The organism is Anaerolineaceae bacterium oral taxon 439 (genome assembly GCA_001717545.1).
Lineage (GTDB): Bacteria > Chloroflexota > Anaerolineae > Anaerolineales > Anaerolineaceae > Flexilinea.
Map to the genome: position 1 here is coordinate 171,057 of CP017039.1, position 115,343 is coordinate 286,399.

The window sequence follows — 115,343 nt, forward strand, 5'->3', positions numbered from 1 at the left end:
ACTCTCGAATATGTCGCCGAAAGAATTCAGGGCTAAATTTCAACAGGTCGCATAATTCAATTAAGCTCCGCAAAAAAAGAAATCGACTATAGCCATTATCATCTTTCTAAAAGAGAAAAACCAAAAACGAAGGGGTTGGGGTGAGATACCCCGAAAACGGTCGTCCGAAAAAATCCAGCGAGTCGCCACGGGGCTACAGGGATTTTCGACTGCATTGCATTTGTCATACTGATCTTATCGCCTCTTTCCGTACCGTTAGCTCACGTATCCTAAAAAGTCTTTAACATGATCCGATAACGGAATCTTCCGGCTCCAGGCAAGCGTTACGTCCCGGACAGGAAATTTTTCAATAACAGGGATCTTGTAGACCTTTCCTGATTCAAGATCATCCTGTATAAAATTCTCCGTTACCAGGCCAATCCCAAAATTCGCTTCAACCATTTGCGCTATCAGCTTCGTATCCTGAATCTCATGAATCGGCGCGGCAACTAAACCATACTCAGCCAAAAACAAATCCATCCGTTTTCGCGTTAAACTGCTTCGCGGGAGTGTCAACAACGGATAATAATTTATCAGTTCATAAATCGAATGCGATCCTGTTTCGACCAGATAGCGGCACTTTTCACCAGTAATGAAACATTCCGAAATGGAGAATAGCTTTTTTGAAACGATGAACTCATGTACAACTTGCTGGGTCATAATTCCAATATCCAACCGGTTCTCAATCAATTCGCTGGCGATCAGCTCTGACGACAGCATTTCAATCCGAAATCGGGCGAACGGCGCGTCTTGATAATACGTTTTCAACCGAGGAAGCAGATAAGATTCAAAAACGTCGCGGCCAACGCCAATCCGAAGTTCTGAAACTTTATCCTGCTTTATCTCGGCGATTTTGTTCTGCGTCTCGCTAAGAATAGAAAATATTTCTTTTATACCGATAAAGAGCAGCTTCCCCTCAATTGTCAGCGAAACGCCCTTATTCGTGCGCTCAAACAATTTACAGCCCATCCGGGTCTCCAACTGCGAAATTGCCTTACTCAGCGCAGGCTGCGAAATATATAACGCTTTTGCGGCCTTCGTTATATTCCCAATTAATGCCGTTTGGTAAAAGTAGTTATAGTATTGAAATAAAATCATCGTATGATCCGCCTGCCATAACTTGAAATTATGACAACAATTCCATATTGCTATTTTACAATACATATCGCCCGTCATATACTGATTTCAGAATAAATTGTCCCGGCGCAGTTCGCTGATCAAAAGCCCATCATATCAGTATTCCACATAATATTATCGGCAGTTATTATCATACCCATTTTTTCAACCTAACCACCCATCTATAAAGCACAATTCTGTGTTTTAGTAACAAAAGGAGAAAGAGAAATGAAGAAAATAATATCCGTCGTACTCATAATCGTTTTTTGCGCATGTATTTTCGGGAGCGCAACCGCAGATGATTCAATCGCTAAAGGCGGCGTTTGGGGAATTTTAGTTCCAAATATATCGAGGAATACTTATTACGCATCCTGTATCAGCGGGGTAACAAAGGCAATCGAAGAATTAGATCCAACCGCAACATATATTATTGCGGAATGCGACAACGATTCCACGAAACAACTCGACCAGATGGCCGACATGATTCAGCAAAATGTAAAAGCAATCATCGCGATCCCCTGGGGATCGAGCGGATTAATCTCCGGCGTTACGGAAGCGAAAGACGCCGGAATACCCGTTTTTCTGGTTGATACACCGCTAAATGACCTGAAAAATGTAACGTCGACAATCGTTTCTGATAACTTCAGCGCGGGCGTAATCGCTGGTGAAGGCCTGACCGAAGAACTTCCCGACGGCGGAAAAATTGTCACGCTCATGACAACCGGAAGCGAAGCAATCAATCAGCGCGCAGCTGGGATGCATTCAATCATCGACGACACCAAAATTGAAGTTGCGCAGGATCTCGTTCTAAATACCGGAACTGTCGAAGAAGCCATGACGCAAGTTGAAAATGCAATTCTTGCGATCCCTGACCTGAAAGGAATCTTCACGACCGGAGACGTTTTCGCTGACGCCGCCGTTTCAGCGCTGAAAGCGAACGGAGTCAAAAAGGGCGAAATCGTTATCGTATCCGTGGACGGGAATGCGAAGGGATGCGAGCTGATCGAAGATGGCTGGGTTTACAGCACGTCAGCCCAGCAAACCGTAAAAATGGGGTACGACTCCGTCGTCAACGCGTTAGCGTTCTTAGATGGGGAGAAGATTGAAGACTATATTGAATTGCCTTGTTTAAAGATTACAAAAGAAGTGCTTGAAGCGGGAGAGTACGAACCATTTTAGGTTTTTCCTATAAGCCTTGATAATTTGCCTGTGGATTATCTACTTCTTTGATCCGCAGGCAAATTCAGTTCGATTCCAATTATTGAGGGTGAGGCAGGGATACGAAATATGGAATTCAATTCTGAAGAAAAAATCCTGACGGTCAGGAATCTATCGAAAAGCTTTCCCGGCGTCCGTGCTTTAAATAAAGTCAGATTGGAAATTCGAAAAGGCGAAATTCACGCTTTAGTGGGCGAAAACGGAGCTGGAAAATCAACCTTAATTAAATGTCTGGCAGGAATTTATCAGCGAGATGAAGGCGAAGTTTTCTTTGAGGGAAAGAAAACGGAACTTTCCAGTTTTGAAGAAGCGAAAGCTCTGGGAATTGCGGTTATACATCAGGAACTTTCGATCGTCCCCCATATGACAGTTGCCGAAAATATTTTTCTGGGAAGATTCCCTCTAAAAAAAAATAGCTTTCTGATCGACGAAAACGAAATGATCAATAAGGCATCCGCCTTATTAAAACGGTTTGACCTGAATTATGTTCAGCCAGGTAAACGAGTTCGGACTCTAAGCGTCGGACAGCAGCAAATGGTTGAAATCTGCAGGGCGCTCGCATTAAACGCAAAGCTATTGATCATGGACGAACCCACAGCTTCTCTTGCAAGCAAAGAAACCGAGCTTCTTTTGAAAATCATGCGAAATCTAAAAGAAAAGGGCGTATCTATTCTTTTCGTTTCACATAAATTAGAAGAAATTTATCGAGTCTGCGATCGGATTACCGTTTTTCGTGACGGCGAATTCATCGGGACAAAGAGAACCGGCGATCTTCCATATAACGAATTAATTACCATGATGGTCGGACGTGAAATAACCGAAATCTACCCAAAAAGAAAAAATAAATCCGGCGACGTCATCTTCCAAGTGAAAAATATCAACGCTGCTGCGGTCCATGGCGTCAGTTTCGATCTCAGAAAAGGTGAAATCTTAGGGTTCTACGGACTCGTAGGTTCCGGAAGGTCCGAAACGATCCGGGCGCTTCTCGGAATCGACAGAAACAAGAAAGAAGCGGTTCGACTGAATAACGAAACAATTCAGTTGAATTCGCCCGTCGACGCTATTCGGCATGGGATCGTATTAGCGCCTGAAGACAGAAAAAAAGAAGGACTAATTCTTAAACAATCGGTTGAGTTCAATATCACAATCACCATCCTGAAGAAAATTATTAATGGAATTCGATTCAGGAAGACGACAAATGACCAAATCGTATCCGATATCTGCGCCCGGCTTCGAGTTAAAACGCCGTCGATTCAGGAAAAAACGCGGCTGCTCTCCGGCGGGAATCAGCAGAAAGTCGTTTTAGCAAAATGGATGGTTACAGATCCGAAAATCCTGATCCTGGACGAGCCGACGCGAGGAATCGATATCGGCGCCAAACACGAAATTTACAACCTGATGTTCGATATTGCGAATAACGGCGTCAGCATCATTTTTATATCGTCGGAGATGGGCGAAATCTTAAACTTGCCCGACCGTGTAAATATCATGCGGGGCGGAAGATTGGTCGGATCGCTCGAAAAAGAAAATATTACAGATAAAAATATCATGAAAATGGCAATCGGAGGAATTGGAAATGATTAAAAACGTTTTGAATCCACAAAAGAAAACCAGTTCCTTTAACGACAATAAAGCGATTCTGATCGGTTTGGTCGTCATCATGATCATCGTTACCATCATACAACCTAATTTTCTCTCAACGAAAAATATCCTTAATATTCTTCGCTCGATCGCGACAACAGGAATCATCGCTTTCGGAATGACGCTGGCGATCATCATTATGGGAATCGATCTTTCGCAAGGTTCCATTATCGGCCTGTCCGCTTGTTTTTGTGCTTGGCTTATCGGGCCCGACGCGTTAGGACTCCCAGCCGGGGTTGGGATTCTTGGAGGTATAACGATAGGCTGCATAACCGGTGCGTTTAACGGATTCTTCCTGTCGAGAACCTCCCTCCCGCCATTCGTCGTAACGCTCGCCTCGCAATTAATCGCGCGTGGTTTTTGTTACGTGGTCACAAAGGGAAACATGATTTACACGAAATCAGAATTCGGAGAATATGGGAACGGATATCTATTTGATCTGATCCCATTGCCAGTCGTATACCTCATCCTGATTTTCATCGTCATGTACATCCTGTTGGCGAAAACGCGATTCGGAAGAAACGTTTACGCTTATGGTGGAAATATGGAAGCCGCACGGTTTTCAGGAATCAATATCAAACAAACGATATGGTGGGTATATCTGATTTCCGGAATCCTTTCTGGAATTGTCGGTGTTATTATCTGCTCCAGGATTGGACAAGGCTCGCCCGCTACCGGTGTATCCATGGAATTCGACGGTGTCGCCGCCTGTTACCTTGGGGGAATCAGCTATTTAGGCGGTGAAGGCAGAATGGAAAGTACGCTATTGGGCGCTGTCTTATTAGGCGTTGTCGCCAATGCCATGACGATGCTCTTAGTTCCGTGGTACGTTCAAAATATTGTTAAAGGTGGAATTATTCTTGGCGCGGTCTACTTAGACTGCTACCGGAAACAAAAAGAAAATGAGGTTAAAATTTTGGCGTAAGCTTGTTATTGCGCCATTTTTAAAAAAATTATCCATAGGAGAAATGATGAAACTCACACCTTATAAAGACCTTCTTGCCTACGCGGTTCAGCATAAAATCACAATCGGAGCCTTCAATTCCTTTAATCTGGAATCCCTTCAAGCAGTCGTCAGCGCCGCAAATAAAATGGACTGTCCGCTGATCGTCCAAACGTATCATGAACATTTCAAATACGCAGGCGCTGATTACATGGCGGCGATCGCAAACGTCGCTGCGAAGAATTCAAAAGTGCGTCTTGCTTTAGGGCTCGATCACGGACAATCTTTCGAACAGGCAAAACACTGCATTGAAGCTGGTTATTCAGGCGTCATGATCGATCTTTCCAGCCAGGATATCGAGCGGAATATCTTCGAAACAAAAAAAGTCGTCGAATTCGCGCATCAGAATGGTGTTTCCGTTGAAGCCGAATTAGGGACGATTATGACGGGAGACTGCACGGCTGCGGAAATCGCGACCGGGAATACGGATCCGGAGATTGCCCGCCGTTTTGTTGAAGAAACGGGAGTTGATTGTCTGGCGGTATCGGTCGGAACCGCGCATGGGCTTTATAAATTCAAGCCGAAAATAAACTTCCCGCTTGTTGAAGAACTCGTTAAAAATACAGGCTGTCCAATTGTCGTTCACGGGGGTTCCGGGACGCCTGATGAAGACGTAAAACGCATGGTCAAGCTCGGAATCGCGAAGCTGAACGTTGGAACGGATTTCTTTATCGCCTATAACAAAGCAATGTATGACGTAATGACCGAGAAGGGGCCGAAATGTGATGTGATTGAAGTGATGCGCGCCGCACGGGCGGCCGTTGAAAAGGTAGCGATTGAGAAACTGAAACTCCTGACCGCGTACCGAATCTAATCGCCTGATTTCAGGAGAAAACATGAAATATATTGGACTTGACATAGGTACATCGAGCTGCAAAGCTTCGATCATTGACGAATGCGGAACCGTGAGCATGAGTGCGAGTCGGGAATACACGCTCACACATCCAGCGCCAGGCTTTGTAGAAATAGACCCTGAGCTTGTCTGGAAGTCGGTATGCGACATTCTCCGTGAAATCGCTCCGGCGTCAAAAGATACAGTCTCAATCGCAGTTTCCTCGATTGGCGAAACGATGGTTTTACTGGATAAGTTCGACCGTCCGATCGTTAACGGGATCGTTTACCTTGATAACCGATGCCAGTCCGAGATAGCAGATATCATGACAAAAATCGGAGAACGGGAGCTCTTCGAAATCACGTTAGTTCCCATGAACCAGATGTTCTCGCTTTCAAAGCTCCTCTGGTACAGGAAACATATGCCGAAAGTCCTTGAACATATCTCAAAAATCTGCCTGTTCGGCGATTTCATCTCGTATAAACTTTGCGGCGAAACGGCGACCGATCCGGCAACCGCGTCAAGAACCATGTTTTTTGACGCGGTTCGGTTAGACTGGTCCGACAGGATCGCTTCGCTTTTCCAGGTTCCTGTTGAAAAAATCCCCAAAATAGTTCCCTCCGGGACCTGCCTGGGGAAACTTTTACCGAGCGTCGCAAAGGAAACGGGGCTTTCCGAAGAGTTGCGTGTTCTCTGCGGCGCGCATGATCAGGCCGTTGCGACGCTCGGATCAGGGTCGATCCGGGAAGGAATGATGACGCTTGGCGAAGGAACGTCGGAAAGCCTGAACCTGATTCTTCACCGCGAAAAAATCAATTTGGCAACGTTCCAAAAGGGAATCGCTTTTGAGCCGTTTGTCGACAAAGATTTATATATCATGACCATCGGGCATAACGCGCACGGAATTTGTGTCCAATGGTTCAACGAACTATTCAAAACAGATTCGACCCATAACGAACCATCATACGACTGTCCTGACGATTTATTCTTTCTTCCATTCCTCGCGAAGACAAGCGTCTCAGAGCCCACCAATATTTCGCCTGCCTGTTTTATCGGATTAGGATTGACAACGAACCAATCCAAACTATACAGCGCGATCCTTGAAGGGCTCAGTTTTGAATCCCGGGTTTTATTGAATACGCTTCAGAATTTTGGCGGAATCATTCATGAAGTCCGTGCGACCGGAGGCGGATCCAGATCAGATACGCTGATGAAACTAAAGGCGGATATCCTGAATCAGGCGATAACAACGCAGCGATATAAAAACGCGGGTATCCTCGGCTTGTGCATGATCGAGGCAATTTCCAGCGGCGAATACAGCTCTTACGCTGAAGCCGCGACAAACATGATTCAGACCAGCAAAACGTTTCTTCCGGATCGTTCGTACGATCAAAAATTCGAACGCTATCGTGAAATTCGAACTGCGATCAGTAATTTATTCCGAGCGTGATATTTCGCGTGTATGGTTCGACGGGGGCATGTCTTTTTAGCCGATACTTCCGTCGGAAAAGGCTTATTGTCTGAATATTCGTAATACCTGAGTTTCTCATTTGAGTACCCTGAAGAAAGGGAACTCAAAACTGAAGCTACATATTCAGGTATCAGTAAACGCCAATGCGGCGGGATCGAGAATGATCCCGCCGCTTCTTACGTCAACAAATTCGATATGCGCTTTTTATTCTATCTGATTTATCCCGGGATTATCGCGTTGCATCAATGCCCGGATTTCGTCTGACGACGGCATTGCAACCGAAGTCCCGATTTTCTGGACAGATAACGCAGCCGCAGCGTTCGCAAATTTTACAGCTTCCATCAAAGAATCATCTTGAGAGAGCGAAGCCGCCAAAGCGCCGACGAAAGCGTCGCCAGCGCCCGTCGTGTCTGACGCGTTCACGCTGTAAGGGAAAAAGTGCGTCGCTGTCTCTGCCGTATAATAAATCGCGCCTTTTCCGCCCAGAGTAATAACAACATTACAGATATTCTTTTCAAATAAAATCCTGGCGGCTTCTACGGCCCCTGCGACAGAATTAACAGATACACCCGTCAACAATCCAGCTTCAATCTCATTCGGACAAATTAGAAACAATCCGTCAAGATAAGAATCTTCCAAAAATTGATAGGGAGCTGGATTGTAAATTATTTTTTTGCCCATACTTTTGCAAATATGGATAACCTGTTTCAATGCCGATACATTTATTTCGGATTGCAGGACCACAATATCGGCCATCTCTAAAGCAGGGACCATACCGGTAACCTCGTCAGCAGAGATCGTATCGCAAGCGCCCGGGAATACGGCGATCAGATTTTGACTGGTCCGATCGTCGACAATTATTAAGGCCGTCCCAGACGGTTCTGTTTCAGAAATGATCAAACGATCGGTAAAGATATGATTTTCCGCCAGATAATCAATCGCCAGGCGACCAAACGGATCATTGCCGATTTTCGAAATAAAATCTACCTCTGCGCCAGCCTTTTTCGCCGCAATACACTGATTAAAGCCTTTTCCGCCAGGCCCGACTTTGAAATATCGGCCTTTTACCGTTTCCCCAGGCTCAGGCAAATGCGGCGCGCGTCCCATTAAATCGGCCACATAACTCCCCACAACGAGGACTTTTTTACGCATAGCGGCCGCCTAATTAAATTTAGACAACTTCATCTTATTAACAAGGTATGCAACCAATTCCGCATGAACGTAATCAGGAAGATCAAAAGGATTCCCTGCCGCGCCATATTCATTACAGTACTTAGAAATCGTATCGTAATATAGCTGGAAAAACTCCGTTCCAACGTTGAATTTATTGATCCCATTTTTGAACGCCATATTTAATTGATCCTCCGGGATACCGCTTCCGCCGTGCAAAACCAAATACGTATCCGTCGCATGATTAATTTCAATCAAACGGTCGATATCCAGCTTCGGCGTCGACTTATAAACTCCATGCGCGCTGCCAATCGCAATCGCTAACGAGGTGATCCCTGTTTCATCGCTGAATTGCGCCGCAGTAGCAGCTTTCGTATACAGGTCGGAATTTCCCTCGTCAGAATGACTCGCAAATCCAACATACCCCAGCTCAGCCTCAACGTCAACGCCGAAAATTTCAGCTATCTCGACGACTTTTTTGGAATTTCTTATATTCTCCTCGATCGAAACGGTCGTTCCATCATACATGACCGACGTAAAGCCAGCTTTAATGGCTTCAAAAATATAATTAACGTCGCTGGAATGATCTAAATGCAGCGCCAGCGGAACGGTATACCGTTCCGCAATACCTTCGAACATCCCGACAAAAGCCCGTAAGTTCGAGACATGGTTCTTAATGCAATGTTCAGGATAAAGCATCACGATCGCAGGCGTATTCGCAATCTCCGCGGCGTGACATACGGCATAAACCGTATTGTAGTCAATACAATTAAAACCGATAACAGAAGTATTCGCTTCGTCCGCCATTTTTAACAACGTGCTTACTCTCTCTATTGCCATAATTCCTCCGGTTATATTTTTATTTATTTTTACTAAGATAAGACATCTTTTAACCCGCCAAAAATATAGGTTACCGATATAGCCCCCGGGTCCGGATATCCGATCGCGTCCAAACGAAAATTCTTCGCCCGTCCCCTTTTAGGTATCATTTCAACCGTAGCCTGCGCCCCCTGGAGAGAGGCCTTATACGCCCGTTCAAAGCATTCGCGCCGCGAACAGCCTTGAACCACTGCTTCCTGAAAAGCCCTGGAAGCGGGAATCAGCGCGTCAATCATCGTCTTGTCGCCTGATTGCGCTTTGCCCCTTTTCATGATCGAATCCGTTCCGCTCCGAAAAACCAGCGACATTTCGGATAACGTGATTTCTTTTTCATTTTGGAACTGAACTTTAGCGCCGCTGATAAAAAAACTTCCAAACAAGACCCCCGACGCTCCGCCCATTTTTTTCAGCAATTCCATCCCGGTCATGTAGAACAAATCCGGGACTGCTGTAAATGACTTTATATTGAGCAAGTCATAAACCGCTGAAAAGCCCCTTTTCATACCGGTTCCGTGATCGCCGTCGCCAATAATTGAATCAATTTCAGTTAAAACCGGCTCAGCTTCAACGATCAATTCACTTACCCGAATTAACGCTTTTTGGATTTCGCCTGCAGCTATCATTAACATCCTCTATCAAACCGTAAAATTATAGCCTTGAACCGGTTTAAGGAACCCTTTAATTCGATCATCAACGAATAAAAAAGAAATATTACAGCCCTTTCTATCAAACGTATCGAAAATATGACTGACCGTAATTCCGCCGCAATTAAGCTGGTTTCTTTCTAACGCGTTATAAACAGAACGAACTATCAGGTTTCCCTCCAACGAACTTAGCTGCCGAAAACGATTGACGCATACGTAACAGCCTGAACCGGCATTCCGATACTTAGCCGGGACATCCTCAAGAACCATACGGATCGCCGTATTTACAAATCCGTCGACAGTTGACATCTTTTCGGAGTAAGGAGCTTTCTCGCCGGAAAACCCCTCGCCATAAAACACATCTTCATGATCGTCAGATATCGTTACCGTAATTGAATGAAGACGATCGTTCACGTCCGAAAGCATCCTGTAAATATCGTTCAATGAAAAGCCGCTTTTCGCCATTTCCGCCGCAATTTTGATCAGGAAAACAATCCCGCACAGACCGCCCCGTTCCGATCGCGGCTCGCCTCTTGCGCTCAGAATATCATCAGAACAATAAATAGCTTTCGCGGCAATACCTTCATCGTTCAGCAACTCGGCAGCCATATCATTATTCAGAAAATCGCCAGTGAAATTATTGGCTAATAAAAGAATACCTTGTCCGCTCGATACAATTTTGCCTAATTCAAAGATGGAAAAAGCCGCAGGCGCGCAATTAAACTCGCCGTGCGCCATTCCGTCAGCTAAGCCGGGTCCGACGAATTCAGAGAATAACGGGCCTGCGCTGGCGCCCCCGCTCACGATTATTTTTACCCGATTCTCCAGTTCAACGTTTCGACAAAGCAAGTAGCTGCTATTCTCAGCCCAGGCTTTGAACGATCCCTTCTGGAGCAAACACAGGCTTTCCAAATTCTCTCGAAGTATCGAATCCCTGTTATTGCAGACTATTTTATCTGATTCCATATGCCCATCTTTCACTTCGCTCTGACGGCAGCCTTTCGGTCCCGCTGCATCTTATCAAACAAAACAGCGACAAGAATAATTACGCCCGTTATAACCTTCTGCCAATAAGAGGATATCTGGAGCAGATTCATCCCGTTATTAATGATAGCGATAATCGCCGCGCCTATGACCGCCCTGGCTACCGATCCTTTTCCGCCCGAAAGCGAAGTTCCGCCCAATACGGTCGCAGCAATCGCGTACATTTCATACCCCTCGGCTGAACCCGGCTGTCCGTTATTCAGCTTTGACGCAATACAGACGCCGCCCAAAGCGGCAAGTATTGAAGAAATCATGTAGGCCAAAACCTTAATCTTCTTCACGTTTACGCCGGATAAAAAAGCAACGGACTCGTTACTCCCCACGGCATATACATGCCGGCCGAAAACGGTGATCGTCAACAGCAAATGCATCAGGATCACAACCACAACCATAAAGATCGCGATATTCGGAAGAATCCCTAAAGGGAACTGCTCAGTTTCAATAATCCGCCCCGCGCCAATCCAGGAAAAATGATTGCTCAATCCATAAACCGGCTGACCATTCGTTACAACATACGCAAGACCGCGGGCAATATTCATCATAGCCAGAGTCGCAATCATGGGAACAACTTTTAAATAACCGACCATAATCCCATTAAACAGTCCGCAGATTGCGCCGATAAAAATTGCGCTCAGAACCTGGATCAGCAGCCCTTCGACAACGGAAATATCAGGAAAAAGCTTCGCGATAAATGTTGAAAAAATACCTGCGAACGCTGCGACGGATCCAACGCTGATATCAATTCCTCCTGTAATGATCACGAACGTAATTCCAGCCGCAATAATTACGTTAATTGACATTTGAGAAGTTATATTGATCAAATTATTGGGCTTGAGGAAAGTTTTATTCGAAAAACCGAAGAAAATAATCAGCAGGAATAAAACGATCAGCACGGCATTGTTGCTGATGAAATTTGAGATTTGATTCGTGTTCCGTTTCATCTTTTCCCTATATACGCTTTTCTATTTCATTTTCGACGATATAATCTTCTTTTAATCAAAACTCGCAAGCTCGATTATTTTCAGTTCGGTTGCGCTTGAGCCGTCCAATTCCCCTCTTATTCGTCCTTCCCGCATGACCAGAATCCGATCCGCAACGCCTAAAATCTCCGGCATTTCAGAAGAGACCATGAGAATACCGCCGCCGTTCGAAACAAAAGCATTCATAATTTTGTAAAACTCCGCTTTCGCATTAACGTCAATCCCGCGAGTAGGCTCGTCTAATAATAAGATCTCGGAATTCGCCGCCAGCCACCGGGATAAAATGACCTTTTGCTGATTTCCTCCAGATAGATTCCGTATGATCGAAGATACGCCGGGCGTTTTAATGCTTATTTTATTTATATACTCCTTCGTGACCTCCGTTTCCCACTTTGAATCAACAATTCCAGCTTTATTTTTATGATGACTCAGGCTCGGGAGAACCAAATTCGCCAGCACGGACTGATCCAGCATCAATCCCGTACGCCTCCGGTCCTCCGTAACTAAACCGATCTTATAGTCATTCGCTTCCCTCGGGTTATTCAGGGTAACTTCCTTGCCGCGAATAAAAATTTTCCCTTTATCAGGCTTCTTTACACCAAAGATACATTCAAGCACATCCGTCCGTTTTGAGCCAACCAAACCGGATATCCCCAGGATTTCGCCTTCGTATAATGTAAAAGATATGTTTTCAAAAACGCCGTAAATTGTTAAATCCTCGACGCGCAGCATTTCCTTTTTTCGAAGGTGTAAAGTCTTATCATAGTAGCTCGTAATTGTCCGCCCGATCATGTTAGCGACAACTTCTTTTTCGTTTGTATCGCGAATGTTTGAAGTTCGAATCAGGCAACCGTCCCGAAGAATTGTTACACGGTCGCATATTTCAAAAATTTCCTTCATCCGGTGAGATATGTAGATGATCGTGATGCCTTCTTGTTTCAGCTGCTGAATGATTTTAAATAAAACCTTGATCTCAGCTTCCGACAAAGATGAAGTCGGTTCATCCATGATGATGATTTTTGATTTACGGTTTATCACCTTCGCGATTTCAATGATCTGCTGCTCAGAGGCTGTCAACTCATCAGAGACTCTCCTGACGTCGATTCTTACGCCCATTTTTTCAAGAATGTTCTCAGATAACCGTTCCATAAGTTTACGATCCAGGAACGGCATGAAGCCTTTCATTCTTATTTCTTCGCCAAGATAAATATTCTCCGCGACCGTAAGATCTTTAGCAATGTTCAACTCCTGATGAATGATTGAGATCCCTTTTTCTAAAGCTTCCCGCGGCCGCTTAAACGCCGCCTCTTCGTTATCTAACGTTATGACGCCGGAGTCAGGAATATAAACGCCCGAGATAATTTTCATCAAAGTAGATTTCCCCGCCCCGTTTTCGCCTACGATCGCGTGAACCTCCCCTTTGTAAAAATCGATCGACACATGATTCAGCGCTTTTACGCCGGGAAAAGCCTTGGAAATATTTGACAGGGATAGAATAGGCTCATTCGTCATCGCGGATCCTTCTGAAAAATATGGGATGCCGTTCTGTTTTTCTGCAACGGCATCCCGCAAATCGATTTACTACTTCTTTAACGTTTCGGCCGTAATAATAAACGGATCGATCGGGATTAAGGCAGAATCAACTTTACCAGTTGTCAAATACTTCAGGATCTGTTCGCAAATTGTCTTTCCGATCAACGCAGGATTTTGCGAAATCTCCGAAACCCAATATTTACCATCGTTTTCAACATCCTCGATAGCCGTAATTGCTTCAGGATTCCCGTCGAAACCAACGATCAACGTTTTAGCGTTGGCAGCTTTAATCGCGCCAAGCGCGCCGGTGCAGGCTGGATCGCCCGCGCAGAATACAGCGCCTAAATCCGGATCCTGCGTCAGCCAATCCTGCATCAATGAAAAGGCAACGTTCGCGTCCCCCTGGTAATTTCCAAAGAATTCATACTCAATGTCATCCTGATCTTTAATAACTTCTTCAAATCCCTTTTGCCGATCCAGGACCGAAGAAGACGCCGGGTTGCCGATCATCGCGCAGGTCTGCCCCGGTTTCAATAAGCGAAGAACTTCCTTCGCCCCGAGTCTTCCACCTTCAACGTTATCGGTTCCAGCGTGGCAAATAATATCTTTGCTTGTCGAAGCCGGGGAGTCAAACGTAAATACTGGGATTCCCGCTTTCTGCGCAGCTTCAATCGCAGGAGCAACGCCCCCCGCGTCTACCGTTGCCAACGCGATCGCGTCTACCTCCAACGAAACTAAATTTTGTATGTGATTAGACTGAATATTCGCGTCTAATTCGCCGTCGTAAACTAACGGCTTGATACCCAGCTCTTCGCATGTTTCCATAATCGATTTTTCAATCAAATTATAAAAAACATGTTCCCGCGACCCCACGATAAATCCGACGGTTGGCTCTTCATCCGCGTAAGCGGAAAACACCCCTGAAAAAAGTAAACAAACAACTAATAAAACAACATAAATCCTTTTCATCCTATTCTCCTTTTCTTACTGATTAAACACCGACAACACAGCTGAAAAATTTTCCCTGACACCTCCTTTTTGAACCGATTCAGCCAGTTAGGCTTTCTTAATTTTGCTTATTTTTTTGTTTGCTTTCATATTCTAACATATGCCAAGATAAATGAAAGAATCCGAATGTCATAAAATCTACAGAACCGTAATAATACAAACATGATGTTTGTCGTGAAGCACGAGTATTAACGACGCTTTGATCATTTTTGACAACCCACGGTAAAGATGTGAGCTGGAAAAGGATCCGATCCAATTTCCCCACCACCGCCGCTGTCTACCTGTATCAGGCGGACAACGACGACGAGTGGGGAGAGATCCGATTTGATTTTGAAAAAGGAACGGCGGAGATCGTCCGGCTGGTTGAATGGGACACAGTAAAATCCAACGTCTTTGCAAGGACAGCAATCCGGGATATCCAGAGCTTGTCGGAGGTGCGGCCGCTGAAAGAAATTGTTGTGCTATTTGAGCAAGGACGATAGTTTTCACAAATATATAACGAGATTCAAGCAAGCACTTGATTTATTTCGCAGAATCTGATAGACTCATTCTATGAATCCTGGCGAATGCACAGAAACGGATGTCGTGTCTTGAACGAAGAAAAGAAAACCGAAAAGAGAAGGGAAATCATCGGCGTCTGCCTTGACTGCTTTGTTGAAAAGGGGTTGACCGTTACCACGACAAAAGACCTCTGTACGGCGGCAAAGCTGCAAAACGGCGGCATCTATTATTACTTCTCCACCAAAGAAGAAATCGTTCTTGCTTGTGTCGAGGAAGCGATCAGCCGAATTGAAAAAGGTGCGTTCAACATCGTGCTGGAAGATATCAGCGACATCAAAAGCATGATGAACCATCTTGGCGAACTGGCGGATAAAATGTCGCCGACCATGCGCTTTCTGGTCAGTGTCTGCGTGTCGCGGGAATACGGAGAAAAGGTAAAGCCTTCCCTCGTTCGGCTTGCGGCAAGATATCCCTATTACACAGGCAGAATTGCGGAGATTCTCGGCTGTTCTGACGAAGAGGTTGAGCCATTCGCTCATCTACTGATTCTTTCTATCAACAATTATATGATATTTGCCGAGCGGGCGCTGTTTGGCCCGCAGATCGAGGCGGTCAAAAAAGAGCTGTTGAGGCTTGGCGCAAGAAAGAAAAAAAAGGAGGGAGATCAATAAGCGTCGCACAGAAAAAGTAAAAACACAAAGTTTCAAGTAATAATCTGAATTATAAAAGGATAAACAGGAAGAACAAAATGAAAAAGATACTTGCAATACCTCTATCGGCGCTCACGCTGCTTTCCAGCGGACTTCTTTTCATCTGCTCTGCCGAAAAAATACAGCCGGATGCAGACGCCGTGTGGAAAATGGTCAGCGAGGCGTACATCTATGCGCTCCCACTGGTGCTCACGAACGCAACCAAAACATTATCGACCAATACGGACGGGACCATGGAAAGCCGTGCGCCTGTCAATCAGTTCAACCACGCAGAAAAGCTGGCGGACGCCTCTTTCCGCACCGTCGTGACGCCGAACGTCGATACGGTCTATTCACAGGCCTGGCTCGACATCAGCGCAGAACCCATGATCTACGTCCTGCCGGAAACGGATCGTTTCTGCAACGTGCAGCTTCTGGACGCATGGACGAACACCGCTGCCGTGCTGGACAAGGCTGGCGCATACGCCATCGCACTTCCAGGTTGGGAGGGTGAACTGCCCGACGGCGTAACGCGCGTAGACGTGCCGACCGCAACGGTATGGTCGATCGCCCGCGTTGTGCTGTCCGGGGACGAGGACCTCCCCAATGTTTATGCCATTCAGGAGCAAATGCAGCTTCTTCCTCTCTCGGCCTATGGTCAGGAGGGAACATACACTGCGCCAGTGGGAACGTATGCGAAAGAAAATGAGTTTGTTCCCGTAAAAAAGGTCCTTTCCATGACACCGGCGGAATTTTTCAATACGGCAAACGCGCTGATGCAGGTCAATCCGCCCGCCGAAGCTGATGCGGAACTGCTGAAAAAGCTCTCCACCATCAACGTGGGAGCTGGCATGAGCTTCGATGCTTCCATTCTCGGAGAGAACGCCGCAGAACACTGGACGCAGATGCTCCAGGAGCTTCGCGCCACGCTTACTGCCGACGGCGTAAAGTATGCACAGAAGCTCGGCCAGTGGATCTATTACGGCAAGCCTATCGGCGACTTTGGGGCGGAGTATACCTACCGCGCTTTGGTGGCGCTGGTGGGACTGGGAGCCAACACGGTGGATGTAGCGATCTATCCCAAGACCGAAGTGGATGAAAACGGCGCAGCGCTGAGCGGAGAAAAGACCTATACGCTCCACTTTGAATCCCTGCCTCCCACACTGGAAAGGGGCTTCTGGTCTGTGACCGCATATGGTGGGAATGACTTTCTCATCGACAATCCAATCAATCGCTACTGCATCAACGACCGCTCTGCGTTCAAGTTGAACGAGAACGGGACGCTGGATATTGTCCTGTCGAAGGAAGCGCCGGAGGATACCTCCAACTGGCTGCCTGTCTCTGACGGGGAATTTCATCTATTCATGCGAATTTATGTGCCGGATATGGCTGCGTTGGATACGTGGCAGCCACCCGCCATTCGCGAACAATAGGAAAACAGAGGAAGAAAAAATTATGAAACGCATCACATCTACACTTCTCATATCGGCGCTGCTACTGTCCTGCGCTGCCTTCACACAAATTGGAAATTTAGAGCAGAAGACAAAACAAACAGACCTCGGACTGACCACTGAAGTAAAACCCGCTACGGAGTTTACAGCAAAGGCAAATGCCGCAGTCTATGACGAACTCGACTTCGATGACAAGCAGGAATACGAGTTCGCCACCCGCGGCCTGATCGACGCTCCGGAAACGCTGGAGCTGAAGGACGAAGACGGGAAGATCCTATGGAGTCAGGAAGCCTATGCGTTTCTGGATGACTACGAAAAAGCGCCCGACAGCGTGAACCCCAGCCTTTGGGAGAACACGAAGAACAATCATGCCTATGGACTTTTTGAGGTGACTGAGGGTATCTATCAGGTTCGCGGCTACGACATGTCAAACCTCACGGTTGTCAAGGGAGATACGGGCTGGATCGTCTTCGACACGCTGATGAGCGTGGAGTGCAGCCAGGCCGCCATGCAGCTGATTGAAAAAAATCTGGGCAAGTTCCCAGTCAAAGCCGTCATTATTTCCCATTCCCACGTCGACCATTTCGGCGGCATTGCCGGCGTGATGGCAAAAGAGAACAAGGCGGACGAGACGCTTTCCATTGAGGAGCAGCTTGCCAGCGGTAAGATCCCCGTCATCACTCCTGTGGACTTTACCGAGCACTCTGTGAAGGAAAACGTCTATGCTGGCAGGGGTATGGGTCGCCGCAGTAATTACCAGTACGGCGTCCTGCTGACCCCCGGCGTGACCGGCAAGCTGGCGCAGGGCATCGGCATGGGGCAATCTACCGGTACAGTGTCGTTCATCACGCCCAGCTATGAGATTAAGAAATCCGGCGAAAAGCTGACGATCGACGGCGTGGAACTGGAATTTCAACTCACACCGGGCACAGAAGCCCCCGCCGAAATGAATACGTGGCTGCCGCAGTATCATGCGCTGTGGATGGCGGAAAACTGCACCGGAACGCTCCACAACCTCTATACGTTGCGCGGTGCTGAGGTTCGCGACGGCGCGGCATGGGCAAGCTATATCACCGAGGCAATTTCCCTCTACGGGAAGGATGTGGAAGTCACCTTCCAGTCTCACAACTGGCCGCACTGGGGCAACGAAGTGGTGAATGATTATATGGTCAACACTGCGGCAGTATATAAGTATATCAACGATCAGACTCTGACCTATATCAACCAAGGCTACACAAGCGATGAGATTTCCAACATGATCAAGCTGCCGGAGGCGCTGAACAAAATCTGGTACACCCGCCAGTACTACGGGACGGTTGCACATAACGCCAAGGCGGTCTATCAGAAGTTCATGGGCTGGTATGACAGCAATCCCGTCAATCTGAACCCCCTCATGCCCAGTGACAGCGCGAAGAAATGGGTGGAGTATCTGGGCGATACCGATAAGGTGCTGCAAATGGCAAAGGCAGACTTTGACAAGGGCGAGTACCAGTGGGTAGCCGAGGTCACGAACACTATCGTTTTTGCCGATCCGACGAACACCGACGCACGGATGCTGTGTGCTGACGCGCTGGAGCAGCTGGGGTATCAGGCGGAGTCCGGCCCGTGGCGCAACGAGTACCTGACTGGCGCGCAGGAGCTGCGCCATGGCAATGCCAATTTCACCGCTTCCACCAAGAGCACTGATGACATGGTCAAGGAGCTTTCCGCACCTATGCTGTTTGACTATATGGCCATCGTTATGGATAAGCAGGCGTTTGCAGACTACGACTTTACTATGAATGTGACGCTGCCCGACTTAGGCGAGCAGCATATGCTCCGCGTAAAGAACGGCGTGCTGCTGGTATACGCAGATACGCTGTCCGACGGGGCAGACGTGTCCATCACCTGCCCGAAGAACGCACTCTTTGCGATCCTGACCAACAATCAGGAAGCGGTCGCGCAGGCTGTCAAGGTCGAGGGCAACGCCGAGCTGCTGACGCTGATGATGGAGAATATGAACCAGTTCCCGGTCGGCGAAAACAATCCGTTCAACATTATCGAGCCGTAACGGCTTTATCGGTCGAACACACACAACATTAATAGAACGGGGCTGCTGCAGAAAGCCGTAAAAGCTTTCATACAGCAGCCCTTTGCGAATACATCCGGTTCAGTTAATTCTGAAGATATCTCCTGTATATTAAAATATCAATAATTTCGAACTCATTTTAAATGACGATATTTGCAGCGCAATATAGAAAATCCATCTGTTTCCGTAGGCAGACAGATTTTCCTTTGCCTTATGGTCATTCAGCACGCCATAATCCATCAGCCGACAATAATAAGATTGGATTACTTCCTTTTTGAACCGATTCAGCCAATCAGGTTTTCTTAATTTTGCTTATTTTTTTGTTTGCTTTCATATTCTAACATATGCCAAGGTAAATGAAAGAATCCGAATGTCATAAAATCTACAGAACCGTAATAATACAGACATGATGTTTGTCGTGAAGCACGAGTATTAACGACGCTTTGATCATTTTTGACAACCCACGGTAAAATTGAAAACACAATGTTTCCAACTTTTTTGTAATTATCGCGAAAAAAATCGGAAACGAGGATGCCAGATGCTTGCCGAAGAACGAAAAATAAAAATTATAGAATTACTGTCGCATCAAAATACGATTTCAGTGAATGAGATCGGGAAGGTTCTTAACGCAACAAGCGTAACAATCCGAAAAGATCTATCGGAATTAGAGTCCGAGGGAAAATTACAGCGGATTCACGGCGGAGCGATTGCGATTGAAAAAGTCGGGGAAATCTTTAAAGATAAAGACTTGGAAATCCGCGCGCCGAAAGAAAAAAAAGCGATAGCCAGATATGCCTATGGGTTCATTGAAAATAACGACACAATCCTGCTGGATTCGTCTACGACGGCCAGAGAATTAACAAAACTGATCCAGACGGGCGGCAAGAAAAACCTGACGATTTTCACGAACTCGATCTATAACGCGATGATCCTATCAGAGAACGAAAGCTGCAATTTAGTGATGATCGGAGGCACAATTAATCCCTCCTTACGCTTTGCGACCGGTCATTTCTCCGAAGATTTCATATCGCGGGTACGAGTCGACAAGTGCTTCCTGGGGACCAATGGTATCGACAGAGAGTTTGGATTTTCCGTGACAAATATAGAAGACGCAAGCTTAAAACGAAAAATGGTCGAGTCTTCCAGGCAGCTTTATATATTAGCGGATTCGTCAAAATTTAACAAAGTCTACCTGATGACCTTTGCAAAATTTAACGAATCGCTTACCGCATTGATAACCGATTCAAAAATTTCAAACCAGATTATCCAACAATACAATCCGATTTGCAACCTGCTGTTAGCTCCGATCGCAAATTAACCTCTTTATAAAAATCGTTCGCGTTTTCATTTATTAACTATTTGCGTCTGGTTCCATGGTCATTATCTGAACGTTTGTAATATATTTATCCCGATCCTTCTCGACAAACTGATCGATGACATTGAAGTTGATCAGCTCGTCGGCAAAGCGTCCCTCCGGAACCGCCCGCCGCATCCGCGACGCCGTCTCCCCGATCGTTTCGTACGATCCGCAATGATACCCGCAGAGATACTTCCCCGCCGGAATCGTGAGCACCTGCGTATCCGTTTTCATAACCCAATCCCGCTCATCGTAAGACTGCGTCGACGAATAAATCAGCGCCCCGAACGTCTTCCCGCCCGCAGCGTCGTAAAACGCGATCGTCGGGAAAAAATAGAACGAATCGTCCCGATACAGCGTATCTTCGACCCCCAGCCGGATATACTCCCGATCCGGGAACTCGATAACGCGTATCTCGCTCAGGTCCCCGATTTTTTCGATCTCACGCTCGATAAACTGAATCTTCCGCTGGATAATATGATCCGTCTTCAACAGCTCGTCAACCTGCCGCTGGATCTCGCTGGAACGCTTCTTCAGGATTTCCAAAGACGAATCCGACGTCAGGTTATCAAAATACCCCTGAATATCGGACAGAGAATGCCCGATCCGGCGCATGTAACGGATCGAGGCCAGCTTATATACCTGGTCAAACGTATAGAAACGCCGTCCGGTCCAGGCGTCCCGAAAAGCAGGTTTAAACAAGCCGATCGTATCGTAAAACCGGAGCGTCTGAACGTTCAGCCCGAAAAGCTTGCTGAACTCGCCGACCGTATACCGTTCTTTCATTTCATCACACAACCCTTTCTATCGGCTGCCGCGCTGATACGGAACGCCCAGCGCCGCCGGATCCGCGTTCTTTCCCGCCGAGAAAAACAGGACGAAAACCGCGGCAATATACGGAAGAATCGAAAACGCCTGCGACGGGATCGGGATATTCATCGTCTGAAGCTGGAACTGAATCGCATCGGCGAACCCGATAATCAGCGCGGAAAGGAAGATCCGGACCGGTTCGCGCCGTCCGAGGATCACTGCGACAATCGCCATGTAACCCTTCCCGCGCGTAATATCCTCCATGAAAAAACCCAGCTGCGCCAGGGTAAAATACGCCCCTGCCAGTCCGCCCAAAACCCCATTCGCCAGACACGCAGCATATCGAACGCGGTAAACGTTCAGCCCGGCGGTATCCGCGGCGCGGGGATGTTCCCCCACCGCGGTAATGATAACGCCCCATTCCGTTTTCCGATACAAAAACAGGAAAACGAAAATCAGGACCATCGTCAGATACACAAAAATATTATGTGAAAACAGGACCGTCCCCAGAAACGGAATCCGGGAGAGAAGCGGAAGCGGAAAACTCTGAACCGTGGAACACTGCGGCAGAACCGAGCTCCGGCCAAACGATAGAAGGAAAAGAAACCCGGTCAGCCCCAGCGCGAAAAAATTCAGCGCCAGCCCGACGATCGTCTGATTCGCGCGGAACCGGATACAAAGCAGCGCATGGATCATCGCGATAACCGCGCCGGCCAGAATTCCCGCTGAGATCCCCAACGCTAAGCTATCGGTAAAAAACGTCGTGATAAAAGAAGCGAACGCGCCGCAGAGCATAATCGCTTCCAGCCCCAGATTCAGGATCCCGGCGCGCTCCGAAAGCGCTTCGCCCAGTCCGGCGATCGTCAGCGGCGCCGCCATGCGAATACAGGCCGCAAGGATATTTTCGATGAATAAAATCGCCGCCGTCATGCTACCCCCTCTTCTTCCTTCTTCTCCAGCGCCGAAATAAAAGCGTCCTTAGCCATCAGCAGCAGCACGATCGCGCCCAAAATAATCGACGAAATCGCGGACGGAACGTTCCCAGCGCGCTGCATCGACAGCGAACCGACCTGAATCGCGGAAATCGCCAGCCCGGAAACGATAATACCTGACGGATGATTCTTCCCCAACAGCGCGACAATCACCGCCAGATACCCGTAGCCGGGCGAAATTCCTTCGATCAGGTGATGATGCAGCCCGGTTATTTCGACGAACCCCGCGATCCCTGCAAGGCCCCCGCTGACCATCGACGTAAACAGGATCGTCCCAGCGACCGATACCCCGGCGCACTGGCACGCGCGCGGGTTCATCCCAACCGCGCGAACCTTGAACCCGATCGCCGTGTAATAAATCAGGACGTACGAAACCAACGCGCAGGCAATCGCGATCAGGAAACCGCTATGCAGCCGAGTTCCCGGGATTAACACGCTCAGCTCCGCCGATTTCGGGAGATCCGGCGAAACGGGAAAATAATTCGCCGGATCTTTAAGAACCGTCTGAAGCGTGATCCCGACGATTCCGATCGCGATATAGTTGAACATGATCGTATTGATCACCTCGGAAATCCCGAACTTCGCCTTCAGCACCCCGGGGATCAGCGACCAGACGCCGCCGGAAAGAAAGCTGAGCAGGAAGCAGGCCGTCAGCAGGAGCGGACGGGGCAGCGCCGGAAACGACAGCGCGGCGGCCGTCGCGGCGATCGCGCCGATATACAGCTGACCTTCCGCGCCGATACTGATAAATCCGCTCTGAAACGCGAAGGAAACGCCGAGCCCGGCTAAAATCAGCGGCGTCGCCTTTACGAAAACCTCGGAGACCGCGTACGACGACCCGCTGATCCCGCGGAGAAACCCGCCGAACGCGACGTCGAACCGGCTTCCCGAAAGATAAACCAGAACGACCGTCAGCCCCGCGGCAATCGCGGCGATCAGCAGCAGCGCGATCAATTCGTTTTTTCTCCGACGTTTAGAAAACCTGCGATCCATCGTTCCGTTCCCTCTCGCTCATTTTTTCCCAGCCATCATCAGCCCAATCGCGGTCAGATCCGGATTTTCTGAATTCTCGAAAAGCCCCATGATCCTCCCGTCATACATCACGGCGATCGTATCGCTCAGCGCCAGAATCTCTTCCAGGTCCGCGGAAATCAGGAGGATCGCCGCGCCCTTCCCCCGCTCGATTATCAGCCGCTCACGAACGAACTCGGAAGCGCCGACGTCGAGACCGCGGGTCGGCTGCGCCGCGACAATCAGCCGCGGAGAATCGCCCAATTCCCGGGACAGGATAATCTTCTGCTGATTTCCGCCGGAAAGATAACGGACCGGGACCGTGAGATCGTCTGCTTTAATCTGATACTCGGCCTTTTTTTCCAACGCCAACCGTCGGACGCCAGAAAAATCGACGAATCCCGCGCGCCGGTACGGACCGCGATCGCAATATTTAAGCAGCATGTTATCCAGAATCCCGGCGTCCATCAGCAAGCCGTCATGATGACGGTCCTCGGAAATATAAGCGAGCCCCAGCTCGCGCCGCTCCCGAACCGTCTTTCGGCTCAGCTCCTCGCCGCCAAATCGAACTGTTCCGCTTTGAACCCGGCGCAGCCCGACCACAACCTCCGCCAACTCCCTTTGCCCGTTGCCCTCAACGCCGGCGACGCCGAGGATCGACCCGCACGGGACGGTCAGCGCAACGTCCCGAAGACGGGAGGACCCGCCCTTCGTCAGCGAAACGCGATCCAGTACCAGCCCGGCCCCGGCCGGCGCAGGAACCGGATCATTCCGCCTTCGCTCCGCCAGCTTCCTCCCGATCATCAATTCCGCAAGGCGCGTCTCGTTCAGCGTGGAAATCGGATACGTCCCGACGCTCTCCGCGCTGCGCATGACGGTCACCTGATCCGCGATTTTCATGACCTCCGGGATTTTATGCGTAATCAGGACGACGGAACAGCCCGCCGCTTTTAACTTCCGTAAAACGTCGAAAAGCTTCTCCGTTTCCTGCTGCGTCAGGACCGCCGTCGGTTCGTCCAGGATCAGCATCCGCGCGTCCCGGAACAGCAGCTTCATAATTTCGACGCGCTGCTGTTCCCCCACGGAAAGCGTCCCGACCTTCGCGCCAACGTCGATCGGAAGCCCGTAACGACCAGACAGCGCTTTCAGGCGGCGATCGATCCCGGCGCGATCCGTCAACGGGAACCCCTTTTCTTTCAATCCCAACGTAATATTTTCGGAAACGGTCAGCGACGGGACCAACATGAAATGCTGATGGACCATGCCGATTCGCATCGCGATCGCGTCCTTCGGCGACTCGAAACGCGCTTCTTTACCTTCGACGAATATCCTGCCTCCGTCCGGCCGGTACAGGCCGTAAAGAATATTCATCAGCGTCGTTTTTCCAGCGCCGTTCTCGCCCAGAAGCGCATGAATTTCGCCGGCTTCCACGTTCAAATTAACGTTCCGGTTCGCGTATTTTCCGAAGAACCTCTTTTGAATGTTTTCCATTCGCAGCATCATCGTCATTTTTCTCCCCATGGAAGCCGGCCCCAATTCCGTTTCAGCGCGCTATTTCGACGGCGTTTCGATCACGGGAACGACGAACTCGCCCTTTCGGATCGCTTCCTTTTTCTCCGCGATCCGGTTCTTCAAATCCTGCGGAATCTTATCTTCAAAGTTCCCATACCCGGTTATATCGACGACATCCTCCGCGAGGCCAAGATGATAAATACCGCCATGGAAAGCGTTCTTTTTAACCTGCTCTACGCCGGTCAGGATCACCTTCGGCATCCGGTAAACCGTCGACGCCATGACCGTATCCGGCGCAATACTGCTCTGGTCAAACGAATTCCCACAGGCCAGCAGATTATTTTCCTGCGCGGCGACAATAACGCCGTTTCCCGCCTGATTGGCGACATGGTACAGGACGTCGGCGTTCTGTCGGACCATGCTCAGCGCGGCTTCTTTCCCCAGCGAAGCGTCGGTAAACGAGTTGACGTAAATTTCAAGAACCCTGACCTCCGGATCGATTTCGGCCGCCCCAAGCTTGAACGCCTCCAGCTCCTTCGTGATCGACGGCTGCTCAAAGCCGCCGACGACCCCGATCACCTTCGTCGCGCTCATCCCAGCGCACAACATCCCCATCAGATACGCGCCCTGTTCGCAGCTCATTACGTAAGACGCCATGTTCTCCGATTCGGAATTCGACTCGGTCGACATGAAAAACGCCTTCGAAAAATCGCCGGAAACCTTCTTCGCCGGCTCGCCGAACTGATACCCATGCCCGATGATCAGGTTATATCCCTGCGCGGCGTAATCGCGGAACGCCGCTTCGGAGTCCGCGATACTGACGTTTTCCATCGTCGAAATCGAAACGTCGTATTCCTTCTCCGCCTCGTTCAGCCCCTCAAGCGCCGTCGCGTTCCAGCCCTGATCGTTCGCCGGCCCCGACAGGATCAGCGCGACCTTCAGCGTTTCCGGCGCAGCCGCCTCCCCGTCTTCCGTCGCCTTCGGCGCAGCGCCGCAGCCGGCAAGCAGCCCGACAGCAAGCGCCGCCGTCAAAAACAGCCCAACCCATTTCGTCTTCATCTTTTCCTCCAATTTAATAGTTTTTAAAAATACTGACGGAACGGGCCCCGGATGACCCGATCGCAGACCGCTTCGCCCGCCCGGGCAATCTCGGGCTCATCGATCCCCGTCAGCTTCCCATCCTGATAAACGACTTTCCCGCCGACCATCGTCAACCAGACGTTATCCGTCCTCCCAACGCGGGCCAGCAAATTCTTCGGATCATGCAGCGTACCGGAGAGCTCCGGAACGTCCGTATCGATCATGAATAAATCAGCGCATTTTCCAACCTCAAGCGACCCCAGATCGGATCGGCCCAGCGTCTTCGCGCCACCGACCGTCGCCAGCTTCAGAATCTCATACGGCGTAACGCAGCCCCCGCGCGCTTTGCAGTGCCAGGCTTGCATCAGGTATCCCATCCGCATCGTATCCAGCAGGCTCGACGAATCGTTCGTCGCCGACCCATCACAGCCAAGGCTCACGTTGACGCCCGTCGATACCAGTTCGCGAAGGTCCAGGATCGGGAATCCGCCGAGAATCGCCGGACCGGGGCAGTGCGAAACGCCGCTTCCGGCCCTCGCCAGCTTCCGGACCTCGTCCATCGTCCCTTCCCAGAAATGCGCGAACCAGACGTCCTCGCCGATAAACCCGATCTCTTCGCACCAGTCCAGCGTGCGCTTTCCCCAGCGCTGCGTCATGATCCCGTTTTCCCCTTCGCCGAGATGCGTATGCAGCCGGACGTTCCTCGCCCGCGCCAACCGGACGCTCTCGGTAAACGTGTCGAGGTACGAATTGATCGGCTGGCAGGGGGCGATCACCACTTGACGCATCGAGCCAGGATTCGGGTCATGATACGTATCGATCAGCCGCTCGCAGTCGGCAATAAACGTATCCGTCGTCTCCAGCATCTCGTCCGGGATCGTGCTGCCCTCGGATCGCGGGAGCGTATTCGTCCCCCGTCCGGCGTGATAGCGGATCCCGAGCAGCTCCGCAGCGGCCATCTGCCGGTCGACCGGCCCCGTCCCCGTCTTCTTCGTGAAACAGTATTGATGATCAAACGCACAGGTACAGCCATGTTTAATCAGGTCCGACAGCGCGGTCAGCGTGCTGAAATAAATGACGTCGTTATCGATAACCTGAAAGACGCGATAGATTTTATCGATCCAATCGACGACCGTCAGGTTCGGATAATCGATCGCCAGCGTATTGCGGACGAACGTCTGGAAAAAATGATGATGCGTATTGATCAGCCCGGGATAAATAAACTTCCGCGACGCGTCGATCGTTTCCGCGCCCTCCGCGGAAAGACCGGCCCCGATTTCGGCGATAAACCCGTTCCGAATCAAAATATCGCAGCCGCGGTAAACCCGATCCGCCGGATCACAGCTTACAATCGCTTCAGCGTTCTTCAACAGGACTGTCTTCTTCATAATAAGCGACTCCTTTTCAGCCCGGATAGATTATTTCAGATGGCTCTATTCTATAACTTATAGTTACGATAAGTTCAAGCCCGATCCGAACAAGCCCGCGTTCCTGAAAAAAAGAAGCGGAACAATATCATGCGTTGTCACAAAGAAAACATGATAAACGTCAACAGACCCCAACGCAGCCCCCGGACAGCAGAAAATCAGTCCCGCTTTTAATACGTTCCTAAACTTGAATTGATACAAATCATGCCGCGTTCATCCTGAAAAGGGAAAACAGTATGGTAAAAAATAATCAGCATTGGATGATTGAATGCGATTTGATGAATTTTATTGAGGTGAACCTATGGGATTTAACTTATCCGTATCGATCTGGGGCGCGTTTATCGGCGGGCTGTTTTCGTTCTTCAGCCCATGCATTATTCCGCTTCTCCCAGTCTACGTCAGTATTCTAACCGAAACCGGCGGCCCCCAGAAGGCGAATTCAGGAGCGAACCGTGTCCTGAACTCGCTCCTTTTCGTTCTCGGCGTCGGCGCGAGCTTCGCTGTTCTCGGCTTCGGGTTCGGAACCGTCAGCGCGTTCGTTTCCCAGCGCGCCGTCTCGGTCGCCGCCGGCTTGCTGATCGTCCTGATGGGCGTCAGCCAGATGGGCCTGATTCATCTTCCGGTTTTTGACCGCTTCAGCGATCAGAGCGGAAAAATTGAAGCGCGCGGCGGACCGTTCCGTTCGTTCCTGCTTGGGCTGCTCATGTCGATCGGCTGGATCCCCTGTATCGGCCCGATCCTGGCGTCGATCCTTTTCCTGAGCGGAACGAGCGGCTCCGCGCTCCAGGGCGGCGGTTACATGCTGATCTATATTACAGGCTTCGCCGTTCCATTTTTAATAATCACGATTTTTTCAGACTATTTCCTGACAAAAATCAGGAAAATTCATCCGTACCTGCCGCTGATTAAGAAGATCGGCGGCGCGCTCCTGATCTTAATAGGGTTGACCCAGGCTTTCAACGTACGGATCGGATAGTCAACCGTAAATTCAAATCGAAAGGCATTAAAGGTAAAATAAACGCATGAAAACACAACTCAGAACATACCGTCGATCCCTCCCGTTCCTGATCCTCGCGGGAGTTCTCCTGATCCTGGCGGGCCTGACGGCCGGCTGCTCAACGGACGGAGCGAAAAGCCCGGCCGCTGGCGGCGCTCCCGTTTCCAACGACACGTCCACGGAAGCAAAACCCAGCGACGACGCCGAAGTCAATTCGGATAACGGCGCGATCGACCTCCTCGATTTAGACGGAAACCGGTTCCGCTTATCGGAATACCGCGGTAAAAAAGTTTACATGAAATTCTGGGCGTCCTGGTGCACGGTCTGCCTCGCCCGGCTGGAAGAAGTCGAAAAATTAGCGAACGATGCCGGTCTCGATTTCGAAGTCGTGACCGTCGTTTCGCCGGGCTACGGGCAGGAGCTCGATCTGGAGAATTTCCGGAAATGGTTCGCGAAACAGGAACATAACAGGTTCCCCGTCCTGATCGACGAGGGCGGAAAGCTGGCAAAGTGGTACGGGGTCCGCGGCTATCCGACGTCGTTTTTTATCGACCCCGAAGGCGCGGTCAAAGTCTTCCAGGGCGATCTCAGCGGCGACATGATCCATCAGGTTTTCGCGTCGGAGATGATGAACCGAGAGCCCGAAACGGAGGATGACTGACATGACCCATCCAACCGCATCGCAGAGCGCAGCGACGAAAAAGATTTATTTAGCCGGCGGGTGCTTCTGGGGCGTCGAGGCTTATTTCCAGAGCGTCGACGGCGTCGTGGAAGCAGTTTCAGGCTACGCGAACGGTAAGACCGAAAATCCGCGCTATGAAGACCTGATTTACCATAACAGCGGACACGCGGAGACCGTCGAAGTGACCTACGACCCGAGCCGGATCAGCCTCGACGAGCTCCTTCGCCATTACTTCCGGATCATCAACCCGGTCAGCCGAAACCGGCAGGGGAACGACGTCGGCACGCAGTACCGCACCGGCGTTTACTACACCGATACCGCCGATCTTCCCACAATCGAGGCGCGGATCGCCGCGGAACAGGAAAAATACGACCAGAAGATCGCTGTCGAGGTCAAACCGCTCGAACAGTTCTTCCAGGCCGAGGAGTATCATCAGGATTACCTGATCAAGAATCCGAACGGCTACTGCCATATTGATTTAGGCCTCGCCGAAAAACCGCTCGAAGCCGAAACTCCGATCCCGACTCCGATCCAGAGCACGCCGGCGTATTCGAAGCCCGACGACGCAGAGCTCAAAGCGACGCTCAGCCCGGAGAGCTGGAAGGTTGTCCGGGAAAACGGGACGGAACGGCCGTTCTCGAGCCCGCTTTGGGACGAGGACGGGGACGGGATCTACGTCGACGTCACGACCGGCGAACCGCTTTTCAGTTCGCAGGATAAATTCGAATCCGATTGCGGCTGGCCGAGCTTTTCGAAGCCGATCGACGAACGGGTCGTCGATTATCATGAAGATCGCTCGTACGGAATGAACCGGACCGAAGTCCGAAGCGTGACCGGCGACGCGCATCTGGGGCACGTCTTCGAAGACGGACCGAGCGAATTCGGCGGGCTGCGTTACTGTATCAACGGCGCGTCGCTCCGTTTCATCCCGAAAGAAGACCTCGAAGCCGAAGGTTACGGCGCCTACCGATCGCTCTTTGACGAAAAATAAACCCGGGCCTCCGGGGAATCAGCGAAAAAAAAGGAAACGTTCGGTTTCCTTTTTTTTCGCGTCCGGATAAAAAATTCCGCTGCGATCGATAAACTTTCAGGCGCCCCGCGAACGGAAGAACCGTCTTCCCGCCCGCCGGCGCTTCGATCGGTCCGAATTAATTCTACAGGAGTTTTCGACAATTCGCCTCAGGCGCATTCACCTCAGGATAGATTCCAATCCGAAAACGCCTTTAAGCCATGCGCAGGGTCAGCCGGCGATAGCTTATAATCAATGCCGAAAGAGCGGGAACGCGGTAGAATCTTATTATAAACTGACGATGGAGATTCAATATGGAGGCGATCTCGTTTGAGTAACTATCAACCGCCTTTTCACCTGACGGATAAGATGACCTCTCTGATCGCGGAGATCAGCGAGCAGGTCGGTTTGATCACGATTTTACAGAAGGGAACGATCAGCCCACGCCTGCGCCGGGAGAACCGCATCCGCACCATCCACAGTTCGCTTGCGATTGAGCATAATTCGTTGTCGCTGGAACAGGTGACGGCAATCCTGAACGGCAGGCGCGTTCTCGGCAATCCCAACGAAATCAAAGAGATTCTGAACGCATATGAAGCCTATGAACTGATGCTGCGGTTGGACCCTGCTTCTGTAGAAGATCTCTTGCATGCGCATCGGCTGATGATGAACGGATTGATCCCGGAAAACGGCAGGTTCCGTTCCGCTGGCGTGGGTGTATTTAACGCCGAAGGACTGATTCACCTGGCGCCTCCCGCGAAATTTGTGTCAGAACATATTCATAACCTCTTTGACTGGTACCAGCGGTCTGAACTGCACCCGCTGATTAAAAGCGCCGTCTTCCATTATGAATTCGAATTCATCCACCCCTTCGCGGACGGCAACGGCCGCATGGGACGGATGTGGCATTGTCTTCTGCTGGGCAAGTGGAAAGAACTGTTCTTCTGGCTACCGATTGAGGAATTAATCCGATCCAGGCAACAGGAATACTACGCGGCGCTCGGCGCCGCGGACGCGCAGGCAGACAGCGCGGGCTTTGTAGAATTGATGCTCGAAATCATCCGGGACAGCCTGAGAGAGACAACGGTTGTTGGTCATGGGACCGACCAAGACAGCGACCCAGTAAGCGATCAAGATAAAACGCCCGTGGGCAGGCTGCTGTCGGCGCTCGGGAAAGACACGTTGTCTGCCGCGGAGCTGATGCAGCGGCTCCGACTATCGCACAGGCCGACTTTCCGGAAGAACTACCTGAATCCCGCGCTGGATCAGCATCTCATAGAACGCACGATCCCGGATAAGCCGAACAGCAAAAATCAGAAATACCGGAAGGCTGGATAAGCTGGGACTTAAAGCGGTAAAATCTTATTATCAATTGACGATGGAGGGATCCTTAATGAACCGAATTCATATTCAAACAGCTGCCGACCCGACCGCGGTCGGGAAAATCACCGCGGAAATCTTTCTTTCCCATGTCCGCGCTAAGCCGAACGCCGTTTTAGGACTGGCGACCGGATCGACGCCGCTGCCGCTGTACGCCGCGCTGGTCAACGCCTTTCGCGCCGGATCGGTCTCGTTTAAAGCGGTACGCACGGTAAACCTCGACGAATACGTCGGACTGGCCCCGACGCACGATCAGAGCTACCGCTATTTCATGAACGAGAACCTTTTCAAGCGGATCGATATCGACCTTGCCAACACCCATATCCCCGACGGAACGGCGGAGGATCCGGAAGCCGCCTGCAAGGCGTATGAAGAAAAAATCGCCGCGCTCGGCGGGATCGATATCCAGCTTCTCGGGATCGGCCTCAACGGGCATATCGGGTTCAACGAGCCCGACGACGTTTTTTCAAAGACCACGCACGTCGTCAGGCTGACCGCGATGACCCGCGAATCGAACCAGCGTTTCTTCGCCTCGCTCGCCGACGTCCCGACGCACGCGGTCACGATGGGGATCGGGACGATTTTCGCCGCGAAAAAGCTCGTTCTCGTCGTAACCGGCGCGAACAAGGCCGAAATCCTGAAAAAGACGCTTTACGGCGAGGTTGACCCGCGCGTCCCGGCTTCAATCCTGCAATTTCATCCCAACGTGGAAGTTTTCGCCGACGAAGCCGCGGCGCGCCTTCTCTGAAACGCGGATCGCATAAAAAAACGAGCCCTCGCCCGGACGCCGAATCGGACAGCCGCGGGGGTTCGTTTTATCCTGAAATCATCGGCCGATCTATTCCGCCCGGGGCGTCTGGCAGTCGGGACAGACGCCTGAAAACAGAACGCTCTTCGACCGGATCTGATAACCGCTGATCGCTTCCGGAACCGGAAGGCTGTCAAAATCGTACTCCAGATCGATCAGCCGGTGGCACTTTTCGCATTCGAAATGCGCGTGCGGCTCGGTGACGATATCGTAATGCAGCTCGTTTGCGCTCGTATACACCGGACGGACCAACCCGGCGTCGACCAGACTGTTGACCGTGTTATAAATCGTCGTCCGCGAGAGCGTCGGGATCGTCGATTTCAGATCGTTAAAAATCATGTCAACGCTGGGATGCGTATGATTTTCTGTCAGGTATTCAAGAATCTTCAATCGCTGGTACGACAGCTTGATATTGTGCCGCCCCAGTTCTGTTTTAAGTTTTTCAGTGGAATCTTTCATAGTTTGTATATCTTTCGATCTAAAAGTTTTCTCTGATTATAGCATATTTGAAATTGTCATACATGGGTTATGGCTCATGCCATGCGGAAGGCGTCCCCGGATCGGCCGACGGGTATGGAACTTTCCGTCCCGGACCAGGCCCTTCCGCATCATTCCGGCAGCATATGCAGATTTCTTTCTGATAAAATACAGGAACTCCACAGGACGGGGGATTATCCGTCCGAGAGAACGCGATGAACCGCGAGGATACCTGGATGAGAACCGAAACCGGCCCTGAAAACGAACCCGCCGCCCGCGCGATCGGCGTCTTTGACTCCGGCGTCGGCGGACTGACCGTCATGCGCGCGCTGATGAAAACGATGCCAATGGAGGATATCGTTTACTTCGGCGACACCGCGCGCGTTCCCTACGGGAGCAAGTCGAAAGAAACGATCGTCCGCTTCTCGCGCCAGATCGTCAGCTTCCTGCGCAGCCGGTCCGTCAAAGCCATCGTCGTCGCCTGCAACACGGCCAGCGCCTGGGCGCTCGAAGAGCTCCGCGGCGAATTCGAGCTTCCGATCGTCGGCGTCATCGCCCCAGGCGCGGCCGCGGCGGTTTCGGCGACGCGGAACGGGAAAATCGGCGTCATCGGCACATACGCGACCGTCGAGAGCCAGGCCTACGACCGCGCGATCCGCGCGCTCGATCCGGCGCTGACGCCGATTAAAACCGCCTGCCCGCTGTTCGTTCCGCTCGTTGAGGAAGGGCTGACCTCCGGCGAGATTACCGACCGCGTCGTCGCCTATTATTTAAGCGGGATGAAAGCCGGCGGCGTCGATACGCTCCTCCTCGGCTGTACGCATTATCCGCTGATGAAAGGCGCGATCGCCGCGTTCATGGGCGAGGGCGTCCGCTGTATCGATCCGGCGAAGAACACGGCCGAAGAGCTGCGCGGGATACTGGAAAGCGCGGGGCTCCTCCGCGGCGGCGCGGACGTCCCGGCGAAAGCGGAATACACCTTCGCCGTCAGCGACGCCGAAGAAAGGATGACCGCGTTCGCGAACCGGATCCTGCCGTTTTCGATCGCGGCCGCGGAAAAAATCGCGATCGAAAGCTATGAGCCCATCCCGCATGGATCATTCAACGAAGAAAGGGGAACCCTGCGATGAAGTATCGAATTGAAAAAGGAACCTGTTCCGAAATGGGATGCGAAGAATGGACGATGATCCAGTCCGACGGCGATCGCTCCGTCGCCGAAGTCACGATCCTTCCGGGACACGGCGCGAATATCCGCCGCTACGCGGTCGACGGAATCGAGTATCTTTACCCGGCCCCGGAACCGCTCGTGGACCGGCGGCATTTCGGCGTTCCGGTCCTGTATCCGTTTCCGGGAATCGTCCGCGGCTGCGGCTTTGAATTCGACGGGCGCCGGTTCGAGCTGAAGCCCAACCGCGGGACGTTCTACCGGCATGGCTACGTTATCGAAGAACCGTTCGCCAGCGCCGAACCGGTCGCGACCCCGAACGGCGTTTCAGCGTCGTTCACGTACACGCTCCAGCCGGGAAATCCGCTTTTCACGGAATTCCCAATCGAAAACCGGCTGACGCTGACAATAACGCTCAGCGATCGGCGGCTCCAAGTCGGAGTCGAAATAGCGAATCTGGACCCGGAAAACCGGCTGCCCTTCGGCTTCGGGCTTCATCCATACTTCAATCTTCACGGCCCCCGCGATACGATTCAAATCCGCGTCCCCATGAAGCTCAGGGTCGACCCGGATCGGGGAACGCTCGCCGATCCCGCGCTGGGAACGTACGACCTGCGGAGCGAACGCACGATTGAGGACATGGTCATCGACGACGTTTTTCAGGGAATGACGCCGGACCAGCCGATGACGCTGACGTATGGCGCGATCGGGAAGCGGCTGACGATTTCCGCCGGCGAACCGTTCACGCACAGCGTCGTCTATTCACCCGAAGGCGCGCCATATATCTGCCTCGAAAGCTGGACCTGTTCCCATGATGCGCATCGGCTTTACGCCGATGGGAAACAGGACGCCGCCCACCTGATCATCCTGCCGCCGGGCGAGACGATCCACGCGGCCGTCGAATACCGCGTCGATCCGGTCTGAGTCCGGCGCGTGAAAACGCCCGCGTTCATATGACGCGGGCGTTTGGGCTTCATAAAGCAAGCGAAGCTGACTTTATCGCCAGCTATGGATTAAATTAATCCAGACGATAGTTTCCGAGGAAACTGGCTAATGCTGCGAAAGCAATTAAAACGAAGACTGTCATTTTCCCTTTCCTTTCCCCACATTCAGCCTTGCTGAACCGTGATCAGCGCGGGAATTCCTGTTCCCCGCCGATCGCCCTTATTGTAGGGCAAAAGTTATTTTGCATATGACATTCGTCGCAAAAATGTGACAAATGTCATATGCGCAAAAACTAAACGTTTCCTGGAAAAGGAATAGAGCGAATCGCCCCGGCCGCCGCGGACTTCCGCGTACGATTTCCCCGCTTAAAGCCGCAGCCGGCAAATCGCCGTTCCCATCGGGATTCGGGCGATCGCCGACTGTTTTGAAACGTTTGCCGCATGGACCGTTTCGCAGCGCGCCTCAGGCGGCTTCAAGCCCTCAGCCGCTTACTCCTTCAACGCTCCGGAGCTCAGCGACGTTACCAGGATATTCTGCGTCACGACGAACGAGATCACGAACGGGATCGCGATCAGGAGCGCCCCAGCGCAGAAGACCGTAAACTCGTTCTTCCGATCTGTCACGAACGTCAGCAGCCCGATCGCCAGCGTCTGCTTCGCGTTCGAGCGCAGCACTAACTTCGCAAAAATATACTCCATCCAGGGCCCCGTGAAGCTCGAAATCGCCAGGAAGGTAATAATCGGCTTCGTCAGCGGCAGCACGATCTGGAAAAATGTCCGCGCGTTCGACGCGCCGTCGATCTTCGCCGCTTCGTCGAGCGTCCGCGGAATCGAGTCGACGTAGCTCTTAACCAGCCAGGTATTATACGGAACGTTCCCGGCCGTATAAATCAGGACCATCCCCCAGAGCGTATCGAGACCGCCCAATCGGAGCAGGATCACATAAATCGCAACCATGCCCAAAAACGACGGAAAAATCTGCAAAATCAGGAACGACAGCATCAGGCTCTTCTTAAACGGGAAGCGGAACCGCGAAAATACGTACGCCGCAATCGTGCAGACGAAGACCGTCGCCAGCGACACGCCTACGGCGATCATCAGCGTATTCTTGAACCAGAGCAGGTAATTCGACTTACGGAACAGCTTGGCAAAATGTTCAAACGTAAACCCGTTCCCGAATGGAACCGTGCTCAGATTGGAAATCGAGCTTCCGGGCGTAAACGCGGCGGATATCAGGTAGACAACCGGGTACAGCACGAGCAGCGCGGCCAGCGTCAGAAACACATAAACCAGAACCATATTCGCCGTGCGAACGAATTTATCCCGCCGCACCATCCTCTCAAATTGCGCGTTGGTCATCAGATTTCTCCTTCCTTGAATGATTTCGTGCGGCGGAAGTTATAGATCGCGAACGGCGCTAAAATCGCGAAGATGCAAATCGCGATCACCGACGCGTAGTTATACTTCAGCAGGTTAATCGTCAGCTTATAAATCCAGGTCACCAGGATATCGGTCCCGCCCGCGCCGGTCAGCGTCGAATCCGAAACGATCGGATCGCCCCCGGTCAGGAAGAAAATCGCGCCAAAGTTATTGATATTGAACGTAAACGACATAATAATCAGCGGCATCGTCTGGTACAGCACCTGCGGCAGCGTAATATAGCGGAACGTCTGGTAATTCGACGCGCCGTCGATCTGCGCCGCCTCAAACTGATCCCCGCTGATCGACGTCATCGTCCCCATCGTCAGCAGCATGAAGTACGGGAAGCCCGCCCAGAGATTAATCACGATACAGATAATTTTCGCCAGCGTCGGATCGCTCAGCCAGGGGATCATGCTGCTTTTATCGATCAGCCCCAGCTGAAGCAGCGTCCGGTTGACAATCCCAAACGACCCGTTGAGCAGGTTGCGCCAGATCATCATCGAAACGACGATCGGGATCGCGTACGGCAAAATGTAAATCGAGCGAAAAACCGAGATGAGCCTGATTTTAAGCTGCGTCAGGACCGTCGCCATGATAATCCCGCCGGCGTAGCAGGTCACCGTCGCCGCCGCGCCCCAAAGAATCGTCCAAAACGCGACGCGCCCGAACGCGCCCGCCCAAACGTTACTGCCGCCGAACAGGGTCCGGAAGTTTTCCAGCCCGACCCAGTTCACGACGTTATTCGGCGGAATATGATCCGGGGCGGAATAGTCGGTAAACGCGACCAGCGCCGAAAACAGGAGCGGAACAATAATAAAGAAAATAACGAGGATCAACGCCGGCATCAGGCCAAGAATCGGGAAGGATTTGTTCGCCAGTTCGGAGAAAATGTTCTGGCCGCTGTCGTTCTTTCCGGTCAACTTCCGTTCGTCGTAATCCGACAAAGCGCTTTTAACCGACAGCGCGTACAGGACGAAGAAAAGGAAAATCACGGCCAGAACGGTAATCCCATCGATCATCATGAACATCGAATGGTCCCGTTCGATCATCGGAAGATCCGGCTTGGGGTCGCCCAACGTAATCAGGCCGTGAACCTTCCCGAACAGGGTCGGAATAAAAATCAGGAACAGGATCTCAATCAGCGCAAACAACGCGCCTTTAACGTACTGCTTCAGCTGGAGAAGATGCCCCAGTCCCATGAAGATAATCGACGTCCGGAAAAGCCGCTTCCGTTCCGGGTCGTCATGAATAGCGGATACAGCTGCCATATTGCATCGCTCCTTTCTTGAATCGTTTCGGGTTACAGTGAATTTTATGAAAAATCTTTCGCTGATTTCTCCACGGCGTTTCCGTGGTGAAAACGAACGTTGAAGAAAAGGCCTCCAAATCTGGCTGGAGGCCTTCTCGTTCTGTCTGCGTTATTTGGCGGTAAAACCTACGATCGCGGTATCAAGCTTCTGGAGCTCGGCTTCGACGTCGGCCCCGTCCCAGATATTCGCGGACGCGGCGCCGGCGGAATCCCAGAACGCGGTCATCGCCGGAACGGACGGCATCGGGAACGCGTATTTCAGCTGTTCAATGAAGCCGTTGACAATTTCCGATTCAACTTCCAGCGGAATCGCCGGAATCGCGCCGGTAATCTCATAGCGCAGCCGCTGCATTTCTTCCGAGATCAGGAACTTCGCGAAATCGGCGGCTTCTTCCGGATGCGCGCTGTACGCGGAGACGAACATCCCGCGGGTACCGGAGAACGAAGAAGCAGGAACCTTCCCGTCGAGCGACGGAAGCGTCGCAACGCCGAAGTCGATCCCGTCTTCCGTAAATTTGGAGACGTTCCAGGGGCCGGAAATATGGAGCGCGGCCGTACCGGCGCTGAACGCGCCGTCGGCGGTACCGGTATCGAGGTCGGCGGCGTTGAACGGAACGACGTCATGCAGCGATTGGAAAATCTTCATTCCGGCAATCGCGTCTTCGGTCGCCAGATAAGAAGAAGAGGTGTCGAGGCCGTCCGGACCGAAAAGCCGGTTCCCGTTCATCGTCGTAAACAGGATCGTATAGTACACGTTCCCGACGTCCATGACAAACCCGTATTTATCCGGGTTGGCTTCGTTGAATTCCCTGACCCAATCGGCGAGCTCTTCAAACGTCTCCGGGGCCTTGTCAACCAGCTCCTTGTTATAAAACAGCACGTACGTATCCGCGGTCGTTGGGTATCCGTACATGACGCCGTCGTACGTTAACGCCTGAGCGGCGGAAGGCAGGATCGCAGCGGCGACTGCTTCCGCGTCAACGGTCGGAAGAACATGCCCGCCGGCAACGAGCTCGCCCAGCTTATCATGCGGAGCGGCGAAAAGATCGGGGCCGATACCGGACGGGCCGTCGAGCGCGATCTGCGTCGAGGAATCGACAATTTCGACATTGACGAATTCGACCGTAACGTTCGGATTCATTTCAGCATACTTTTCGCCAGCCTGAATCAGCCATTCGTCGGGACCGCCGACGGATTCCCAAACGGTCAGCGTAACTTTATCCTGCGCGACGACGCCGGCAAACAACGCAGCAAATAAAGCGAAAACAACTAAAACCGAAAAAACTTTCTTCATGACAACATCCTTTCTTAAACCTTGATAAAAAGAACCGACCGGGATAAAAAAGCCCCTATATGTTATGGAAATTATACCTGTCCTTTCGGTTTTTGTAAATAATGTAAAGAGAACTCGCGAAAACTCGAAACGGATCATCCGGCCTAAGCGAAATAAAAGCGGATCAGGAAATACATCCATCCGAGATGCGCTATGGCGAAAAGCGGGACAAGCGTCCGGAATTTCGTTTTCCGCGTTTTATGATGAAACAGCAGCATCCCCGCCAACGCGCCAAACGGAGCGCCGGCGGCAACCCAGAGCAGCGTCCGCTCCGGGATCCGGCGGCGGTTCCGTTCCGCGAACCGCTTATCGATAAAGTAAAAGAAAAGCCCGACTGCGTTCGCCGCGGCGAACGGAACGATCCAGACCCAAATCAGCGTCAGGCCTTCCGGCGCGATCTTTAACATACAGGAATTTTATCGCGCGAAGCTCAGCTATTCCGAAGCAGTTCGACGATCCGCTCAGCAGCGCGCCCATCTCCATATGGGTTGACCGCCCCGGCCATCGCTCTCCGCGCCGTTTCGTCGTCGAGGATCCGCGACGTCTCCCGCAGGATCGTTTCCGGATTCGTTCCAACCAGACGGACGTTTCCGGACGCGACGCCCTCCGGACGCTCGGTCACGCTGCGCAGCACAAGGACCGGAACGCCCAGACCCGGCGCTTCCTCCTGAAGCCCGCCCGAATCAGTCAGGACCAGCGCCGACCGCCTGACCAGCTGGACCATGCTCAGATAGTCCAGCGGATCGAGAAGCGTCAGGTTCTCAACGCCTTGCAACTTCGCGAAAACGACCGAACGCACCCTCGGATTCAGATGAACCGGGTAGACGAAATGGACCCGGGCGCGGTACCGTTCCGCGAGCGCCGCGACCGCTTCGCAGATATCCTCAAGCGGTTTCCCGAAATTCTCGCGCCGGTGCGCCGTGATCGTGACGATCTCCTTCTCTCCGAAAGGCAGCCCCGCCAGCGGAGAGCGCTCCAGCTTAAAAGGAAGCCCAGCGGCAAGACGGAGCGCGTCGATCACCGTGTTCCCAGTTACATGAACGCTCCGCGGCTCGACGCCCTCCGCCAGCAGGTTCTCGCGCGCGCCCGCGGTCGGCGCAAAATGCAAATCCGCGATCGTTCCGGCGATCCGCCGGTTAATTTCCTCCGGATACGGGGCCCATTTCTGAAAACTGCGCAGCCCGGCTTCAACATGTCCCACGCGGATCCGGTTATAAAACGCGGCCAGCGCCGCCGCCATGACGGTCGTCGTATCCCCCTGAACGAGGAGCCAGTCCGGACGCAGCGCGTCCAGCGCCGGCTGGATCCCGGTCAGGATCGCCGCCGTCAGCCCACTCAGCGTCTGATCCGCGGTCATCAGGCTCAGGTCCAGATCGCGTTCCATCCCGAAGACGCCGAGAACCTCCTCGGCCATCTCGCGGTGCTGCCCGGTCAGGCAGAAAACCGTCTCCATGTCCGGAGCGGCGCGCAGCCGACGGACTACAGGGATCAGCTTGATAACTTCCGGACGCGTCCCGGCGACGACCATGATTTTCATGAATAAAACCTCGCGTTCTTCGATTTTGGGCGGAGGGAACGAACCGCCTGGCTGTTTCCGATTATACTTATTTTAATCGACAAATTTCATCCGAAAACGAACGCCAGCGCCGCTCCCGCTGTCCGCGCGCCGGGCGTATCGATCGATCCGGAGGGGTCCTGCTCATGCTCGCGAAAGTTATTTCCTGCGCCCTGACCGATTTGGACGGGACGCTGATCGACGTTGAAGTCGATACGTCGTTTTCCTCGCTCCCCAAAACGATTATCGTCGGCCTTCCCGACCTCGCGGTCCAGGAGAGCCGCGAGCGCGTCAACGCCGCCTTCCGTAACTCCGGGATCCAATACCCGCGTTACAAAGTGACCGTCAACCTCGCCCCGGCGGACATCCGCAAAGAAGGGCCGTCGTTCGACCTGCCGATCGCGGTCGGGTGCATGGCGGCGGCGGGGATTATCGACGCGTCCGCCTACGCCGGCAGCCTGATTATCGGCGAGCTGTCGCTCGACGGATCGGTCCGGCATGTCCGCGGGATTCTTCCGATTACCGCCCGGGCGAAGGAAGCCGGTTTCGCCAGCGTCTTCGTCCCCGCCGTCGACGCCAAAGAAGCGGCGCTCGTCCCGGGAATTACCGTCCTCCCGGTTTCTTCGCTCGAAGAACTCTTCAGGCATCTCAGCGGCGAAACCCGGATCCAGCCGCAGACAGCGCCGCGGCTTTCCGAAATCGTTCCGGAAATCCCGACCGATTTCGCCGAAATCCAGGGACAGGAAAGCGCCAAACGCGCGCTCGAAATCGCGGCGGCGGGCGGGCATAATATCCTGATGAGCGGGTCGCCGGGAACGGGGAAGACGCTGATGGCGCGGGCGCTCCCGTCGATCCTCCCGAGGATGACGATCGAGGAAGCGCTCGACGTGACGCGGATTTACTCGATCGCCGACATGCTCCCCGGCGATCAGCCGCTGATCCGGGCGCGTCCCTTTCGCGCGCCGCATCACACGATTTCCAATATCGGCCTTGCCGGCGGCGGGAACCCGCCGAAGCCCGGCGAAATCTCCATGGCGCATCGCGGCGTCCTCTTCCTCGACGAATTCCCCGAATTCGGGACGCGCGTCCTTGAGGTCCTGCGCCAGCCGCTTGAAGATAAAATCGTGACGATTTCGCGGGCCTCCGGCTCGGTGACGTATCCGGCGAATTTCATGCTCGCGGCGGCGATGAACCCCTGTCCCTGCGGCTATTACGGCGACCCGACGACAGCCTGCACCTGCTCTCCGACCGCGATCGACAGGTACCAGAAGCGCATCTCGGGGCCCATGCTCGACCGGATCGACCTGCATGTCGACGTCCCGCGCGTCGATTTCCAGAAACTGACGCACGCAGGACGGAACGAGGCGTCGGAAACGATCCGCGCCCGCGTCGAAGCCGCGCGCGCGATTCAGCGCGAACGCTACCGCGGGCTGCCGATTTTGAGCAACGCGGAAATGCGCCCCGGGGAGATTCGAAAATACTGCCCGCTCGACAGCGCAAGCCAGATGCTGATGAAAAAAGCGATGGAACGGTTCAGCCTTTCGGCGCGCGCGTTTCATCGGCTCCTGAAAATCGCGCGGACGATCGCCGATTTAGCCGGCTCGGCCACGGTCCGCGCGGAGGATATCGCCGAAGCGATTCAATACCGTCCGAAAAAGACGCGCTGAACCGGTTCAGCCAAGCTGATCGAGCTGGATCCCTGCCGTTTTCAGCGTTTCCTCGACGAGCTTGGGAGCCGGGAAACCGGCCGACGCGCCGGAAGTCCGGATTTTCAAGGCTGCGAAGACCTCGGCGCGAATCAGCGCGTCGATCGGCAGATACCCCTTCAGCGCGTAATTCAGGTACGCGGAGAAGAGCGCATCCCCCGCGCCGACGGTATTCACGACGCCCCCGAGGTTCGCCGCGCTGAGACGAACGAGCCGGTCCGCGCTCCGGTCGTAAAGGAGCGCGCCTTTTTCCCCGCGGCCGATCACGATCGTTTTCGCAGGGACGACCTCTTTCAGCCGCAACGCGAATCTTTCCGCTTCCTCGGGAAGCTTTTCATCGCTCAGGAATAAAATATCCGCCGCCTGCATGAAATCCCGATTATATCCGTCGTTCAGATCGCTCAGCACATGCACATCCGTCGCGATCGGGAGCCCCATCGATTTAATTTCGCTCAGCAGCGCCCGATTAAAATTCACGTTGCAGAGAACCGCGATCCGGCTATCGGGTAAATCTTCCTGGACGGCTTCGATCCGCAAGGTCCGCTCCTGAATATCTTTCAGGTCGCAGTAAATCTGCCGCCGCCCGGCGTCGTCATATAAAACGACCGACGCCGGCGTTTCGGGAAGCTCGCCGAAAACGGCGTGCGTCGGGATCCCCATATCGTCCAACGCGGAACGTATCCGGTCCGATTCCGCGTCGTTCCCGACGAACGACGCCAGTCGGACGTCGTTTCCCAGCGTTTTCAGCGCCTTCGATAGATTAAACGCGACGCCGGAAACGTTCGAGCGGATCCGGAAAAACGAATAATCGATCGGGAAATAGTTGATCGGGAACTGGCGGACCCTGACCGTCGTTTCGATATTGATAAGACCCGAGATAAAAATTTTCATATGCGGATCGTACCCGGGCTATGATATATCAGCCTTTCTATCATTCCCCGCCCTGATCAGGTTAATCCCTTTGGGACGGTTCCAAAATGCCCAGCCCGCGGCAAACCGCGGGCTGTCTCTCGCTTTCGTTTTTTACGGAACCGGCTTACCAGAAGCCGAACCGTTTTTTCGCCTCTTCCTTCGGCTCGTCGCCGGCTTCGGCGTCCGAGTCCTCAACCTCGTCGGGAAGATCTTCCGTTTCAGCGTCGTTCGCCTCCGCGCCCCAGCCGTTCGGCAGGATCGTCGCCTCCGGATCGGCGTTGCCCTCCGTCCCGGCGACGTCCGGCTCAGGGGCTGGCTCCGCCGGAGCGAGCGGCGCTTCCGCCTGCGCCTCCATCGCTGTGCGCATGATCTCGACCTTCTGCTCGCTGAATTTCATTTTTTCTTCCATTCTTTTCAGCGCCGCGTCAAGCTCGTCCCGCGCCTCGATCGCTTCCTTACGCGCCTGTTCCGCGTCGGCGGCGCTGAGCTGCGCCTGCCCGATCGCCTCCTGCATGTCCTTGATTTCGCGATCGGCGCTGACCTGCGCCGCTTCGAGCTGATCTTTGGCTTCTTCCAGCTCGAAGATTTTCTGACGTAAATCCTTGTTTTTGTTCTGCGTATCGATTAAATCGGCGCGATACTTGGAAAGGCTGTCTTCGAGCCCGGTCAACTCCTTTTTATAGACCCGATCCGACCGTTTCCAGCGGAACCAGCCGGGAAGGGTAAAAACCGCCGCGAAGACCGCCCCGATCGCCAGCGCCAGGATCATCAGGATCGCCAGCGGCAGGCTGAAACTCCAGATAAAGAAATGAAGCGTGACGATTTCGGTATTCTGGACGGCGAATATAACCGCCAGTACCGCAAAGATCATCGATACAATCATGCCGAATTGCATAAAACCCTCCTTCAAGCATCAGGATTCGTTGATTTGACTCTCCTTAATTTTACCCGAACCCGCGCGAAAACCCACTACGCCGTTCCAGGGCCGATCGACGGTTCATTGCCGCGGCGCGACATGATTGATCAGCGCGCGCAGGATCCCCATCGACGAATCGTACAGCGACTGCATTGTGTCCCAGATCGTATCCTGATTTAATATGCCGCAATACGGATGATCCCCGAGCTCATTCTCATGCTGATAATCCGTCCCCCACTGAGCATAGTAGTATTCTACAAGGGCATCCTCACGCTCAAAAATTTCGGGGAGCGCGGCAAGAAACGCTTCCATCCGCCCGGCATCCGCTTCGACACGCGCATGGAGCGCGCTCATTTTCTCCAGCCTGCGAAGCGTCTCCTCTTTTTCAGCTTCGCTTAACGACCCGGTCTTCTCCTCCGGAACTGTCTCCGGGTCTTCCTCGGTATGCAATTCGGTTTGCATTCTTCCCATCCTTTCTTTATAAATCATCCAGCCAAATCATAACATGTTCGGGACAGCCGAAAGGAGACGGCGTCATCTTTGACGTACGGCCCAGCGCAGGACTTTATACAAGCTGCCCCGGCAATTTCATTTTCTTTTTTGGTGAAAAACCGACGTCAAAATTTTCCACGTCCCGTCCGTCAACCAGGTAGCCCTCCGGCGTGTAGTAAGTCCCGGTAACGCCGTTCAGAAATCCTGCCCTCAACTCCCGGAGCAGAAAATAAGGAACTTCATCCGTCCTCGGTTCCGCGTTGTAATGAATCCCCCTGGAGCTCGCGACCACAAAGCCGAGCTTGCCGTAGAAATCCAGATTCCCTTCCATGCAGAGGGCGCCAACGCCCAGGTCCGCCGCTTTTTCCATGGAAAACTCCAGAAGAGCCTTGCCGTAGCCCTGCCTTTGATATTCCGGCGCGATGCTGATCGGGCCGAAGGTCATGATCGGGATCCGCCTGCCATCGTCCGCCTGGATTTCCGTGCGAACATACATGATATGACCCATGATTCCGCCGTCCTTTTCCATGACGAAATCCAATTCCTGGACAAAATCCTCACGGCCGCGATAAGCGTGCAGGATGTAATGCTCGATGCAGCCCGGCCGATAAACGTTCCAGAACGCTTCCCGTGTCAGATTTTCCGCCGCCCGATAATCATCAGGCGTTTCCAACCGGATCGTATAACCGCCTTGATTCATTGTTTTGCTTCCTGAAAATTGTTAACCGACGATCGTGTCAACTGACAATCACAGGAGGTCTGCATGAAATTGTATTGTGCAAGCCTCCCGGTTCAGGATACGATCTCCAAAGGATTGGTTTTCTTCAAACAGCGTCTCCTTAAAAAGGATTTCTCAACTCAGGCTGTCGAGCCAGCCTGACGTAAGAGTATACCCCGAAAATATATTCAGGTTGAAAGCGGTTATTTTTCCATCAGGCAACCGGCGCGAATCCTTTATAATGATCAGCATGAAGAAAGTCCAGACGCAATACGTCTGCCGCGAATGCGGCAGGACGAATCCGAAATACATGGGACGCTGCCCCGGCTGCGGCGGGCTGGGGACTATGGAGGAGGAGATCGTTTCCAATCCGGCGGCCGCCTCCGCGGCGCATCCCGCATTCCGTAAGAGCGAACCGGTCCGGCTCCGCGATATCGAGCTGACCGGCGAAAAACGGATCGATCCGGGGATCGGCGAGCTCGCGCAGGTCCTCGGCGGCGGGATCGTCCCCGGCTCGTTGATCCTGATCGGCGGCGACCCGGGGATCGGGAAATCGACGCTCCTTCTTCAGACGGCAATTTTCCTCGCCGGAAAAGCGACCGTCCTCTACGTTTCCGGCGAAGAATCCGAACGCCAGATCAAAATGCGCGCCGAACGGATTCTCGCGTCAGCGCCGAAGTTCCGCGATCTTTCCGAACGCCTCCTGCTGTACACGGAAACCAGCCTGGACGCGATTTTAAACGCTGTCGCCGAGTTGAAACCGGAATTCCTGATTGTCGACTCGATCCAGACAATCCAGCTTTCGGCGCTGGAATCGAGCGCCGGATCGCTGACGCAGGTCCGCGAATGCACCGGGAAATTACGCGAGCTGGCGAAGACGAGCGGGCTGACCGTTTTCGTCATCGGGCATGTTACCAAAGAGGGCCTGATCGCCGGTCCGCGCGTCCTGGAACATATCGTCGACACTGTCCTGTACCTGGAAGGCGACCGCTTTCAGACGCTGCGGCTGCTGCGTTCGGTCAAGAACCGCTACGGCGCGACGTCGGAGGTCGGCGTCTTTGAAATGATTGAGAGCGGGCTGAACGAGGTGAAGAACCCGTCCGAGCTCTTCCTTTCCGAACGCATGGTCAACGCGTCGGGGTCCGCGATCGCGGTCACGATGGAAGGGACGCGTCCGATCCTCGTCGAGGTTCAGGCGCTGACCAACCTGACCGCGTTCGGGAACCCGCGCCGGGCCCAGAACGGCGTCGACATGAACCGTCTTTTCCTGATTACCGCCGTCCTGACCCGGCGCGTCGGCCTCCGGCTCGGCGACCAGGACGTTTACGTCAACGTTGTCAACGGGCTGAAAATCAGCGAACCCGCCGCCGATTTAGCCGTCGCCGGCGCGATTTTTTCGTCGGCGCGCGGCGTGCCGCTGCGCGCCGATACGGTCCTGATCGGCGAGATCGGACTTTCGGGCGAGCTTCGCGGAATCCAGAAGCTCAGCGCGCGGATCAACGAAGCGCGAAAGCTGGGGTTTACGCGCGCGATCGTCCCGCGACTGCTGCGGAACCGCGAGACGTTCCCGACAGGGATCGAAATTATTCAGGCGCGAACGCTGAAAGACGCAATGCAAAACGCCGTCAGCGACGCCGCCCCTGTGGGAACCGATCCGGAAGGCGCGGGAAACGGGTAGAATAGATAAAAGACGCGGGCGTATCCTGATCCTGCGCCCGGGCGTTCTCCGGAGGAGCTATGAACGAAACGAATGAGATGATGGAAGGCGGACGGATAGAGCCTGAACGGATGGAAAGCGAGCGGATCGAGACCGGGAAGATCGAAAACGACGAGAGCGAAACCCAATTCTCAATTTCGGTCGACGCGCCGATCCTGCGATCGTTGATGAATACCCCAAAAATCCACGCGCTGGAGCACGCGACGATCGCCGTGCTGGCGTCGCGGTTCAACCGGAAAAAATTTTCCGGGCTTTCGCTTCCCTTCGGTTTTTTCCTGATCGGAGAGGCGTCGATCGAAGAGGTTCGCGACGCGTTTGACATCGCGCTGTCGCGGCTTAAGGCCGGCGAAACCGAGCTGGCGCTGTCGAAGAACTGCGGGACGAATATCGCCGTGACCGGCGCGCTCTGCGCGCTGACGGCGATCGCGGCGCTTTCCGGAACGAAAAGCACGAAGGAACGGATGAAGCGATTCGACCTGCTGGCGCTCTCGCTGGGGTTCCTGAGCCGGATTGGGCCGGAACTCGGGATGCTGGCACAGAAAGAAATCACAACCGACCCGAACGTCGCCGGGCTGAACGTCACCGAAATCAAGCAGACGACGATCTTCGGCCATGAAGCCTACTTCGTCAAGATCATTGAAAGCGAAAGGTAATCGGACGGACCCGGCATGGCGATATCGGTTCGCATCCTGCATGGCGACGACGAGGAAACGATTCGGACGGTTTTAAGAACGGTCGAATCCGGACTGCGCGCAACCGGCCTGGCCGAGCTGAATTTTCAAGTTCTCGACGGGAAAAATACCGACGGCGAAGCGTTTTCGAACGCCGTTTACGCGCCGCCGCTGATCGCCGACCAGCGCGTCGTCGTCCTGAATAACCCGTTAGCGATGGCCGGGGGGCGCGACGGGAACCAGCGCTTCCTGACGCTGCTGAATTCGATCCCGGAAACGACCTGCCTGATTCTGGTCATTCATGACACGTACGAACGGAGGGACTGGTCGGCGCTGCCGGCGAAATCGTTCCTGAGGAAATGGGCGACGGAACGGCCGGAGAGCGCGATCATCGAAACGCACGCGCGCCCCGACCTGAACGGCATGCGCGGCTGGATCACGGCGAAAGCGAACGAGCTCGGCGGGCAGATCGAACCGGGCGCAGCGCGGCTCCTGATCGGCATGATCGGCAACGACACCGGCGAAGCGCGTCAGGCGCTCGACAAGCTCCTTCTCTACGTCGATTTTGCCCGGCCGATCGATGAAAGCGACGTCAGCGAGCTGATCACCGCGAACAATACCGTCAATATTTTTGCCATGATCGACGATCTCGTCGCCGGAAACGCGAAATCCGCGCTGATCAAGCTTCACCAGCTCATCGAGGAACAGGACGTCCCGGGCGTTCTGGCGATGATCACGCGGCAGTTCCGCCTTCTCGTCCAGGCGCGGGAAATCCTCGACGAAGGCGGCGGGACCGGCGCGATCATGAAAGAGCTGGGGCAGATCGAATTTGTCGCCAATAAGCTCGGGAATCAGGCGCGCGCGTTCTCGATGAACCGGCTTTGCGATTTATTCGGCGAACTCGTCGAAATCGATCGCGGGCTGAAAACGTCGCAGTCCGACCCGCTGACCGCGTTGGATTTATTCGCCGTCAGCGTCGCTTCCGGCAAACGCAAGTAAAAATCTCAGCGCGTTCAGCGCTTCGCCTCGATATACGGAAGGAACCAGTTCCCCGACCCGGCGCGCGCGCTCAGGTCCGACGCGCTTTCAACCTCGCGGAGCTCGTTCCCCATCCGAACGAGATGGACCCAGGTTTGGCCGGGTTTCAGCGGGAACGGTTCGCCGTTTTCGAAAACGAAGCGAATCGGACGGAAGCGGTCGGTCGCGTTTTCCGCCGTCCCGCTCCGCGTCGTCCAGTACACGTCGTAGCGCAGCCCGTCGCGGAAGACGATCGCCGGACGGCGGTCGATAAAGTTCAGGACCGGCTTGAACCCGTCGCTCATCCGCTCGGTATCATGAAACAGCAGGACGACGTTCTGGAAGGAAAGCTGACGTTCGGTCAGCGCGTCGGTCGTCGGCAGGATTTCCGGGTTCCCAACTGAATTCTGCGAATGCGTATACAGTCCCGCGGCGCGGTCATACGTCCAAAGCGTCTGATTCGCCGGAGCGTAACGGACGAGGAGACTCGCCGCCGGAAGGCCGGTCCCGGGAGGGCCGTACGAAAACGGGAGCCGGAGGAGCTCCGGATCGGGAGGCTGGATCTTCGCGGTCCAGCTCGTCAGAAACGACTCGTACGTTGAAACCGGAAGCTTCGGATAGAGGTCCTTCCCGCTTTCCCCGTACCAGGACTGAACGTTGTACAGCCCGTCGTCAACAACCGCCCTGCGGTTGCCAGCGCTGATCAGCAGCGCGCCGTAATGGTTCCTCAGGTCCTCAACGCCGTAAAGCGCCCCGCCGAGCGAGCCGATATACGGATCGACGCCGGTCGACGCCGACGGAAGGCGTCCGTAAAAAAGGGCGAAAAGCCGCGAAATCCCACCCATGTCGTAAAATTCGAAAATCCAGGCGGCGAAGCTGAGCCCGGCGCTGGGACGGGCCTCGTCGGGATAGCGCGAAATCGGAACCAGCGCGGGAACCTTCCGGAGCAGCTCCGGATCGTCCGCCGTTTCGCCGGTCAGCGGATTAATCCCGCCGGGGAAGACCGTCTCCGGCGTGTCCTGACGCGCGCGGACGTCCGGAACGATCGCCAGCGCAGTTAGAGCGATCAGAGCGAAAAGAAGTATCGTAACGGTTCGCTTCATCATCGGAAGAACCTCCTGTTTCCGGCGCGGCGCCGGGATATATTGAAAGAAAACGTTCGCCCGCCGTTTACCGTATTGTATCATCAGGCGTCGGGAATAAAAAACGCTCAACCGGACGATTGAGCGCCTGAGCTCCTCGACCAGGATTCGAACCTGGAACCTAGCGGTTAACAGCCGCCCGCTCTGCCGTTGAGCTATCGAGGATCAACATCAGAATATTATAGCCGGATTCGCAAGGCTGTCAAGATCGCGTTATTTTTTTGAGATTCATTCGCGTGTCAGTCGTCGTCGCCGAGCCGGATCTGGATCGCCGGACGTACCCCCGCAGGATTGGTAATGAAAACCCCGATAATTTCGCCGCGCGGATCAATCGTGATGACGCGGCCTTTTTCAGTCCACGAACCATTTGTTTCAATCCGCGAAAAATTGTAATTGCGAAGCCACCAGTTCCCGCTTTGAGCGTTGTACCCGGGCAGGCCGCGAACGTAATCGGAGACTGGCGCGATCCGGTCCTGTTTTTCCGGAATGTAAGCCTGAACCTCCTCCATCGTCAAAGCGAAGACTTTGTTTAAAGAAATAACCACTTTTGAAATTCTATCCCATTTAGTCGGACCTCTTTCATAATATTCAAATTCGATGATCCTCCCCGCCTCAGCAGGCACAAACGCAGCTTCCACAAAATCTTCATTCAGCCATTTTCGCAAGGTGCAGCTCATCCAGGATGTCGCTGAGTCCCGATAATGATAATTTTTCAGATCGAGGATCGACCGGCTCAACAGCAGCGCGGCCTGATTCTTAATTTCCAGCACCCGCCATTCGATCGGTTCCGGCCCGTTTTCCAGATCGTTATCCTGTTCATAGCGCCCAAACTGGACGATATCGCCGACTTTGAGCCCCGGGAACGATAAGTCCGGCTCGCTCGTTGGCTCGGGACCAGATACCGCAGCCTCCGTCCATTGCGCGGTCGCCGTCATCGCTGCCGCAACTGACGCCAATTCTTCCGCCTTTTGCCATAGCGCTTCCGCGGTCGCCTGCTGCGCGGCGCGATCCGCTTCAACAGCGGCGGCTTCCGCGCCCAACGTTTCGGTCATCGATCTGGATCCCGCCATTTCGGTTTCGCGCCGGAGTACCGCTAATTCAGCGGTCGATGTCATTTGAGCTGCGGCTGCGGCTAATGTCGCCCCCTGCTGCCATAGCGCTTCGGCGGTCGCCTGCTGCGCGGCGCGATCCGCTTTAACAGCGGCGGCTTCCGCGCCCAACGTTTCGGTCATCGATATGGCTCCCGCCATTTCGGTTTCGCGCCGGAGTGCCGCCAATTCAGCGGTCGATGCCACTTGAGATGCGGCTACGGCTAATGTCGCCCCCTGCTGCCACAGCGCTTCCGCGGTCGCCTGCTGCGCGGCGCGATCCGCTTCAACAGTAGCGGCTTCCGCGCCCAGCGTTTCGGTCATCGATCTGGATCCCGCTATTTCGGTCTGACGGCTTTGCGCTTCCGCCGTCTCCGCCGGCGCGGCCGTACTCGCCTCAAATACGGAGGGCTTCGGCCGACCCATCAACAGGCCAAAAAGCACGGACAGGATCCCCAGACCCGCTAACACGGCCATCAGCCTGAGAGCTGCCTGACCGGCGCGCTGCATCCCGGAGTTCTCCTGAGACGCCTGATGGGCCCCGCTCGTCCCCACGGCCTGCGCAATCGGCAGGGCTTTCGCTTCCGATCGGATTTCCCGACTGCCAGTCGCCGGCTCCGCTTTCGCGACGCCGGCGCGAATCTTCCGAATATCCGTTTTGCCAAAGCGGACCGAGCTTTCCGTCCCGGCTTCCGCCTTCGGGACCGTCTGAATCCCGGTCGTTTCTCCCGATTGGGCTTTTCGCGCGGCGGCGGTCAGCGCCTGCAAGCGCAGCCCGTCCAGATCGCGCAAAAAATCTTTCATCGAGCCGTAGCGGTCGTCCGGCTTCTTCGCCAGCGCCAGATCGAAGAATTTCCTGACGGACCCGGGAAGATCGGGAACGAACTCGCGCGGGTCCGGGAACGGTTCCGTCGCCTGCTTCGTCAGGACTTCCAACGGCGTTTCGCCCTGAAACGGTTTCCGGCCGGTAATCAGCTCGTAAAAAACGACCGCCAGCGAATAAATATCGGCCCGGCCGTCGATCCGCTTGCCTAACCCCTGCTCCGGCGCCATGTACTCCGGCGTCCCGATCCCAACCCCGGTTCCCGTCAGCGTATTCTGATCCTCGGATTCCTCTAAAAATTTCGCGATCCCAAAATCGGTCAGGACGACTTTTTCGCCTTTGGTAATCATGATATTCGACGGTTTAACGTCGCGGTGCAGCATGCCCTGATCATGGACATAGCGCAGCGCGTCCGCAATCGGCCGGATCAATCGGACCGCCGTCTCCACTTTCAGCGGCTTGCGGACCTCCTTGAGCGTCGCCCCCTCTAAAAACTCCATGACCAGATACGGCATATCGCCGTACGTTCCGAAATCGTAGACCTGAACGATATTCGCATGGTTCAGCCGCGCCAACGCCCGGGCCTCGCGCTTGAATCGTTCGGGAAGCGTTTTGAGCTGATCGATCGTGAACCCGCCGACACGGATCAGCTTGATCGCGACCGGACGGTTCAGGTGCGGGTCGAAGGCTTTATAGACGATCGCCATTCCGCCGCGACCGATTTCCCGTTTGATTTCGTATCGGCCGATCGTTTTCACGCTGTCTTCTGTCATGGGTCCGATTCCCTCCTTCAAATATTGAGGTATTGAGGATCGCCGGTCCTCAATCATAATCTTACCGCAATCTGGAATAATTTTTCTGTTAATTCATGGTCAATTCCCTGATCTCAGAGCGCGGCCTCGGGAAAGAATACGACGCCGAACGCAGCGCGGAGAAGATAAACGATCGCCAGCGCGGCGACCGCGGCGATCAGGATCCGCAGCAACACCCCGACCGTCTTCGAAATCACCTTAACGATCAACAGCGTCACCAAAAGCCAGAGCGCCAGCGAGACCAGCCCGCCGATCGATTCAGGAACAGACATCTTTCAACCACCCTCCTTTCCTCCCGGGCTCAATAAAAGAAAACCAGGACCGAAAAAACAAAATGCGTCAGGAAAAACGCGCCGATCATCCCGCACAGGACGCGGCGGACCGGGGGCGTTTCTTTCCGTTGAGCCGCGGTCAGCAACGCCCCAACCAGCGCCCAGGCGCATAAAAACTGCACGGCCAGACCATTGCGCAGCCGCCAGAAAATCGCGGTCCGCGACTGGACCTGGGCAAGAAGGGCGCGATCGAGAATAAAAAAGGCCGTCGCCCCGGTCAACGCCGTCGCAATCAGCAGCGTCAGCCCGACGCGCAGCGCGCGGCGGCGAACCGTCCCAACGCATTCATAAACGGCGACGCAAAAAACGATCCAGCAGATCGACAGGATCAGATACAGATAAAGGTCGCCGGGAATCGCAAGCTCATTCATGTTTTATCTCTCCGCCTCCTACGCCCCGATCATCCGCGGCAGCGCGTACATCCCGGTCAGCGCCAGCGCAAAGAAGAGCGCAAGCGCAAGCCGGACGATTTTCCCCCCGTCCCGCTCCCGCTTTTCGTCCCCAAACGCAGCGTAAAACAGCGCGCTCCCAACGATCAGGACCAGCGTCAGCGCCGGCGTCGACGCCAGCGGACGGAAAAACGATAAGTACCCCGGCTCGAAAACCGCCGTCAGGTACAGCGTCAATCCCATCGCAACGATCAGCCCGAAGAACCAGGCCAGCCATCCGTCCATCTTATCGGCAATCCGCCATTGGATCAGGTCGGCAAACAGGAGACAAAGCCCGACGCCGTAAGCCGCGCTTCCCCAAAGCGACGACGGAAGAACCATCCAGTCCCGATAAAACAGGACCAATACGCCGGCGATTACCGCGGCCGACCCGATGAACAAGACCGCGCTGTAGACCGTCCGCCCGGATTTCAGGCGCATCCCATACAGCGACGTGACACAGACGACAGCGGCGACGCACGCCGATAAGAAGTAGAAAAATGGCTCGCTGAAACGTAAAATCGGTATCATCCCGCCCCCGTTATCCAGATAAAAATAAAATTCCCGCCCATCAGGACAACGACAAACGCGATCGCCAGCGCCGCCGCAGCGCGCAGCGCGAACGGGACCGACGGCGAAAACGCGCGCGCCAGCGCCGCCGTCAGGACGAGCCAGCCGACCGCCGTTATCATCCGATAAGCCTCGCCCAACGAAGCGAGGTCCGGGAAAATCGCCGCGACCCGATCCGACGCGAAGCGGAATAGCAGCGCTGCCGCGATCCAACCCAGGAAGACGAGCAGGTAAACGGCCGCCGATCCGGCCAGGATCCGTCCGCGCCCGCGCGCGTCGTTCGACCCCAGGTAGAGGATCGTGACGAGGAGAACCGTCAGGAAGAGTATTGCCGAGGGAAAAGTTAAACCCATAGTGTTTCGAATCCTTTGCCGGCGAAGCTGCCGCCGGGCATGTACAAAAATAAATCCGACCATTCGAATTTTACCAAAGTCTATTCAGGATCACCCCCAAAACGCCGGGATTGCGGCGAAATCCGCCGGCGTCATGGATTATCAGGCAAAAGCGGAAACCTCCGACGCGTCCAAAAAAGTCGATCAGGTCAAAAATTGCGCTATAATCGTTAAGTGAGGAAATAAAACAAACGATGGGGGATTCCCTATACGGAGTTAAAAAAGATGAACGTTCGCATGAAACCCCGGATTTTTTTAGCCGTCCTGCTGACCGTGCTTCTGGTTCTGACGTTGGGCAGCTGCGTTTCGAATCTTCCGAACGGCGGCGAGGCGGCGAAACCGACCGAAGCCGCTTCGGAAATGGGAGACGGAAACGCGGCATCTTCCGACGGCGTTTCCGCCGGTCCGGCAGCGAATTTCGTTCCGGGTGACGATTCCGCCGTGTCCGCCGCTAATACGACCCCGATCGCGCCCGGGACAACGTTCGATAACCCCTGGCGCTACTGCGAAGCGGTTTCGACGATCGACAGTCCAGGGATCGAATACGTCGGGGAAAAACCGAACGGCGCGGTCGTCGCGAAAACGCTCCGGCTCCTCGGCGTTCCGGAGAGCGACGGCGCGGGTCATACCGTCGTCTGGCGCTGCATGGACGGGCTGGTTTACGGCTGCGACGTAACGCTGACGGGGACCTGCCTGACGAAATTATCGCTCCTGACGCAGCCGACCCAGCGCATGATCGACGAATGCGCCCGCGGCGAAAACGACGGCGCGGCGCTCCCCGAAGCCGTAACTGGGGCGGACACGCCGTATGAATGGGGCTGCGTCGGCTCGGCGCCGGCGATCCTCCGCCAGCGGGTCTCCGTCGACGCGCAGGATTTCGACGCGACGATCTGGAAACCGGTGTATGAAAATTAAGGAATCCCAGCGAAAAAAAAACGTTAAAGTCAATTCAACAACTGAAATAAGGAACCCCGAATCATGAACGCTGTAGAAATTATCGTTAAGAAGCGCGACGGCGAACCGCTCAGCCGCGAGGAGATCAAATTCTTTATCGACGGGTACACCGCGGGAAAAATCCCCGATTACCAGGCCTCCGCGCTGGCGATGGCGATTCTCTGCCGCGGGATGAACGACCGGGAAACCGCCGATCTGACCATGGCGATCGCGGAATCCGGCGAAGTCCTTTCGCTTGACGGCGTCGTCGATATCGCGGTCGACAAGCATTCGACCGGCGGCGTCGGCGATAAAACGACGCTGATTGTCCAGCCGATCGTCAGCGCCTGCGGCGTTCCGGTCGCGAAAATGTCCGGACGCGGGCTGGGGTTCAGCGGGGGAACGATCGATAAACTCGAATCCATTCCGGGGATGCGCCTCGACCTGACGAAAGAGGAATTCCTCGCGCAGCTGAAAAAATATCATACGGTTCTTTCCGGTCAATCCGGCGACTTAGCCCCGGCGGACGGGAAGCTTTACGCGCTCCGCGACGTAACCGGAACCGTTCCGGCGCTCCCGCTGATCGCGTCGTCGGTCATGAGTAAAAAGATCGCCGCCGGAACGCCCGTGATCCTTCTCGACGTCAAGGTCGGCGACGGCGCGTTCATGGAAACGATCGAAAAGGCGCGGCGCTTAGCCGGCGTCATGGTCGCGATCGGCACGCAAATCGGTCGGAAGGTCTACGCGGAACTCACTGACATGAACCAACCGCTCGGCGCGGCCGTCGGCAATATTCTCGAAGTCAAAGAATCGATCGCTTTCCTGAAAGGGGAGCCCGTTCCATCCGATCTCTACGAACATTGCGTCAAGTCATCGGCGACGCTGCTGGAAATGGCCGGGGCGGCGGCGACGAGCGAAGACGCGCTGGCGCTGGTTCGCCGCGCGCTCTCGTCCGGCGCAGCCTTCGAGAGCCTGAAAAAGCTGGTCTCGCTCCAGGGCGGCGATATTTCCTACCTCGATTCACCGGAAAAATTCCCGGCCGCGCCGATCGTTCGGACCGTTACGGCCGATCGCGCCGGTTATGTTCATGCCATCCGCGCGCGGATCGTCGGCGAAGCTTCGGTCACGCTGGACGCCGGGCGGATTACCAAGAGCGACGCTATCGACCGCCGCGTCGGTATCCTGGTGCATTCGAAGGTCGGCGATCCCGTCGAAAAAGGTCAGCCGATCTTCACGATTCACGCCAACAGCGAAGCGAAGGCCGAACGGGCGGCGGCGAACCTGATCCAGGCCATCTCGATTCAGGACGGACCCCGCGACCGCTATCCACAGTTCTACGGCCTGATCACCGGATCGGACGACAAAACGGCATGAACCCCGACAGCTCCAGTCCGGACAAAAAAGAAATCGAACGTGAAAGCGAAGCCGCGTTCGGAGAGCGCCCCTTTGCGCAGCTCCGCAGCGCGGCAAAGACGAAAAAGCTCATTTTCGACGCGGTCGAATCCGGAGACGCAGGAACGATTCATCGCTTTCTTCAGCGGAACGAATTCCCCGGCGCGCTTCATAAAAACTTTTATCCTGACGAGAAAGAGCTTTCCGGACTGAAAAATCTCCTTCTCCGTTTCTTTTACGAAGCCGCTGAAGCCTCAATCCGCGGCGGATTCGATCCCGAGGAAGCGGAAACGCTTTTCGAGGAGCTTTCCGGCCGCCTGAATCAGGCGACCACCGTCGAAGACCTTGTCAGCCTCGAAAAGCTGGTCATTTCGACGTACGGCGATCCGTTTTTCCGAAAGACCACGCAGAGGCACTGTTCGCTTCCCGAACGGGTCAACCGCTTCATCAGCGAAAACTACATGCAGAAACTGACGATCACCCAGATTTCGAACGCTCTCTGCCTGCATCCGAATTACCTGATGAAAAAATATAAGGCGGAATCGGGAAAAAGTATCATGCAGGCGGTCAACGACAAACGCATCAGCGAGGCGATGAAGCTCTTGCTGACGACGGAGATATCGATCGACCGGATTTCGAAGAAAATTGGCTTCGAAACGCCGCAGTACTTCAACACCGTCTTCAAGAAGCGCATGGGGAAGTCGCCGAATCAGGCCCGCCGCGAAGCGAAAGCGTCAGGACGGCGGAAGACAGACGCTGAGCCCGAAGCGGAAGACTGAAACGGTCGATCCGCGGAACGTCGCCCGGCTCGCCGAAGACACGCGCCGGTTGACCGCCCTGCAGGAACGGGAAGCCGTCCACCGATATGGGAAATGGTTCGGCGAACGGGATATTTATTCGAAAGCGTGTCAGTTGCGATAAAATAGACCGTAGACAGTTAATTAAGAGCCGTCCTCGTTCCAGAAATAAAACTGCTCCGGGCGGGACGTGCTCAAAAAACAATAAAGCTATTTTGTACACTTGGAAGGAGTTTCTATTATGTTCCATACAGTTATTGTTGCAGGAAATATCGGTCGGGATCCGGAAATGCGGTACACGCCGTCGGGCGTTCCGGTTACGTCGTTCAGTGTCGCGACCAGCCGGCAATATTCAAATGCGCAGGGGCAGCCGGTCAAAGAGACGATCTGGTTCCGGATCACCTGCTGGTCAAAGTTGGCTGAATTTGCGAATACATACTTGAAAAAAGGGACGAAGATCATCGTCGAAGGCCGGCTCGTTCCTGATCCGAATACTGGCGGACCGCGCGTTTTTCAGCGATCCGACGGAACTTCTGGTGCATCGTTTGAGATTAACGCTGCGACAATCCGTTCGATCGGCTCACGAAGCGAAAATACCGAATCAGGTTCAACCGATTTCGATACAAGCGACGCGAACGAGGACGATATCCCGTTCTAACTCATGAACCATTCTACGACTCAAACGATCAATCAAATCGCTGAATCAGCGCACGTCGTTTTTGAAGCGGAAACGAAGGCTCGAGACGACGCGCTCAGCAAAGCCCGGGCGCTGACACGGGCCTCTGCTAACGCGATCCGCGCGATTCATCGGGGCGACAGCGTTGAAGCACATCGTCATCTTGATGCTGGAAAGAACCTGTTCTCCGAAATAGCCGAGGAGTTGAAAAGCTTTCCCGGTTTGTATTACGCGGGTTATACCCAGGACGCCATTAAAGAGTACTGCGAAGCCAGTCTGACAACGGCGTTTATCGAAATGTGCGAGCTCCCGACGCCGGAAAGTTTAGGCGTTCCGGTTTCTACGTTCCTGCGTGGATTAGCGGAAACGCCGGGCGAACTGCGCCGCCGCTGCATGGATATCCTGCGAATGGGGTATTCGGACGAGGCGGAAACGCTGTTGTCTGAAATGGACGATATTTATTCGGTCCTGATTACGATGGATTACCCGGACGCGGTCACGAATGGCCTCCGACGGCAGACGGACCTGCTGCGCGGGATTGTCGAGCGAACGCGCGCCGACCTGACGCTGAGTTTGCGAGAAGAAAAACTGAAAGAATTGCTGCGGCGAACGATCGAAACGCATGAATCATCCCTCATAAAGTAGATGAAACGGGGCGTCCCAATCGTTTCTGAAACTTTTGGGACGCCTTTGTTGACTGGATCTCACCTATCGATGCCCTGACATCAGGCGAAGCTTATCCCAATTGGGTAGCCAGCGGATAAAGTTTAAGAAATTGACGAAATCGTTCTTCATACATGGAGGTTAATTTATTGTCAGGTGTGTACCTTTCGGCAGGACAGCTGTCCGTCAGGTATTCTATGAAGCCTGCGTAATTCTTTTCTTTCCCTAATCCGATTTTACCTGAAACGGATAATGCGATCGCCGGTAAAAAGTCTGCATTGGAAAATACAATTAATTCCTGGTTAAGAATATTGGAGAGAATTTTCATCCAGCACATCTCTTTTGTTCCACCGCCGACAACGGTCATTTTCTGAACGGATTTATTTATCGTTTCTAATCCTTGACGAATCGAAAATGCGACGCCCTCTAACGCTGCCTGAGCTAAATCAGTCTTTGAAGTCGATGCAGAGATACCGGCGAAGAGGCCGCGAACAGAATTGTTCATGACCGGGAAACGTTCTCCAATAATATATGGAAGGAAAAGCAAACCGTTGCTGCCCGGGGTTCCGTCAAGCAGCAAACGATGAACCTCATCATAATTAATCGCTCGCTCCTGTGAAGATAAAATTTTACTGATCCATTGATGTACATTGCCTGCGTTTAGAAATGGAACGACGTTTATATAAGTCTGCGAAGGGATCGCGGCGAGATTGAAAACAGAAGGGTTATCCAGCGGTTTTTCAGACGCGGTTGCGATCCACCCTGTCGTACCGATATTGATATTAAAATCATTCGCCGCTATAACCGCGCCTGCCAACGTTGCTGATCCTGCGTCGCCTGAACCAGAAAAGACAAGCGTTCCAGACGAATATCCCGTTTCGATCGAAGCGCTTTCGATAACTTCGCCCACAATTTCATCAGAAGACGTTACTTTGGGAAGCAAGCTGGAAGAAAAGCCGAATCGATTTATCCATTCAACTTGCCATTCTTTCGAAAGAATGTCCATTAGCCCAGTTGTGGATCCGGTCGTAATATCGGTTACGCAGTTCCCGGTCAGTTTCCGAATAATAAAGTCTTTTGAACTGAATAAAACGCAGTCAGTTTGATTAAATACATCAGGCGACATGTCCTTAAGCCATAAAAGCTTCGCAAAGGGCGTAGCTCCATCCATCCTGTTTCCAGTAATTTTTCGTATTGTTTCTTTTCCAAGGGCGGCGCTGATCTTTTCTGCCTCGCGATTCGCTCTCCCATCAGAATACAAAATTGCGTTCGACGATGGATCGCCATTCTTCTGAATAGGTATAAGATTTTGCATCTGACCGCTCATAATGATAGCTTCAATTTTATGTTGCGGTTTGGTTCTTACGAACAGATTCGAGATTTCACAAAAAGCTGTGTACCAGCTGTTCGGGTCCTGCTCACCTTTTTCGTTATGAAAAAAAGTATCGATTCTTCGGCTTTCTGCACGGATAATAGTATTATCCATCCCTATCAGTACACCTTTAATAGCGGTAGTGCCAATATCAAAAGTAGCGATACAGTTCATTTATTCATCCTTGCCTGGAAGATTTGTCTTAATTTCGCGAATAAAAGCATACAGCTCGTTCGCCGACAGATTCAGTTTTCTGACCATAGCTGTGCCGACAATGACACCGTCAAAGCCGGCAGCAATTAAATTCGAGGCTTTTTCGGGCGTGTTGATTCCGAATCCGGCGAATATGTGGCAGCCACCGTTTTTCTTGATCAGGTCCAATAATGGCTTGTAGTCTTCTTCAACGCCGTTCATCCCGGTTGGCCCTGAATAGAGCTGAAAATAGATCGGATTAAAATGCTCAATTTGCTCCTGAACGGATTCAATTGGCATCTTCGGATTTATGAAGCCGATTACATCTATTGGATAGGGATCGATTGATTTTTGAAATTGGATTCGTTCGGAATAGGTCAACTCTGGTAACACGAAGCCATCGGCAAATCTATTTTTTGCAATTTCCAGATAAAAATCATTTTTCAACAGATCTTCTTTGTAACCCATAATCCATATTGGGCAGTCTAACGTTTCTCTGATTTTGGCCCAGTTGGAAAGATCATTTCTATTCATCTGCGTTTGCAGGTGGGCTTGTTGGATGATATCACCGTCTAAATAAGGGTGGGACGAAGGATATCCGATTTCAAAAATATCCAGCCCTGCTTTGACGCAATTAGCCCCGACATCGAGAAATTGGCCAAAAGTCGGGTATCCCGATACCAGGTAGCCTGCAAGAAGCGATTTACTGCGATTTAATAAATTCCTATTTCGAATCGATCGAAGCTCCATTATTCGGTGCTTCCTTTCCCTAATTTTTGCGCGATTACCGCTAAAATAATTATTGCTCCCGTTAATATATCCTGAATATAAGTTGGAACCTGGAGTATGGTTAATCCGTTTGCTAAGATTCCTAAAATTGCGGCGCCGATAAACGTTCCCCATACGTTCGGAACGCTTTCTCTGAAAACCGTGCTTCCGAGATATACAGCGGCGTAGGAAGAAAGGAAGAAACTATCGCCGCCCGTCGGGTGAGCAGAGCCCAGGCGGCTTGCCATGAGGACGCCGGTCACTGCGGAAAGCCCACCGCAAAGCGCGAATGCAATTCTTTTATTTCTATTTACGTTAATACCAGAGACTCGCGAGGCTGTTTCATTACCGCCGATTGCGTAGAGTTTACGTCCAAAAGCGGTATTTCGCATGATAAACCAAAAGATCACGGAAAAAAGCAGCATGATCATTGTTAGGTATGGAATTTGCGTCAGACTTTTCGAGCCGATAAAGGTAAAAGATTTAGGAATGTTTTGAAAAACTGTTGATCCATCCGTTAGCCAATACGTGAAACCTGCAAGGATAGTGCTCATTCCTAAGGTTGTAATAAACGAAAGCACGTTGAATTTTGTAACAATCCAACCGTTGACCCATCCAAGAATCAGACAAGCGACGACAGGCACCAGGAAACAAAGCCAGACTGGAAAACCCGCTACAGCCAGTAACGCTCCGATTACGCCGCCTAAACTCGCTAACGCGCCAATCGATAAATCGAATTCGCCGACGCACATGATCAGCGTTGCGCCAATTGCTATAATAACTTGAAGTGAGATTTGGCGGCTGATATTGATAAGATTCCTGAAAGTAAAGAAAGCGTCGAGGCGAAGAATACTGAAAATTATTATCACCAGAAGGCCCGCAATAATCGTCCCGTAGGTTTGAAGAATATCTGAAGCTGTTGTTTTATTTTTCATCTTTGCGCCTTTCTTCTTTCCGCTGATAACAGATTGCCAAAATTTGTCTTGATGTCAGGTTTTCATTCTTCAGACAGGCTTGCGTTTCCCCGTTTACGATAACGACGATATTGTCTGCGATATTCAGCATTTCGTCTATATCCGAGGAAACGACGACAATAGCGGCGCCTTGGCCCGCCAGATTGCGAAGAAGGCGATGAATTTCAGATCGTGTTTTGATATCGACTGCCTGCGTTGGCTCGTCGCATAAAAGAACCTTTGGTTCGGACATTAACGCTTTTGCGAAAACGACCTTTTGTTGATTTCCGCCAGATAATTTGGCGACTTGCTGCGCTGGGCCGGTCGTTTTAATCGATAAGGATCTAATTTTTTCTTCAGCGTGGTTCGTTTCATTTTTTTCGTCGACAATCCCGAATCTGGCATTCTGATCGATGGTTGACAGAACGATATTTTGTTTTACAGATAGGCTTGTGATTAATGCCTTTCCGCGCCTGTCCTCACTGATAAGAACCAAACCGTTTTTTAGTGATTGCGCCGGAGAAGGTTTTGGGTATCCTTTTTGGCCTATGGTTATTTTTCCAAAGGCTTTTTCTCGTAAACCGTAGATAGTCTCGAGTGTTTCTGTTCTGCCGCTTCCTCCCAGACCGTAGATTCCGAGAATTTCGCCTTTCCTGACAGAAAAACTGACGCCTTTTACGATTTTGTCTGCGCTCTTCAGATGATCAACAGATAGAAATGTTTCCCCGAAGACTCTATCAGTTCCTTTGGCTTCGCTTACCCAATTGCCTGTCATCAGTGAGATAATTTTTTCCAGGTTGGTATGGTTTGTTGTTTCGGTTGAAATCAGCTCTCCATTTTTTAAGACTGTAATTCTGTCCGTTAATCTAAATATCTCGTCCATTCGATGCGAAACGTATAAAATGGAAACGCCGCTTTCCTTTAATTTTTGTATGATCCTAAAGAGAATTGCAGCCTCTTTTTCGGTCAGCGAAGCTGTAGGCTCGTCTAAAATCAACAATTGACATTCAGTCATCATTGCACGAATTATTTCGAGCAGTGTTTTTTGAGGCGGGCTTAATAATCTGGCTGGCGCTCTGAGATTCAGGCTGATTCCTATGCGTTTTGCGGTCTTGTCGACCCTTTGCTGCATTTTCTCCCAATCCAGGAGGATTCCGCCAAATCGCGTTTCATACGGAAGCCCGAGATAGGCGTTTTCATATCCGCTAAGAAAGGGAATAAGGTTTCTGTCCTGATGTATAACGTTGATTCCAAGTCTGCGACTCTGCCATGGGGAATGAATTCTGATTTCCTTTCCATTCCACAGGATTTGGCCAGAGTCAAACCCATAAACTCCAGTCAATATCTTAATTAAAGTTGATTTTCCAGCGCCGTTTTCACCGACAAGGCCATGAATCTCTCCTGGCATCATTTCAAAATCTACATTTCGCAGAGCATATATCCCGTTGAATTGTTTGTTGATTTTCGCTGTTTTCAATAACATGGCCCTGTCCTTAAATTGTGCGTAAAGAGCAGTCTATTCTTTCAGATAATCTGCAACGTTTTTAATCGTGATCAGCTTCGCGGGCGCGTAAATTTCGCCTGGCTCGATCGTTTCATCGTCGAACATTTGAATAATTGACGCTGAGATGAGTTCCGCCATGCCTTCGAAATCCTGGGCTACGGTTGCTTTAAGATCTGTTCCGTCAGCGATCATTTGCAGCGCTTGACTATTCCCGTCGACGCCGGTAATTACAATTTCATCCCGACCAGCGTCCAAGCATGCCTGAGCCGCTCCAATCGCGGGCTCGTCCCAGGCAGCCCAGATAGCAGAGATCGATCCTTTTTCAGAATTCGCAAGCAGCAGGTTCTCAACGATTTTTCGTGCGTTTTCAATCGGATTCGGAACTTCAACGTGCTGCTCTGTAATAAGTTCGATTTCCCCGTTATCTTTAAGCAGGTCGTCCATAGCTTCGCAGCGCTTGACCACGCCTGGATGAGGGCGGTGTGTCAGGGTGATAATCTTGCCCTCTCCGCTTATTAAATCGTTGACCAAATATTCTCCAATTAATTTTCCCATTGCGTAATTATCGCTGGTTGCGTTGACGGCCATGCCTTCGATAAAACCGCTGTCGACGCCAAAGACTGGAATATTTGCTTCGAATGCGGATTCGAGTTGGGCCTCGACCTGAGAGGGATCGACGCTGATGATAACGATCGCGTCGACCATAGCCGAGACAGTGTCTTCAATACGGCTCGCAAATTGCGCCATATCGCCCTTTGTATCAACGATCGTTACGATGACGCCAGCGTCTTCTAAACGGTCCGATAAATAATTGGCCATCTGGTTTGTTGTTACTGAACTCATGTATGGCGTCAGGATCGTAACTTTTTTCCCTTTAGGGCTTCCCATGACTGTGAATACATTTGCCAAAAGCAATACAAACGCTAATCCGTATGCGGCTAAAAAATTATTCTTTTTCATCTTTCTCTCCTTTAGTTTATGGTTTTTAATTTAATAGACGTGCTGCTGTATCCGTATCCGTGATCAGAACGTCTAAATATCCGCTGCTAAGCGATGCTTTAATGGCCTCTGTTTTAGCTATGCCGACACCAATTCCTATTTTCTTGGCGCTGGAGAGGGTTTGTAATGTTTGCCCGATACTTCGTTTATCTAAGATCGTTTCAATAATTTTTCCATCTTTATCAAGGAAGGAATTGCAAATTGCCGCGATAACTCCGCGATTCAACAATTCTTTTCTGTCTTTTTCCGTCCAACGCCCGGCGATTGCAGGCGTTGATGATACGTTGACGTTTCCGATTCCGAGAAGCGCAATATCGCAGTTTCTTCCGAGTTTAAGGATCGATCTAATTGTTGGTTCGCGCAATAGCGATTCCTTGATCTCGGCGCTTTGAACGATGACAGGCGCGTTCAGCGCATAATTAATCCCGCCGGTTTTTTCTGCAAATCGTTGGGCGATCGCGTTTGCATGGATTTTAGCGTTCTCTAATCCGAGCCCTCCCATTAAAGGAACAATCTCAAGGTTCTTTTTTTGAGATGGGGAAACGTAATCGATTACGGTCGAGATCGTGTTCCCGCTCATGACCCCAATTTTCATCCCGTCGTTTATCAGGGTTTCGATATGCTCGGCTGCCTGCATACAGAATTTTTCAAAAGTCTGATCGCTCGGATAACCGCTTAGATTGACGACGATCGCGTCCTTTAAGCTGAACTTTTTAATTAATCCTTGCTCAAGGTTCAATTCAGTTTCGAAAGCGTCATCAATTGTTATTGTTACAATCCCTTTTTCTCTCGCGGCCGAAATTATCCGACAAACCTGTGGCCTCGAAATCCCCAGCTTCTCTGAGATTTCTTTTTGGCTAATGTTTGCCAGGTAGTACATCCTGCAAATTTTGAGCATCAGCTGACGGTTATCCAACATTGTCATATGCGACACCTTTAGAAATTTATTTCAGCTTAATAATTTATTTCCATTCCATCTTACACTTATGCCTCATCCTTGACAAGTGATTTTTGTAATGAAAAAGGGAGCGAAGTGTAATATATCCGACTAAGATTATAACAATCTCCCGTCTGCTCCAGCTACTTTTATATCTCGCATTGTCCGGCAGGCAATACCTTATGTGGCAGGGGGATCATGTCAATAACAAGGGGAAATGTCCCAAAAAAGGGGAACATCAGCGGGAAAAAAGGCTATCGGCAGATTAAGAAATCCTGAAGCGGCGATGGGCTTGATCCTGGGCCAAGATAAAAGAAGAATAGCGCCAGGGGGTGTTTCATAGGCGGAGCAGGAAAAACAGATTCAGGCGAAGACGATCATCTGGCGGAAGCGAAGATCTGGCCGTCAAAAGCCCTGATCACAAGGCAATCGCTTATGATATAGCGGTTTACCGTCCGGACGGTCATGCCTGATTTCACCGCAACACGCTATTTATTACCGCCATGATCCATCAATACTTTAATAACCTGATATTTTTGTTCCTCGTTCATTCGTAGTGATATCTTTCTCATGTCAGGGAATCCTCCTGCCGTCCATCATGACAAACTGACGTTTATCATGGTAGACGGCAGGACAAATTCCAAAAAACTTCTATGAGACAATATCACAGACTTTTCGCGCATGAATCTCAAAAAAATAACGCGATCTTGAACTGGCGATGAGTCATCTCTTGAATGCGGAGGAAAGAAGCTTGCTTCCAAGGATAAGTCTTCGGAGGGATATAACGTTTTTTCGGCACAGGAGGAACAATGACATCAAATTCAGGAGAGGATACAGCATGTTTGCGGATCTCACTCAACGCGAAGGATTTGGTCGAAAACGTGATAATAGCCGTCGAGTGTTTCCTACCAATCAAAGAAGGCGCCGACGATGGCGCGGGTGGCATTATCGACAGCAAGATGAAGGACGGACTTGCGTTCCCCGAACCAGAGATGAAAAGAGCCGTCCATTCGGATTTCTTCGCCGAAGTATTTACAGCGCTGCTGACGCGGATGAGCGTCCTCAAGAGCGATCTGGCGACGGACAACCGTCTCAACTTCGTTTTCAGAGATGGAAGGGGTATCCGTCAGCAATTTAGCTTTTGTGAGCTTTTTTCGAGTAGCCCTGCGAATATGCGGAGACAGGATATCATTCGCCCAGAGAAGGCGATAGACAGTCGCGTAGGAAACGTCAATGTTCTCGTACTCAGATAGTAAGTCTTTGTAATGGGCGAAATTGAATCCAGCATATTTTTCTCGATACAAAGATACAATCAAATCGCTTACTTCCTTGGAGAGAGAATTAGCAGGAGGGCGGTGTCTGTTCCCATGAACAAACGCCGCTTTTCCTTTACGCTTGTAGGCAGCGATATAGCGGCTTACCGTCCGGACGGCCACACCCAGTTTCAACGCAACACGCTGTTTATTATCGCCATGATCCATCGATTCTTTAATAACCTGATATCTCTGTTCCTCGTTCATTCGTAGTGATACCTTTCTCATGTCAGGGAATTGTCCTGCCGCCCATCATAGCAAACTGACGTTTATCATGACAGACGACAGGACAATTTCCAAAAAACTTCTATGAGACAATATCACAGACTTTTCACACAGCACAAACTAACCGCATGGGCCATCCTTGACAAATCTGTCAAGCTCTCGTACAATAATTAAGTTGTTTGAAAAGACAGCGCGCCGAGATAGCTCAGTTGGTAGAGCATACGACTGAAAATTGTAGTGTCCACAGTTCGATTCTGTGTCTCGGCACACTCAGAAACGAGGCGTTCGCTAAAAGGACGCCTTTTTTATTCAGCGAACACGGAACTTCTCGCCATGAACTCAACGAAGCCCCTTCCACCTCTCAACGTTCCCGCCCTGCTGGCCCGCTATCGACTCCAGCCAAGCAAAGGACTGGGTCAGAACTTCCTAACCGACGACGGCGTCCTGGCCGAAATCGTCCAAGCCGCGGGCGTAGATAAAACGAGTGTGGTTTTAGAAATCGGGCCGGGACTGGGATCTTTAACGCGGCGCCTTGCCGCGGAGGCTTCGCAGGTTATCGCGGTCGAATTGGATCGGAAGATGATTCCCGTACTGAACGAGACGCTGGCGCCGTTTTCTAACGTCGCGATCATCCAGTCGGACATTCTTGCGTACGATCCGTGCGACGCTTTCGCCGGTGAATCCTACTGTGTTGTCGCCAATATTCCGTACTATATCACCTCTGCGGTCATCCGCCATCTTCTTGAGCTCAGAACGCGGCCAGATCGAATTTCGCTGACGATTCAGAAAGAAGTCGCGGAACGTATCTGCGCCGAGCCCGGGGATTTCAGCCTTCTATCGCTGAGCGTTCGGATTTACGGCGAGCCGCGCTGCATGATGACGATCGGGAAAGAGGCGTTTTATCCGGTTCCGAAAATCGATTCCGCGCTCGTCCGAATCGATTTATACGACGAACCGCTTATTCCGAGGAACAATGCGGACGCATTTTTCAAGCTGATCAAAGCCGGTTTTGGACAGAAGCGAAAAACGCTGCGCAACGCGCTGACCTCTGGACTGGCGCTCGATAAGACGGCGATCGAAAACGCGCTTTCCGAAGCGGAAATCGATCCCAAACGGCGCGCCGAAACGTTGACAATAGACGAATGGAAACAATTGCTGTCGGTCCTGAACCGACGGAGCGGAGGACAATAATGAGCTGCCTGTTAGGAATCGATCTTGGAACGTCAGGGCTGAAAGCGATCCTGGCGAACGATTCGGGACGTATTCTCGCGAACGCCTATCGTGCCTATTCATTCGATTCGCCGTCCCCAGGCTACGCCGAGCAGGATCCCGAAGTCTGGTGGCGCGCCTGTCGCGAAGCGCTTTCGTCCGTCCTGACCGAAAGCGCGGTCGATCCCGCCGAAATCCGGGGGCTTAGCTTTTCAGGTCAGATGCATGGGCTGGTCGCGCTGGATGAGCATGGAAACGTCGTTCGCCCTGCAATTCTGCACTGCGACGCGCGGTCGAGCGCTGAAATCGACGAAATCCGCGCCGCCTTCAGCGAATCCGAACGCAGTGAATTTTTTATGAACCCGATTTTCACCGGTTTCCTGATGGTTTCGCTGCTTTGGGTCCGGAAGAATGAGCCGGAAAACTACGCCCGGATCCGAAAAGTATGCCTGCCGAAAGATCACCTGCGTTATAAGCTGACCGGGATCGTTTCGTCCGATTATTCCGACGCCTCAGCGACGCTCGCGTTCGATATCCCGAACCGGAGCTGGTCCAGCGCAATTCTCGATCGTCTGAGTCTTCCGCGCGAACTGTTCCCGGACTGCGACGAGACGATCGCGCCGGTCGCGCCGGTTTCCCGGACCGCAGCACTGGAAACGGGGCTGTCGGAAACGACGGTCGTCGTTGCCGGCGGCGGGGATCAGGTCATGCAGTCGATCGGCAACGGACTGATTTCAGACGGAGACGGAAGCGTCAATATCGGATCGAGCGGTCAGGTCAGCTTCCAGCTTGGGAAACCGTTCCTGAACCCGGCGCTGAACTCGAATATGTTCTGCGCGTATGATCGCGACCGCTGGATCATGTTCGGCGCGACGATGAGCGCGGGATTGTCGCTGAAATGGTGGAACCGGATCATTCAGCAGTCCAGCTATGAAGAGTTGAACCATGAAATCGGGAAGATCCAGCCTGGAAGCGGCGGCCTGCTGTTTTTCCCGTACCTGAACGGCGAACGCACGCCGCACGTTAACCCGAATATCAGCGGAACGCTCATGGGGTTCAATCACACGACGAGCCGATTCGCGATCGCGCGCGCCGTAATGGAAGGCGTCGCGTTTTCTCTGAAGGACTGCCTGGATATCTGCATGGGCGCGGGTTTCCTTCCCAACCGACTGGTCGCGTCAGGCGGCGGCGCGCGCAGCCCGCAATGGCTCCAGATTCAGGCGGATATTCTGGGATTGCCGCTGGTCGTTTCGCGATCCGAGGAGCAGGCAGGCATGGGAGCGGTTATCGCCGCGGGTACCGGAAGCGGGGTCTTTCATGATATTCGCGAGGCGATCGGGGTTTTCGTCCGGTACCAGGACCAAACGATCGAACCGGCCCCGGACGCACGGCGAATTTACACGGAGCTGCATGAAATTTACAAAGACGCTTATCGGCGGATGGCTCCCGCGCTGGAAGCGTTAACCGTCTTTGGCCGGCGGCAGGAGGCGCGCGCCTTTGTCAACTAAAAATCAGCCGGAAGATACCAATCAGGATTCTTCCGGCTTGATTTCACTGCGTCACAGCGTCAAAACGATTACGGCGCGATAACGGTACCGTCCGGAATCGTCGTATTCTTCGGCACGATCACAATCCCGTCGCGAATATAGTATTTCTTAATCGGATCCGGATCGTCGAACTCGGTGCCTTCCGGGAAGGGGCGGATAATGACATTGTCGCCGATCCGCGCGTTTTTATCGATAATCGCCTGCGAAATTTCGCAATTTTTCCCGATCCCGAGCGAGACGCTGAAATAGCGCGCGTCTTTATAGCTCTTCTCGAAAACGTCCTCGTCGACCCCCATGACGATCGTGTCGCGCAGGACCGACCCTTCGTCGATAATTGACCTCAGCCCGATAATTGAATGGGCAATGCTGGCAGCGTTGATAATCGATCCGCGGGCGATCAGCGCATGATCGATATTCGAGTTCTTGACCTTTGCCGCCGGCATGTTGTTAATATAGGTGTAAATCGGATTACGCGGATCGTAGAAATTGAAGCGTGGGAGGTCGTCGGTGAGCATCAGGTTGGTATCGAAGAACGAACGGATCGTCCCGATATCTTCCCAGTAATCGTCGAACGTCCAACCGACGACTTCATACTTATCGATCGCGTAAGGAATGATATGCTTCCCGAAATCGGAATAATCAAGCGAATTCAGGAGCCCAACGAGAAGATCGCGATTGAACAGGTATATCCCCATCGATCCAAGATACGGCCGTTCCGGATCGTCGAGACTGACGAGATCGGCAAGGATCGCCGCATCCTTCGGCTTTTCTTTGAAAGCGGAAATCTTCCCGGACGATTCGCATTTCAAAATCCCGAACCTTCCGGCTTCGTCCTTATGAACCGGCTGCGTCGCGATCGTCACGTCGGCCTTCTTTTCGATATGATACTGAAGCATTTTCGAATAGTCACAGCGGTACAGATGATCCCCTGAAAGAATCAGGACATATTCCGCCCGGGCTGCGATAATTTCGCTGAGCTGCTTACGAACCGCGTCGGCGGTTCCCTGATACCAGTCGTTATTATCAGCGCGCTGCTCCGCCGCCCAAATCTGAACCGACCCCGAATGGAATTTATCGAACTGATACGTCTCGGTAATATGGCGATGCAGCGAAACGGTATTAAATTGGGTCAAAACCGCAATTTTAAAAATACCGGAATTGATGCAATTGCTGATCGGAATATCGATCAAACGATATTGGCCGGCGATCGGCACCGCAGGTTTGGAACGAAGTTGAGTTAACGGGAAAAGACGCGTACCACGGCCGCCCCCGAGAATAACGGCAAGCACGTTATCAGATGACATATTGTTCTCCTCCTTCTAAAATCGAGCGTTCAGCGTATATCCTATTCTAACAAAATTTTCCGAAAAAGTTACAGCGAATTTCGGCGAAAAAAAAGACTATTCTTCCGACTTATAAAAAACCTGTTCTCCGTTTGTCCTGAGGACGAACTGTGGGTTGGTTTTCGCATGGATCAGGATCGGCGGCACGAGAAACGGTTCCGCCGAAACGGCCTCCGCCAGCCACGCTTCCCAGTCCGCGCGCCGGTCATCGCGCTGAAGCAAGATCATCGTCGCGGAAAAAATCTCCGATCGAGCCTGAGATTCATCCAACGGATTTTCATGAACCAGCCTTTCCGGCGCGATCCCATTCGGGATCAGCAGGCGGAAACGTCCGATCGTCACGACCCAGGCTTCACGTCGCAGGAACCGGACGGGAAACGCAACGTTCACCGCGCCCAGCTGAATCGACCCGGTATCGTCGTCCGCCGCTTCAGCAAGGCGCAGAAGCATATCGAGCTCCGCCGTTGGGCTGGGAATCCGCGCGCCGTTGAGGATCAGGACGTCCGGATCGCCTTCGTACGCCTCCGCGATTCTCTTCCCAATCCAGGGCTCAGCCGTTGTGACTCTGGCGAAAACGCGGCGGAACCGGGCTGGGCCCGGACGAAAAAGCTTTTCCTCCGCTTCATATCCATTCAGATTTTCGCCAAGAATGAATTCGTTCATTCCCGGCGTCCGAATCGTCAGCGTCATCGCGGACCGCAACGCCTCGTAACGAATTTCATAGCGATCGGGGAACAGCCGCAGCCTTCCCAGCCCAACCCGCCAGCAAGCCAGCGCGAAGATCAGCGCCGCTGAAGTCCCCAGCGCAAACGGAATTTCCCGTTTCGGGAGCGCCGCGATTCGACCGCGCAGCTTCCAAATCAACGCAATCGCGGCGCAGCTCAGCCAGGCCTGCGTCGACGATACCCGAAAATAGGAGCTCGCGCCTGGAACTGCCGCGAAAAGCTCGACGACCCGAATTGTCAGCGACGCCGCCGGCGTTATCAGCCACGCAATCCCCATCCCTATCGGCGTCCAGAGATAGGAGACCAGAAGCGCGACGAACCCTCCGATCATGATTGGCGACTGGAAGAGCGCGATTGCCGCGTTGGCTACGAGCGACACCCGGGAAAACTGTGAAAAGGCGGCTGCGCCAATAAACGTTGTAAAAACCTGAGCGGAAAGCGACGTCAGAATTAAATCGTTCAGGAGATCAACTACCGTCCCGAGCGCCTTTGCGTCGGAGAGGCCTGACCGCGAAAGCCCTTTCCGAACCAGATTCGCCAACGGTTGATTAAAAAAGAGAATCCCCAGCGTCGCCATGACAGAAAGCTGGAAGCCAACGTCGAACAGTATCATTGGGCGGACGAACGACATCAGTGCCGCCGAAAACGCGAGCGCCGATTCGCCGTTTTTCCGTTCGCCGAACGTATCCGCGATCAGCGTCAGCGCACTCAGGATCGCCGCGCGGACGATCGGAGCGGATGCCCCGGTCAGCAGCGTGTAAAGCAGGATGAACGGCAGCAGCGTCAGCGAAATCCACCAACGTGTTGAAACCCGTCGGACGATCGCCGCCAGAATCCAGATCAGGACAGTAAAATTCATCCCGCTGATCGCGATAATATGCGCCGTACCCGTTCGCCGAAATGCATCGTCAACCTTCGAAGGAATTTTCGCTTCATCGCCGACCAGAATTCCGGCGATCAACGGCGCTTCCGGCGACGGGAAGAGACGAAAAATCCGATCGACGAAGGAACTCCGAACGCGATAAATCGCGCTGAGAAGCGGATTCCCGCTGAAGCCGGGAAGGACGGTCAGTTCCGGCCGATAAAAAAGAAAAAGAATCCCATTCCGACGCAAATACCGATAATAAGAGCTCCGCGACTCGGCGGGAATTATCGTTCGTTTTCCCTCAACGCGGATACGCGCCCCATATTCCGGCGCCGCTCCCGTAATCGGAAGCGTCAGCAGTACGTTCAAATTCCGGATCTCTTCGCTTTCCGTCCGTCCACAGCGAGCAAGCATGCGGGCAGCGACGGTCCGACGGGATATCGCCTCGACCGGAAGGTCCGAGACGACGCCTTCAAAGCAGACCGGACTTTCGATTGGAACCGTTTCGAACGGGTCGGCAGCGACGCTCGCCTCACGAACGATTGCCGATCGTAAACCGCCCGTCGCGAAGACGGCGATCGTTAAAAGCGAAACCGCCAGCGTCTTTGACGGATGATCCAAGCGATATTTTCGGGCTTCGCGCGACGCCGCGATCGCGAAGAAACCCGATCCGCCAAGAAGACAATACCAGAATAGAAAAGGTAAAGGGAAAAGCCGATCGAGAAGTATTCCGCTAAGGAGCCCCAGAGAAAACGTCAGCAGGTTCATTCGCCATCGCTCCGGGAAAATCCAGATCCGTTATTTTCCGGACGGCGGTTTCGAATCGCCGAAGGCGACGGTCCGATTGATCAGGAATTGCGTGACGGCGACGACCACGATTGAAAACAGCTTGGCGATCATCGGCGGAATCCCCAATCTTCCTCCGGCCCAGAGGATCGCGGAGGATAGGGCTAACCCAAATAACCCGGTCAGGTAGAACGAGACGAACCGTTTTCCGGTTTGATCAGTTTTTCGGAAGTTGAAATTCCGATTCAGAAAGAAACTCAGGAAAATTCCGCAGTGCGTACTGATCAGGTTGACCAGAAATTCGTCGAACCCGGCGAGCTGAAAGAGGAGGTAAAAAACGCCAGCGTCGGTCGCGGCGCTGATCCCACCGATCATCGCGTAAAGAATAAACGTGCGAAGAAAGCGTTTTTGATCGTCGCCGAGCTTCATCCCGACGCCCCGTTCAGCCGATGCGGCACGGTTTGAAGATCTTTAAAAAGTTCCGCGTGAAGCGCTGCGTTCGCCGTCCAATAGCCCCATGGCTCGGTAAACGCGTCCACGCCGCCGTCGAACCGCGTCGTCTTCGCGCCGGCTTCTTTCAGAATAACGAGCCCGGCCGCGATATCCCATGGGCTGAGGCACATTTCCCACATGCCGTCGATCCGTCCGCAGGCAACGTAACACATCCCCAACGCTGCAGAGCCCAGGCGGCGCACCCCGGCGGTCGTCAGCATGAAATGCCGGAACAGGTCAAAATTCTGCAGCCCCATTTTCGTCATTTTCGGCGAAAAACCGGTATCCAGGAGCGCCTGCGCCCGGTCGGTCGTCGTCCCAACCCGAATTGGGTCCCCGTTTAGAAACGCGCCTTTTCCCTTTTCAGCGTAAAAGCATTCATCCGCGTTGGGATCGTAAACGACGCCTGAAACCAACTCCCCATCCACCGCATAGCCGATTGAAACGCAGTAAAACGGAATCCCATGCGCGTAGTTCATCGTCCCGTCAAGAGGATCGATATACCAGCGGCGGCGCGTATCGCCGTCGTGCGCCCCGGTTTCCTCGGTCAGGATCGCGTCTTCCGGATAAGCGGTGCGCAGCTCGGAAAGAATATACGCCTCGTTTCGGCGGTCGACTTCGGTAACGACGTCCTGAGCGCCCTTGATCCCGATTTCATGGTTCGCGTGCAGCCGTTCGCGGGCATAGGCCCCGGCGGCTTTCGCGATTCGGATGATGTTTTCAATCTGGACTTCGGTTTTGGCGTATGTCATGGGCGTCTCCTGTGTTTTCGTCAGATAGACTAATTATAATCCCGACTTTGATAGTTATAAAAAGAGAAACAGCCTGATTCAGCGAGAATCAACATGTTTCAGGCGCATGATATAATCAGGGGATAGACGCCAGCTATTATCATATTTATGCGATAGAAGAAATGCAAAACCGAGGAACCTGGCATCGGGATACTTGGTTTGAGCGTTTTACGACGTTCATTTTACAGGCTTTTCTCTGGGAAGCTGGAATTATCTTCTTCCTGATTTTTGTCGTTCCTGTGATTTTCCTGCGCTGAAGTCCGTTTTCGCTTTTCTTTTAGTTCTCTCATTGTTCTGACGGATTTTCACCGGACGCCCATTCTCCGGTTCAGCTCATCGGCACAATGACGTCTCGGTAAACGCGCGTTGTAAAGAGGATCAAGGAGCCGGTAAAAAGCGCCTCCGCATGGTGGTTGAGCCACGTCTTTCAGGGAAGCTGGCCAGAAAAGGATTTATTCCGAATCGTTACAGCAAAATTCGAGTCGCAGGGCGAACGAAATAAAATCCATCGCAGCAAAACGACATACACTGATTTCCAAGCGTACCGTCGGGAAAGACATGATATGATCCAGACAGAATCATTCCCGGCGTACGGAGCCACCAGTCTACCGCATTGTCAACGCCGATAAAACTATATTCAGTTTGAAGTAATGGCGTCAGTTTCCCTGAACGGGAATTGCCCATGAGATATCGCTCAAATTCATCCGGGCTCAATAGAAAGACGCGATCATCGGTTTCAAAGTCGCTTTTTGATCCGGCCATGGATGCATCCCAATTATCCAGATGTGTCAGCGGGATCCGACTTTTCTCCGGACCAGAGAAAACATCGTTATAAAATGTCGAATTCAACCAGGCGCGCAAGCTGCTTTCTTTCCACGTGTACGGTCCGCAGGTCTCATCCACCGTCCCACGCAGCAACGCATACTCACTTAATACCAGCGCGCTTCCATTGGAAATTTCCAGAACGCGCCAATCAATTGGCTCAGGTCCTTCTAAGGATTCGTCCTGTTCATAAAGACCGAACTGGATGATATCCCCGACGAGAACGGGGTCGCTTACGGAAGGTTCGCTATGGGCTGAAACCATCTCGTTTGTCAAGCGCAGCATCACTGCGGGCTGCACCCCGCAGGTTATGTCAGAAAAATCTTCTTCGTAGAATCCGAGCTTCTGAATCGTACAAACGTTATCGGTTAGCTGATAACCGCGGCTGAAATTGGTCGAGCGCAGCCACCATTTCGTGCTTCCGTAATCATCCTGCGCCGCGCCGTTCCGCATCGCATACTTTGTCGGAACCGGATCTTCGAATAGGCCTGCTCCAATTGCATATCCCATTTCCTCCCAGTTCAGCAGAAATACATAATTGTCTTGATCGGTTTCAATCGCCATGATCGAGTGAGGCCGGTCGTTTTGCCCTATTCGCACCGGCTGAATAAACGATTTTTCCGTGGGCGTAAACGAACTCTTGAAAAATTCGCTATTCAGCCAATCTCTCAGGTCAGAAGATTCCCAATTAACTTTAATCTTATCGTCACTCTGCAACACGTCATATTTCTTTTCATCGAGCACGTAGCGACTTAGCAGCAGAGCGGTTCCATCTTGAACTTGGATAACGGTCCATTCAATTGGCTCCGTTCCGTTGAAAAGATTATTATCCTGTTCATAGCTTCCCAGCCAGACACGATCGCCGATCTTGAGCTTTGCATATGGATTGCCGGAATCGGCGTCTGGAATTTGCGTGATTTGTGTTTGCGGATAAGCTGGCAGGGGTAGATTTGAAGGCAAAACGGTGGCTAAAGCGGCCGGCTTCGTTAGCGTTGGAACGGCGGTTATGGATTCCGTCATCTCATTTCTTACGCTTTCACGCAGATTCCCGGTTTGCGAAACGTTATCTACAATCGGCGTCAACTGAGAACCACGCTGGCCAGTTTGCATGATCACGAAAACGCTGAATGCGATCAGCGCAATTGCGATCACGGCAATCGTTCTCTTCTGCCGCTGATCTTTTATTTTACGGGTGCGAACGGAGCCGACCTTCGTTTTTCTCTTGCCGGAATTCGTGCTTCGAGTTCCGCCCAGGATCTTTCTATCGTCGCCCGACAATATCACCGATTGGATTTTGAAAATCTGTCCGATTTCAGCAGCTGCCGATTCAGATTGAAGTTTTTCAAGATTGGACAAATATACGGCAAACGTTGGGAAGCGATTCTCCGGGTTCTTTGCCAGGGCCCGGTCTAAAAAAAGCTTGACCGATTTGCTGAGGCCATGAACGAGTTTTCGAGGATCAGGAATTGGGTCATTTATTTGTTTGATGATGACTTCAATCGGCGTCGTTCCGCGATAGGGTTTTTCTCCGGTGATCAGTTCATAAAAGACGACTGTCAGCGAATACGCGTCGGCTCGTTCGTCGACGGTTTTCCCATTTGCTTGCTCCGGAGCCATGTATTCGGGTGTTCCGATTCCAACGCCAGTTTCGGTCAGAGCTGCACGCCCTCCTTCGCTCCCGGTCGATTTCGCAATTCCAAAATCCGTCAGGACAACCCGTTTGTCCCTGGTGAGCATGATATTCGAGGACTTTACGTCCCGATGCAGCAATCCATGCTGATGAACGTAGTCAAGCGCTTTAGCGATGGGGCGGATCAGGCCGATCGCCGCAGAAACGCTGATCGGTTTTTGGATGTCTTTCAGCGTAATACCGTCTAAGTATTCCATGACCAGATATGGGGCGCCTTCATGCTCGCCATAATCATAAATATTTACGATATTAGGATGATTGAGCTTCGCTAACGCTTTCGCTTCACGCCGAAACCGCTCCATCATCATATCTGACCGTTCAAACGAGAAGGGCTGTTTCCGAATAAGCTTAAGCGCCGCAACCCGATCCAATTGTGAATCGCGGACGAGATAGACAACCGCCATTCCGCCGTAACCGAGTTCTCGGATAATTTCGTACCGCCCGATCTTCTTTTTATTTATTTCGTCCATGACGCTTATCACCATTTTTGTTTAGCGCGAGATTCGACAAAGAGAACGATTTGATACAAAAATGATCTGCTGTTTTATCGGCTGATCTGGACGTAGCCGCAACCTTAACCGACAGCGCCAATCCGGGATCAAAATCATGAAAACTAAACGATCGTCGAATGGTATTTCAGGGAAAACGGACACATTGAAGAATTTGATACATATCGCTGATCGAATGGATTTCCGATCTTTCAGTAGCGCGAGTGGGGGTCGAACCCACACGATCTTGCGATCGACAGATTTTAAGTCTGTTGCGTCTGCCTGTTCCGCCATCGCGCCATGTTAATATCAGTAAAATTATAAGCGATCCATGACAACTGTCAAGGGCGCCTACTCCGCGTCAATGTGGCTGTGTGAAAAGTCTGTGATATTGTCTCATAGAAGTTTTTTGGAAATTGTCCTGTCGTCTGTCATGAGAAAGGTGATATCACAAATGAACGAGGAACAAAAATATCAGGTTATTAAAGTATTGATGGATCATGGCGGTAATAAACAGCGTGTTGCGTTGAAATCAGGCGTGTCGATGCTTGTTTGTTGCAGATCACGAACAGGCGGAGCAAACGCTGTCTATCCGTGTCCTGATCCTGGCTCATTTATTCACGCGCCACTTCAGACTTTGCTTCCGATGTGAAATTTAGCTTTCGGAAAACAAGATTGATAGCAAGAATGAAAAAGAAAGAAATGGCAATGAGGAGCATCATCGCCTGCCGCATCTCATATTTATCTGATATGAGTCCAAACAAGGGTTGTGAAACAGACGCTAAAAGAGCGAGCAGTATCGATTTGAATGAAATCACTGTGACGCGAAAGGTCGAAGAAATATTGACTTGAAAAAGTTTTGAACTGACAGGATTCGATAAGCAAAATGCCGCTAAACCTGAAAAATACATGGAAATCGCAAGCACAGGATTTTCACTCAATGCAAACAAGAAAAACGCAATCATCATAAAAACAGGCCCCATACGAACCAGGATATTTTCATTTATACGTTGACTTAGCTTGCTGCTATATAGGCCTAAAAAGCTCACTATAATGAACTGAACGCTGATCACAATGCCGACCCTGGATAAAGGAAAGCCAAAATGTTCATGCAGATAATTGTTATAGAACTTATCAACAGGGACCATCGACCATGCCGCCGCCGCTTCAACAAGTGAAAAATAAAATATGATGGGATTTTGAAAAATATATCTGATAGCTTCCTGGGGACGAATCTGTTTTTTCTTAGAGAGATGTGCACTTTCATCCTCAATAAAAAAAATGCAAAGGAATGCCAATGCTAACGATACAATACTTATCCCAAACACGAGTTCATATCCAACTTCTAACAGGAATCCAACGGCCAGCGCCGCCACACCATAACACGTGTAAAAAAGAACGCGTGAAACAGCATTCAGCTGTGTTAGTTCATCCTTTCTGTCTGCCTGAATCAATCGGTTTGTAATGATAGCCGTTGCGCAACCTGTCATTAAGGTATAGCTGATCGCCAGCAGGAATAAAATGCAAATCATTGCCGAAAATGAATGAATCAGAGCCATCAGCAGGTATCCTGACATCTGCAGCGCGAGAGAGAGCAACAAACTCGAACGATTTCCGTATCGATCTGCAATAAATCCTGTTGGAATCTCAAAAACCATCTTACAAATCTGCAAAAAGCCAAATAGTATACCGATTTGCGTAAAGCTGAATCCAAGATGCTTAAAATAAAGGTTCGTAACCATAGAAACCATCGACAGGTTCATAAAAACAACATAGAAGTAATACAGTAATTTCTGCTTGTCTTTTTTAATATCAGACATATTCACGCTCCAAAAGGTGTGAGGCGATCAGGGAAGCCGCTCTTTCCTGATCATCTCTGTAACAGATTGTTTGCCTATTCATTTTGTTATCGAAACGTTTTATCGAACATCCTCCGCTGAAAACTGGAATCCGGATGAAATCTCGATAAAAATAGTCAATTGCCAAAGTAAACACTATCGCGCTTCAACTTCCTGCCGCCCCGGCTGCATTTACTTTTTCAACCTACACGGAAATTTGAAACGCAGTCTGACATGACGTTCAGGAGAACTATTCCATGATAATTGCAGTATACTTCGAATATTGCAGGGAGGAGAGGCCAGATGTGCATCGAATGTTATGCGAATGAAAACAGGATAACCCCATTATTAAATCCGTTGGATTGTTTGAAAGAGCACAAGCAATATATTTGTGGAACCTGCGGACGATGCATCTGTATTGAGCATGACCCGAATCGTGGCCTGCAGCGTTGGAATTTTCCTTTTAAATCGTTAGACATTGCAAAATTATATTTACGGACCGCCGATTATTGCAGGAAAAAGCCATGCGGCATTTATGAAATAAAAAGCGAAAACGGCCGGCTTTCCTATAAAATTTTTGCCGACATCGCGGACTTACAGGTATACTTGAAAACGAATAAAGGAAAAACGTGCCAGGGGGTCCCTGTTTTCATGGTTAAAGAATTCAGGGAATACCCAAATACGCAGGTGCGAAAATTAACGCCTGATGAAATAGAAAAATACATGTCGGAGAGATAAAAATAAATTGTTGACGAAAATGACCGCCTCGTTTGTTTCAGGAAAAGCAGCGATTGCCTCGTGATCAGGGCTTTTGACGGCCAGATCTTCGCTCCCGCAGGATGATCGTCTTCGTCCGGATCTGATTTCCCTGCTCCGCCAGTGAACACCCCCTGGCGCTATTCTTCTTTTATCTTGGCCCAGGATCAAGCCCATCGCCGCTTCGGGATTTCTTAATCTGCCGATGGCCTTTTTTCCCGCTGACGTTCTCCTTTTTTTTTGTCATTTCCCCTTAATTCCGAAAGAATAGACCTGCTTCGCGGTTTTCGCGGGCCCCATGGCGCATTCACCCGCTTCTCAGGCGGTTCGGGCCTTCAAATTTACATCGAATTAACAGATTTTATTTTGCGGTACTTTGATATGATTAAGGAGATCATCCCGGAGGTTCCGGGTGCATTCCAATTTAACAGGTTTACAGCGAACGGAGCGGAAAGATGGCGAAACGGAGGAGAGAATGGCTGATCAGGGCGCTGGCGGTACTGGCGATGATCGTGGGGGCGATCGGAATCCGGCCGGGGCTGGCGACGGCCGCAACAACGCGGATGAATGCTGCCATTGAGACGGAGCAGGCCGTCGCGCAGATCACAGCTACTGAAACGACGCAGGCTAAAGCGCAGAACCCATACGCGGACGTACAGGTGGTGGACATGATCGAGTTCGGATCATATGAACAGGATAATAACGAAGCGAACGGGCCGGAGCCGATCGAGTGGCGGGTCTTGGAGGTGAACGGCGGGAGCGCGCTGATCGTCAGCGAGTACGCGCTGGACGCAATGGCATACAACGAAGTATATGAATCGGTAACGTGGGAAACGAGTACGTTGCGGGGATGGTTGAATCAAAAATTTTACGATATGGCATTTGGAACTAAGGAAAAGGATTTGATTATAACCATAAATACCAGAAATGAACGCAACCCGAATTATGGCACGGGCAATGGAAAAAAATACGGAGGACCGTCTGTTTCTATTGAGTATTAATAAGTTGGAGATGTATTTTGTAGATGACGAAGATCGGCAGGCTTTCCCGACAAAGTATGCGATTGCAAAAAATGTATACGTGAATGATGATCTAAAAACGACGTGGTGGTGGCTCCGTTCATCCGGCAGCATTGGTAGATATGCTGCGGAAATCTATCCCGACGGTTCGATCTACTATTTTGGAGACTACGTCTACAACGGAAGGGTAGCCGTCCGTCCCGCTCTCCGGCTTAGAATCACGCCGTAGTTGACAGCCAGCGCAAACCAAAAAAGAGGCAGGCCGCGATTCCCAACCGGCTTCTCATCGCCTCAGGTAACCCAGATCGGATTCGAGACCAGGACCGGAAGCGGCGGCAGCCCGGGGATCAGCGCCCGATAGATTTCGGCGCGTACGAAACCGGGCGCGTCGACCGGGAAATCAATTTCCGCCGAGCCGGCGCTCCCGGCGGTCAGCGCTTCCATTTCTCCCGCCGGCGTCAGGATCAGAACCTTGACTTTCATCGCAATAAAATTTTCAACCTGCGAAATCTGCGTCGAAGCGTTTCCAGCTGCGTCAGCTATCTGAACCTCGATTCCATCAGCAGCCGCGAGCTCTTTAACCGACGTCGAAAGCCAACTGATAAACGGGTTCGTTGTATCCGGGACCGCGTAACCAACCTCAACGCCGGAAGCGAAAACCGAACCCGAAAGCGCGAGAATGCATACTGAAACAACAAGAACGATAAACTTCTTCATGATCTTTCCCTCCTTTTTTGAATAATGACCGAGGGAACGACCTGCCCCGCCCAATTTACCCTCGTCATGGAATGCGATTGAAACGGAGCTGGTCAATCCTGTCTTTTACCCTTAAAATCATAAAGTTGTTTTATCGTACGAACAATTCGATTTCAGTCTCGACTTATTCCGAAAAAGGATAATTTAAGCGCCCCGCGAAGCGTTTTATCCGTTTCCGCGCGCAGGGTCGCTGACGCGCTGCTTAATCCGGCCCTGCCGAAACGCGCTCAGCAGCTTCTTCAAATCCTGCGTCTTCCGTTCGAGCCGTTTTCCGACGTCGGAATCCCCAACCTTCAGCCGGTCCTGCGGAGCGTCGAAGACCTCCTCCTGCGACAGGATATCGCTGTTATTCGAGATCGCCGCCTCCAGCCCCGGGAACGGTTCATGCGCGGCGATTCGCATCCCGTAGGAATCAAAAATGAGCGTGTACCCGGCGATCCCGGTTTTCGGCTGATACGCCTTGCAGAACCCGCCGTCGATAACGATGACCTTTCCGCCGCCTTTGATCGGCGATTCGCCCTTTTGAGCCGCGACCGGAACGTGGCCGTTGATAATATGCCCTACGGTCGGATCGAGGTCAAACTCCCGGAGCAGGACGTCGGCGAAACCGGGATCGTTAATCATCGCATAATATGGATTATCGTCCTCTTTCCAGGTCGCCTTATCCTCGATAAAAAGTCGCTCGAACGTCGTGATATGATCGCGGCCGAAAAGCGGAGAATTCCGTCCGCACCATAAAAACCAGAGGAAGTCCATCCCGTTCGCCTTTTCCTCCGATCCCGGGACCCCGTAATACCCCTGCCGGACGAGCGTATCGGCGGCGTCGAATAACGCGCGCCCCGAGACGGGTTCCTGATTGATTTCCAGCTCCATGAAGCTCCCATCCTCGTTCATCGGAACGCAGCCATGGAACAGGAGGTTTCCATTGAAAACGAGATAAAGCGACCCGACGCCATACAGGAAACGGATATGCTCCTGGAGCTTATAGCTGTTCGTAAACGAGGTCACGAGCCGGTCGACAATCGACGCTTCCGTCGGCGTCAGTTCGTACGGCGCTTTCGGATCGACGGTTTTCAGGTCGTCCAGATCGATCGGATAGACCGCGTCGCCGATCCGGATCGTCTTAGCCGCGAAATCGATCCGTTCGAGGAGCCGCCGATCGTCCATCTTATATTCAGGATGACGAAGGAGGAGCTGGCCTTCGAGTTTAAACAGCAGGATAGCGACCGCCTGATACATTTTTGACAGCAGCGTCAAATCCTTCGACGATGGAACGGACTCCTGCGGCTTGAGCGCAAAACGCGGCGAGGCATCGTAAGTTTCCTGTGCGAAAATCGCGAGCGGACGCAGGTTGATCCCATAAGCCGTCTCAAGGCTGTCCAGATTTCCATATTTAATCGCGTTGAACAAAACGGCGGCGATACAGGCGGACGACCCCGCCGCCGCGCCCATCCATAAAACGTCATGGTTGCCCCATTGGATATCGACCGCGTGATGTTCCATGAGGCTTTCGATGATAATATCGGGACGCTGGCCGCGGTCGAAAAGGTCGCCGACGATATGGAGCTGGTCAACGATGAGCCGCTTAATCACGGTCGCAAGCGTGATAATCATGTCCTCGGCGCTCCCGACCTCGATCATCGTCTGGATCAGCTGCTCGTAGTATTCCTCACGCTGCGTGTCCTCCGCGTTGATCAGCTCATTCAGGATAAAGTTGTATTCCTCCGGTATCGCTCGGCTGACCTTCTTCCGCGAATATTTAACCGAAACCAGGCGGCAGACTTCAATCAGCTGGTGCAGCGTGACCATGTACCATTCATTAATGTTCTCGATCCCCTTTTCTTTCAGCTCGCGGAGCTTCTTTTCCGGATAGTAAATCAGGGTTGACAGCTGCGCCCGTTCGGTCGAATTCAGGATCTTTCCGTAGAGCTTGTCTACCTTCTGCCGGATTTCGCCGGAAGCGTTATTCAATATATGGGTAAACGCCTCGTGCTCGCCATGCAGGTCGGACATGAAATGTTCGGTGCCTTTGGGAAGCTGCCGAAGCGCTTCATAGTTGATAATCTCGGTCACGGCCGACCGAATCGTCGGATATTTCTCCGCTAAAAGTTCGAGATACTTCGTCTCTTCGTTGAGTTTCTGTTGGTTCATGAGGTTATTCCTTCTTTTCATTTCCAATTCATACCTGTTGTCCGTCCCGGATGCGGAACGGACTGCGTTTTTTCGCGTCGTTTCCTCTATACCCTAATTCTACTTCCCCGGGCCGGATTTTCCGTTCTGACTTCGCGTGGGAAAGCATGGTATGATATACGTTCAATCGGCCGGTTCGGTTCCCGTCCCCATCCTCAGGATCTCCCCCGTTTTTGACATGCAAAAGAGCTTATGATATAATTCGTTCTCGCGTTAGTTATACGTAAAAAGAGAAGCAGCCCTGTAAGGATTAGGTAAGAACTATGACGGATATTTTACGAACAGTCGAATCGCCGGTCAACGAGAACGTCCCGGAATTATTCCCGGGAGATCAGGTATCGGTTCATGTCAAAATCAAAGAAGGCAACCGCGAACGGATTCAGGAGTTCAAAGGCGTTGTCCTGTTTACCCATAACAACGGCAATACCTCCACGTTCACCGTTCGCCGCGTCGCGTCCAACGGAGTCGGCGTTGAACGAACTTTCTTAACCCGTTCGCCGCGGATCGCGAAGGTCGTCGTCGAGCGCCATAGTCAGGTTCGCCGCGCCCGCCTTTTCTATCTCCGCTCACGCAGCGGCAAGAGCGCAAGGCTAAAGCAGAAGTTTTAATCGCTTTCATGGGCTGTAACACGCGGTAAAATCAAATCAGGGGTTTTCTTTGCCCCTGATTTTTTTCAATTCCAGACAGGCGCGGTTGAAAAATATTCCGCCGCCGTTTTGACGAAGGATAGAAAATATGGACCCATCGCCGATGAACAAACCCGCCGCCATTTTCCGCCCCGTTATTGGAATCGTCTGCGCGGAGAACGATCCGACGCCGCCCGGCGAAAGCCGGAAGAATCAGGCCGGCGTCCGCTACGTCGAAGCGGTCCGCAGCGCGGGCGGGCTCCCGCTCCTGATCCCGCTTCAATATCCGACCGGCGAAATCGAACGGCTGACCCGGCTTTTCGACGGGATCCTGATTATCGGTGGGAACGACGTCGATCCGAAATGGTATAACGGCGTTCCCGATCCCTCCGTCTCCGCGCCCAACCCGGAACGCGACGCGTTGGAAATCGCGATCGTGCGGCTGGCGGCGGAACAGGACCTGCCGCTGTTCGGTATCTGCCGCGGGGAACAGGTTATGAACATTGCCATGGGTGGAACGCTTTATACCGACCTCCCATCGCAGTTTCCAACCGTCCTCCGCCATCAGCAAAGCGACGATACGCCGGTTTCAAAGCTGACGCAGCGCGTCAGAATCGATCCGGCGTCCAGACTGTACGCAATCGTCGGAGCCGAAACGATCTGGACAAATACGTTCCATCATCAGGCCGTCCAACGGCTCGGGAACGGATTCCGCGTCGCGGCGGCGGCGACCGACGGCGTCGTCGAAGCGATCGAGATCCCCGAACGAAGCTTCTTCATCGGGGTGCAGTGGCATCCCGAAGGGCTCCAGGACCACGCTGAGGAAGCGCGCCTTTTCAAAGCGTTCGTCGCCGCCGCGGCGGCGCGCGCCGAAAATCGGGAAGCGGAGGCGAAATGAACGTTACGTTAGGGCTCGGATCGAATCTCGGAGACCGCGCGGAAAACCTTCGCCTCGCGATCCAGCTCCTCGCGCCGACCGTCGCCGTCAGAAAAATTTCGTCGATCTACGAAACCGCTCCCTGGGGATTCGCCGACCAGCCCGCTTTCTATAATCTCGCGCTGATCGGAGAGACCGAGCTCGGGCCGCAGGATCTTCTATCCTTCGTAAAGCATGTCGAAGCGCGCATGGGACGGAAAAAGACGTTCCGCTACGGACCGCGCCAGATCGATATCGATATCCTGTTTTACGAAAATGAAGCGGTGCGAACCGAATCGCTAACCATTCCGCACCCGCGTTATAAGGAGCGCCGCTTTGTCCTGGAGCCGCTTTGCGAAATCGCGCCGGACGGAGCCGATCCGGTCAGCGGCGAACCGTTCGCGGCGCTGCACAGCGCCGCCCCGCCGGACGAAGCGCGCCGCTTAGACCTGCCGGCGTCGGTGAAACGGCCAATCCTGCGTTTCGGAGTACGAACGTACGCAATGGGGATCCTCAACCTGACCCCGGACAGCTTTTCCCGGGACGGCGTCTACGCGGAGCTTCCCCAGAGCGACGCCGCGATCCGCCGGGCGCTCGCGCAGGCGGAGGGATTTCTCCGCGCCGGGGCGGATATCCTCGACCTGGGCGCGGAATCGACCCGCCCCGGATACCGTCCGGTCCCGGAAGCGGAAGAAATCTCAAGGCTCCTCCCGGTTCTCAGCGCGATCCGCGAACGCTTTCCGGAAGCGATCCTGTCGGTCGATACGATGAAAGCGGCGACAGCGGAAGCCGCGCTTCGGACCGGCGCGGACTGGATCAACGACGTCAGCGGCGGGGATCATGACCCGCGCATGCGCCCGCTCGCCGCGGAACATGGATGCTTCTTCGTCGCGATGCGCTGGGAGGCTTTCCAGCCGGACGCGGAGCCGGTCGCCGATCAGGCCGCCCGCCAGTTGAAGGAATCAGCTGAAAAGGCGCTTTCCGCCGGAATCCGAAAGGACCGGCTGATCCTCGATCCGGGAATCGGGTTCGGAACGGGCGTCTGGGATAACGTCGAACTCATGCGCGCGCTCCCGCGCTTCAGCGCGATCGGATTTCCGATCCTGATCGGGCCAAGCCGGAAATCCGTCGTCGGGAAAACGCTGCGCAGGCCGCCGGAAGACCGCCTCGGAGGGACCGCCGCGCTTGCTGCGGCCGGGGTCGCCGCCGGCGTCGACATCGTCCGTGTTCATGACGTCGACTGCATGACGCAGGTTATGCGCATCGGCGACCTGATCTGGCGTTAACCGGAAAGTTTCGAAGGAGGACGTATTGAAAACCGCCGGTCATTTCGATTAGAATTAATTCAGTTCATCTTTCAATAAAACCGCCCGATTCCACGGCGGAAGAAAAAGCAGGAGGACGCAAAGCTTATGGCATATTATATCGGTTGCGATTTAGGCGGAACGAACATGCGCGCGGCGATCGTCAATTCTGAAAGCGGCGCCGTTTCAAACCTGGAAATTGTCCCGACGCTGGGGCGGGAAGGACCGGACGGCGTTTTACCGAGAATGGTCAATCTTTTCGCAACAATCATCGGGAAAGCAAAGCTGTCGATGGCCGAGGTTCAGGGAATCGGGATCGGGTTCCCCGGCATGATCGATACGGAACGCGGGATTACGCGTTTTATTACCAACCTCCCGGGGCATTGGATCGACGTCCCGGCAGCGGCGTTTATCGAGAAAGAAACCGGAATCCCGACGTTCCTGCTGAACGACGTTCGCGCGATTACCTGGGGCGAAATGATATTCGGCGCGGGGAAAGGCTGTTCCTCGATGGTGATGTACGCGCTGGGGACGGGCGTCGGCGGCGGGATCGTGATCAACGGCGAGCTGCTGTTAGGGAACTCCGGTCAGGCGGGCGAGCTCGGCCATATTACCGTCGACCCGGTCGGACCGCTCTGCAACTGCGGCAACCGCGGCTGCCTTGAACAGTATTCTTCCGGCCCGGCGATCGTCGCCGCGGCGCTGAAAGCGATCGCGCACGGCGGAACGACGATTTTAGGCGAGTTGGTCGAATACGACATGAATAAAATGACGCCGGAAATCGTCGCAAAGGCAGCGCTGGCGGGCGATAAAAACGCGAAAAACATTTTTGAACAAGCGGGTATACATTTAGGCATCGCGATCGCCGATTCGCTCGTCCATATCGAACCCGAGCGCGTCGTCATCGGCGGCGGAATCTCCCGCGCCGGCGAACTGATCCTCGAACCGGTACGGAGAACGGTCCGGGAACGCGTTTTCCTGATCCCGCTGAACAAGGTTCAAATTACGCTGTCTGAGCTTGGGAACGATGCCGGCGTGATCGGAACGTCCATGTGGGCGGCGCACCAGATCAACAAGCTTCGGAAAAAAGCGGACGGATAAACCGATTCATCTCAGCGCCTGATAAGGACGAACCGAAAGCGTTCCGTCCTTATCAGGGGGTTCCGAATCGGAAGAATCGGTTTCCGGCTGGAACCGCCCACACAAGTTAATCAGGACCGACCGCGTATTTTTCAGGAACGCTGCCGGGCGCATGATCTTTTCATCGGCGATCCACTTGCAGATCATCGCCGCGACAGCGTCGCCGCAGTACACCGCGAAAAATTCCGCCGTTTCCTGATCCGGGAAGGCGCTTTCGCTCAACTTACGAGCGTAGGCGGCGATAGACTGCGCCAGGTAGCCGCGCAGCGCGGGCCCGACAGCGCTTTCGAAGCACTTTCGATAAAACTCATTCTCCCGATAAAGATAGGAACAGAGGAGTCCGAAAACCTGCCAGGCGTCCGCTTCCGACTGCGGCGGGATCTGGTCGATGAACTCATGCTGAAGGATCCAGGCGACGAGCGAGAACTTATCCGCGAAATGATAATAGAAGCCCTTTCGCGACAGTCCGCACTCGACGCAGATATCGGTGACGCTGATCTTCGTAAAGTCCCGGGTTTTCGACAGCGCTTTCAGCGCCGCGGCATACTTTCGCTTTGACAAAATAGATTTTCGCATTTTCGTACCTCGCGTTCCATAGAACAAAATAAATCGAAGCACCCTTTTGGAGAGGAAATACTATTCAGGAATCGAGTCAGATAACTTCGAAGGGCTATATATGTCTATAAGTTATTTTACGCGTTGAAGACGAATGATGCAAGTAAAAAATCTGAAAATTGAAAAAAGCAAGCTGGATCCTGTCTGACGTCCGAATTTTGCAGTTCTTAAAAAAGGCGGCGCCTCGTTAAAACAGCGAGGCGCCGCCTTTCAGATCTCCCTTTATCCGGCGTTCGAAACCGAGGTTACCATGAACCCCGCGGAGGCGATCGCCAGCTTGACCGCCTCAACGTCCGGCGCGTCCTGATAGCTGACGACGGCTTCGCGCCGCGCTAAATCGACTTTGGCCGCGTGCCCCGGAACCGCGTTGATCGCCCGCGTCACGTTTTCCTGGCAGCGGGCGCAATGCATTCCGGAAATCCGGATGATAAACGTTCCGGAAACGCGGGTCAGCTTCTTCGCCGGTACCCGTTTCGCCGCCCCTTCGCAGCAGCTCTTTTTCCCGCTCAGGCGCCGCAGAAACGAGACCAGACAAAGCGCGGCCAGCGCCGCCAGAGCCAGGACGACCAGAACCGTAACCCATCCGTCTTTCATCTCTGAACCACCTCCCAGAATACGATCGGACGGGAGATCCGCCCGCCGCCGGCGCACCCACGGCACTTATCGCATCCGCAGGCGCAGTCAGCCGCGTCAAAAACGGTTTTTTTTACATACCCGAAGCGCGCGTAATACTCTAATCGCGCCTCGATCATCTCCGTCGAGAGCGACGTCCGCCGGACCAGCTCCGGCGTCGATATCGTTCCACAGCTTCGCAGCGTCTCCAACAGCGATTCCATCGTCCATTCGCCTTTCAGCTCAGAAAAACAGCCCCGCGACATGATACGTTATCATCGACAAAATCAACGCGGTCGCGATATAGTACAGCGCAATTTTCAGCGTCCAGCCCAGCGAATGGGTTTCCTGATACGTCGACGACAGCGCCATGACGCAGGGGACGTTAAACGTCACCGCGACCATAAACGCCAGCGCTTCCGGCTTCGAAATCGCGCTGCTTACGAGCGAACTGAGGTTGGCGTCCTTCGCCGCGGTCCCGACCGTCGAAGCGAAAATACTTCCCGACCCGGCGAAAATCGCGCTGAGGACGCCGAGGACGGCTTCTTTCGAAACCATCGACGCGACGAACGCAAGGAACGTCTGCCACCCCAGCCCAAAGATCCGGGTAACCGGTTCGATCGCCTTCCCGATCAGGTACAGGAAGCTGCCTTCGACGTTTCCGTCCGACGAATACGACATGAAGTAGAAAATGACCGAGACGATAAAGACGACAGCGAACGCCTTCTTGAAAACCTCCCAGACGCGGTTCAGCGTCATCCGGAACATCGCGCCCCAACGCGGCTTATGATACGGGGGGAGCTCCATGATCAGGCCGGTCCGCTCTTTAACCGGGTTCAGCGTCCGCCCGAAGATTTTCGCGGTAATGAAAATATGAACGAACATGATCGCAAACAGCAGGAGCATAACAAGAATACTCCCCCAGCCGAAGAACGCTGACGCCAGCGTCGGAATGACCGCGAACGTCGCGCCGCAGGGGACGGCCCAGACCAGCGCGATCGTCAGGATCCGCTGGCCCCAGGAGTCGACGACCCGCGTTCCCGCCGCCCCGCCGATCGTGCAGCCGACGCTGATCAGCATCGGCATTACCGATTTACCCTGAAGCCCAAGCTTATACATCGCGTTGTCAAAGACGTAAGAGACCCGCGCCATGTAGCCGATTTCCTCGATCAACCCGAAAACGAGATTGACTCCGAATACGAACCCCAGCATGGAAAGCGTCCAGGAGAGGGACAACACGAGCGTGCTCTTGATGAAAGAAATCAGGCTCTCGGCAACGCCAAGACCGGCCAATTTTTCGACGAGACCGCCTAAGAGCGGAGGAATCAGCGCCGAAAGCCCCATAATCGGCGCGGCAACGATCATCGACCCGATCAGGCCGAGAATAATCAGTCCGATCGCGATCGGCTTCCCCCAGAACGGATGAATCGCGGCGCGGTCAAACCGGGTCAGCAGCCGCGACGGTTCTTTCGTCTTAACGATCACGCCGTCCAGGACCGACTCGATCCAGGCAAATTTACAATCCCCCGCGTACAGCGGGCCGTCCTTCGCAGATTCGATCAGCGCGCGCACCGCTTCGTTCCCGGCCTTGACCGCGATTTTCGCAGCGACGACTTCGTCCTGTTCAAGGAGTTTTATCGCCAGCCATTCCTTCGAGAACCGGTCCATCCCGCCGTCCGGCGCGAGGGCGAGCGCTTTCTCATAGAGCCCCTTCGACGATCCTTCGGCGAAAAACCGGTACAGGCTCTTCGCATCGAGCGTGACCGGACGGTCCAGCGCGGCGTCGAGCTTCTCGAAAAAATCCTGGTACGTTCCCTTGTCAGGGGCGACGATCGCGGCGACCGGGATATTCAGCCGCTTCGAAAGCAGCTCAACGTCGATCTTCTTCCCCTGATCCGCGGCGACATCGATCATCGTCAGAACAAGCAGGACCGGCGTCCGGATCCCGGCGATATCGGCGAGCATGAACAGATTTCTTTCCAGCTGGGAAGCGTCGGCCAGGACGCAGACCAGATCCGCGCCGCCGCCGGCGATCGTATCCCGGGTAATGATTTCTTCATCGGAGTTCGCGGAAAGGCTGTACGAGCCGGGAAGATCGGAAACGAGGTACCGCCTTGAACCTCGGGAGAAAGAACCTTCTTTCTTCTCGACCGTCTTTCCCGGCCAGTTGCCGACGTGCTGATGCGCCCCGGTCAGCGTATTAAACAGCGTCGATTTTCCCGAATTCGGCTGGCCCAATAACGCGATCTGAATCTCATTTGCCATTTTACAATACCTCCACCAGGATATGATCCGATTCCGCGCGGTTCAACGCGATCATCGTGTCGCGGCCATAAACGAGGAGCGGACAGGATTTCACATTCTGCATCATTTCAATTTCACAGCCTACGTTCAATCCGATCGAAGTAATCCGCGAAAGATAGCGTCTTTCGCCGGACAGCTCCGCGATCCTGGCTTTTCCGCCGGTTTCCAATTTTGTCAAAGGTATCATATATCGTCTTTTATCCTTTCCTATGCCCTGGTTCCCGGGCAAATCGGGAATTTAATTCCTGAACGTCATGGGAGCGCGAATAAAAACCCTCCGAAGGAACGATCGGACGCGTCAACGGCGTTCCAACCGGCATCCTTGAGTTAGCCATAACTACGCCCGTTAAATATACCACCATTCAGATATTCCGGCAGTATATTCATTTACAGAAGTCAAAACATGGAAAAATAGCGGGACGAAATCGCTCGTCCGCTTCGCTTACTCCGCCCGGTACAGCTCGTCCAGCCGGGAGACCATGCGGTCGATCGAATAAAAATTCTGGATCCGCGTCCGAGCGGCCGTTCCGACCGCCGTGCGCTCCTTGGCCGGGAGCGCGAGAACGCGGCGGAGCGCGTCCGAAAGATTTTCCCCGTCGCGAACGATCTCTCCGCCGTATTGAACGAGCTCAGCGCAGTCGCCGACGTCCGTCGCGATACAGGCGCAGCCGCAGCTCATCGCTTCGCCGAGCGCCAGCGGAAAAGCTTCGCTGATCGAAGGCAGCACGAAGATATCGATTCCGTTCAGGATTGCGGCGACATCCCGCTGTTCGCCGAGGAGGATCAGCCGCGATTCGATTCCCGCCTCGCGGACCCAGCCCATCAGGACGTCGTTCCCCGCGTCCATTCTCCGCCCGGCCAGAAGCAGCCTGACATCCGGCCGATCCGCCGCTGCGTCTCGGAACGCACGGATAAGGCCCTGATGGTTCTTCTGCGGATCGAAGCGGGCGACGTTCCCGATAATCAGGTCGCTTTCGCTGATTCCATGCGCTTCGCGAAAGCGCTTCCGCTTTTCCGCGTCCGGGGCGAAAACGGCCGTATCGAATCCGTTCGGGACGAAGGCGATTTTATCGGCGCGATAGCCGCGCTGAACGTGAAGCGCCGCCGCGGTCCGGGAACAGGATAATATTTTCCGGGGAAGCCGCCCTGATAAAAACGCGAGCGCGCGAACGACGATCCGGGTCGAAGCCTTCGCCTCAGGGCTGAATTCGGAGTTATGCAGGCTCCAATAAATCGGGACATGCGTCCGGATCGCGGCCAGCGACGCAAGAAAATCGGCATGGTAGAGCCAGCTATGGATCAAGTCAGGCTGAAACGCGTCCACGCAGCCAATCAGCCGCGCCAGAGCGGAAAAACTGAACCGCCCCGGACGCATGTTCAGGCAGACGACATTAAAACCACCGGCACGGAGCGTTTCAACGAGCGGGCCACCCCCGCTTAAACAGACGACCTCGGACGTAACCTGATACAGCGCGAGTTTAGGGAGAACCCGGGTCAGCATGACTTCAGCGCCGCCAACGTCAAGATCGGTAATTACATGCATCACGCGAAGAGGTGCGTTCGGTTCGTTCATATTCCAATTATAGCCGCGCCGCGGAAGAGAAGGCAGGGCGGGCTGTCAATCTTCCAAAGCGGACGCGAGCTGTTCCCGCCAATCCGGGATCCGGAGCCCGAACGCGCGCTGAATTTTATCGGTATTCAGCGCGGAATACGCCGGACGGACCGCCGGCGTCCGGAAATCGGCCGTCCGCGCCCGTTCAATCCGGACGGAACGTCTTACGCTGAGGGGGGCCCGCTGAAAGACAGCCTGCGCCCATTCGTAGCGCGACGCCGCCCCGGCGGAAGACAGGTGGAAAACGCCATGATATCGCTTCGCCCAATCGGCGAGCCGTTCCTCCGGATATTCGAGCCCGGCCTTCGCCAGAAGCTGCGCCAGCGCGTCGGCGACGAACCGGCTCCAGGTCGGGTTCCCCACCTGATCGTCAACCACGCGGACAACGTCGTGCGTTTCCATCCATGAACGCAGCTTTAAGACAAAGTTATTTCCACGATCGGAATACAGCCAGGCTAAACGGAATACGATCGACGCTTCGGATTCGCATAAAACGTTTTCCTCGCCGCGAAGCTTGGACGCACCGTACCGGTTCACGGGGTTGGGCCGGTCCGTCTCCAGATACGGCTCGCGTTTCTCTCCGTCGAAAACGAAATCGGTCGAAAAATGGATCATGCCGATTCCCCGCGCGGCGCATTCCGCCGAAAGCATTCCCGGCCCATCCGCGTTGACCGCGAACGCCGCCGGCGTTTCGCTCTCGGCCCGGTCGACGTCGGTATACGCGGCGGCATTGATCACGAACGAAGGCTGAACGCTGTCGAGCGTCTTTTGGATACACGTCCGATCCGTAATATCCAGCGCCGGATACTCGGCCGCCGTTATCGGACAAAACGAAATCAGGCTGCGGCGAAGCTCATAAGCGAGCTGGCCGGATCGACCAACGATCAGGATCGGTTTCCCCATCAGCTATTCTCGTTCCCCGCGACTTTCTCCAGGTAGGACCGGAAAGATAAATCGACCGTTTTCCCGGCTAATTCGAGGAGCTTCGCACGATCGATAAAGCGCATCCTGAACGCGATTTCCTCAGGACAGCTGATCCGCATCCCCTGCCTGGATTCGATCGCCTGAACGAAAAGCCCGGCCTGAAGAAGGCTGTCGTACGTTCCAGCGTCCAGCCACGCGATCCCGCGCCCCATGACTTCGACCGAGAGCGATCCGTTCTCTAAATAGATTCGATTTAAATCGGTAATCTCGAGCTCGCCGCGCGCCGACGGCTTCAGTCCGCGCGCGAACGCGCAGACGCGATGGTCATAAAAATAAATTCCTGGAATCGCGTAATTCGACTTCGGATTCTCCGGCTTCTCCTCAAGCGACGTCGCCCGTCCGGCCTGATCAAAGCTGACGATTCCGTACCGTTTCGGATCGGAAACCTCGTAAGCGAAGATCCGCGCGCCGGACGTCAGCTTCGCCGCCGAACGCATCCGTTCCGGCAGCGTCGTCCCATAAAAGATATTGTCGCCGAGAACCAGCGCGGCGCTCCCGCCGTTCAGGAACGCTTCGCCGATGATAAACGCCTGCGCCAGTCCGGCCGGCTCGGCCTGTTCCGCGTATTCGAACGTCATCCCCCATTGCGAACCGTCGCCCAGCAGTTTTTTAAACAGCGGCAGGTCCTCCGGCGTGCTGATGACCAGGACTTCACGAATCCCCGCAAGCATCAACATCGAGAGCGGATAATAAATCATCGGTTTATCGTAAACCGGAAGAAGCTGCTTGCTGACCGACAGCGTCAGCGGATACAGCCGGGTCCCTCTTCCGCCGGCAAGGACGATACCTTTCATCGCTGCGGCCCTGCCTCTTCGGGTTCCCTCGCGCCCGTTTCCGCGGCGTTCCCGCGCCCGGAATAGTTCCGCTCGACCCAATCCGAATAGGCCTTCCCGGAGAGAATCCCGCTGAGCCAGGCGCTGTTGGAGATATACCAGTCTACCGTTGCGGCAAGGCCTTCTTCGAGACAATGTTTCTGCGTCCAGCCTAACGTCCGCCTGATCTTCCCGCTGTCGATATCGTAGCGGAAATCGTGGCCGGGACGGTCCTGGACGAAAGTAATTAAATCAGCGTAGGAAGCCCCGTTCGCGCGCGGACGCTTCCGATCCAGAATCGAACAAATCGATTCAACGATCGACAGGTTGGTCGGCTGGTTATCGCCGCCGATACAGTACGTCTCGCCGGGCGTCCCCTGATCCGCGATCCGATAGATCGCGTCGCAATGATCCCCGACATACAGCCAGTCGCGGATCTGATCCCCTTTCCCGTAAACCGGGAGCGGTTTTCCAGCCAGCGCGTTGACGATGACCAGCGGAATCAGCTTCTCCGGAAATTGATACGGCCCGTAATTATTGCTGCAATTGCTGATCGTTATCGGGAGGCCATACGTCGTCCAGTAAGCACGAACGAGATGATCCGACGAGGCCTTCGAAGCGGAGTAGGGCGAGCGCGGCGCGTAAGGCGTCGCTTCATTAAACGCCGGATCGCCGGGCGCCAACGCGCCAAAAACCTCGTCCGTTGAAACGTGATGGAACCGGATTGCCTGTCCGGTCTCGTTAATGACGGCGCGAAGCGATTCGAGCAGCGTAAACGTTCCGACAATGTTCGTCTGAATAAACAGGTCCGGATTTTTAATCCCGCGGTCCACGTGCGATTCTGCAGCGAAATGCACGACGGTATCGATCGAGTATTCGCGAAGGAGCTTTTCAACCAGATCGCGGCTGCAAATATTGCCATGCGCGAAAATCCAGTTAAAATCCATGGGCAGCCGGTTCAGGTTTTCTTTCCGCCCCGCGTAGGTCAGCGAATCTAAAACGACAACCCGCAAGGCCGGGTCCTTCTTCGCCAGATCATACACAAAATTCGTTCCGATAAAACCGGCTCCGCCGGTAACCAGGACATTTTTCATTCGAACACCTCCGACTCCTTAAACCCGGGCGCTTCCCGATCCTTCGGCGACAGGATCGGTTCGGGAAGCTCGCCCCAATCGACGCCAATCTCCGGGTCGTCATAGCGAATCGTCCGTTCGAACCGCGGCGCGTAAGTATCCGTCGCCTTATAGAGAATTTCGGCGCTCTCGCTTAAAACGAGAAACCCATGCGCAAATTTCGGCGGGATCCAGAGCGACTTCGCGTCCGCGGAGTTGAGGACGACGCCGACCCATTTTCCAAAGAATTCGGACGAGCGGCGGAGATCGACCGCAACGTCCAGAATCTCCCCGGAAAGGACCCGGATAAGCTTCCCCTGCGGCTGCTGAATCTGATAGTGCAGCCCGCGTAAAACGTTCCTGACGGATTTCGACTGATTTTCCTGAACGAACTCCGCGGATATTCCAGCCTGCTGAAAAACTTCCTTTCGCCAGCTCTCAAAGAAAAAGCCCCGATCGTCCAGAAAGACCTTCGGCTCGATCAGGATCACGTCAGGAATCGATAAAGGCGTAAATATCATCAAAAAAAACCTGCTACGTTATTTTTTCAAAATACATCTGATCAAAGGTCAGCCGCGGCGAATAAAAAGGATCCGGCCTCCGATAAATTTCCGGGTACCGGCCGATCAGCCTCCGGAAATCGCGTCGGATCGTTTCCAGCTCCGCCTCGGTCAGCGTTTTCCCGCGAGACGCGGATTCATAATGAACGAGGCGCGCGAACGGCGTAAACAGGTTCGTTTTTCCGCGCGCGAACGCGGCAAAGCATATCTCGATATCATTATACACGATCGGGAGATCGGCCGGAAATCGCCCGATCTCGTCGAACAGCGCGCGCCGCATCATCAGGCACGCGCCGGTCACGGCCAACGCGGGGGTCAGCTTGCGCGTCGCGCCGTGATACGACGGCGCGGTCTCCGCCAGCCCTTCGTACACGTGAAAAAGCCAACGTTCCCCGAACGAACCGAAGCTGACGCCCGCGTGCTGAATTTTCCGATCGGGAAAAAGGAGCTTCGCCCCGACCGCGCCGACGTCCTCCCGGATCGCCAGAGAGACCATTTCCTCCAGCCAATTCGGACTCAGAACTTCGGTATCGTTATTCAAAAACAGCAACAGCTCCCCCTTCGACCGCTCGACGCCCCAGTTATTAATCAGCGAAAAATTAAACCGGCCGGGATAGCGGATAACTTTTCCAGGAAACGCCGGATCCGCTTCAAGCTCTCGATAATAAGCCTCGATTTCCGGCGTCACGCTGTTATTCTCGATAATCAGGATTTCGTAGTTCGGGTACGTCGTCCGTTCCCGGATCGACGCGACGCAGCGCGCCAGCAGCTCGCGCTGATCCTTGTTGGGGATCAGGATCGAAACGAGCGGAGCGGAGCGGAGCGCGTAACGGACGCGCCGGCAGGGGAGCGCGCGGAGCGGATAAATCCGCGCGTCGATCCGCGTCCGATTGAGATGGGCGCGGAGGGCTTCGTTTTCGAGCGCGAGGACAGCGGCGCCGGCGGGGTCATGCTCCGCCGTCCAGTGCGTCAGGATTTCGGGACAATGATCCACGCGGGAGGCGGCTTCCACAAGACGGAAGGTCAGCTCGGGCCAGCTGATCGCTGCGCCCGGCGCGGCGGCGCGAAGGAGAAGCTCCCGGCGCGCGACGCAGAGCGGCCGCAGCAGGTTTTCCTGGCGAAAGGCGTAGATATTAAAATCCGGCTTGAACCAAGGCTCGGTCCGCCTCCCGGAAGCGGTAAGCCGGTCCGTATCGCCGTAGATCAGTTCGGCGTCCGCCGAATCCAGGATCGCCCGCCGGACCGCCGGGATTCCCCGTTCGCTGAATACCGCGCCGTCCTCGATCAGCGCGAACCAGCCCGCCTTCGGAAACGCCTCCATCAGCGCGCCGGCTTCGACGGTTATTTCTTTCGCGCCCTGGATCATAAAACGTCCGTCGGGCATGACCCGGACTGGGACGACCTCGGGCGCGTCCGCCGGAAGCGGAGGGAACGCCGGCTCGTTTCGAAAAATCCAATACCGGTATGAATTAAGAACCTTTCGAACCGTCGCGTTGTAAACCGGAAGGAGGAGCGAACGGAGCGCGCGAATCCGCTTCAGCGTTTCAAACATGATCGGCGCTTCCTTCGGATAAATGGAGCCAGTGAATCGCGGGATCGGTCAGCTTGAACCAGTTCGCCTGACGTCGGACGTAAGTCCGCGTCGCCTTCCGGATCGATAAAACCGCGTCTTCGAGCGTCGCCGTCCCGTCGATCACCGCGGCGAGCTGCGGATAGCCGATCGCGGAAAGCGACGGCAGCGACGGCGAATATCCCTGATTGAGAAGCCCCCTGACCTCGTCGAGAAAACCGTCGCGGATCATCCGGTCGATCCGCCGGTCGATCCGCGCGTAGAGCTCGGCGCGATCGCGGATCAGGCCGAGAATTGTCGCCCGATAAGGCGATTCAACCTGACGCCGCTGATCGGAAAAACGGCGGCCGGTCGAAAAGGCGACTTCGAGCGCGCGGATCGTCCGGCGCATGTTCTGATATTCGATCCGCGCCGCGGCGGCCGGATCCAAAATCGCCAGCTTTTCATGCAGCGCCTTCGCGCCGATTTCTTTTCCATACCGCTCTAAAACGGAGCGAAGCTTCTCGTCCGCGTTCAGCTCCGGCGGAACCCAGCCTTCCAGCAACGCGCGGACATACTGACCCGTCCCGCCGACGACGATAACGTTCTTCCCGCGCCCGGCGATATCCCGGATCGCGGCGTCGGCTTCGCGCTGGAACCGCGCGAGGCTCCAACGTTCGTCCGGGTCGGATACGTCGATGAGATGATGCCGGACGCCGTCCATCTCGCCGCTCGTCGGTTTCGCCGTCCCGATCGTCATCCCTCGATAAAAATAACGCGAATCGGCCGAAACGATTTCGGCGTTGGACGCCTTCGCCAGCGCGATCGAAAAGGCGGTCTTTCCGACCGCCGTCGGCCCGACGATCACGAGAATCGGTATCCGTTCCGTCGCGCTCATCTTCCTTCAGCAGCTTTCGTTCCGGTCATGATCCGCTCAGGCCAGGCGGGCCGCGCCGACGAAGCTGTCGCGCAGGTGCGGAACGGAAAGGACGTCGTCGATATAAACGCCGTTCTTCGCCTGGGAAGAATGAATCATTTTCCAGCCGCCCAGACTCATTCCGACATGATCGATCGAGCCTTTTTTATCGCCGAAAAACAGCGCGTCCCCGGCGACAAAAGGATGCTTGATTTCATGCCCCTGATCGAATTGCATATGCGCATCGCGCCGCAGCTCGATCCCGCTGCAGCGGTAAACCAGCTGGACCAGACCGGAGCAATCGATCCCGAACGCGCTTGACCCGCCCCATAAATAAGGTACGCCGATCAGCTTCCACGCGCTTTCACAGAGATCCCGGCGCAGCGCGTCGCCGGGCTTCGGGAAATCGTTGAACGCGCGAAGCGATTCCTTTTCAACCCAGCCGATCTCCGGCGCGTAGATCAGCGCGCGGCTGCCCGACTCGTCAAGGATCGACGTATATGTCCCGGCTAAAACGCGGGTCAGGATTTCGTCCCCGCTCGAAGCCGCGTAGACGAGCGCCGAGGGCGCGCTGACGATATGCGTCGCGGGGGGGAGGGTAAACGTTTCGAGATATTTTTTATACGTGTAGCTCAAATAGCCGTCGCGGAGATTGCAGCCGTAAACCCAATCGCCCTCGTCGCGGATAACGGCGACCTCGTCGCCATAGAAGAGCTGCGTCGTCATCTCGCTGAGAAATGAGACGCCGGCGTGCATCGAGGTAATATTCTTCGCGACGCGATAGATTTCCGTCTCCCCGGTCAGCAGGACCTTAACCGCGCTGGTATCGACTTCCTGAACGCCTTCCAGCTCGGCGAAAGCTTCCTTCCTGAAATCCGATAACGTCTTTTCGCGGAGGACCTCGCCGCCAAGGATCAGCTTCCCTTCCTCGAACGACAGGAGCGAAAGGGCGACGATCGCCAGATTCTTCTCAGCGCCATATTTCTGGTTAAATTTTCGGACATAAGTTTTTGCGTTTTTCTTCATATTTCCTCCTTTCGCGGATCCGTCCCCAACGCGGACCCGCCGAACAGGCCCCGCGCTTCCTTCTTCAGCGCGACGCCCAGCCCGAACCCTGCCGTCGGAAGGAGCGAACCTTTTTCATCATACGATAATCCCTCGAACGGGTCGTTCGCGGTTAACAGCGGCGTATCCAGGTCGATCCAATCCGCCAGGCTGACGAGCGCGGCCATCGCCGATACGCCCGCGGACGTTTCAACCATGCATCCGAGCATAACGCCCATTCCGTATTCCTTCGCGCGCCGGGCGATCGCGACCGCCGGCGCGATCCCGCCGCATTTCATCAGTTTCACGTTAACACCGCGCACCCCGGCTTCATGAAGCCGATCGATATCCGCCAGCGTCCGGACCGATTCATCGGCGACAACCGGCAGCCCGGTCGCTTTCTGAACCCGTCCCATTCCAGCGATATCGTCCGCCGCCGTCGGCTGTTCCACGAGTTCCAGATCGTATTTTTCCAGCCGCCGGATCAGCGCGATCGCCCCTTCCGCGTCCCAGGCCGCGTTCGCGTCGACACGGATCCGCGCGTCGGGACGGGCGGCGCGGATCGCTCGGATCCGCTCTTCGTCGAGCGATTCCTTTCCCGGGGTTCCGAGCTTGACCTTCAGGAACGGGAAGCTTTTCACGCGCAGCGCCGCCTCCGCCATGACTTCCGGACGATCGAGGCTGATCGTATAGGACGTTGGAACCGGGGCTGGGCGCGCCAATCCTATCAGCGCATACAGCCCGACGCCGAGCTTCCGCGCCAGACGGTCATGATAGGCGATATCGAGCGCAGCGGCGGCCGGCGCCGGAATTCCCGGCTCGATCGCCGCTGGGATCTCGTCGACCGTCTCGGGGAAGGATTTTCCAGCCGCGCGCCCCCAGGCCGCAGTCATCGCCGCGAACGGGATCCCATAATAAAACGGGATCGTCCCCTCGCCAAATCCGCCGTCGTCCGTTCGGATCAGGAACGCGGTCCGCGTCGAAGACGAGCCGTAGGATACGGTAAACGGCGTCTTCAAAACCAGCTCGTATTGAACCCATTCTATTTTCTTCCGCATCTTCTCCCCCATTCCGATTAAATTTCCGGATCCCCGAACCGCATTCTTAAGTACGATTCATAGCGCCCGGAATCGATCGTCCCCGCCGCGACCGCCTCGCGGACGGCGCAATCGACCTCGCTTTCGTCATGCGTACAGTCCGAATAAAAACAGCGCGAGACCAGCGGGCGGATCTCGGGAAAATACCCGTCGAGCTCTTCCGGCTGAATATCCCATAGGCCGAGCGTCTTGATTCCCGGGAGGTCGGCGATAAAACCGCCTTCCTTCAGCGGGAACATCTCGCGGACGACGGTCGTATGCCGCCCTTTGCGGTTGAAATCGCTGATCTCGCCGGTCTTCAGGTCGAGCGTATCGTCCACGCAGTTCAGCAGCGTACTTTTCCCCACGCCCGACGGGCCGAGCAGCCCGCTGATCTTTCCGACGACGCGTTCCCGGAGGAGCGCGCCGGTCCGCTCGTCCTTCGCCGATACGAAAACCGTTTCATAGCCCAGCCGGGCGTACGCAGCAAAGCGCGCCTTCGTTTCCGCCTCGTCGACGAGGTCCAGTTTATTAATCACGATCAGCGGATGAATCCGCTGCCGTTCGCAGATGACCAGAAAACGGTCAAGCATCCGCAGCCTCGGTTCCGGATCCGCGGCTGCGAAGACGATCAGGACCTGATCCAGATTCGCGATCAGAACCTGCCTGTACGGAACCTTCGTCCCAGTCATCATCCGAACCCATTCGGACGTCCGCGGGAGCACGTCGGTAATCATTCCCGAGCCATCCGGGAGCGGTTCGAAGGTCACAAAATCTCCGATCGCAATGATATCGGTATGCTGCGCCCTGGATTTTATCTTCCCGCGGGCTTTACAGGTCACCAGCCGACCGTTCGCGAAAACGTAGAAAAAATCCGACGCAAAACGCAGCACGCGCCCCTGGTCCGCCATATCAGGCCTGTTTCTTCGCGCTGAGCGAATCCATCCGGCCCCTTTACGGCTCGGGGGTTTCGGTCGGCGGCGTTTCCCACGGCGCGCGCGTCGGGACCGGCGTCTTCGTCGGCGTCGCCGTCGGGGTCGGCGTCTTCGTCACGTAAACCGCCGCTTCCCAGGGATACAGGAGCGTCGCCTGCCCATCGAAGTACAGCTCGATCACGCGGCGGAAAATCGGCGCGGCGTAATCGGAGCCTTCGCCGATATTTTCGACGAGGACCGCGACCGCGATATCCGGTTTATCCGGATTATTTTCGTCGGTGAACCCGGCGAACCAGGCATGCGGCTTGACGCCCGGGCCTGTCTGAGCCGAGCCGGTTTTTCCCCAGACCGGATAACGCAGACTGCGGAAGACATGCGCGGCGGTTCCGCGCGGATTCGACGTCACCATCGACAGCGCTTCACGGATAATCTGGAGCGTCTGGGCGGAAACCGGGAGTTTCCCCTGCTCCTCGGGCTCAAACGCGTATACAACTTCGTCATCCGGGCCGATAATCTGTTCGACGACCTGCGGACGGTAGAGCGTCCCGCCGTTCGCGATCGCCGCCATGAAGCGCGCGACCTGAAGCGGGGTCACCAGGACGGTCCACTGACCGATCCCCATCTGAACCGAGGATAATTCTTCTCGCGGCGTCTCGATTTTTCCCGGCGCTTCTTCGATTTCGCCGACTTCTGTCAGCGATCCCAGCCCGAATCCGCGCGCCATGCTCGGGAGATAATCCTGGCCCATTTTCCGATACAGCTGCAGTCCCAGTTCGTAATACCAGGGATTGCACGAGCGCATCAGCGATTCCTGCAGGTTCAGCCGTCCGGATGGCGAAATTTCATGTTCCTTCGTCCAGTCGTACAGCGTGATCCCTTCGAGCCCCGTCCATTCATACGGGCAGTCCATTTCCGATTCGACCGTATACAGGCCGGATTCCAACGCCGCCGCCATCACGATCGTCTTGAAGACCGATCCGAGCGGATATTGACCCTGGCTCGCGCGGTTATACATCGGGCGCTCCGGCCCGTACAACGCGTCCGCGGAATAAGAGGAGTTGTAATTGACGTAGTCCAGCAGGTTCGGATCGAACGTCGGCGACGAAGCCAGGCCCAGAATCCTGCCAGTGTCGACTTCCAGGACGACGATCGCGGCGTTGAACCCATGAATCGCGCGCTGCAGGTCGTATTGAAAATCTTCGTTAAACGTCGTATAAATCGAATTCGCCTGGGTCGGTTCGATCCGCTGAAGACGGGTTATCGCGTTTCCGTCGGCGTCGGTTACGTACATGGAAACGCCGCGCTTTCCGGTCAGCATGTCCTGACCCCATTTTTCGATCCCGAGGCGGCCGACGCGCTCGTTAATCGCGTACCCCTCGCGGCGCATCTCGTCAACCTCTTCCACGCCGATCGGCTGAACGTAGCCGACGATATGGGGCGCGGAACCGCCGAAATAATAGAAACGCGACGCGTCGTAGCGGCTGCTGAAAAGGCCGGTATACTGCGACAGGCTGGAAATCCGGTCCTCGATATCCGCCGCCGGGACTTCGCCGACCGGAACGTAATCGTACGCGTTCGCCTCGGTCAGGATCTGGTTGATAATCTGAGGCGTTTTCCCGGTCAGCCGGGACAGCTCGCTGACGAGCCCTTTCCAGGCCGATTCCCCGACGCTCGCGGGGACGACTCCGAGCGCGTACGCTGCGGTTTCCGCCGCCATCGGAACGCCCTCGATATCGTAAATAATCCCGCGCGACGGGACCGTCGTATCGAGCTTGATCTGGTTCCCGCCGCGAAGCTCGGGCATCAGCATCCCGTCTTCCCATTGGATCTTCCAGGCGTCGCCTTCGTAGACCATGTTCATTTCCATATCCCGCTCGAACGATCCGGCGACCTTCGTATCGTAGACGGTATGGTAACCGACCTGCGCGCTCGTCGGGTTCGTCAGCAGCGCGGTAATCGACGTCGTCAGCTTGTCCAGCGTCAGATTGATCGACGTCGACGTATAACGTTCAGTAAAAGCGTCATATGAAATCGCATCCCGGGAAACCTGCGAAAGCAGGTTATACATCCCAATATAGTCCTCGTTTTCCCAGGCCTTCAGGAACGCTTCGGCCGCCTCGCGCGAACTCGGGACGGACGTCACGTGGATCACGGGATCGGGCAGCGGGGTCGGCGTTTCCGTGTCAACCGCGACCGTCGGCGACGCCGTCGGCTCCGACGTGGGAATCAGGCCGCATCCGGAAGAAGCAGCCATGGAAATCAGCAGGACCAGCATCAACGCTTTCTTCATCTTTCTACCTCTGTACTTCATTCAATACGCTTTCTTTTTTTATATTTCTTACCGGCGCGGCCGCCGATACCGTTTCACGTGAAACCGGCATGCCGCGTTTCAGCGCCGCGCAGTCCAGATCGCAGTACCCCTCCAGCCGATACCGGCAGCTCTTTTCCGCCGTTTCGGCCGGCGCAGCGTGCATTCTTCTCAGCAGCGCGTCCAGATGACAAATCGGGAGGCCGACAACCGACGCGTAGCAGCCGGCAAACGACGAAACGAGACGGAAATCCGGATTTTGAATCGCGTAGCCGCCCGCTTTTCCGAACGGATCGCCGCTTTCAACGTACGCCGAGATCAGGTCCTCCGATAACAGCGCCATGTTGACGGTCGTATCCGTCGCCGTCGCGGTCAACGAGAATCCGCCGGATGTCTTCATCCCAACCACGAGCGCAGTATGGACCACATGGGCCCGTCCGCTTAAAGCGCGGAGCATCCGGAACGCATCCTCCCGGGAAACCGGCTTTCCAAAACGGACCCGTTCCAGCGCGACAATCGTATCCGCGGCGATCAGGATTTCTCCAGGACGGACGCTTTGCCGCGCCGCGACCGCGAGCCATTTTTCGCGCGCGACCCGGTCGCAGTACGCGAATACGTCTTCGCCCGGAAAAATCGACTCGTCGATCTCCGCCGGCAGAACCCGGAATGAAAGGCCGTACCGCCGCAATATTTCGATCCGGCGCGGCGACCCGGAAGCCAGAACCATGCCGATGTTCTCTGAACCGGTTGTCATAGGATAATTCTATCAGATTCTCCTGACCGACCGCTTTTCCCGCCCGATCGATCGTCGCGCGGTTCCCTGAAGCGCCAAAGAGGGGCGGGCCGATCGCCCCATCGGAAAGCGAAATCGACCGCTTACAAAATCCCATTCCGGGGTTCCTGTTTCAGATAAAGGAAAATTTCTTCCTGAATCTGAACTGCACATCCGATCATAGTACAATTGGTTTTAGAAGAGCAGTATTTTAAATTTAAAATCAAAAACAGGATTGCACACATGCAGATTCAACGGGATCAATACCTGAACCGGCTTCTCGAGGATCGAGGCAATCGCCGGATCAAAATCGTCACCGGCGTGCGCCGCTGTGGAAAGTCGTATCTTCTTTTTAAGCTGTTCAAGGACCGACTGATCCGCGAGGGCGTCGCGGAGGACCACATTATTGAAATTGCTTTTGACGATCGGAAGTTTAAAGATCTCCGCGACCCGGACGAATGCTACCGCTATGTTACGGGACGAATCGATGAAAACGATCCGAATCCAACTTATGTCCTGCTGGACGAGGTTCAACTGATGAAAGAGTTTGAAGACGTGTTAAACGGATTTCTTCATCTTAACAACGCCGACGTTTTCGTAACCGGGAGCAACTCAAAATTTCTTTCGACCGATATCCTTACGCAATTCCGCGGACGGGGCGATGAAATTCGCATGTACCCGCTCACGTTCAGCGAATTCAGTTCAGCCTGCTCCGGAAGCTGGGATGAAGTCTGGGAACAATATTATACTTTCGGCGGGCTCCCATACATCTTAACGCTTTCGTCGGTCGCGAAAAAAGCGGAATACCTTCAATCCCTTTTCGAGGAAGTCTACCTGCGGGATATTCTCGATCGGAATCAAATCCGGGGAGATTCAGAATTTCGGATATTAATTGACGTTATCTCCTCGGCGATCGGTTCGCTCACCAATCCGCAAAAATTATCCGCCGCGTTTAAAAGCGCGGGAAAGACGGATATTTCCCCATCGACGGTCGCCCAGTACCTTCATTATCTCGAGGAAGCGTTTTTAATTAAGTCCGCGGCGCGATATGACGTCAAAGGGAAAAAATATATCTCAACGCCGAAAAAAATCTACTTCGAGGATGTCGGGCTGCGGAACGCGCGGCTGAACTTCCGCCAGAACGAAGAGAACCATATCATGGAGAATATTATTTTTAACGAGCTCCGATACCGTGGGTTTTCGGTCGACGTCGGCGTCGTCGAAGTCAGCGAGAAAAGCGAAAGCGGCGCCTATCGCAGGAAGCAGACGGAAATCGACTTCGTCGCGAACCGCGGGAACCAACGGTATTACCTGCAATCGGCGTTCACGCTCCAGACGGAAGAAAAAAAGAATCAGGAGAAACGCCCGCTCCTGAACGTCAGGGACTCGTTCCGGAAAATCCTGATCGTACGGGACCCGATCCTGCTCCGGAGAGATGAAAACGGGCTGGTCACGATGGGGATTAAGGAATTCCTGAGCGACGAAGGCAGCCTCGACCGATAACCGCGCGATTTCCCGCCCCGGCCAGAAAAAGCCGGCCATATCCCGGATTCACGAAGTTTAACGCCCGACATGGAAATCAAGCGCTTTAACGATCAATGAGATTTATCTATTCGCTGTCTTTTTCCTTACAACTTGTAACGCATCTATGGTAATCCTACAATACCAGGAGTGATCCTGTGAATGGTAACCGCTGCAGAACGACTCAAAAGACTTTCCGTATTTTAGCCGAAAGCTCCGCCAGTTCTTCTCCGGAAAGGGTTTCCAAATGCTCTAACTGATCCAGAATTTCCGCTATGGAGGCCTTGTATTTTATGGATACCATGTCATTATAAAAGGCCACGATGACCCCGGTGACCAGACCGACGATCAGTATGGTATATAACGTGATCAGGACAGAGAGAATCCTTCCCAGGATCGTGACAGCCACCAGATCCCCAAATCCCGCAGTGGAAAAGACCGAATAACAGTACCAGAGCGCATCTCGGTAATTCGTGATCCCCGGCTCTGCCAGCAGGATAAGGAAAGCATCCAGAAAAAAGAATATAACAAAGCCCGCAATCAGCCTGTACGCATGCGTCTTTTTCAATATCCCGTTTAAAATCCGTAACCGTTTCATCTATATACCCTCTTAACCGCCACTTTTCAGCCGCTGAATCTGGCTCTGAATACAACACAGCCCTTCTCATGTGGGAGTCTATGCGTTTTCGGACTGCTTCGCATGGACCTGACGCAGCTTTCTCTCATAATGAAGCTCCAGCAGCTGTTCCAGGTTTCCTTTGAAATATGTACATGGGCTGTGCCGCCGGTCCGGATCCGCATGCAGGTTTTTCTGTCGGATCCGATGGCAGCCACCGGTGCAGATCGGGAAATAAAAGCACTCTTTGCATTCCTGGGAATCCAGGTAAGAACAGCCCACCATGCCTTCTGCGATGATCCCCAGATTCCAATTATCAAAGCGGTCGATGCTTCCAACCACCTTGTCCCGAAGCCCCACATCGTCCCAGCACTTGTACAGCTCTCCGTCCGGGCCTACCACGAAGGCGTTCCTCTTCGTCAGCGTACAGCCGCCGAACTGCCTGCGCGGATAGACACTCAAAGGGCTGATCCCATGCTCATTCATCATTTTAATGAGAAATTCGCCCTGGGCCTCCGGCTCGAAGAAACAGCTGACGTCCGGATGGTCGTCCCCCTTCACGAATCCCGGATAAACCGTAACCCGTTTTCCAAACGTTTCCGGATAGCGGCTGGAGATCATGTGGTAAACATCGTAGAATTCTTCCTCGTTCCGGGCATCCACATTCACCCGGATATGGACCATCCCTTTGAAATCCGAAGACATGACCTTATCTACATTCTCCAGGATGCGGTCATAGGTCGGCGCCCCGTTCTTTAAATACCTTCTTCCATCATGCGTTTCTTTTTTTCCATCCAGAGTGATCTGAAGATAAGAAACTCCCAGCTCATTCAGGCGCGCTATCTTCTCCTCGTTCAGGAGATATCCGTTGGTGATCAGCGATGCGTGGACCCGCTTTCCCATCTTGCGGATCCTGGAATTGATCATCAGCATCCTGTCAAACGCCAGAAGCGGCTCTCCACCGTACCAGATCAGGTAGACATTTTTTGTCCTGTAGTGTTCGATGAAACGGAGAAGCTTTTCCGCCACTGCTTCCGACATGGGTCTTCCAGTGCGGTTTCCCTCAAAGCAGTAACTGCAGTCGAAATTACATGCCCTGGTAATCGCGATTGTCAGCATGAGGGAACTGGTGGCATACTGGTTGGTGAGCGCGCGCATTTTGGTTATATTGTAAAAAGCATCATCCTGAGAATCCTCCACCAGAAAGCCAAGCGAACGCAGCTGGATATAGAGCAGAGCTGCATCGGAATAATCATATCCCTCCGGATCCTTCATGATTTCGCGCACCATATCCAGTTCCTCCGGCTCCACCTTCAGAAAATTGCGGGAAACGCCATTGAAGAGAAGCCAGCCGTTGCGCCGCGACTCAAAAAGAATACTATACTTGGACCACTTCATCTTTGCAGACCACCTCGTACACCTTCTATTTTGTAAGCTACAGCTATGCGCTCGATTGCCGAATTACTCCTCCGCTTCCTACGATTCAGTAACGGCATCGCAGACATTGGCATTGCAGTCGCCGTAAGCATAGCATGCGTCTCCTTCGCAGGCATTGGCTACGCATCCGCCCAAGGCTGCGCAGGCATCTCCGGCACAGGCATCACCTACGCATCCGCCCAAGGCTGCGCAGGCGTCTCCGGCACAGGCATCTCCTACGCATCCGCCCAAGGCTGCGCAGGCATCTCCGGCACAGGCATCTCCTACGCATCCGCCCAAGGCTGCACAGGCATCTCCTGCACAAACATCTCCGGCACAGACGCCATCGGCACCGCAGACAGCCGCGCCACAGGCCTCCCCCGCACAGACGGCTGCCGCCCCGCAGGCAGCCGCGCCACAGGCTTGTGCCGCACAGGCTGCCGCCGCCCCACAGGCATCCGCGCCACAGGCCGCCACGCTTATCGCCACCGCACAGGCGGAAATGATCAGAACAAAAGATAACTCGAGATTGTTCGAATCCACCTCGTCCGATCCCCCGTCTGACTGCCCCGGATCCTCTCCCGCGCCGCCGGTCACTTTCTCCAGAGCTCGGATATCCAGCTCGTCCGAAATATAATCCGGCTGCACGAAGGTTCCCGCATAGTTCGGATCCCTCTCAATGAACTTCAGCCACACCTCTCCAGGCAGATCCTCCCCGGCAATCTCCGCGAGCGCAGAGGCGGAATCTGCCTGCAGCTTCTTGCGGAATGCTTCATCGGTCTTAGAGCGTTTCATCGCCTTCCTGTAAATCTCCTCCAGCTTCTTCTGTGACCACTTCATAATTTCTCCATTCTCCTCCGCAAAAGAGGTTCACAAATATAAGTGTATATTTTCAGCATCCCGAATTCGGAATGTCTGCATCCGGTTTTCTTCCTTCACAGCACCTGATTCCTTACAAGCTCGTAGAACATGCCTCTCTTTTCCATCAGCTCTCCGTACGTCCCCATTTCCGAAAAGACTCCTTTGTCAAGCACCACGATACGGTCGCAGTCCCGCACCGTGGAAAGCCTGTGAGCAACCACGATGCGCGTTGCGTTCATCTGGGCAATGTGGGCACTTATTTTTGCCTGCGTCTCATTGTCCAGGGCGCTGGTCGCCTCATCGAAGATTAGCACCTTCGGTTTTTTCGCAAGAGCCCGTGCAATGAGGATCCTCTGCTTCTGTCCGCCCGATACCCCGCCCGCGGTCTCCATGACCGGCGTCATCACGCCCAACGGCATCTCGTTCAACGCCGGCTCCAATTCCGAAGCTTTCAATGCAAACGCGATATCCTCCTCCGAAGCGTCCGGAGCGGTTCCCTTGATATTGCTGTAGATGGAGCCGTTGAAAAGACCGCCGTCCTGCAGCACCACTCCAAGATGCCGCCGAAGCTGCACCGGATTCAGCGTCTCCAGGTTGATCCCATCGTATGCAATCTGACCCCGCATGGGCTTTTCAAATCCCAAAAGCAGCCGGAGAAGCGTGGACTTGCCACAGCCGCTTCTTCCTACGATGCCTACATATTCTCCCGGACGAATGGACAGACTCACGTCCCTGAGGACCGGCTCTTCCCAGCTGTCATAAGCAAAGGTGACATGGGAAAGATCGATCCTTCCCTCCAGGCCGGAGATCAGGACGCCCCTGGAAGCGGATTCCGGAGGCGTTTTCAGAATGTCTGATGAATTCCTCAGTACCGGCAGCATCCTGAAGATCATCATGACGCTGCCGGAAACCTGTCCGAAGGCGGCGGAAAACGCACTGAATACCGACACGAAACCCATGAATGCGCCGATGCTCATGCTGACGGCGCCCGCACCCATCAGAGAATAGATCAGGATTGTGGAAACCGCCCCAACGCCCATGGAAGCTGCGGCCGATATCTTCTGGCAGCTGTCATATTCATAAGTCAAGGAACCGCACTCCGAAGCCTTCTTCACATACTCATGAAGGACGAAATCCTCCGCACCCGCGGTCCGCACCGCTTCGATTCCATAAAAGGCCTGGTAAAGGTACGCCCGGATCCTGCCCTTCAGGCGGGAACGCCTGCTCTGCAGATTCTGCAGCAAAAGTCCCGTGGCTGCGGTGAGGAGGGCGCTGCAGGAGGAAAGCAGGAGACCGAGAAGCCCAAGCTGCGCTGAATAGGACATCATCCTTCGGAAATAGAACATGCTGAATACAAGCTGAAGGATCACGGTCATGATGCTGGTGAAAACCGAAATATAGCAGCTGGGCAAGGTTCCGGCGCGCCAAGCCAGCTCGGCGGAATCCCGGCTGCGGTAAAAGCTTTCCTTCATCCGGAAGATCCTGCCGTAAATAGAAGCCTGCAGGCTGTATTTGAGCTTGCTGCTGACCCGGAAGGACGCAAGGGACTGCAGAATGCCAAAAAAGAGGCTGGCCGCCATGAAGGACATCAGGATGCCGCCATAAGCGAGGAGGTTGCGGATATCGCCCTGGGGGATGATCCGATTGTACATCCTCTCATTCAGCCTGCTAAGCGAAAGGGATACGAAGGTCACGAGGCTCATTCCCAGAAGGATAAATGCGAAGTCGCCTGCAGAAAGCTCCTGCATCGCATAATGGAAAAACTTCTTTCCCGTAAAGGCCCCGTCTCCCAGAGGGCGGTAAATCTGACAGACCATCCTTCCGAGTCCAGCCGCCTTTTCCGGATCCAGCCGTTCAAGACTCCCGATCTCCGGGTCGAAATAGTATTTATGCCTCCCCCGCTTGTTCGTAATCGCGACAGGCTTTCCCTCCTCTCCCATGAAAGCCAGCACCGGTCCGATATCTGCGGATGCGATGTCCTCCGGCGTCTCCACCCTGCGAATGTCAAAATCGGAAAGTCTCGCAATATCCTCCACCGTATAGGTGTGCATGGCGCTTCGCAGGGTTTCATATGCCACGATAGGAATCTTCAGATAATCGCAAAGGAAACTCAAAGAAGAGTAAAGGGCATCGGCATGCGCCGCCCTTCTCGCGCTTTTGCGCTCCTTCGTCAGGACGAAAGACGACCGGATCTCCTGTGCGTTTTCCCGCCTCAGCGCCTGCCTCTTCTCTTTATTCCTGCGGATTCTCTCCCGCCTCTGCGCTTCCCTGAAAGAGAGATTCTGTTCCCTCTCAATTCTTTCTGCCATCCTGCTTTTACTCCACAAGTTTTGCGTAAATTCCGTTTTTTTCCAAAAGCGCCTCATGGGTGCCCCATTCCGCGATCCTTCCGCCCGCAAGCACGACGATCATGTCACAGTCCCGGATTGCCGAAAGGCGGTGCGCCGCAAGGATGCAGGTGCACCCGCGCTTCTTCAGGTTCTCCATGATTTTCTTTTCGGAAATGGCATCAAGGGCGGCCGTCGCCTCGTCCAGAATGAGGATGGCCGGATCCCTGTATAATGCCCTCGCGATCTCAAGCCGTTGCCGCTGTCCTCCGGAAAGGTTTCCCCCGCCCTCGGTAAGCCGATGTTCCAGGCCATAGGGAAGCTTTCGGATCATTTCGTCCGCTTCCGCATCCCGGATCGCCTCCATAAGGCATTCTTCGGAATAATCCTCGTTGAAAAACGTAAGGTTTTCCCGAACGCTCCCAGAGAAAAAGAAGGGACTCTGCCCCACCATGGCTATGCCCTCGGTCAGGATATCGCAGGGTATCGAGCGGATATCCATTCCATCGAAACGCACGGTCCCGCTCCAAGGCTCCAGGATGCCGGACAGGAGCTTCAGAGCAGTACTCTTTCCGCAGCCCGACCCGCCCACGATTGCCACCCTCATTCCCGGCGCGATTCCCATGGAGATTTCATTCAGGAGCGGTTTTCGGTTCCGGTTGTACCCGAAGACCAGGTCCTTCACGTCCACACACCCGGAAAGAGGCCGGATCTTATGTCCTCGTTCCTCTTTTACATGATACCTCGGATCCTCTTTCGCATTCTCGACATCCTCTACCCTGGCAAGTCCCGCCTTCATGTCCTGTACGTCCCTCGACATGGAGATCAGTTCCTTCACGGGATTCATAAGGAATCCCAGGAGCATGGTGAATGCCGTGAGCATACCGGTAGTAAAGTCGCCTTTTATAATTAAGATCGCACCGGCAGTCAGCACGGCAAGGTTCGTTATACCGAAAACCATGCCCGGAAGGGCAGAAAGGGTCTGGGATACCTGTCCCAGTCTCTGGTCGGACTGCGTGATTTCCGCATAGCCTCCGATCATCTCTGCGGCATACTCGCTCTCGATTCCGCTGGCCTTGATGGTGGAACTGATGGAAAATCCCGCGCAGAGCCTCGCGTTCAGATGCCCCGTGTCCTGTTTTAGCTTCAGGTTCATGGCGGCGACGGGACGCAGGATGAGAAAACTGGAAAGAATATTCAGTCCAATCCCTGCCGCCCCGATCAGCGACAGCAACGGGCTGTACCAGACCATCAGGAGAAAAAAGAATACCGATTCCATGATATCCAGAAGCACGGAAGACAGCCCTCCGGCCAGGAACGCATGGACTTCATCATTATTGTCAAGCCTCGTGGACAGATCCCCGATATACCGCTGGGAAAAAAACGAAGTCTTAAGGCGAAGCATATGCTCTGCCAGACTGCATCCTGTGACGAGGGTGAGCTTCAGCTTCAGCTTCGCAAGAATCGTCTGCCGGATCCATGTAAAGAAGATCTGGAAAGCGTAGGAAAACCCTATGACAGCCAGGATCTTCGAAATCCAGAAAGCCGTCTCTTTCAAGAGGACATGATCCACGAACATCTGGGTCATCACCGAAAGGGCAAGTCCGGCCAGGATCAGCAAAAGACCGGTCAGAAGCAGGGCCGTGACCGCCGGAACATTCAGGACCGCCCTCTTCCAGATAAAACGGAAGAAGGAATCCGGTTCGGATTCCCTGTGGAAGCCGTCCCCCGGAGCAAAATACAGCGCCACCCCGGTAAAGCTCCTCTCCAGATCCTCCATGGAGATCTTCCTTCTACCGGATTTCGGATCGTTCAGGTAGGCGCAGTCTCCCCGGATGCCCTCCAGAACGACGAAATGGTTAAATTCCCAGTGGATGATGCATGGAAACGGCGTGTCCCTCAGGGCCTTCGCATTCTTTCTCCAGGCTTTGGCCGTAAGCCCGTAAAGCTCCCCCGCCCGGACTAAATCGGCCGCCGTGCTTCCGTCCCGGGAAACACCGCACTCGTCCCTCAGCGTCTCCATCGGTACCGGGCAGCGGTAATAACGCAGGATCATTGAAAGGCATGCCGCGCCGCACTCACAGGCCTCGATTTGGAAAACGGTGGGAACCCGCCTTCTGCGGCTCCCTTGAGAAAAGCCGAACCTGGTCTTTTTGTCATTTGCCGAATTTTTATCCGTTTCCCGCCGCATCGCCCTTTTTGCTTCTCCTCAAAACTTCTCTCGTCAAAACTCCGGATAGAACACCTTGAGCGGTTGCTGGACGGATGTTACGATAGACACCGAGGCCCATGTCCCGTCCTTTACGTTTACTGACTTTCCGCGTTCATTGTTCCAGAAATACCCGTTTTCGGACGATTCATCTTCCTCAAGCTTCAGGACTACCAGCACCACCGGTCCTCTCTGGGTAAACATGCTTGTCATCAGGTCATCACCCAGAAGGCTTTGCATCTCGGAAACGGATGATACATACGGATCCACCCAAGTCACCTCAGCATCCATATGCCCGTATTGCTGCTGGTCATAGCCGGACAGGGATACGCTTGCGCGCATTCCGGGATCAATCTTCTTCCCGGCGGAGATGGGCATGAAGCACAGGATTTCCCCATACGAGGCAGCGCCCGGATGGTACAGCCCCGTGGCGGAAGACGTGATGGTGATCACTCCCAGGAAAACCCAGCAGAGGATGGCTGCGGCGATGATGAGTCCTCCGGCCAGCGCCAGAGAATACCTGCGCGGCACTACCCGGATCATCTGTTCCATGCGGTCTGCATCATTCTCTTCGGGTTTATTCTCCCTGATGAATATCTTCTTCTCTCCCATTACGCTTCCTCCTCCCAGGCGGCTCTGCCGCTGTACCACCTTGGCAGCGACAAAAACAGGATTTCATCCTTCATCCGGATCACGTACCGCCTTCCCGGAGAGAGTTATGAACCCTTTCTCAAACAATGTCTCCATGGCTCCCAGCAACCGTCCGGCCGCCAGAACGTTCACCTCGCCGGACGCGACCGCCTCGGAAACCGATATGCCGTCTCCCTGAAGGTGGAGAAGCATCGCTTCCATGTTGGAATCA

At 53.7% G+C, this 115,343-nt stretch carries 108 protein-coding genes and 3 tRNA genes (2 of these 111 cut by a window edge); 40 read left to right on the forward strand and 71 right to left on the reverse strand.

Features of this window, described 5'->3' with window-relative positions; all coding sequences use genetic code 11:
• Nucleotides 1-55, forward strand: the end of a protein-coding gene (locus BEQ56_00845; protein ID AOH44334.1) for a hypothetical protein. Its footprint begins 818 nt before the window's first position; only the last 55 of its 873 coding nucleotides appear in the window; its start codon lies beyond the left edge, outside the window; it ends in the stop codon at nt 53-55.
• Nucleotides 56-255: 200 nt separating this feature from the next.
• Here BEQ56_00845 and BEQ56_00850 read toward each other — a convergent pair whose 3' ends face one another.
• Complete coding sequence (locus BEQ56_00850) at nt 256-1,137, reverse strand: hypothetical protein (GenBank protein ID AOH42158.1); 882 nt, start codon at nt 1,135-1,137, stop codon at nt 256-258.
• 246 nt (nt 1,138-1,383) lie between these two features.
• On the opposite strand from BEQ56_00850, the gene BEQ56_00855 reads away from it, so the two are divergent.
• The 5 genes from BEQ56_00855 (at nt 1,384) to BEQ56_00875 (ending at nt 7,299) form a co-directional block, all read left to right on the forward strand.
• Nucleotides 1,384-2,334, forward strand: coding sequence for a hypothetical protein (locus tag BEQ56_00855; GenBank protein ID AOH42159.1), 951 nt, complete (start codon nt 1,384-1,386; stop codon nt 2,332-2,334).
• 108 nt (nt 2,335-2,442) lie between these two features.
• Nucleotides 2,443-3,957 carry a hypothetical protein gene (locus BEQ56_00860; GenBank protein ID AOH42160.1) on the forward strand — a complete coding sequence of 505 codons (1,515 nt, stop codon included), beginning with the start codon at nt 2,443-2,445 and terminating at the stop codon, nt 3,955-3,957.
• Nucleotides 3,958-4,033: 76 nt separating this feature from the next.
• On the forward strand, nt 4,034-4,939 hold the full coding sequence (locus BEQ56_00865) for a hypothetical protein (protein AOH44335.1): 906 nt from the start codon (nt 4,034-4,036) through the stop codon (nt 4,937-4,939).
• Between the two features lie 46 nt (nt 4,940-4,985).
• Nucleotides 4,986-5,831 carry a hypothetical protein gene (locus tag BEQ56_00870; protein AOH42161.1) on the forward strand — a complete coding sequence of 282 codons (846 nt, stop codon included), beginning with the start codon at nt 4,986-4,988 and terminating at the stop codon, nt 5,829-5,831.
• Nucleotides 5,832-5,853: 22 nt separating this feature from the next.
• On the forward strand, nt 5,854-7,299 hold the full coding sequence (locus BEQ56_00875; protein ID AOH42162.1) for a hypothetical protein: 1,446 nt from the start codon (nt 5,854-5,856) through the stop codon (nt 7,297-7,299).
• A 225-nt stretch (nt 7,300-7,524) separates the two neighbouring features.
• Here the strand turns inward: BEQ56_00875 and BEQ56_00880 are convergent, their stop codons facing one another.
• The 7 genes from BEQ56_00880 to BEQ56_00910 all read right to left on the reverse strand — a co-directional run bounded on the left by BEQ56_00880 (nt 7,525) and on the right by BEQ56_00910 (nt 14,539).
• Nucleotides 7,525-8,472, reverse strand: coding sequence for a ribokinase (locus BEQ56_00880; protein AOH42163.1), 948 nt, complete (start codon nt 8,470-8,472; stop codon nt 7,525-7,527).
• Nucleotides 8,473-8,481: 9 nt separating this feature from the next.
• A complete protein-coding gene (locus BEQ56_00885) occupies nt 8,482-9,330 on the reverse strand; it encodes a fructose-bisphosphate aldolase (GenBank protein ID AOH42164.1) in 849 nt (282 codons plus the stop codon).
• Between the two features lie 32 nt (nt 9,331-9,362).
• Nucleotides 9,363-9,998, reverse strand: coding sequence for a dihydroxyacetone kinase subunit L (locus tag BEQ56_00890; protein AOH42165.1), 636 nt, complete (start codon nt 9,996-9,998; stop codon nt 9,363-9,365).
• Between the two features lie 6 nt (nt 9,999-10,004).
• Nucleotides 10,005-10,910, reverse strand: a complete 906-nt coding sequence (locus tag BEQ56_00895; protein AOH42166.1) for a hypothetical protein — start codon at nt 10,908-10,910, stop codon at nt 10,005-10,007.
• Nucleotides 10,911-10,990: 80 nt separating this feature from the next.
• Entirely contained in the window at nt 10,991-11,998 is a 1,008-nt protein-coding gene (locus tag BEQ56_00900; GenBank protein ID AOH42167.1) for a hypothetical protein, read from the reverse strand.
• A gap of 51 nt (nt 11,999-12,049) precedes the next feature.
• On the reverse strand, nt 12,050-13,549 hold the full coding sequence (locus tag BEQ56_00905) for a D-xylose ABC transporter ATP-binding protein (GenBank protein AOH44336.1): 1,500 nt from the start codon (nt 13,547-13,549) through the stop codon (nt 12,050-12,052).
• Between the two features lie 69 nt (nt 13,550-13,618).
• Nucleotides 13,619-14,539 carry a hypothetical protein gene (locus tag BEQ56_00910; protein AOH42168.1) on the reverse strand — a complete coding sequence of 307 codons (921 nt, stop codon included), beginning with the start codon at nt 14,537-14,539 and terminating at the stop codon, nt 13,619-13,621.
• Between the two features lie 284 nt (nt 14,540-14,823).
• Here BEQ56_00910 and BEQ56_00915 point away from each other — a divergent pair, with 284 nt between their 5' ends.
• From BEQ56_00915 to BEQ56_00935, 5 genes are all read left to right on the forward strand, one after another.
• Nucleotides 14,824-15,060, forward strand: a complete 237-nt coding sequence (locus BEQ56_00915) for a hypothetical protein (protein AOH44337.1) — start codon at nt 14,824-14,826, stop codon at nt 15,058-15,060.
• Nucleotides 15,061-15,168: 108 nt separating this feature from the next.
• The gene (locus BEQ56_00920; protein ID AOH42169.1) at nt 15,169-15,750 is read left to right on the forward strand and encodes a hypothetical protein; all 582 of its coding nucleotides are present in this window, start codon (nt 15,169-15,171) and stop codon (nt 15,748-15,750) included.
• Nucleotides 15,751-15,929: 179 nt separating this feature from the next.
• Entirely contained in the window at nt 15,930-17,201 is a 1,272-nt protein-coding gene (locus BEQ56_00925) for a hypothetical protein (GenBank protein AOH44338.1), read from the forward strand.
• Nucleotides 17,202-17,223: 22 nt separating this feature from the next.
• Entirely contained in the window at nt 17,224-19,269 is a 2,046-nt protein-coding gene (locus BEQ56_00930; GenBank protein ID AOH42170.1) for a hypothetical protein, read from the forward strand.
• 556 nt (nt 19,270-19,825) lie between these two features.
• On the forward strand, nt 19,826-20,605 hold the full coding sequence (locus BEQ56_00935; GenBank protein AOH42171.1) for a hypothetical protein: 780 nt from the start codon (nt 19,826-19,828) through the stop codon (nt 20,603-20,605).
• Nucleotides 20,606-20,638: 33 nt separating this feature from the next.
• Here the strand turns inward: BEQ56_00935 and BEQ56_00940 are convergent, their stop codons facing one another.
• The 6 genes from BEQ56_00940 to BEQ56_00965 are packed head-to-tail and all read right to left on the reverse strand — an operon-like array spanning nt 20,639 to nt 27,437.
• Nucleotides 20,639-21,430, reverse strand: a complete 792-nt coding sequence (locus tag BEQ56_00940; protein ID AOH42172.1) for a hypothetical protein — start codon at nt 21,428-21,430, stop codon at nt 20,639-20,641.
• An 18-nt stretch (nt 21,431-21,448) separates the two neighbouring features.
• A complete protein-coding gene (locus BEQ56_00945; protein AOH42173.1) occupies nt 21,449-22,384 on the reverse strand; it encodes an ABC transporter permease in 936 nt (311 codons plus the stop codon).
• Nucleotides 22,381-23,439, reverse strand: coding sequence for an ABC transporter permease (locus BEQ56_00950; GenBank protein ID AOH42174.1), 1,059 nt, complete (start codon nt 23,437-23,439; stop codon nt 22,381-22,383). Before BEQ56_00950 ends, BEQ56_00945 begins: the two co-directional genes overlap by 4 nt.
• A gap of 18 nt (nt 23,440-23,457) precedes the next feature.
• Nucleotides 23,458-24,960 carry a heme ABC transporter ATP-binding protein gene (locus BEQ56_00955; GenBank protein AOH44339.1) on the reverse strand — a complete coding sequence of 501 codons (1,503 nt, stop codon included), beginning with the start codon at nt 24,958-24,960 and terminating at the stop codon, nt 23,458-23,460.
• 48 nt (nt 24,961-25,008) lie between these two features.
• Complete coding sequence (locus BEQ56_00960) at nt 25,009-26,028, reverse strand: BMP family ABC transporter substrate-binding protein (GenBank protein ID AOH42175.1); 1,020 nt, start codon at nt 26,026-26,028, stop codon at nt 25,009-25,011.
• A gap of 23 nt (nt 26,029-26,051) precedes the next feature.
• Nucleotides 26,052-27,437, reverse strand: a complete 1,386-nt coding sequence (locus tag BEQ56_00965) for an amidohydrolase (GenBank protein ID AOH42176.1) — start codon at nt 27,435-27,437, stop codon at nt 26,052-26,054.
• A gap of 340 nt (nt 27,438-27,777) precedes the next feature.
• Here BEQ56_00965 and BEQ56_00970 point away from each other — a divergent pair, with 340 nt between their 5' ends.
• The 3 genes from BEQ56_00970 to BEQ56_00980 are packed head-to-tail and all read left to right on the forward strand — an operon-like array spanning nt 27,778 to nt 30,146.
• Nucleotides 27,778-28,452 (forward strand): hypothetical protein, encoded by a 675-nt coding sequence (locus BEQ56_00970; GenBank protein AOH42177.1) that lies wholly within the window; start codon nt 27,778-27,780, stop codon nt 28,450-28,452.
• Nucleotides 28,453-28,498: 46 nt separating this feature from the next.
• A complete protein-coding gene (locus BEQ56_00975; GenBank protein AOH42178.1) occupies nt 28,499-29,134 on the forward strand; it encodes a hypothetical protein in 636 nt (211 codons plus the stop codon).
• A 1-nt stretch (nt 29,135) separates the two neighbouring features.
• A complete protein-coding gene (locus BEQ56_00980) occupies nt 29,136-30,146 on the forward strand; it encodes a peptide methionine sulfoxide reductase (GenBank protein AOH42179.1) in 1,011 nt (336 codons plus the stop codon).
• Here BEQ56_00980 and BEQ56_00985 read toward each other — a convergent pair.
• Nucleotides 30,119-30,328: a hypothetical protein gene (locus tag BEQ56_00985; protein ID AOH42180.1), complete on the reverse strand. Its 210-nt coding sequence runs from the start codon at nt 30,326-30,328 to the stop codon at nt 30,119-30,121. The two genes, BEQ56_00980 and BEQ56_00985, sit on opposite strands and share 28 nt — an antisense overlap.
• A 205-nt stretch (nt 30,329-30,533) precedes the next feature.
• Here BEQ56_00985 and BEQ56_00990 point away from each other — a divergent pair, with 205 nt between their 5' ends.
• Nucleotides 30,534-31,502, forward strand: coding sequence for a cell filamentation protein Fic (locus BEQ56_00990; GenBank protein AOH42181.1), 969 nt, complete (start codon nt 30,534-30,536; stop codon nt 31,500-31,502).
• Nucleotides 31,503-31,557: 55 nt separating this feature from the next.
• Nucleotides 31,558-32,292 carry a glucosamine-6-phosphate deaminase gene (locus BEQ56_00995; GenBank protein AOH42182.1) on the forward strand — a complete coding sequence of 245 codons (735 nt, stop codon included), beginning with the start codon at nt 31,558-31,560 and terminating at the stop codon, nt 32,290-32,292.
• Between the two features lie 90 nt (nt 32,293-32,382).
• Here BEQ56_00995 and BEQ56_01000 read toward each other — a convergent pair whose 3' ends face one another.
• A complete protein-coding gene (locus tag BEQ56_01000) occupies nt 32,383-32,811 on the reverse strand; it encodes a hypothetical protein (GenBank protein AOH42183.1) in 429 nt (142 codons plus the stop codon).
• A gap of 254 nt (nt 32,812-33,065) precedes the next feature.
• Between BEQ56_01000 and BEQ56_01005 the strand changes: the two genes are divergently transcribed.
• Together BEQ56_01005 and BEQ56_01010 are read left to right on the forward strand one after the other, a co-directional pair.
• Nucleotides 33,066-33,959, forward strand: a complete 894-nt coding sequence (locus tag BEQ56_01005) for a glutamate racemase (protein ID AOH44340.1) — start codon at nt 33,066-33,068, stop codon at nt 33,957-33,959.
• On the forward strand, nt 33,956-34,918 hold the full coding sequence (locus BEQ56_01010) for a hypothetical protein (GenBank protein ID AOH42184.1): 963 nt from the start codon (nt 33,956-33,958) through the stop codon (nt 34,916-34,918). Before BEQ56_01005 ends, BEQ56_01010 begins: the two co-directional genes overlap by 4 nt.
• Nucleotides 34,919-35,427: 509 nt before the next feature.
• Here BEQ56_01010 and BEQ56_01015 read toward each other — a convergent pair.
• The 5 genes from BEQ56_01015 to BEQ56_01035 all read right to left on the reverse strand — a co-directional run bounded on the left by BEQ56_01015 (nt 35,428) and on the right by BEQ56_01035 (nt 40,539).
• Nucleotides 35,428-36,273: a sugar ABC transporter permease gene (locus BEQ56_01015; GenBank protein ID AOH44341.1), complete on the reverse strand. Its 846-nt coding sequence runs from the start codon at nt 36,271-36,273 to the stop codon at nt 35,428-35,430.
• Nucleotides 36,274-36,296: 23 nt separating this feature from the next.
• Nucleotides 36,297-37,628 (reverse strand): ABC transporter permease, encoded by a 1,332-nt coding sequence (locus BEQ56_01020; protein ID AOH42185.1) that lies wholly within the window; start codon nt 37,626-37,628, stop codon nt 36,297-36,299.
• Nucleotides 37,629-37,778: 150 nt separating this feature from the next.
• Nucleotides 37,779-38,963, reverse strand: coding sequence for an ABC transporter substrate-binding protein (locus tag BEQ56_01025; protein AOH42186.1), 1,185 nt, complete (start codon nt 38,961-38,963; stop codon nt 37,779-37,781).
• Nucleotides 38,964-39,106: 143 nt separating this feature from the next.
• The gene (locus tag BEQ56_01030; GenBank protein ID AOH44342.1) at nt 39,107-39,385 is read right to left on the reverse strand and encodes a hypothetical protein; all 279 of its coding nucleotides are present in this window, start codon (nt 39,383-39,385) and stop codon (nt 39,107-39,109) included.
• 47 nt (nt 39,386-39,432) lie between these two features.
• Nucleotides 39,433-40,539: a UDP-N-acetylglucosamine 2-epimerase gene (locus BEQ56_01035; protein ID AOH42187.1), complete on the reverse strand. Its 1,107-nt coding sequence runs from the start codon at nt 40,537-40,539 to the stop codon at nt 39,433-39,435.
• 164 nt (nt 40,540-40,703) lie between these two features.
• On the opposite strand from BEQ56_01035, the gene BEQ56_01040 reads away from it, so the two are divergent.
• Entirely contained in the window at nt 40,704-42,224 is a 1,521-nt protein-coding gene (locus BEQ56_01040; GenBank protein AOH42188.1) for a magnesium chelatase, read from the forward strand.
• A 6-nt stretch (nt 42,225-42,230) separates the two neighbouring features.
• On the opposite strand, the gene BEQ56_01045 is transcribed toward BEQ56_01040, so the two are convergent.
• The 4 genes from BEQ56_01045 to BEQ56_01060 all read right to left on the reverse strand — a co-directional run bounded on the left by BEQ56_01045 (nt 42,231) and on the right by BEQ56_01060 (nt 45,283).
• Complete coding sequence (locus BEQ56_01045) at nt 42,231-43,154, reverse strand: hypothetical protein (GenBank protein AOH42189.1); 924 nt, start codon at nt 43,152-43,154, stop codon at nt 42,231-42,233.
• Nucleotides 43,155-43,299: 145 nt separating this feature from the next.
• A complete protein-coding gene (locus tag BEQ56_01050; protein ID AOH42190.1) occupies nt 43,300-44,070 on the reverse strand; it encodes a hypothetical protein in 771 nt (256 codons plus the stop codon).
• Between the two features lie 102 nt (nt 44,071-44,172).
• Entirely contained in the window at nt 44,173-44,553 is a 381-nt protein-coding gene (locus tag BEQ56_01055) for a hypothetical protein (protein ID AOH42191.1), read from the reverse strand.
• 103 nt (nt 44,554-44,656) lie between these two features.
• Nucleotides 44,657-45,283 carry a GNAT family N-acetyltransferase gene (locus tag BEQ56_01060; GenBank protein ID AOH42192.1) on the reverse strand — a complete coding sequence of 209 codons (627 nt, stop codon included), beginning with the start codon at nt 45,281-45,283 and terminating at the stop codon, nt 44,657-44,659.
• 259 nt (nt 45,284-45,542) lie between these two features.
• On the opposite strand from BEQ56_01060, the gene BEQ56_01065 reads away from it, so the two are divergent.
• From BEQ56_01065 to BEQ56_01075, 3 genes are read left to right on the forward strand one after another with little or no spacing between them, the layout of a single operon-like run.
• Nucleotides 45,543-46,979: a DNA repair protein RadA gene (locus tag BEQ56_01065; protein AOH44343.1), complete on the forward strand. Its 1,437-nt coding sequence runs from the start codon at nt 45,543-45,545 to the stop codon at nt 46,977-46,979.
• A 59-nt stretch (nt 46,980-47,038) separates the two neighbouring features.
• Nucleotides 47,039-47,671: a hypothetical protein gene (locus BEQ56_01070; protein AOH42193.1), complete on the forward strand. Its 633-nt coding sequence runs from the start codon at nt 47,039-47,041 to the stop codon at nt 47,669-47,671.
• 15 nt (nt 47,672-47,686) lie between these two features.
• Complete coding sequence (locus tag BEQ56_01075) at nt 47,687-48,688, forward strand: DNA polymerase III subunit delta (GenBank protein AOH42194.1); 1,002 nt, start codon at nt 47,687-47,689, stop codon at nt 48,686-48,688.
• 14 nt (nt 48,689-48,702) lie between these two features.
• Here the strand turns inward: BEQ56_01075 and BEQ56_01080 are convergent, their stop codons facing one another.
• From BEQ56_01080 to BEQ56_01110, 7 genes are all read right to left on the reverse strand, one after another.
• Nucleotides 48,703-49,920: a hypothetical protein gene (locus BEQ56_01080; GenBank protein AOH42195.1), complete on the reverse strand. Its 1,218-nt coding sequence runs from the start codon at nt 49,918-49,920 to the stop codon at nt 48,703-48,705.
• Between the two features lie 21 nt (nt 49,921-49,941).
• Nucleotides 49,942-50,013: transfer RNA gene (locus BEQ56_01085), tRNA-Asn, on the reverse strand.
• Nucleotides 50,014-50,087: 74 nt separating this feature from the next.
• Nucleotides 50,088-52,532 (reverse strand): hypothetical protein, encoded by a 2,445-nt coding sequence (locus BEQ56_01090; protein ID AOH42196.1) that lies wholly within the window; start codon nt 52,530-52,532, stop codon nt 50,088-50,090.
• A 113-nt stretch (nt 52,533-52,645) separates the two neighbouring features.
• The gene (locus BEQ56_01095; protein AOH42197.1) at nt 52,646-52,843 is read right to left on the reverse strand and encodes a hypothetical protein; all 198 of its coding nucleotides are present in this window, start codon (nt 52,841-52,843) and stop codon (nt 52,646-52,648) included.
• A gap of 29 nt (nt 52,844-52,872) precedes the next feature.
• Entirely contained in the window at nt 52,873-53,274 is a 402-nt protein-coding gene (locus BEQ56_01100) for a hypothetical protein (GenBank protein ID AOH42198.1), read from the reverse strand.
• Nucleotides 53,275-53,292: 18 nt separating this feature from the next.
• On the reverse strand, nt 53,293-53,862 hold the full coding sequence (locus tag BEQ56_01105) for a hypothetical protein (protein ID AOH42199.1): 570 nt from the start codon (nt 53,860-53,862) through the stop codon (nt 53,293-53,295).
• Nucleotides 53,859-54,254: a hypothetical protein gene (locus BEQ56_01110; protein AOH42200.1), complete on the reverse strand. Its 396-nt coding sequence runs from the start codon at nt 54,252-54,254 to the stop codon at nt 53,859-53,861. The genes BEQ56_01105 and BEQ56_01110 overlap by 4 nt, the downstream gene beginning before the upstream one ends.
• A gap of 1 nt (nt 54,255) precedes the next feature.
• Between BEQ56_01110 and BEQ56_01115 the strand changes: the two genes are divergently transcribed.
• From BEQ56_01115 to BEQ56_01140, 6 genes are all read left to right on the forward strand, one after another.
• Nucleotides 54,256-54,471, forward strand: a complete 216-nt coding sequence (locus BEQ56_01115; protein AOH42201.1) for a hypothetical protein — start codon at nt 54,256-54,258, stop codon at nt 54,469-54,471.
• A 47-nt stretch (nt 54,472-54,518) separates the two neighbouring features.
• Nucleotides 54,519-55,208, forward strand: a complete 690-nt coding sequence (locus BEQ56_01120; protein AOH42202.1) for a hypothetical protein — start codon at nt 54,519-54,521, stop codon at nt 55,206-55,208.
• 63 nt (nt 55,209-55,271) lie between these two features.
• A complete protein-coding gene (locus BEQ56_01125) occupies nt 55,272-56,600 on the forward strand; it encodes a thymidine phosphorylase (GenBank protein AOH42203.1) in 1,329 nt (442 codons plus the stop codon).
• Nucleotides 56,597-57,397 carry a hypothetical protein gene (locus BEQ56_01130; protein AOH42204.1) on the forward strand — a complete coding sequence of 267 codons (801 nt, stop codon included), beginning with the start codon at nt 56,597-56,599 and terminating at the stop codon, nt 57,395-57,397. Before BEQ56_01125 ends, BEQ56_01130 begins: the two co-directional genes overlap by 4 nt.
• A 259-nt stretch (nt 57,398-57,656) precedes the next feature.
• Nucleotides 57,657-58,073, forward strand: coding sequence for a hypothetical protein (locus BEQ56_01135; GenBank protein ID AOH42205.1), 417 nt, complete (start codon nt 57,657-57,659; stop codon nt 58,071-58,073).
• Nucleotides 58,074-58,076: 3 nt separating this feature from the next.
• Nucleotides 58,077-58,736 (forward strand): haloacid dehalogenase, encoded by a 660-nt coding sequence (locus BEQ56_01140; GenBank protein ID AOH42206.1) that lies wholly within the window; start codon nt 58,077-58,079, stop codon nt 58,734-58,736.
• Between the two features lie 91 nt (nt 58,737-58,827).
• Here BEQ56_01140 and BEQ56_01145 read toward each other — a convergent pair whose 3' ends face one another.
• From BEQ56_01145 to BEQ56_01170, 6 genes are read right to left on the reverse strand one after another with little or no spacing between them, the layout of a single operon-like run.
• Nucleotides 58,828-60,300: a hypothetical protein gene (locus tag BEQ56_01145; protein ID AOH42207.1), complete on the reverse strand. Its 1,473-nt coding sequence runs from the start codon at nt 60,298-60,300 to the stop codon at nt 58,828-58,830.
• On the reverse strand, nt 60,301-61,068 hold the full coding sequence (locus BEQ56_01150; GenBank protein AOH42208.1) for a hypothetical protein: 768 nt from the start codon (nt 61,066-61,068) through the stop codon (nt 60,301-60,303).
• Nucleotides 61,068-62,021 carry an ABC transporter permease gene (locus BEQ56_01155; protein ID AOH42209.1) on the reverse strand — a complete coding sequence of 318 codons (954 nt, stop codon included), beginning with the start codon at nt 62,019-62,021 and terminating at the stop codon, nt 61,068-61,070. The genes BEQ56_01150 and BEQ56_01155 overlap by 1 nt, the downstream gene beginning before the upstream one ends.
• The gene (locus BEQ56_01160) at nt 62,011-63,522 is read right to left on the reverse strand and encodes a ribose ABC transporter ATP-binding protein (protein AOH42210.1); all 1,512 of its coding nucleotides are present in this window, start codon (nt 63,520-63,522) and stop codon (nt 62,011-62,013) included. The genes BEQ56_01155 and BEQ56_01160 overlap by 11 nt, the downstream gene beginning before the upstream one ends.
• Before the next feature lie 33 nt (nt 63,523-63,555).
• Nucleotides 63,556-64,503, reverse strand: coding sequence for a ribose ABC transporter substrate-binding protein (locus tag BEQ56_01165; protein ID AOH42211.1), 948 nt, complete (start codon nt 64,501-64,503; stop codon nt 63,556-63,558).
• A gap of 25 nt (nt 64,504-64,528) precedes the next feature.
• Nucleotides 64,529-65,467, reverse strand: a complete 939-nt coding sequence (locus tag BEQ56_01170; protein AOH42212.1) for a hypothetical protein — start codon at nt 65,465-65,467, stop codon at nt 64,529-64,531.
• A gap of 821 nt (nt 65,468-66,288) precedes the next feature.
• On the opposite strand from BEQ56_01170, the gene BEQ56_01175 reads away from it, so the two are divergent.
• The 4 genes from BEQ56_01175 to BEQ56_01190 all read left to right on the forward strand — a co-directional run bounded on the left by BEQ56_01175 (nt 66,289) and on the right by BEQ56_01190 (nt 69,734).
• Entirely contained in the window at nt 66,289-66,732 is a 444-nt protein-coding gene (locus tag BEQ56_01175) for a hypothetical protein (protein AOH42213.1), read from the forward strand.
• Nucleotides 66,733-67,211: 479 nt separating this feature from the next.
• Nucleotides 67,212-67,284: transfer RNA gene (locus BEQ56_01180), tRNA-Phe, on the forward strand.
• 66 nt (nt 67,285-67,350) lie between these two features.
• A complete protein-coding gene (locus tag BEQ56_01185; GenBank protein ID AOH42214.1) occupies nt 67,351-68,208 on the forward strand; it encodes a ribosomal RNA small subunit methyltransferase A in 858 nt (285 codons plus the stop codon).
• On the forward strand, nt 68,208-69,734 hold the full coding sequence (locus BEQ56_01190; GenBank protein AOH42215.1) for a xylulokinase: 1,527 nt from the start codon (nt 68,208-68,210) through the stop codon (nt 69,732-69,734). The genes BEQ56_01185 and BEQ56_01190 overlap by 1 nt, the downstream gene beginning before the upstream one ends.
• A 68-nt stretch (nt 69,735-69,802) precedes the next feature.
• Here the strand turns inward: BEQ56_01190 and BEQ56_01195 are convergent, their stop codons facing one another.
• The 7 genes from BEQ56_01195 to BEQ56_01225 form a co-directional block, all read right to left on the reverse strand.
• Nucleotides 69,803-71,077 carry a glucose-1-phosphate adenylyltransferase gene (locus BEQ56_01195; GenBank protein AOH42216.1) on the reverse strand — a complete coding sequence of 425 codons (1,275 nt, stop codon included), beginning with the start codon at nt 71,075-71,077 and terminating at the stop codon, nt 69,803-69,805.
• Nucleotides 71,078-71,173: 96 nt separating this feature from the next.
• On the reverse strand, nt 71,174-73,474 hold the full coding sequence (locus BEQ56_01200; GenBank protein AOH42217.1) for a hypothetical protein: 2,301 nt from the start codon (nt 73,472-73,474) through the stop codon (nt 71,174-71,176).
• Between the two features lie 30 nt (nt 73,475-73,504).
• Nucleotides 73,505-73,921 carry a hypothetical protein gene (locus BEQ56_01205; GenBank protein ID AOH42218.1) on the reverse strand — a complete coding sequence of 139 codons (417 nt, stop codon included), beginning with the start codon at nt 73,919-73,921 and terminating at the stop codon, nt 73,505-73,507.
• Nucleotides 73,918-74,736, reverse strand: coding sequence for a hypothetical protein (locus BEQ56_01210; GenBank protein ID AOH42219.1), 819 nt, complete (start codon nt 74,734-74,736; stop codon nt 73,918-73,920). The genes BEQ56_01205 and BEQ56_01210 overlap by 4 nt, the downstream gene beginning before the upstream one ends.
• Before the next feature lie 504 nt (nt 74,737-75,240).
• Complete coding sequence (locus tag BEQ56_01215) at nt 75,241-77,757, reverse strand: hypothetical protein (protein ID AOH42220.1); 2,517 nt, start codon at nt 77,755-77,757, stop codon at nt 75,241-75,243.
• Nucleotides 77,758-77,991: 234 nt separating this feature from the next.
• Nucleotides 77,992-78,075: transfer RNA gene (locus BEQ56_01220), tRNA-Leu, on the reverse strand.
• A gap of 314 nt (nt 78,076-78,389) precedes the next feature.
• Nucleotides 78,390-79,595, reverse strand: coding sequence for a hypothetical protein (locus BEQ56_01225; GenBank protein AOH42221.1), 1,206 nt, complete (start codon nt 79,593-79,595; stop codon nt 78,390-78,392).
• 321 nt (nt 79,596-79,916) lie between these two features.
• Between BEQ56_01225 and BEQ56_01230 the strand changes: the two genes are divergently transcribed.
• The 3 genes from BEQ56_01230 to BEQ56_01240 all read left to right on the forward strand — a co-directional run bounded on the left by BEQ56_01230 (nt 79,917) and on the right by BEQ56_01240 (nt 81,617).
• Nucleotides 79,917-80,351 (forward strand): hypothetical protein, encoded by a 435-nt coding sequence (locus BEQ56_01230; protein ID AOH42222.1) that lies wholly within the window; start codon nt 79,917-79,919, stop codon nt 80,349-80,351.
• Between the two features lie 473 nt (nt 80,352-80,824).
• Nucleotides 80,825-81,370 (forward strand): hypothetical protein, encoded by a 546-nt coding sequence (locus BEQ56_01235; protein AOH42223.1) that lies wholly within the window; start codon nt 80,825-80,827, stop codon nt 81,368-81,370.
• Nucleotides 81,360-81,617 (forward strand): hypothetical protein, encoded by a 258-nt coding sequence (locus BEQ56_01240; protein ID AOH42224.1) that lies wholly within the window; start codon nt 81,360-81,362, stop codon nt 81,615-81,617. Before BEQ56_01235 ends, BEQ56_01240 begins: the two co-directional genes overlap by 11 nt.
• A 62-nt stretch (nt 81,618-81,679) precedes the next feature.
• On the opposite strand, the gene BEQ56_01245 is transcribed toward BEQ56_01240, so the two are convergent.
• A complete protein-coding gene (locus BEQ56_01245) occupies nt 81,680-82,105 on the reverse strand; it encodes a hypothetical protein (protein AOH42225.1) in 426 nt (141 codons plus the stop codon).
• A gap of 204 nt (nt 82,106-82,309) precedes the next feature.
• Nucleotides 82,310-84,295: a fructose 1,6-bisphosphatase gene (locus BEQ56_01250; GenBank protein ID AOH42226.1), complete on the reverse strand. Its 1,986-nt coding sequence runs from the start codon at nt 84,293-84,295 to the stop codon at nt 82,310-82,312.
• A gap of 302 nt (nt 84,296-84,597) precedes the next feature.
• Here BEQ56_01250 and BEQ56_01255 point away from each other — a divergent pair, with 302 nt between their 5' ends.
• The 4 genes from BEQ56_01255 (at nt 84,598) to BEQ56_01270 (ending at nt 88,281) form a co-directional block, all read left to right on the forward strand.
• Entirely contained in the window at nt 84,598-84,942 is a 345-nt protein-coding gene (locus BEQ56_01255; protein AOH42227.1) for a 50S ribosomal protein L19, read from the forward strand.
• Nucleotides 84,943-85,102: 160 nt separating this feature from the next.
• A complete protein-coding gene (locus BEQ56_01260) occupies nt 85,103-85,858 on the forward strand; it encodes a hypothetical protein (protein ID AOH44344.1) in 756 nt (251 codons plus the stop codon).
• 521 nt (nt 85,859-86,379) lie between these two features.
• Nucleotides 86,380-87,162 carry a dihydropteroate synthase gene (locus BEQ56_01265; GenBank protein AOH44345.1) on the forward strand — a complete coding sequence of 261 codons (783 nt, stop codon included), beginning with the start codon at nt 86,380-86,382 and terminating at the stop codon, nt 87,160-87,162.
• A gap of 126 nt (nt 87,163-87,288) precedes the next feature.
• Nucleotides 87,289-88,281 carry a hypothetical protein gene (locus BEQ56_01270; GenBank protein ID AOH42228.1) on the forward strand — a complete coding sequence of 331 codons (993 nt, stop codon included), beginning with the start codon at nt 87,289-87,291 and terminating at the stop codon, nt 88,279-88,281.
• 6 nt (nt 88,282-88,287) lie between these two features.
• Here the strand turns inward: BEQ56_01270 and BEQ56_01275 are convergent, their stop codons facing one another.
• The 17 genes from BEQ56_01275 to BEQ56_01355 form a co-directional block, all read right to left on the reverse strand.
• Entirely contained in the window at nt 88,288-88,896 is a 609-nt protein-coding gene (locus BEQ56_01275) for a hypothetical protein (GenBank protein AOH42229.1), read from the reverse strand.
• A 261-nt stretch (nt 88,897-89,157) separates the two neighbouring features.
• The gene (locus BEQ56_01280) at nt 89,158-89,529 is read right to left on the reverse strand and encodes a hypothetical protein (GenBank protein ID AOH42230.1); all 372 of its coding nucleotides are present in this window, start codon (nt 89,527-89,529) and stop codon (nt 89,158-89,160) included.
• Nucleotides 89,526-89,813 carry a hypothetical protein gene (locus BEQ56_01285; GenBank protein AOH42231.1) on the reverse strand — a complete coding sequence of 96 codons (288 nt, stop codon included), beginning with the start codon at nt 89,811-89,813 and terminating at the stop codon, nt 89,526-89,528. The genes BEQ56_01280 and BEQ56_01285 overlap by 4 nt, the downstream gene beginning before the upstream one ends.
• A complete protein-coding gene (locus tag BEQ56_01290; protein ID AOH42232.1) occupies nt 89,791-91,812 on the reverse strand; it encodes a ferrous iron transport protein B in 2,022 nt (673 codons plus the stop codon). Before BEQ56_01290 ends, BEQ56_01285 begins: the two co-directional genes overlap by 23 nt.
• 1 nt (nt 91,813) lies before the next feature.
• A complete protein-coding gene (locus BEQ56_01295; GenBank protein AOH44346.1) occupies nt 91,814-92,035 on the reverse strand; it encodes a FeoA domain-containing protein in 222 nt (73 codons plus the stop codon).
• A gap of 258 nt (nt 92,036-92,293) precedes the next feature.
• A complete protein-coding gene (locus tag BEQ56_01300; GenBank protein AOH42233.1) occupies nt 92,294-93,424 on the reverse strand; it encodes a hypothetical protein in 1,131 nt (376 codons plus the stop codon).
• 45 nt (nt 93,425-93,469) lie between these two features.
• On the reverse strand, nt 93,470-94,366 hold the full coding sequence (locus BEQ56_01305; GenBank protein AOH42234.1) for a dTDP-4-dehydrorhamnose reductase: 897 nt from the start codon (nt 94,364-94,366) through the stop codon (nt 93,470-93,472).
• Nucleotides 94,366-95,241 carry a glucose-1-phosphate thymidylyltransferase gene (locus tag BEQ56_01310; protein AOH42235.1) on the reverse strand — a complete coding sequence of 292 codons (876 nt, stop codon included), beginning with the start codon at nt 95,239-95,241 and terminating at the stop codon, nt 94,366-94,368. The genes BEQ56_01305 and BEQ56_01310 overlap by 1 nt, the downstream gene beginning before the upstream one ends.
• Complete coding sequence (locus BEQ56_01315; GenBank protein ID AOH42236.1) at nt 95,238-96,353, reverse strand: dTDP-glucose 4,6-dehydratase; 1,116 nt, start codon at nt 96,351-96,353, stop codon at nt 95,238-95,240. The genes BEQ56_01310 and BEQ56_01315 overlap by 4 nt, the downstream gene beginning before the upstream one ends.
• Entirely contained in the window at nt 96,350-96,892 is a 543-nt protein-coding gene (locus BEQ56_01320; GenBank protein ID AOH42237.1) for a dTDP-4-dehydrorhamnose 3,5-epimerase, read from the reverse strand. Before BEQ56_01320 ends, BEQ56_01315 begins: the two co-directional genes overlap by 4 nt.
• A 13-nt stretch (nt 96,893-96,905) precedes the next feature.
• Entirely contained in the window at nt 96,906-98,483 is a 1,578-nt protein-coding gene (locus tag BEQ56_01325; GenBank protein AOH42238.1) for a hypothetical protein, read from the reverse strand.
• Nucleotides 98,476-99,378 (reverse strand): tRNA (adenosine(37)-N6)-dimethylallyltransferase MiaA, encoded by a 903-nt coding sequence (locus tag BEQ56_01330; GenBank protein AOH42239.1) that lies wholly within the window; start codon nt 99,376-99,378, stop codon nt 98,476-98,478. The genes BEQ56_01325 and BEQ56_01330 overlap by 8 nt, the downstream gene beginning before the upstream one ends.
• A 36-nt stretch (nt 99,379-99,414) precedes the next feature.
• Entirely contained in the window at nt 99,415-100,422 is a 1,008-nt protein-coding gene (locus tag BEQ56_01335; protein ID AOH42240.1) for a hypothetical protein, read from the reverse strand.
• Nucleotides 100,419-101,510, reverse strand: a complete 1,092-nt coding sequence (locus BEQ56_01340) for a hypothetical protein (protein ID AOH42241.1) — start codon at nt 101,508-101,510, stop codon at nt 100,419-100,421. Before BEQ56_01340 ends, BEQ56_01335 begins: the two co-directional genes overlap by 4 nt.
• Before the next feature lie 5 nt (nt 101,511-101,515).
• A complete protein-coding gene (locus BEQ56_01345; GenBank protein ID AOH42242.1) occupies nt 101,516-102,427 on the reverse strand; it encodes a ribosome small subunit-dependent GTPase A in 912 nt (303 codons plus the stop codon).
• A gap of 43 nt (nt 102,428-102,470) precedes the next feature.
• Complete coding sequence (locus tag BEQ56_01350; protein ID AOH42243.1) at nt 102,471-104,741, reverse strand: hypothetical protein; 2,271 nt, start codon at nt 104,739-104,741, stop codon at nt 102,471-102,473.
• 4 nt (nt 104,742-104,745) lie between these two features.
• On the reverse strand, nt 104,746-105,513 hold the full coding sequence (locus tag BEQ56_01355) for a hypothetical protein (protein AOH42244.1): 768 nt from the start codon (nt 105,511-105,513) through the stop codon (nt 104,746-104,748).
• A gap of 261 nt (nt 105,514-105,774) precedes the next feature.
• Here BEQ56_01355 and BEQ56_01360 point away from each other — a divergent pair, with 261 nt between their 5' ends.
• A complete protein-coding gene (locus BEQ56_01360) occupies nt 105,775-107,034 on the forward strand; it encodes an AAA family ATPase (protein ID AOH42245.1) in 1,260 nt (419 codons plus the stop codon).
• A 202-nt stretch (nt 107,035-107,236) separates the two neighbouring features.
• Here BEQ56_01360 and BEQ56_01365 read toward each other — a convergent pair whose 3' ends face one another.
• The 7 genes from BEQ56_01365 to BEQ56_01395 all read right to left on the reverse strand — a co-directional run.
• Nucleotides 107,237-107,650, reverse strand: coding sequence for an Ion channel (locus BEQ56_01365; GenBank protein ID AOH42246.1), 414 nt, complete (start codon nt 107,648-107,650; stop codon nt 107,237-107,239).
• A 78-nt stretch (nt 107,651-107,728) separates the two neighbouring features.
• Nucleotides 107,729-108,958: a hypothetical protein gene (locus BEQ56_01370; GenBank protein AOH42247.1), complete on the reverse strand. Its 1,230-nt coding sequence runs from the start codon at nt 108,956-108,958 to the stop codon at nt 107,729-107,731.
• A 186-nt stretch (nt 108,959-109,144) separates the two neighbouring features.
• A complete protein-coding gene (locus tag BEQ56_01375) occupies nt 109,145-109,924 on the reverse strand; it encodes a hypothetical protein (protein ID AOH42248.1) in 780 nt (259 codons plus the stop codon).
• A gap of 95 nt (nt 109,925-110,019) precedes the next feature.
• Nucleotides 110,020-112,254, reverse strand: a complete 2,235-nt coding sequence (locus BEQ56_01380) for a hypothetical protein (protein AOH42249.1) — start codon at nt 112,252-112,254, stop codon at nt 110,020-110,022.
• A gap of 7 nt (nt 112,255-112,261) precedes the next feature.
• Nucleotides 112,262-114,364, reverse strand: a complete 2,103-nt coding sequence (locus tag BEQ56_01385; protein ID AOH44347.1) for a hypothetical protein — start codon at nt 114,362-114,364, stop codon at nt 112,262-112,264.
• Between the two features lie 132 nt (nt 114,365-114,496).
• Entirely contained in the window at nt 114,497-115,093 is a 597-nt protein-coding gene (locus tag BEQ56_01390; GenBank protein ID AOH42250.1) for a hypothetical protein, read from the reverse strand.
• Between the two features lie 63 nt (nt 115,094-115,156).
• Nucleotides 115,157-115,343: the 3' portion of a hypothetical protein gene (locus BEQ56_01395; GenBank protein ID AOH42251.1), read on the reverse strand. 1,160 nt of this gene lie beyond the right edge of the window; the window shows 187 of its 1,347 coding nt (coding positions 1,161-1,347); its start codon lies beyond the right edge, outside the window — the gene reads right to left on this strand; the stop codon is at nt 115,157-115,159.

What these genes read in the sequence shown, in the direction of transcription:
- BEQ56_00850 (AOH42158.1), bottom strand. Translation starts at nt 1,137, where the DNA reads ATGATTTTATTTCAATACTATAACTACTTTTACCAAACGGCATTAATT.
- BEQ56_00855 (AOH42159.1), top strand. Translation starts at nt 1,384, where the DNA reads ATGAAGAAAATAATATCCGTCGTACTCATAATCGTTTTTTGCGCATGT.
- BEQ56_00860 (AOH42160.1), top strand. Translation starts at nt 2,443, where the DNA reads ATGGAATTCAATTCTGAAGAAAAAATCCTGACGGTCAGGAATCTATCG.
- BEQ56_00865 (AOH44335.1), top strand. Translation starts at nt 4,034, where the DNA reads ATGATCATCGTTACCATCATACAACCTAATTTTCTCTCAACGAAAAAT.
- BEQ56_00870 (AOH42161.1), top strand. Translation starts at nt 4,986, where the DNA reads ATGAAACTCACACCTTATAAAGACCTTCTTGCCTACGCGGTTCAGCAT.
- BEQ56_00875 (AOH42162.1), top strand. Translation starts at nt 5,854, where the DNA reads ATGAAATATATTGGACTTGACATAGGTACATCGAGCTGCAAAGCTTCG.
- BEQ56_00880 (AOH42163.1), bottom strand. Translation starts at nt 8,472, where the DNA reads ATGCGTAAAAAAGTCCTCGTTGTGGGGAGTTATGTGGCCGATTTAATG.
- BEQ56_00885 (AOH42164.1), bottom strand. Translation starts at nt 9,330, where the DNA reads ATGGCAATAGAGAGAGTAAGCACGTTGTTAAAAATGGCGGACGAAGCG.
- BEQ56_00890 (AOH42165.1), bottom strand. Translation starts at nt 9,998, where the DNA reads ATGTTAATGATAGCTGCAGGCGAAATCCAAAAAGCGTTAATTCGGGTA.
- BEQ56_00900 (AOH42167.1), bottom strand. Translation starts at nt 11,998, where the DNA reads ATGAAACGGAACACGAATCAAATCTCAAATTTCATCAGCAACAATGCC.
- BEQ56_00905 (AOH44336.1), bottom strand. Translation starts at nt 13,549, where the DNA reads ATGACGAATGAGCCTATTCTATCCCTGTCAAATATTTCCAAGGCTTTT.
- BEQ56_00910 (AOH42168.1), bottom strand. Translation starts at nt 14,539, where the DNA reads ATGAAAAGGATTTATGTTGTTTTATTAGTTGTTTGTTTACTTTTTTCA.
- BEQ56_00930 (AOH42170.1), top strand. Translation starts at nt 17,224, where the DNA reads ATGAAACGCATCACATCTACACTTCTCATATCGGCGCTGCTACTGTCC.
- BEQ56_00935 (AOH42171.1), top strand. Translation starts at nt 19,826, where the DNA reads ATGCTTGCCGAAGAACGAAAAATAAAAATTATAGAATTACTGTCGCAT.
- BEQ56_00940 (AOH42172.1), bottom strand. Translation starts at nt 21,430, where the DNA reads ATGAAAGAACGGTATACGGTCGGCGAGTTCAGCAAGCTTTTCGGGCTG.
- BEQ56_00945 (AOH42173.1), bottom strand. Translation starts at nt 22,384, where the DNA reads ATGACGGCGGCGATTTTATTCATCGAAAATATCCTTGCGGCCTGTATT.
- BEQ56_00950 (AOH42174.1), bottom strand. Translation starts at nt 23,439, where the DNA reads ATGGATCGCAGGTTTTCTAAACGTCGGAGAAAAAACGAATTGATCGCG.
- BEQ56_00955 (AOH44339.1), bottom strand. Translation starts at nt 24,960, where the DNA reads ATGATGCTGCGAATGGAAAACATTCAAAAGAGGTTCTTCGGAAAATAC.
- BEQ56_00960 (AOH42175.1), bottom strand. Translation starts at nt 26,028, where the DNA reads ATGAAGACGAAATGGGTTGGGCTGTTTTTGACGGCGGCGCTTGCTGTC.
- BEQ56_00965 (AOH42176.1), bottom strand. Translation starts at nt 27,437, where the DNA reads ATGAAGAAGACAGTCCTGTTGAAGAACGCTGAAGCGATTGTAAGCTGT.
- BEQ56_00970 (AOH42177.1), top strand. Translation starts at nt 27,778, where the DNA reads ATGGGATTTAACTTATCCGTATCGATCTGGGGCGCGTTTATCGGCGGG.
- BEQ56_00975 (AOH42178.1), top strand. Translation starts at nt 28,499, where the DNA reads ATGAAAACACAACTCAGAACATACCGTCGATCCCTCCCGTTCCTGATC.
- BEQ56_00980 (AOH42179.1), top strand. Translation starts at nt 29,136, where the DNA reads ATGACCCATCCAACCGCATCGCAGAGCGCAGCGACGAAAAAGATTTAT.
- BEQ56_00990 (AOH42181.1), top strand. Translation starts at nt 30,534, where the DNA reads ATGACCTCTCTGATCGCGGAGATCAGCGAGCAGGTCGGTTTGATCACG.
- BEQ56_00995 (AOH42182.1), top strand. Translation starts at nt 31,558, where the DNA reads ATGAACCGAATTCATATTCAAACAGCTGCCGACCCGACCGCGGTCGGG.
- BEQ56_01000 (AOH42183.1), bottom strand. Translation starts at nt 32,811, where the DNA reads ATGAAAGATTCCACTGAAAAACTTAAAACAGAACTGGGGCGGCACAAT.
- BEQ56_01005 (AOH44340.1), top strand. Translation starts at nt 33,066, where the DNA reads ATGAGAACCGAAACCGGCCCTGAAAACGAACCCGCCGCCCGCGCGATC.
- BEQ56_01010 (AOH42184.1), top strand. Translation starts at nt 33,956, where the DNA reads ATGAAGTATCGAATTGAAAAAGGAACCTGTTCCGAAATGGGATGCGAA.
- BEQ56_01015 (AOH44341.1), bottom strand. Translation starts at nt 36,273, where the DNA reads ATGGTGCGGCGGGATAAATTCGTTCGCACGGCGAATATGGTTCTGGTT.
- BEQ56_01020 (AOH42185.1), bottom strand. Translation starts at nt 37,628, where the DNA reads ATGGCAGCTGTATCCGCTATTCATGACGACCCGGAACGGAAGCGGCTT.
- BEQ56_01025 (AOH42186.1), bottom strand. Translation starts at nt 38,963, where the DNA reads ATGAAGAAAGTTTTTTCGGTTTTAGTTGTTTTCGCTTTATTTGCTGCG.
- BEQ56_01035 (AOH42187.1), bottom strand. Translation starts at nt 40,539, where the DNA reads ATGAAAATCATGGTCGTCGCCGGGACGCGTCCGGAAGTTATCAAGCTG.
- BEQ56_01040 (AOH42188.1), top strand. Translation starts at nt 40,704, where the DNA reads ATGCTCGCGAAAGTTATTTCCTGCGCCCTGACCGATTTGGACGGGACG.
- BEQ56_01045 (AOH42189.1), bottom strand. Translation starts at nt 43,154, where the DNA reads ATGAAAATTTTTATCTCGGGTCTTATCAATATCGAAACGACGGTCAGG.
- BEQ56_01050 (AOH42190.1), bottom strand. Translation starts at nt 44,070, where the DNA reads ATGCAATTCGGCATGATTGTATCGATGATCTTTGCGGTACTGGCGGTT.
- BEQ56_01055 (AOH42191.1), bottom strand. Translation starts at nt 44,553, where the DNA reads ATGCAAACCGAATTGCATACCGAGGAAGACCCGGAGACAGTTCCGGAG.
- BEQ56_01060 (AOH42192.1), bottom strand. Translation starts at nt 45,283, where the DNA reads ATGAATCAAGGCGGTTATACGATCCGGTTGGAAACGCCTGATGATTAT.
- BEQ56_01065 (AOH44343.1), top strand. Translation starts at nt 45,543, where the DNA reads ATGATCAGCATGAAGAAAGTCCAGACGCAATACGTCTGCCGCGAATGC.
- BEQ56_01070 (AOH42193.1), top strand. Translation starts at nt 47,039, where the DNA reads ATGAACGAAACGAATGAGATGATGGAAGGCGGACGGATAGAGCCTGAA.
- BEQ56_01075 (AOH42194.1), top strand. Translation starts at nt 47,687, where the DNA reads ATGGCGATATCGGTTCGCATCCTGCATGGCGACGACGAGGAAACGATT.
- BEQ56_01090 (AOH42196.1), bottom strand. Translation starts at nt 52,532, where the DNA reads ATGACAGAAGACAGCGTGAAAACGATCGGCCGATACGAAATCAAACGG.
- BEQ56_01095 (AOH42197.1), bottom strand. Translation starts at nt 52,843, where the DNA reads ATGTCTGTTCCTGAATCGATCGGCGGGCTGGTCTCGCTGGCGCTCTGG.
- BEQ56_01100 (AOH42198.1), bottom strand. Translation starts at nt 53,274, where the DNA reads ATGAATGAGCTTGCGATTCCCGGCGACCTTTATCTGTATCTGATCCTG.
- BEQ56_01105 (AOH42199.1), bottom strand. Translation starts at nt 53,862, where the DNA reads ATGATACCGATTTTACGTTTCAGCGAGCCATTTTTCTACTTCTTATCG.
- BEQ56_01110 (AOH42200.1), bottom strand. Translation starts at nt 54,254, where the DNA reads ATGGGTTTAACTTTTCCCTCGGCAATACTCTTCCTGACGGTTCTCCTC.
- BEQ56_01120 (AOH42202.1), top strand. Translation starts at nt 54,519, where the DNA reads ATGAACGTTCGCATGAAACCCCGGATTTTTTTAGCCGTCCTGCTGACC.
- BEQ56_01125 (AOH42203.1), top strand. Translation starts at nt 55,272, where the DNA reads ATGAACGCTGTAGAAATTATCGTTAAGAAGCGCGACGGCGAACCGCTC.
- BEQ56_01130 (AOH42204.1), top strand. Translation starts at nt 56,597, where the DNA reads ATGAACCCCGACAGCTCCAGTCCGGACAAAAAAGAAATCGAACGTGAA.
- BEQ56_01135 (AOH42205.1), top strand. Translation starts at nt 57,657, where the DNA reads ATGTTCCATACAGTTATTGTTGCAGGAAATATCGGTCGGGATCCGGAA.
- BEQ56_01140 (AOH42206.1), top strand. Translation starts at nt 58,077, where the DNA reads ATGAACCATTCTACGACTCAAACGATCAATCAAATCGCTGAATCAGCG.
- BEQ56_01145 (AOH42207.1), bottom strand. Translation starts at nt 60,300, where the DNA reads ATGAACTGTATCGCTACTTTTGATATTGGCACTACCGCTATTAAAGGT.
- BEQ56_01150 (AOH42208.1), bottom strand. Translation starts at nt 61,068, where the DNA reads ATGGAGCTTCGATCGATTCGAAATAGGAATTTATTAAATCGCAGTAAA.
- BEQ56_01155 (AOH42209.1), bottom strand. Translation starts at nt 62,021, where the DNA reads ATGAAAAATAAAACAACAGCTTCAGATATTCTTCAAACCTACGGGACG.
- BEQ56_01160 (AOH42210.1), bottom strand. Translation starts at nt 63,522, where the DNA reads ATGTTATTGAAAACAGCGAAAATCAACAAACAATTCAACGGGATATAT.
- BEQ56_01165 (AOH42211.1), bottom strand. Translation starts at nt 64,503, where the DNA reads ATGAAAAAGAATAATTTTTTAGCCGCATACGGATTAGCGTTTGTATTG.
- BEQ56_01170 (AOH42212.1), bottom strand. Translation starts at nt 65,467, where the DNA reads ATGACAATGTTGGATAACCGTCAGCTGATGCTCAAAATTTGCAGGATG.
- BEQ56_01175 (AOH42213.1), top strand. Translation starts at nt 66,289, where the DNA reads ATGACATCAAATTCAGGAGAGGATACAGCATGTTTGCGGATCTCACTC.
- BEQ56_01185 (AOH42214.1), top strand. Translation starts at nt 67,351, where the DNA reads ATGAACTCAACGAAGCCCCTTCCACCTCTCAACGTTCCCGCCCTGCTG.
- BEQ56_01190 (AOH42215.1), top strand. Translation starts at nt 68,208, where the DNA reads ATGAGCTGCCTGTTAGGAATCGATCTTGGAACGTCAGGGCTGAAAGCG.
- BEQ56_01195 (AOH42216.1), bottom strand. Translation starts at nt 71,077, where the DNA reads ATGTCATCTGATAACGTGCTTGCCGTTATTCTCGGGGGCGGCCGTGGT.
- BEQ56_01200 (AOH42217.1), bottom strand. Translation starts at nt 73,474, where the DNA reads ATGAACCTGCTGACGTTTTCTCTGGGGCTCCTTAGCGGAATACTTCTC.
- BEQ56_01205 (AOH42218.1), bottom strand. Translation starts at nt 73,921, where the DNA reads ATGAAGCTCGGCGACGATCAAAAACGCTTTCTTCGCACGTTTATTCTT.
- BEQ56_01210 (AOH42219.1), bottom strand. Translation starts at nt 74,736, where the DNA reads ATGACATACGCCAAAACCGAAGTCCAGATTGAAAACATCATCCGAATC.
- BEQ56_01215 (AOH42220.1), bottom strand. Translation starts at nt 77,757, where the DNA reads ATGGACGAAATAAATAAAAAGAAGATCGGGCGGTACGAAATTATCCGA.
- BEQ56_01225 (AOH42221.1), bottom strand. Translation starts at nt 79,595, where the DNA reads ATGTCTGATATTAAAAAAGACAAGCAGAAATTACTGTATTACTTCTAT.
- BEQ56_01230 (AOH42222.1), top strand. Translation starts at nt 79,917, where the DNA reads ATGTGCATCGAATGTTATGCGAATGAAAACAGGATAACCCCATTATTA.
- BEQ56_01235 (AOH42223.1), top strand. Translation starts at nt 80,825, where the DNA reads ATGGCGAAACGGAGGAGAGAATGGCTGATCAGGGCGCTGGCGGTACTG.
- BEQ56_01245 (AOH42225.1), bottom strand. Translation starts at nt 82,105, where the DNA reads ATGAAGAAGTTTATCGTTCTTGTTGTTTCAGTATGCATTCTCGCGCTT.
- BEQ56_01250 (AOH42226.1), bottom strand. Translation starts at nt 84,295, where the DNA reads ATGAACCAACAGAAACTCAACGAAGAGACGAAGTATCTCGAACTTTTA.
- BEQ56_01255 (AOH42227.1), top strand. Translation starts at nt 84,598, where the DNA reads ATGACGGATATTTTACGAACAGTCGAATCGCCGGTCAACGAGAACGTC.
- BEQ56_01265 (AOH44345.1), top strand. Translation starts at nt 86,380, where the DNA reads ATGGGGATCCTCAACCTGACCCCGGACAGCTTTTCCCGGGACGGCGTC.
- BEQ56_01270 (AOH42228.1), top strand. Translation starts at nt 87,289, where the DNA reads ATGGCATATTATATCGGTTGCGATTTAGGCGGAACGAACATGCGCGCG.
- BEQ56_01275 (AOH42229.1), bottom strand. Translation starts at nt 88,896, where the DNA reads ATGCGAAAATCTATTTTGTCAAAGCGAAAGTATGCCGCGGCGCTGAAA.
- BEQ56_01280 (AOH42230.1), bottom strand. Translation starts at nt 89,529, where the DNA reads ATGAAAGACGGATGGGTTACGGTTCTGGTCGTCCTGGCTCTGGCGGCG.
- BEQ56_01285 (AOH42231.1), bottom strand. Translation starts at nt 89,813, where the DNA reads ATGTCGCGGGGCTGTTTTTCTGAGCTGAAAGGCGAATGGACGATGGAA.
- BEQ56_01290 (AOH42232.1), bottom strand. Translation starts at nt 91,812, where the DNA reads ATGGCAAATGAGATTCAGATCGCGTTATTGGGCCAGCCGAATTCGGGA.
- BEQ56_01300 (AOH42233.1), bottom strand. Translation starts at nt 93,424, where the DNA reads ATGAACGAACCGAACGCACCTCTTCGCGTGATGCATGTAATTACCGAT.
- BEQ56_01305 (AOH42234.1), bottom strand. Translation starts at nt 94,366, where the DNA reads ATGGGGAAACCGATCCTGATCGTTGGTCGATCCGGCCAGCTCGCTTAT.
- BEQ56_01310 (AOH42235.1), bottom strand. Translation starts at nt 95,241, where the DNA reads ATGAAAGGTATCGTCCTTGCCGGCGGAAGAGGGACCCGGCTGTATCCG.
- BEQ56_01315 (AOH42236.1), bottom strand. Translation starts at nt 96,353, where the DNA reads ATGAAAAATGTCCTGGTTACCGGCGGAGCCGGTTTTATCGGAACGAAT.
- BEQ56_01320 (AOH42237.1), bottom strand. Translation starts at nt 96,892, where the DNA reads ATGATATTTACGCCTTTATCGATTCCTGACGTGATCCTGATCGAGCCG.
- BEQ56_01325 (AOH42238.1), bottom strand. Translation starts at nt 98,483, where the DNA reads ATGTTTGAAACGCTGAAGCGGATTCGCGCGCTCCGTTCGCTCCTCCTT.
- BEQ56_01330 (AOH42239.1), bottom strand. Translation starts at nt 99,378, where the DNA reads ATGAGCGCGACGGAACGGATACCGATTCTCGTGATCGTCGGGCCGACG.
- BEQ56_01335 (AOH42240.1), bottom strand. Translation starts at nt 100,422, where the DNA reads ATGAAGAAAAACGCAAAAACTTATGTCCGAAAATTTAACCAGAAATAT.
- BEQ56_01340 (AOH42241.1), bottom strand. Translation starts at nt 101,510, where the DNA reads ATGGGGGAGAAGATGCGGAAGAAAATAGAATGGGTTCAATACGAGCTG.
- BEQ56_01345 (AOH42242.1), bottom strand. Translation starts at nt 102,427, where the DNA reads ATGGCGGACCAGGGGCGCGTGCTGCGTTTTGCGTCGGATTTTTTCTAC.
- BEQ56_01350 (AOH42243.1), bottom strand. Translation starts at nt 104,741, where the DNA reads ATGAAGAAAGCGTTGATGCTGGTCCTGCTGATTTCCATGGCTGCTTCT.
- BEQ56_01355 (AOH42244.1), bottom strand. Translation starts at nt 105,513, where the DNA reads ATGACAACCGGTTCAGAGAACATCGGCATGGTTCTGGCTTCCGGGTCG.
- BEQ56_01360 (AOH42245.1), top strand. Translation starts at nt 105,775, where the DNA reads ATGCAGATTCAACGGGATCAATACCTGAACCGGCTTCTCGAGGATCGA.
- BEQ56_01365 (AOH42246.1), bottom strand. Translation starts at nt 107,650, where the DNA reads ATGAAACGGTTACGGATTTTAAACGGGATATTGAAAAAGACGCATGCG.
- BEQ56_01370 (AOH42247.1), bottom strand. Translation starts at nt 108,958, where the DNA reads ATGGTGCGCGAAATCATGAAGGATCCGGAGGGATATGATTATTCCGAT.
- BEQ56_01375 (AOH42248.1), bottom strand. Translation starts at nt 109,924, where the DNA reads ATGAAGTGGTCACAGAAGAAGCTGGAGGAGATTTACAGGAAGGCGATG.
- BEQ56_01380 (AOH42249.1), bottom strand. Translation starts at nt 112,254, where the DNA reads ATGGCAGAAAGAATTGAGAGGGAACAGAATCTCTCTTTCAGGGAAGCG.
- BEQ56_01390 (AOH42250.1), bottom strand. Translation starts at nt 115,093, where the DNA reads ATGGGAGAGAAGAAGATATTCATCAGGGAGAATAAACCCGAAGAGAAT.